The sequence below is a fragment of the Mesorhizobium sp. M1143 genome, from assembly GCF_040318435.1.
In the GTDB taxonomy this organism is placed as follows: Bacteria; Pseudomonadota; Alphaproteobacteria; order Rhizobiales; family Rhizobiaceae; genus Mesorhizobium.
The window spans coordinates 54,633-167,296 of sequence record NZ_JAMYMJ010000008.1 but is presented as its reverse complement, the minus strand read 5'-3'; the positions used below and the strand labels follow the sequence as shown (position 1 = coordinate 167,296).

General features: G+C 63.7%; 98 protein-coding genes, 1 tRNA gene and 3 pseudogenes (1 of these 102 only partly in view). 67 read left to right on the top strand and 35 right to left on the bottom strand.

The features are described 5' to 3' along the window. Positions 1–216 precede the first annotated feature (216 nt). From NKH35_RS09515 to NKH35_RS09505, 3 genes are read left to right on the top strand one after another with little or no spacing between them, the layout of a single operon-like run. Positions 217–1,086 carry a carbohydrate ABC transporter permease gene (locus NKH35_RS09515; protein WP_352914263.1) on the top strand — a complete coding sequence of 290 codons (870 nt, stop codon included), beginning with the start codon at positions 217–219 and terminating at the stop codon, positions 1,084–1,086. After that, positions 1,083–1,907 (top strand): carbohydrate ABC transporter permease, encoded by an 825-nt coding sequence (locus NKH35_RS09510; protein ID WP_023732934.1) that lies wholly within the window; start codon positions 1,083–1,085, stop codon positions 1,905–1,907. The genes NKH35_RS09515 and NKH35_RS09510 overlap by 4 nt, the downstream gene beginning before the upstream one ends. Positions 1,908–1,929: 22 nt before the next feature. After that, on the top strand, positions 1,930–3,402 hold the full coding sequence (locus NKH35_RS09505) for a M81 family metallopeptidase (RefSeq protein ID WP_023732935.1): 1,473 nt from the start codon (positions 1,930–1,932) through the stop codon (positions 3,400–3,402). Between the two features lie 162 nt (positions 3,403–3,564). Here the strand turns inward: NKH35_RS09505 and NKH35_RS09500 are convergent, their stop codons facing one another. Next, a complete protein-coding gene (locus NKH35_RS09500; protein ID WP_023732936.1) occupies positions 3,565–5,619 on the bottom strand; it encodes a M3 family metallopeptidase in 2,055 nt (684 codons plus the stop codon). Between the two features lie 159 nt (positions 5,620–5,778). Here NKH35_RS09500 and NKH35_RS09495 point away from each other — a divergent pair, with 159 nt between their 5' ends. Then, complete coding sequence (locus NKH35_RS09495) at positions 5,779–6,132, top strand: hypothetical protein (RefSeq protein WP_084023697.1); 354 nt, start codon at positions 5,779–5,781, stop codon at positions 6,130–6,132. Between the two features lie 66 nt (positions 6,133–6,198). On the opposite strand, the gene NKH35_RS09490 is transcribed toward NKH35_RS09495, so the two are convergent. The 5 genes from NKH35_RS09490 to NKH35_RS09470 all read right to left on the bottom strand — a co-directional run bounded on the left by NKH35_RS09490 (position 6,199) and on the right by NKH35_RS09470 (position 9,355). Then, positions 6,199–6,612, bottom strand: a complete 414-nt coding sequence (locus NKH35_RS09490; RefSeq protein ID WP_023732937.1) for a hypothetical protein — start codon at positions 6,610–6,612, stop codon at positions 6,199–6,201. A gap of 9 nt (positions 6,613–6,621) precedes the next feature. Then, positions 6,622–7,266, bottom strand: coding sequence for a carbonic anhydrase (locus tag NKH35_RS09485; RefSeq protein ID WP_023732938.1), 645 nt, complete (start codon positions 7,264–7,266; stop codon positions 6,622–6,624). A 150-nt stretch (positions 7,267–7,416) separates the two neighbouring features. Further along, entirely contained in the window at positions 7,417–8,187 is a 771-nt protein-coding gene (locus NKH35_RS09480; RefSeq protein ID WP_023732939.1) for a DUF429 domain-containing protein, read from the bottom strand. After that, complete coding sequence (pdxY, locus tag NKH35_RS09475; protein ID WP_023732940.1) at positions 8,184–9,068, bottom strand: pyridoxal kinase PdxY; 885 nt, start codon at positions 9,066–9,068, stop codon at positions 8,184–8,186. The genes NKH35_RS09480 and pdxY overlap by 4 nt, the downstream gene beginning before the upstream one ends. A gap of 35 nt (positions 9,069–9,103) precedes the next feature. After that, positions 9,104–9,355: a hypothetical protein gene (locus NKH35_RS09470; RefSeq protein WP_023732941.1), complete on the bottom strand. Its 252-nt coding sequence runs from the start codon at positions 9,353–9,355 to the stop codon at positions 9,104–9,106. 163 nt (positions 9,356–9,518) lie between these two features. On the opposite strand from NKH35_RS09470, the gene NKH35_RS09465 reads away from it, so the two are divergent. From NKH35_RS09465 to ppa, 7 genes and pseudogenes are all read left to right on the top strand, one after another. Next, positions 9,519–10,151 carry a LemA family protein gene (locus tag NKH35_RS09465; RefSeq protein ID WP_023681434.1) on the top strand — a complete coding sequence of 211 codons (633 nt, stop codon included), beginning with the start codon at positions 9,519–9,521 and terminating at the stop codon, positions 10,149–10,151. A gap of 239 nt (positions 10,152–10,390) precedes the next feature. Beyond that, positions 10,391–11,161 carry a TPM domain-containing protein gene (locus NKH35_RS09460; protein WP_198029684.1) on the top strand — a complete coding sequence of 257 codons (771 nt, stop codon included), beginning with the start codon at positions 10,391–10,393 and terminating at the stop codon, positions 11,159–11,161. A 49-nt stretch (positions 11,162–11,210) separates the two neighbouring features. Continuing rightward, a pseudogene (locus NKH35_RS09455) lies at positions 11,211–11,666 on the top strand (TPM domain-containing protein); the annotation flags it as partial. A 35-nt stretch (positions 11,667–11,701) separates the two neighbouring features. Further along, positions 11,702–12,592 (top strand): TPM domain-containing protein, encoded by an 891-nt coding sequence (locus NKH35_RS09450; protein WP_023732943.1) that lies wholly within the window; start codon positions 11,702–11,704, stop codon positions 12,590–12,592. A gap of 6 nt (positions 12,593–12,598) precedes the next feature. Continuing rightward, on the top strand, positions 12,599–13,237 hold the full coding sequence (locus NKH35_RS09445; RefSeq protein ID WP_023732944.1) for a TPM domain-containing protein: 639 nt from the start codon (positions 12,599–12,601) through the stop codon (positions 13,235–13,237). A 168-nt stretch (positions 13,238–13,405) separates the two neighbouring features. Beyond that, the gene (locus tag NKH35_RS09440) at positions 13,406–13,912 is read left to right on the top strand and encodes a GNAT family N-acetyltransferase (protein WP_023732945.1); all 507 of its coding nucleotides are present in this window, start codon (positions 13,406–13,408) and stop codon (positions 13,910–13,912) included. 123 nt (positions 13,913–14,035) lie between these two features. After that, positions 14,036–14,569, top strand: coding sequence for an inorganic diphosphatase (ppa, locus tag NKH35_RS09435; protein WP_023732946.1), 534 nt, complete (start codon positions 14,036–14,038; stop codon positions 14,567–14,569). Positions 14,570–14,789: 220 nt separating this feature from the next. Here the strand turns inward: ppa and NKH35_RS09430 are convergent, their stop codons facing one another. Next, positions 14,790–15,383 carry a hypothetical protein gene (locus tag NKH35_RS09430; RefSeq protein WP_023732947.1) on the bottom strand — a complete coding sequence of 198 codons (594 nt, stop codon included), beginning with the start codon at positions 15,381–15,383 and terminating at the stop codon, positions 14,790–14,792. Positions 15,384–15,639: 256 nt separating this feature from the next. Next, a complete protein-coding gene (locus NKH35_RS09425) occupies positions 15,640–16,257 on the bottom strand; it encodes a TetR/AcrR family transcriptional regulator (protein WP_023732948.1) in 618 nt (205 codons plus the stop codon). 73 nt (positions 16,258–16,330) lie between these two features. Between NKH35_RS09425 and NKH35_RS09420 the strand changes: the two genes are divergently transcribed. Together NKH35_RS09420 and NKH35_RS09415 are read left to right on the top strand one after the other, a co-directional pair. Further along, on the top strand, positions 16,331–17,614 hold the full coding sequence (locus tag NKH35_RS09420; RefSeq protein ID WP_031199478.1) for an MFS transporter: 1,284 nt from the start codon (positions 16,331–16,333) through the stop codon (positions 17,612–17,614). A gap of 263 nt (positions 17,615–17,877) precedes the next feature. After that, positions 17,878–19,452 carry an alkaline phosphatase D family protein gene (locus NKH35_RS09415; RefSeq protein ID WP_023830139.1) on the top strand — a complete coding sequence of 525 codons (1,575 nt, stop codon included), beginning with the start codon at positions 17,878–17,880 and terminating at the stop codon, positions 19,450–19,452. A 47-nt stretch (positions 19,453–19,499) separates the two neighbouring features. On the opposite strand, the gene NKH35_RS09410 is transcribed toward NKH35_RS09415, so the two are convergent. After that, positions 19,500–19,778: a hypothetical protein gene (locus NKH35_RS09410; protein ID WP_023753187.1), complete on the bottom strand. Its 279-nt coding sequence runs from the start codon at positions 19,776–19,778 to the stop codon at positions 19,500–19,502. 197 nt (positions 19,779–19,975) lie between these two features. On the opposite strand from NKH35_RS09410, the gene typA reads away from it, so the two are divergent. Continuing rightward, positions 19,976–21,805, top strand: coding sequence for a translational GTPase TypA (typA, locus tag NKH35_RS09405; protein ID WP_023681424.1), 1,830 nt, complete (start codon positions 19,976–19,978; stop codon positions 21,803–21,805). A gap of 55 nt (positions 21,806–21,860) precedes the next feature. On the opposite strand, the gene NKH35_RS09400 is transcribed toward typA, so the two are convergent. Next, positions 21,861–22,490: a DUF1062 domain-containing protein gene (locus NKH35_RS09400; RefSeq protein ID WP_023700190.1), complete on the bottom strand. Its 630-nt coding sequence runs from the start codon at positions 22,488–22,490 to the stop codon at positions 21,861–21,863. Positions 22,491–22,829: 339 nt separating this feature from the next. Beyond that, positions 22,830–23,864, bottom strand: a complete 1,035-nt coding sequence (locus NKH35_RS09395; protein WP_352914254.1) for an L-idonate 5-dehydrogenase — start codon at positions 23,862–23,864, stop codon at positions 22,830–22,832. Between the two features lie 139 nt (positions 23,865–24,003). Between NKH35_RS09395 and NKH35_RS09390 the strand changes: the two genes are divergently transcribed. Continuing rightward, positions 24,004–24,618 (top strand): LysE family translocator, encoded by a 615-nt coding sequence (locus NKH35_RS09390; RefSeq protein WP_023668632.1) that lies wholly within the window; start codon positions 24,004–24,006, stop codon positions 24,616–24,618. Positions 24,619–24,643: 25 nt separating this feature from the next. Here the strand turns inward: NKH35_RS09390 and NKH35_RS09385 are convergent, their stop codons facing one another. Next, on the bottom strand, positions 24,644–25,021 hold the full coding sequence (locus tag NKH35_RS09385; RefSeq protein WP_198029284.1) for a hypothetical protein: 378 nt from the start codon (positions 25,019–25,021) through the stop codon (positions 24,644–24,646). Between the two features lie 66 nt (positions 25,022–25,087). Then, positions 25,088–25,651, bottom strand: a complete 564-nt coding sequence (locus NKH35_RS09380; RefSeq protein ID WP_023668634.1) for a peroxidase-related enzyme — start codon at positions 25,649–25,651, stop codon at positions 25,088–25,090. Between the two features lie 131 nt (positions 25,652–25,782). On the opposite strand from NKH35_RS09380, the gene NKH35_RS09375 reads away from it, so the two are divergent. Both NKH35_RS09375 and NKH35_RS09370 read left to right on the top strand, forming a co-directional pair. Further along, complete coding sequence (locus NKH35_RS09375) at positions 25,783–30,573, top strand: NAD-glutamate dehydrogenase (RefSeq protein ID WP_352914251.1); 4,791 nt, start codon at positions 25,783–25,785, stop codon at positions 30,571–30,573. Positions 30,574–30,833: 260 nt separating this feature from the next. Then, on the top strand, positions 30,834–32,216 hold the full coding sequence (locus tag NKH35_RS09370) for an MFS transporter (protein WP_352914249.1): 1,383 nt from the start codon (positions 30,834–30,836) through the stop codon (positions 32,214–32,216). Between the two features lie 44 nt (positions 32,217–32,260). Here the strand turns inward: NKH35_RS09370 and purH are convergent, their stop codons facing one another. The 3 genes from purH to NKH35_RS09355 form a co-directional block, all read right to left on the bottom strand. Next, positions 32,261–33,877 carry a bifunctional phosphoribosylaminoimidazolecarboxamide formyltransferase/IMP cyclohydrolase gene (gene purH / locus NKH35_RS09365; protein WP_352914247.1) on the bottom strand — a complete coding sequence of 539 codons (1,617 nt, stop codon included), beginning with the start codon at positions 33,875–33,877 and terminating at the stop codon, positions 32,261–32,263. A gap of 106 nt (positions 33,878–33,983) precedes the next feature. After that, positions 33,984–35,708, bottom strand: a complete 1,725-nt coding sequence (locus NKH35_RS09360; RefSeq protein WP_023732954.1) for a heparinase II/III family protein — start codon at positions 35,706–35,708, stop codon at positions 33,984–33,986. A 217-nt stretch (positions 35,709–35,925) separates the two neighbouring features. Beyond that, positions 35,926–36,783, bottom strand: coding sequence for a helix-turn-helix transcriptional regulator (locus NKH35_RS09355; protein WP_444848998.1), 858 nt, complete (start codon positions 36,781–36,783; stop codon positions 35,926–35,928). Between the two features lie 159 nt (positions 36,784–36,942). On the opposite strand from NKH35_RS09355, the gene NKH35_RS09350 reads away from it, so the two are divergent. Next, a complete protein-coding gene (locus tag NKH35_RS09350) occupies positions 36,943–37,794 on the top strand; it encodes a phytanoyl-CoA dioxygenase family protein (protein ID WP_460221630.1) in 852 nt (283 codons plus the stop codon). A 258-nt stretch (positions 37,795–38,052) separates the two neighbouring features. Here the strand turns inward: NKH35_RS09350 and NKH35_RS09345 are convergent, their stop codons facing one another. Together NKH35_RS09345 and htpX are read right to left on the bottom strand one after the other, a co-directional pair. Continuing rightward, complete coding sequence (locus tag NKH35_RS09345; RefSeq protein WP_023698250.1) at positions 38,053–39,438, bottom strand: RsmB/NOP family class I SAM-dependent RNA methyltransferase; 1,386 nt, start codon at positions 39,436–39,438, stop codon at positions 38,053–38,055. Beyond that, entirely contained in the window at positions 39,429–40,454 is a 1,026-nt protein-coding gene (gene htpX / locus NKH35_RS09340) for a zinc metalloprotease HtpX (protein ID WP_023732955.1), read from the bottom strand. Before htpX ends, NKH35_RS09345 begins: the two co-directional genes overlap by 10 nt. 105 nt (positions 40,455–40,559) lie before the next feature. Between htpX and NKH35_RS09335 the strand changes: the two genes are divergently transcribed. After that, the gene (locus NKH35_RS09335) at positions 40,560–40,766 is read left to right on the top strand and encodes a DUF1674 domain-containing protein (protein ID WP_023688862.1); all 207 of its coding nucleotides are present in this window, start codon (positions 40,560–40,562) and stop codon (positions 40,764–40,766) included. A gap of 142 nt (positions 40,767–40,908) precedes the next feature. On the opposite strand, the gene NKH35_RS09330 is transcribed toward NKH35_RS09335, so the two are convergent. Beyond that, positions 40,909–41,574 (bottom strand): HAD-IA family hydrolase, encoded by a 666-nt coding sequence (locus NKH35_RS09330; RefSeq protein WP_352914244.1) that lies wholly within the window; start codon positions 41,572–41,574, stop codon positions 40,909–40,911. Between the two features lie 180 nt (positions 41,575–41,754). On the opposite strand from NKH35_RS09330, the gene NKH35_RS09325 reads away from it, so the two are divergent. Continuing rightward, entirely contained in the window at positions 41,755–42,624 is an 870-nt protein-coding gene (locus NKH35_RS09325; protein WP_023693194.1) for a transglutaminase-like domain-containing protein, read from the top strand. Between the two features lie 387 nt (positions 42,625–43,011). Beyond that, the gene (locus tag NKH35_RS09320) at positions 43,012–44,280 is read left to right on the top strand and encodes a class I SAM-dependent methyltransferase (RefSeq protein ID WP_352914242.1); all 1,269 of its coding nucleotides are present in this window, start codon (positions 43,012–43,014) and stop codon (positions 44,278–44,280) included. 66 nt (positions 44,281–44,346) lie between these two features. Here NKH35_RS09320 and NKH35_RS09315 read toward each other — a convergent pair whose 3' ends face one another. Together NKH35_RS09315 and acs are read right to left on the bottom strand one after the other, a co-directional pair. Continuing rightward, positions 44,347–45,084, bottom strand: a complete 738-nt coding sequence (locus NKH35_RS09315; protein WP_352914240.1) for an MOSC domain-containing protein — start codon at positions 45,082–45,084, stop codon at positions 44,347–44,349. A gap of 9 nt (positions 45,085–45,093) precedes the next feature. Continuing rightward, positions 45,094–47,049: an acetate--CoA ligase gene (acs, locus tag NKH35_RS09310; protein ID WP_352914237.1), complete on the bottom strand. Its 1,956-nt coding sequence runs from the start codon at positions 47,047–47,049 to the stop codon at positions 45,094–45,096. 305 nt (positions 47,050–47,354) lie between these two features. On the opposite strand from acs, the gene NKH35_RS09305 reads away from it, so the two are divergent. After that, positions 47,355–47,627, top strand: a complete 273-nt coding sequence (locus NKH35_RS09305) for an usg protein (RefSeq protein ID WP_023668649.1) — start codon at positions 47,355–47,357, stop codon at positions 47,625–47,627. A gap of 181 nt (positions 47,628–47,808) precedes the next feature. Here NKH35_RS09305 and NKH35_RS09300 read toward each other — a convergent pair whose 3' ends face one another. Beyond that, on the bottom strand, positions 47,809–48,843 hold the full coding sequence (locus NKH35_RS09300; protein WP_027050554.1) for an aldo/keto reductase: 1,035 nt from the start codon (positions 48,841–48,843) through the stop codon (positions 47,809–47,811). A 44-nt stretch (positions 48,844–48,887) separates the two neighbouring features. Continuing rightward, a pseudogene (locus NKH35_RS09295) lies at positions 48,888–50,062 on the bottom strand (MFS transporter). A 127-nt stretch (positions 50,063–50,189) separates the two neighbouring features. Here NKH35_RS09295 and NKH35_RS09290 point away from each other — a divergent pair. Then, on the top strand, positions 50,190–51,098 hold the full coding sequence (locus NKH35_RS09290; protein ID WP_352914236.1) for a LysR family transcriptional regulator: 909 nt from the start codon (positions 50,190–50,192) through the stop codon (positions 51,096–51,098). A 51-nt stretch (positions 51,099–51,149) separates the two neighbouring features. Here the strand turns inward: NKH35_RS09290 and NKH35_RS09285 are convergent, their stop codons facing one another. The 3 genes from NKH35_RS09285 to NKH35_RS09275 form a co-directional block, all read right to left on the bottom strand. Beyond that, positions 51,150–52,199, bottom strand: coding sequence for an aldo/keto reductase (locus tag NKH35_RS09285; protein ID WP_023755512.1), 1,050 nt, complete (start codon positions 52,197–52,199; stop codon positions 51,150–51,152). A gap of 153 nt (positions 52,200–52,352) precedes the next feature. Continuing rightward, positions 52,353–52,607, bottom strand: a complete 255-nt coding sequence (locus tag NKH35_RS09280) for a type II toxin-antitoxin system Phd/YefM family antitoxin (protein ID WP_023700209.1) — start codon at positions 52,605–52,607, stop codon at positions 52,353–52,355. Positions 52,608–52,696: 89 nt separating this feature from the next. Beyond that, positions 52,697–53,359, bottom strand: a complete 663-nt coding sequence (locus tag NKH35_RS09275) for a YggS family pyridoxal phosphate-dependent enzyme (RefSeq protein WP_023755513.1) — start codon at positions 53,357–53,359, stop codon at positions 52,697–52,699. Positions 53,360–53,506: 147 nt separating this feature from the next. Between NKH35_RS09275 and leuS the strand changes: the two genes are divergently transcribed. Together leuS and NKH35_RS09265 are read left to right on the top strand one after the other, a co-directional pair. After that, on the top strand, positions 53,507–56,134 hold the full coding sequence (gene leuS / locus NKH35_RS09270; RefSeq protein WP_352914234.1) for a leucine--tRNA ligase: 2,628 nt from the start codon (positions 53,507–53,509) through the stop codon (positions 56,132–56,134). Further along, complete coding sequence (locus NKH35_RS09265; protein WP_023698237.1) at positions 56,121–56,717, top strand: LPS assembly lipoprotein LptE; 597 nt, start codon at positions 56,121–56,123, stop codon at positions 56,715–56,717. The genes leuS and NKH35_RS09265 overlap by 14 nt, the downstream gene beginning before the upstream one ends. A gap of 83 nt (positions 56,718–56,800) precedes the next feature. On the opposite strand, the gene fsa is transcribed toward NKH35_RS09265, so the two are convergent. Then, positions 56,801–57,457, bottom strand: a complete 657-nt coding sequence (gene fsa, locus NKH35_RS09260; protein WP_023688874.1) for a fructose-6-phosphate aldolase — start codon at positions 57,455–57,457, stop codon at positions 56,801–56,803. Between the two features lie 90 nt (positions 57,458–57,547). Between fsa and NKH35_RS09255 the strand changes: the two genes are divergently transcribed. The 4 genes from NKH35_RS09255 to NKH35_RS09240 all read left to right on the top strand — a co-directional run bounded on the left by NKH35_RS09255 (position 57,548) and on the right by NKH35_RS09240 (position 63,885). Beyond that, complete coding sequence (locus NKH35_RS09255; protein ID WP_352914233.1) at positions 57,548–59,731, top strand: primosomal protein N'; 2,184 nt, start codon at positions 57,548–57,550, stop codon at positions 59,729–59,731. A 225-nt stretch (positions 59,732–59,956) separates the two neighbouring features. Continuing rightward, a complete protein-coding gene (locus NKH35_RS09250) occupies positions 59,957–62,215 on the top strand; it encodes a TonB-dependent receptor (RefSeq protein WP_352914232.1) in 2,259 nt (752 codons plus the stop codon). A 15-nt stretch (positions 62,216–62,230) separates the two neighbouring features. Then, positions 62,231–62,605: a hypothetical protein gene (locus NKH35_RS09245; protein ID WP_155923829.1), complete on the top strand. Its 375-nt coding sequence runs from the start codon at positions 62,231–62,233 to the stop codon at positions 62,603–62,605. Next, positions 62,602–63,885, top strand: coding sequence for a RhtX/FptX family siderophore transporter (locus NKH35_RS09240; RefSeq protein WP_352914231.1), 1,284 nt, complete (start codon positions 62,602–62,604; stop codon positions 63,883–63,885). Before NKH35_RS09245 ends, NKH35_RS09240 begins: the two co-directional genes overlap by 4 nt. An 11-nt stretch (positions 63,886–63,896) precedes the next feature. Here NKH35_RS09240 and NKH35_RS09235 read toward each other — a convergent pair whose 3' ends face one another. Then, positions 63,897–65,063 carry an MFS transporter gene (locus NKH35_RS09235; protein ID WP_023732968.1) on the bottom strand — a complete coding sequence of 389 codons (1,167 nt, stop codon included), beginning with the start codon at positions 65,061–65,063 and terminating at the stop codon, positions 63,897–63,899. A 119-nt stretch (positions 65,064–65,182) separates the two neighbouring features. Here NKH35_RS09235 and NKH35_RS09230 point away from each other — a divergent pair, with 119 nt between their 5' ends. The 5 genes from NKH35_RS09230 (at position 65,183) to NKH35_RS09210 (ending at position 71,985) form a co-directional block, all read left to right on the top strand. Beyond that, positions 65,183–66,970, top strand: a complete 1,788-nt coding sequence (locus NKH35_RS09230) for an IucA/IucC family protein (RefSeq protein ID WP_352914230.1) — start codon at positions 65,183–65,185, stop codon at positions 66,968–66,970. Further along, positions 66,967–68,031: a GNAT family N-acetyltransferase gene (locus NKH35_RS09225; protein WP_031262005.1), complete on the top strand. Its 1,065-nt coding sequence runs from the start codon at positions 66,967–66,969 to the stop codon at positions 68,029–68,031. Before NKH35_RS09230 ends, NKH35_RS09225 begins: the two co-directional genes overlap by 4 nt. Positions 68,032–68,033: 2 nt before the next feature. Beyond that, positions 68,034–69,848: an IucA/IucC family protein gene (locus tag NKH35_RS09220; RefSeq protein ID WP_352914227.1), complete on the top strand. Its 1,815-nt coding sequence runs from the start codon at positions 68,034–68,036 to the stop codon at positions 69,846–69,848. Continuing rightward, a complete protein-coding gene (locus tag NKH35_RS09215) occupies positions 69,845–71,179 on the top strand; it encodes a lysine N(6)-hydroxylase/L-ornithine N(5)-oxygenase family protein (protein WP_023732972.1) in 1,335 nt (444 codons plus the stop codon). The genes NKH35_RS09220 and NKH35_RS09215 overlap by 4 nt, the downstream gene beginning before the upstream one ends. Before the next feature lie 110 nt (positions 71,180–71,289). Then, on the top strand, positions 71,290–71,985 hold the full coding sequence (locus NKH35_RS09210) for an aspartate/glutamate racemase family protein (protein WP_023709271.1): 696 nt from the start codon (positions 71,290–71,292) through the stop codon (positions 71,983–71,985). A gap of 16 nt (positions 71,986–72,001) precedes the next feature. On the opposite strand, the gene NKH35_RS09205 is transcribed toward NKH35_RS09210, so the two are convergent. Beyond that, positions 72,002–72,190 (bottom strand): hypothetical protein, encoded by a 189-nt coding sequence (locus tag NKH35_RS09205; protein ID WP_023693181.1) that lies wholly within the window; start codon positions 72,188–72,190, stop codon positions 72,002–72,004. A 138-nt stretch (positions 72,191–72,328) separates the two neighbouring features. On the opposite strand from NKH35_RS09205, the gene NKH35_RS09200 reads away from it, so the two are divergent. The 6 genes from NKH35_RS09200 (at position 72,329) to NKH35_RS09175 (ending at position 78,138) form a co-directional block, all read left to right on the top strand. After that, positions 72,329–72,724, top strand: a complete 396-nt coding sequence (locus NKH35_RS09200; RefSeq protein WP_023688886.1) for an AGROH133_08824 family phage infection protein — start codon at positions 72,329–72,331, stop codon at positions 72,722–72,724. Positions 72,725–72,970: 246 nt separating this feature from the next. Then, entirely contained in the window at positions 72,971–73,531 is a 561-nt protein-coding gene (locus NKH35_RS09195) for a F0F1 ATP synthase subunit delta (RefSeq protein WP_023732973.1), read from the top strand. Further along, positions 73,531–75,060, top strand: a complete 1,530-nt coding sequence (gene atpA / locus NKH35_RS09190; protein ID WP_023684101.1) for a F0F1 ATP synthase subunit alpha — start codon at positions 73,531–73,533, stop codon at positions 75,058–75,060. The genes NKH35_RS09195 and atpA overlap by 1 nt, the downstream gene beginning before the upstream one ends. 34 nt (positions 75,061–75,094) lie before the next feature. Next, a complete protein-coding gene (locus NKH35_RS09185; RefSeq protein ID WP_023668672.1) occupies positions 75,095–75,979 on the top strand; it encodes a F0F1 ATP synthase subunit gamma in 885 nt (294 codons plus the stop codon). 70 nt (positions 75,980–76,049) lie between these two features. Next, on the top strand, positions 76,050–77,621 hold the full coding sequence (gene atpD / locus NKH35_RS09180; protein WP_023698224.1) for a F0F1 ATP synthase subunit beta: 1,572 nt from the start codon (positions 76,050–76,052) through the stop codon (positions 77,619–77,621). A 109-nt stretch (positions 77,622–77,730) separates the two neighbouring features. After that, entirely contained in the window at positions 77,731–78,138 is a 408-nt protein-coding gene (locus NKH35_RS09175; RefSeq protein WP_023668674.1) for a F0F1 ATP synthase subunit epsilon, read from the top strand. A 100-nt stretch (positions 78,139–78,238) separates the two neighbouring features. On the opposite strand, the gene NKH35_RS09170 is transcribed toward NKH35_RS09175, so the two are convergent. After that, entirely contained in the window at positions 78,239–79,741 is a 1,503-nt protein-coding gene (locus NKH35_RS09170; protein ID WP_352914226.1) for a mannitol dehydrogenase family protein, read from the bottom strand. A 175-nt stretch (positions 79,742–79,916) separates the two neighbouring features. On the opposite strand from NKH35_RS09170, the gene uxaC reads away from it, so the two are divergent. The 10 genes from uxaC (at position 79,917) to NKH35_RS09120 (ending at position 89,715) form a co-directional block, all read left to right on the top strand. Further along, complete coding sequence (gene uxaC / locus NKH35_RS09165) at positions 79,917–81,326, top strand: glucuronate isomerase (RefSeq protein WP_352914224.1); 1,410 nt, start codon at positions 79,917–79,919, stop codon at positions 81,324–81,326. Between the two features lie 38 nt (positions 81,327–81,364). Beyond that, positions 81,365–82,342, top strand: a complete 978-nt coding sequence (locus NKH35_RS09160) for a TRAP transporter substrate-binding protein (RefSeq protein ID WP_023668677.1) — start codon at positions 81,365–81,367, stop codon at positions 82,340–82,342. A gap of 70 nt (positions 82,343–82,412) precedes the next feature. Then, positions 82,413–82,976: a TRAP transporter small permease gene (locus tag NKH35_RS09155; RefSeq protein WP_023715911.1), complete on the top strand. Its 564-nt coding sequence runs from the start codon at positions 82,413–82,415 to the stop codon at positions 82,974–82,976. Next, positions 82,977–84,257 (top strand): TRAP transporter large permease, encoded by a 1,281-nt coding sequence (locus NKH35_RS09150; RefSeq protein WP_023693176.1) that lies wholly within the window; start codon positions 82,977–82,979, stop codon positions 84,255–84,257. A gap of 38 nt (positions 84,258–84,295) precedes the next feature. Then, positions 84,296–85,072 carry a FadR/GntR family transcriptional regulator gene (locus tag NKH35_RS09145; RefSeq protein WP_023668680.1) on the top strand — a complete coding sequence of 259 codons (777 nt, stop codon included), beginning with the start codon at positions 84,296–84,298 and terminating at the stop codon, positions 85,070–85,072. Positions 85,073–85,095: 23 nt separating this feature from the next. Beyond that, positions 85,096–85,953, top strand: a complete 858-nt coding sequence (gene kduI / locus NKH35_RS09140) for a 5-dehydro-4-deoxy-D-glucuronate isomerase (RefSeq protein WP_023693175.1) — start codon at positions 85,096–85,098, stop codon at positions 85,951–85,953. Further along, positions 85,950–86,717, top strand: a complete 768-nt coding sequence (gene kduD, locus NKH35_RS09135; RefSeq protein WP_352580714.1) for a 2-dehydro-3-deoxy-D-gluconate 5-dehydrogenase KduD — start codon at positions 85,950–85,952, stop codon at positions 86,715–86,717. Before kduI ends, kduD begins: the two co-directional genes overlap by 4 nt. A 10-nt stretch (positions 86,718–86,727) precedes the next feature. After that, the gene (locus NKH35_RS09130; RefSeq protein WP_023693173.1) at positions 86,728–87,066 is read left to right on the top strand and encodes a cupin domain-containing protein; all 339 of its coding nucleotides are present in this window, start codon (positions 86,728–86,730) and stop codon (positions 87,064–87,066) included. A 261-nt stretch (positions 87,067–87,327) separates the two neighbouring features. Further along, on the top strand, positions 87,328–89,166 hold the full coding sequence (gene recQ / locus NKH35_RS09125; protein ID WP_023693171.1) for a DNA helicase RecQ: 1,839 nt from the start codon (positions 87,328–87,330) through the stop codon (positions 89,164–89,166). A 396-nt stretch (positions 89,167–89,562) separates the two neighbouring features. Then, entirely contained in the window at positions 89,563–89,715 is a 153-nt protein-coding gene (locus NKH35_RS09120) for a hypothetical protein (RefSeq protein ID WP_023668683.1), read from the top strand. 740 nt (positions 89,716–90,455) lie between these two features. Here the strand turns inward: NKH35_RS09120 and NKH35_RS09115 are convergent. Further along, the gene (locus tag NKH35_RS09115) at positions 90,456–91,394 is read right to left on the bottom strand and encodes an AraC family transcriptional regulator (RefSeq protein ID WP_023693170.1); all 939 of its coding nucleotides are present in this window, start codon (positions 91,392–91,394) and stop codon (positions 90,456–90,458) included. Positions 91,395–91,520: 126 nt separating this feature from the next. Between NKH35_RS09115 and NKH35_RS09110 the strand changes: the two genes are divergently transcribed. Next, a complete protein-coding gene (locus NKH35_RS09110; protein ID WP_352914220.1) occupies positions 91,521–92,414 on the top strand; it encodes an SDR family oxidoreductase in 894 nt (297 codons plus the stop codon). 276 nt (positions 92,415–92,690) lie between these two features. Here the strand turns inward: NKH35_RS09110 and NKH35_RS09105 are convergent, their stop codons facing one another. Then, on the bottom strand, positions 92,691–93,737 hold the full coding sequence (locus NKH35_RS09105) for a class I SAM-dependent methyltransferase (RefSeq protein ID WP_023693167.1): 1,047 nt from the start codon (positions 93,735–93,737) through the stop codon (positions 92,691–92,693). Positions 93,738–94,004: 267 nt separating this feature from the next. On the opposite strand from NKH35_RS09105, the gene NKH35_RS09100 reads away from it, so the two are divergent. Beyond that, on the top strand, positions 94,005–95,984 hold the full coding sequence (locus NKH35_RS09100) for a putative bifunctional diguanylate cyclase/phosphodiesterase (protein WP_027050565.1): 1,980 nt from the start codon (positions 94,005–94,007) through the stop codon (positions 95,982–95,984). Positions 95,985–96,091: 107 nt separating this feature from the next. Here the strand turns inward: NKH35_RS09100 and NKH35_RS09095 are convergent. Next, a tRNA-Ser gene (locus tag NKH35_RS09095) sits at positions 96,092–96,181 on the bottom strand. A gap of 369 nt (positions 96,182–96,550) precedes the next feature. Here NKH35_RS09095 and NKH35_RS09090 point away from each other — a divergent pair. The 3 genes from NKH35_RS09090 to NKH35_RS09080 all read left to right on the top strand — a co-directional run bounded on the left by NKH35_RS09090 (position 96,551) and on the right by NKH35_RS09080 (position 98,347). Beyond that, a complete protein-coding gene (locus NKH35_RS09090) occupies positions 96,551–97,258 on the top strand; it encodes a 50S ribosomal protein L21 (RefSeq protein ID WP_023693165.1) in 708 nt (235 codons plus the stop codon). Positions 97,259–97,357: 99 nt separating this feature from the next. Further along, positions 97,358–97,627, top strand: a complete 270-nt coding sequence (gene rpmA / locus NKH35_RS09085; protein ID WP_015315190.1) for a 50S ribosomal protein L27 — start codon at positions 97,358–97,360, stop codon at positions 97,625–97,627. Between the two features lie 132 nt (positions 97,628–97,759). Beyond that, on the top strand, positions 97,760–98,347 hold the full coding sequence (locus tag NKH35_RS09080) for a GNAT family N-acetyltransferase (RefSeq protein WP_023700237.1): 588 nt from the start codon (positions 97,760–97,762) through the stop codon (positions 98,345–98,347). A 188-nt stretch (positions 98,348–98,535) separates the two neighbouring features. On the opposite strand, the gene NKH35_RS09075 is transcribed toward NKH35_RS09080, so the two are convergent. Continuing rightward, positions 98,536–99,399: an endonuclease/exonuclease/phosphatase family protein gene (locus tag NKH35_RS09075; protein ID WP_023668690.1), complete on the bottom strand. Its 864-nt coding sequence runs from the start codon at positions 99,397–99,399 to the stop codon at positions 98,536–98,538. 167 nt (positions 99,400–99,566) lie between these two features. On the opposite strand from NKH35_RS09075, the gene obgE reads away from it, so the two are divergent. The 5 genes from obgE (at position 99,567) to NKH35_RS09050 (ending at position 105,175) form a co-directional block, all read left to right on the top strand. After that, positions 99,567–100,598 carry a GTPase ObgE gene (gene obgE, locus NKH35_RS09070; RefSeq protein WP_023693164.1) on the top strand — a complete coding sequence of 344 codons (1,032 nt, stop codon included), beginning with the start codon at positions 99,567–99,569 and terminating at the stop codon, positions 100,596–100,598. A gap of 2 nt (positions 100,599–100,600) precedes the next feature. After that, a complete protein-coding gene (proB, locus tag NKH35_RS09065; RefSeq protein WP_023744952.1) occupies positions 100,601–101,779 on the top strand; it encodes a glutamate 5-kinase in 1,179 nt (392 codons plus the stop codon). A gap of 3 nt (positions 101,780–101,782) precedes the next feature. After that, positions 101,783–103,069, top strand: coding sequence for a glutamate-5-semialdehyde dehydrogenase (locus NKH35_RS09060; RefSeq protein ID WP_023818238.1), 1,287 nt, complete (start codon positions 101,783–101,785; stop codon positions 103,067–103,069). Between the two features lie 163 nt (positions 103,070–103,232). Further along, positions 103,233–103,820 (top strand): nicotinate-nucleotide adenylyltransferase, encoded by a 588-nt coding sequence (locus NKH35_RS09055; protein WP_023693161.1) that lies wholly within the window; start codon positions 103,233–103,235, stop codon positions 103,818–103,820. 74 nt (positions 103,821–103,894) lie between these two features. After that, the gene (locus NKH35_RS09050; RefSeq protein ID WP_023818237.1) at positions 103,895–105,175 is read left to right on the top strand and encodes an MFS transporter; all 1,281 of its coding nucleotides are present in this window, start codon (positions 103,895–103,897) and stop codon (positions 105,173–105,175) included. Between the two features lie 15 nt (positions 105,176–105,190). Here the strand turns inward: NKH35_RS09050 and NKH35_RS09045 are convergent, their stop codons facing one another. Beyond that, the gene (locus tag NKH35_RS09045) at positions 105,191–106,045 is read right to left on the bottom strand and encodes a mechanosensitive ion channel family protein (protein WP_023736854.1); all 855 of its coding nucleotides are present in this window, start codon (positions 106,043–106,045) and stop codon (positions 105,191–105,193) included. 241 nt (positions 106,046–106,286) lie between these two features. Here NKH35_RS09045 and rsfS point away from each other — a divergent pair, with 241 nt between their 5' ends. From rsfS to alr, 7 genes and pseudogenes are all read left to right on the top strand, one after another. Next, a complete protein-coding gene (gene rsfS / locus NKH35_RS09040) occupies positions 106,287–106,664 on the top strand; it encodes a ribosome silencing factor (RefSeq protein WP_023668698.1) in 378 nt (125 codons plus the stop codon). A 62-nt stretch (positions 106,665–106,726) separates the two neighbouring features. Further along, the gene (gene rlmH, locus NKH35_RS09035; RefSeq protein WP_023684125.1) at positions 106,727–107,209 is read left to right on the top strand and encodes a 23S rRNA (pseudouridine(1915)-N(3))-methyltransferase RlmH; all 483 of its coding nucleotides are present in this window, start codon (positions 106,727–106,729) and stop codon (positions 107,207–107,209) included. A gap of 122 nt (positions 107,210–107,331) precedes the next feature. After that, positions 107,332–108,690, top strand: a pseudogene (locus NKH35_RS09030) (murein hydrolase activator EnvC family protein). Position 108,691: 1 nt separating this feature from the next. Continuing rightward, entirely contained in the window at positions 108,692–110,017 is a 1,326-nt protein-coding gene (locus tag NKH35_RS09025) for a S41 family peptidase (protein WP_023668701.1), read from the top strand. A gap of 183 nt (positions 110,018–110,200) precedes the next feature. Then, on the top strand, positions 110,201–111,382 hold the full coding sequence (locus NKH35_RS09020; RefSeq protein ID WP_352914218.1) for a divergent polysaccharide deacetylase family protein: 1,182 nt from the start codon (positions 110,201–110,203) through the stop codon (positions 111,380–111,382). 2 nt (positions 111,383–111,384) lie between these two features. Beyond that, a complete protein-coding gene (locus tag NKH35_RS09015) occupies positions 111,385–111,900 on the top strand; it encodes an RNA pyrophosphohydrolase (protein ID WP_352765365.1) in 516 nt (171 codons plus the stop codon). Positions 111,901–112,171: 271 nt separating this feature from the next. Further along, positions 112,172–112,664, top strand: partial view of an alanine racemase gene (alr, locus tag NKH35_RS09010; RefSeq protein ID WP_352914216.1) — the start only. 617 nt of this gene lie beyond the right edge of the window; 493 of the gene's 1,110 nt are visible here — the first part of the coding sequence; the start codon lies at positions 112,172–112,174; its stop codon lies off the right edge, out of view.

Sequence of the window (112,664 nt, the reverse complement as noted above, 5' to 3'; positions counted from 1 at the left end):
CCCGCCGAAACCCAACATACGCCCACCCCCCACATCCTGGGCCGCGGGGGCCCCCCCCGGGCCCCCCCCCCCCCGGGGGCGCTGCGCCCCCCACCTCTCCCCCGATCGACGGGGGAGAGGAAAGGCCTTCTTCCGCTGCGCTGCTCCAGGCCGATATGAAAGATTGATCCCCAGCTGGCGTGCCAGCGCTACTGAACCACGGTACAAAGCCAGCCGATGCAAAATCGTTTCTTGCCCTATCTGCTGACCTTGCCCAGCCTGTTGCTGGCCGCCGTCGTCATCTTCTGGCCGGTCTGGGACCTGATCCAGATATCGACGCATGATGTCAGCCGTTTTGGGCAGCTGCGCGACTTCAACGATTTCGCCAATTATTCCGCCTTCCTTGCCGATCCCGATTTCCTGGCAGCCCTCTGGCGCACCGGCCTGTGGACCGTGCTGGTGGTCGGCGGTGCGCTGCTTCTGTCGGTTCCGGTGGCGATGATCCTCAACACCGATTTCTACGGCCGTGGCATAGCCCGCGTCATCATCATGCTGCCCTGGGCGGTGTCGCTGACGATGACGGCGGTGGTCTGGCGCTGGGCGCTCAACGGCGAAAGCGGCATGCTCAATTCAGCGCTGATAGGGCTTGGCCTGATCCATGAGAACATACAGTGGCTGGCGCGCGCCGAGACGGCATTCCCGATGCAGGTGCTGATCGGCATTCTGGTGACGGTGCCGTTCACCACGACGATCTTCCTCGGCGGCCTGTCATCGATCCCCGACGATCTCTACGAGGCGGCGGCGCTGGAAGGGGCGACGCCGCTGCAGCAGTTCCGCGAGATCACCTTTCCGCTGTTGAAGCCGTTCATCAACATCGCCATCGTGCTCAACACAATCTACGTCTTCAATTCCTTCCCGATCATCTGGGTGATGACGCAGGGCGGGCCGGCCAACTCGACCGATATCCTGGTCACCCACCTCTACAAACTGGCCTTCCGCATCGGCAAACTGGGCGAGGCCTCGGCGGTGTCGCTGCTGATGTTCGCCATATTGCTGATCTTCACCATGATCTATGTGCGCCTCGCCATGCGGGAGCAACGCGCATGACGCCCAAGCTGAAACGCACCATCATCGCCTGGCTGCTGCTTTCGCCGCTGCTCGTGGTGACGATCTTTCCCTTCGCGGTGATGTTCCTGACCGCGGTCAAGCCTAGGCAGGAGGTGCTGTCGCCGACCTGGTGGCCGAGCGAGTTCCACTGGTCTAATTTTGCCGACATGTGGGTGGCGACGGGATTCGGCCAGGCGCTGGCCAATTCGCTCTATGTCTCGGTCATCGCCACGGTCGGCGCCATCCTGATCTCGGTGCCGGCAGCTTACGCCATGTCGCGGTTTCGCTTCGCCGGCTACGGCGCCTTCCGCCAGTTCCTGCTGATCTCGCAGATGATCTCGCCGATCGTGCTGGTGCTCGGCCTGTTCAGGCTGATGGCCGCCTGGGGCCTGATCGAATCGACCACCGCGCTCGGCGTCATCTACATGGCCTTCAATGTCGCCTTCACCGTGTGGATGCTGCAGAGCTATTTCGACACCATCCCGCGCGATCTCGAGGAAGCCGCCTGGATGGAAGGCGCCGGCCGCTGGCTGACACTGCGAAAAGTATTTCTGCCGCTCTGCCTGCCGGCAATCGCTGTCACCGCCATCTTCACCTTCATCAACGCCTGGAACGAGTTCGTCGTCGCGCTCACCATGCTGCGCAGCCAGGAAAGCTACACGCTGCCGATCCAGGTGTTCTCGCTGGTCGCCGGCCGCTACACGATCGAATGGCACCATGTGATGGCGGCGACGCTGTTGGCGACGCTGCCGGTGGCGATCCTGTTCACCTGGCTGCAGCGCTATCTCGTACGCGGGCTGGCGCTCGGGGCGGTCAAATAGCCGTTATTTACGCGGAGCTTTCATGCGCATCTTCACCGCCTCGCTGGCGACCGAAACCAACACCTTCTCGCCGGTGCCGACTGACCGGGCGTCGTTCGAGATGGCGTTTTATGCTGGGCCCGGAAAACACCCGGACACGCCGACCTTGTGCTCGTCGCCGATGGTTGCGCTGCGCCGGCGTGCGGCTGCCGAAGGGCTGACCGTCATCGAAGGCACCGCCACCTGGGCGGAGCCGGGCGGGCTGGTGCAGCGGCAGACCTATGAGGCGTTGCGCGACGAGATTCTCGGCCAGTTGAAGGCAGCCTTGCCGGTCGACGCCGTCATCCTCGGCCTGCACGGCGCCATGGTGGCGCAAGGCTATGACGATTGCGAGGGCGATTTGCTCGAACGGGTTCGCGCCATCGTCGGGCCGGATGTGGTGATCGCGGTGGAGCTTGATCCGCACAGTCATCTGACGCCGAAGCGCGTCGCGGCATGCAATGTCATGGCCTATTTCCTCGAATTCCCGCACACCGATTTTTATGAGCGCGGCGAGCATGTCGTCGAGCTTGGACTGGCGGCGGCACGCGGCGAGATCAAGCCGGTGATTTCGACCTTCGACTGCCGCATGATCCAGGTGCTGCCGACCAGCCGCGAGCCGATGCGCTCCTTCGTCGACCGCATCAAGGCGCTGCACGGCAAGGACGGTGTGCTGTCGGTCTCGGTCATCCATGGCTTTATGGCGGCCGACGTACCGGAAATGGGCGCCCGCATCCTGGTCGTCACCGACAATGACAAGGCCAAGGGCGATGCGCTGGCGGAGCGGCTGGGGCGCGAACTCTATGCCATGCGCGAGAAGACGGCGATGACGATGCTGAACATCGAGGACGGCATCGCGCGGGCGCTGGCTGTGCGCAAGGAAAACCCTGATAAGCCGGTGGTCATCGCCGACATTTGGGACAATCCCGGCGGCGGCGTCGCCGGCGACGGCACCATGGTGCTGCGCGCCTTGCTGGAGCGCGGCGTTCACAACATTGGCGTGGCGACAATCTGGGACCCGATCGCCGTCACCTTCTGCCAGGCGGCAGGCGAAGGCGCCGTCATCGACCTGCGCTTCGGCGGCAAGGCGGGTCCGCTGGCCGGCGAACCGATCGACGCGAAGGTGCGGGTGCTGAAGGCGGTCGCCGAGGGCTGGCAAAGCTTCGGGCCGAGCCGGGTGACGCTCGGGCCAACGGCGCTGGTGCGCATCGAAGGCACCGAAATCGACATCATCCTCAACACCAACCGCACGCAGACCTTCGAGCCGGATATTTTCTCCAACATTGGCGTCGATCCGATGCGCAAGGACATATTGCTGATCAAGTCGACCAATCATTTCTACGCCGGCTTTGAACCGATCGCGGCGGAGATTATTTATGTCTCGGCGCCGAGTTCGTATCCGAGCAATCCGGCGGTGACGGATTACAGGAAGCTGACGCGGCCGGTTTGGCCGAGGGTGGCGGATCCTTGGGTGTAATCTCCCCCCTTGAGGGGGAGATGTCGCCGAAGGCGACAGAGGGGGTCCTCTCGCGTGAAGCGCCGACCTTCATCTGCCGCCGCAGGAGGTCGAGCCAAGTCGGACCGACCCCCTCTGGCCGCTTTGCGGCCATCTCCCCTCGAGGGGGAAGATAAGCTGGCGCTACACCAATCCTCTTTTCACCATCATCGCTTCAGGCGAAGGCATCTTGCCGCGGAACGCCGTGTACAGCTCTTCCGGGTCCTTCGAGCCACCGGCGGCATAAATGTTCTTGCGCAGCCGTTCGGCAAGCGCCGGGTTGAAGGGGTCGCCGGTCTCTTCGAATGCGGCGAAGGCGTCGGCGTCGAGCACTTCCGACCACATGTAGGAATAGTAGCCGGCTGAATAACCGTCGCCGGAGAAGACGTGGCCGAAATGCGGGGTGCGATGACGCATGGCGATGGTGTCGGGCATATCAAGCTTTTCCAGCGTTTCGGCTTCGAAACGCAGCGGTTCCGCCGGCGCATCCGGCCTTGCGTGATAGGCCATGTCGATGAGCGCCGACGCGGTGAACTCGACCGTGGCGAAGCCGGCCCCAAAAGTGCGGGCCGCCAGCATCTTGTCAAGCAGCGCCTTGGGCATCGGCTTGCCGGTCTTCACATGCAGCGCATGCTTTTCCAGCACCGCCGGCACGGTCAGCCAGTGCTCGTAGAGCTGCGAGGGCAGTTCGACGAAATCGCGGCTGACAGACGTGCCCGCCACCGACGGCCAGGTGACATCGGTCAGCATGCCGTGCAGCGCGTGGCCGAATTCGTGGAACAGGGTTTTGGCCTCATCGACCGACAGAAGGGCTGCTTCGCCGGCCGGCGGCTTGGCGAAATTCATGATGTTGTAGATGGCCGGCTTCGAGCCATGGCCAAGCTTGTAGCCGGACTTCAGCGCGCTCATCCAGGCACCGGAGCGCTTCGAAGACCGGGCGAAATAATCGGCGAGGAACAGGCCGCGCTCGCTGCCGTCGGCGTTCTTCACCACGAAGGTGCGCGCGTCGGGATGCCAGGCGGCGATGCCCTTCTTCTCCTCGAAGGTGATGCCGAACAGTTTTGTCGCAACGTCGAAGCAGGCTTCGATGACGCGATCGAGCTGCAGATAGGGTTTCAGCTCCGCCTCGTCGAAAGCGAATTTTTCGGTGCGCAACTTCTCCTGGTAGAAGCGCCAGTCCCAGGCTGCGAATTTTTCATTGCTGCCGGCCGCGGTTGCCAGCCGCTCCAGCTCCTTCTGGTCGGCTGCGGCCTTCTCCAGCGCCTTTTCCCAAACCGGGTCGAGCAAATCGTGCACCGCCTTCGGCGTCTTGGCCATGGTGTCGTCGAGTTTCAGCGCGGCGAAAGAGCCATAGCCGAGCAGCTTGGCTTTTTCGGCGCGCAATTTCAGCATGTCGCGCACCACTGACGTGTTGTCGCTGGCGCCGCCGTTCTGACCGCGCATGGTAAAGGCGCGGAAAGCGGTCTCGCGCAGATCGCGGCGTTCCGAGAAAGTGGTGAACGGTTCATAGATCGAGCGCGACAAGGTGACGGCATAGCGGCCCTTCTGGCCGCGCATCTCGGCAGCCTCGGCCATGGCGCTTTTGAGGAAATCGGGGAGGCCGGCAAGGTCAGCCTCGTCGAGGAACAGCGCCCAGTCGCGCTCGTCGGCAAGCACGTTCTGGCCGAAATTGGTGCCGAGCGAGGACAATTCCTCGCTGATGTTGGCCAGCCGCTTCTTGCCGTCGGCGTCGAGCTTGGCGCCGGAGCGGACGAAACCTTTCCAGGTCTTTTCCAACACCCGCAGTGTCTCGGCGTCGAGCTTTAGCGTCTCGCGGCGCTGGTAGAGATCGTCGATGCGGGCAAACAGTTTCTCGTTCATCGAGATGGCTGAGAAATGCCTCGACATCTTTGGCGAGATCTCGCGCTCCAGCGCCTGGATCGCATCATTGGTGTGGGCGCCGGCCCGGCACCAGAAGATCGACGAGACATGGTCGAGCGGCTCGCCGGCGAGCTCCAGTGCGGCCAGCGTGTTCTCGATGGTCGGCGCATCCTTGTTGCCGGCGATGGCGTCGATCTCCGCCTCGTGCGCCTTCAGCGCCGCGTCGAACACCGGGGAGAAATCGCCGTCGCCGATGTTGGTGAAATCAGGCAGGCCAAACGGCCCTTGCCATTTGGTCAGCGGATGGGCGGCGAGATCGACGGTCTTCGTGGACGGCATGGAGGATCTTTCGATGGTCGGACTGAGCGATAGGTACTCTTGGATGTAAGGTGATGCAGCCGGCTAGGCAACCTTGCTTGCGGTGAGGAGATCCCACTCGCTTGCATCTCGTTCCTACCCTCCTTATGTATTTGTAAGTGTATTTCTTAGGAGGTATTTATGGCGGCGCTTTTTATAACCACCGAAGCTCAGAAGCTTCTCAATAATTTCGACGCAAGAATCGCGCAAAAAGAGCAAAAAGGAAAGATAACTACTTGGGAAAAGAGTGACGATGGAAAGTTTTACACTCACAAATCGCAAGGATGGGCAAAGAAAGCATGGTTTAAGCCTGTGATTTCGAGTGATCGCCTGACGTTTAACATAAGAAAACCCCAAAATGCTAATGTTGAATTAGAAACCTATGCCTATTATCACGGCCACTTAATTGAGACTTTTTTGAACCATTTTAATAAAGACTTCAGCAGCGCACAAGCGACTCCCAAACCCACAGCAGCTGATCTTTGTAATTCTTGAATAGCGATCGAAGCCAGATAGCTGTCATTGGTCGTTCACCGACATTGGTACTAGTCCGGCGCTGCGTCAGAAGCCGTCGCAATTTTCGGCGATCGCGGCTTGCGAACTTGCGGTGATGCGGTTGCCGGCGACGGCAAAGGTCTCCTGGATCAGCATGTCATTGTTGGGGAAATCGTAGCAGGCGATGACGGTGGTGACGCCGGCCTCGCTCTTTTCGATGCGATGGCGGATCGCGGCGCCTGCGACAGCACCCTCCCACTCGTCGATCGACGCGATGAATTCCTGCTTCGACTGCACGATGCCGAGATCGTCGAGCTTTATGCGGACATCGTCGGCCAGCAGGTCCGACAATTCGGTGCGGTCGGCGACCAGCAGCGCCGAATACCAGCGGTCGATGATGGCGCCGTCATCGGCGCGGGCAGGGGTGAGCGAGAAGAGCAGCGCCGCCACGGCGAAAACAATCGAATGGCGATCTTGCACTGCTCCCTCCTACGTCAAATCCGGCCGCTCGAAATCGCCGGTGTCCTTGTTCATCACCCAAAGCTCGCCGGTCGAGATGTCGAACCAGACGCCATGCAGCGACAGCCGCCCCTTGCCTTCGAGGATCGAGACGCAAGGGAAGGTCCGGAGATTGGCGATCGAATAGCGGATGGAGATGCGCTCCAGCGCCGTCTGCCGTTCCGTCGCCGTCATGAAAGTGCTGGACGATACGGTTTCGGCCGCCGGCGCGATCAGGCTCATCCATTTGCCGATGAAGTCGCCGGGCGACAGCGGCGCCGAATTGGTGTCGAGGGCGGCGCGGATGCCGCCGCAGCGGCCATGGCCCATCACAACGATGTTTTTCACCTTCAGGCTCTGCACGGCGAATTCAAGCGCGGCCGAGGTCGAGTGGAATTCGCCGTCCGGCGCGTAGGGCGGCACCAGATTGCCGACATTGCGCAGCACGAACAGTTCGCCCGGGCCGGCGTCGAAGATCGCTTCGGGGGCAGAGCGCGAATCGCAGCAGGCAACGATCATGGTCTCGGGCGCCTGCCCCTCGCGGGCGAGCTCACGATAGCGTCCGCTTTCGGTGAGATAGCGGCCGTTCATGAAGTTGCGGTAGCCGGTCCAAAGATGTTCGGGGAGATGGGGCATGGGCTAGGGATGAAGCCTTTCCGGGTTGGTGGCGGCAACTCGTTCTCAGGTCAGGAAGGCTCTAACGGCAAAAGGCCATCCCGGGCAATGCCGAATTGCGGATGGCTCCGTCGCAAATCGCCATGCGGCATGCATGGCTCGAGGCATGCTTCACGCCCCGATGGCGACGGGAATGCCGAAACGGTCGGCAAGCGGCGGGTCGGGAAACGGCTTTGCTTCGCCGCCGGCGATGCGCCCGGCAATCAGCATCATCACGGCGGCGTCGAGGAAATCGTCGGCGGCAGCGCCGCGGGGCAGCGGCTGGTCGAGAAAGTCCCTGACATAGCCATGCCGGCACAGCAGTGCCTTACGTTCCTCCATCCCGGCCGGATTGACGGCGCCCTTGATCTTCTTCGGCAGCGTCATCGGTTTTTCGCCGTTCAGCCGGCAGAAGGCGACTTCGGGGTGCGATTCGAAGACGCGGCGGCGCAGTTCGGGACGCGCGATCAGCAACGCGTCGATCTCGCGGATCTTGGCAAAGATGCCGAAGGCCTGGATCGAGACGCCGCGCGGCGGGTCGGAGGTTGCCTTGGCCATTTCGCTGGCGCGGCGATGCGCGTCATACCAGGCCTCGATCGTGGTGAAGTCGCTGGTGTCGGCATAAAGGGCGGCGCGCGAGGGAATAGCAAAGACGCTGGATTGTCGTGCCCCGAGTAGCGGCCGCACCCGCGCTTCCGGCCCGCGGCCGCCTCTCTGCGAAAAATCCGGCAGGCCGATCGGCATGTCGACGGCGATCGTCGCATCGGCGGGCAACGCGTCGAGAAGGGCTGTAAAGCTCGCAAAGACGGAGACCGACGGCGAAACGCCGGGGGCGCGGTAGACTGCGATCCAGCCAGCCTTGCAGCCGTCAACGCCGACAAACACACCATTGCGGGATGTCACGCCCGGCGGTCCCGCCCCGGATGTGTGAGGTGGCGCAACTGCACCATCGCCATCGGATGCGACAGGCTCTGGGCATCGGTTTCCAGCTGCAACTCGTCGCCGCCGCGCTTGGCGGTGCGTGCCAGGATTTCGTAGACGGCCGCCGTGGTCGACTGCAGTGCCTTGATCGGCGGCTGTCCCGACAGGATGCGGGCGAGGTAGACGGCCGCGGTCAGGTCGCCGAGGCCATTCGGCGGCTTGTCGATCAGGCGGTGTTCGGCCAGCAGCGCATGGGTGCCATCAAGCAGCAGATTGCCGGTGCCGCCGGTCATCATCGACTGTGCCGACGTCACCAGCATTGTTGACGGCCCGGCATGGAGGGCGGCGGAGATCACCGATTTCAGATCGGGCAAGGGCGCGCCGGCCATCCACTCCAGCTCATAGCGGTTGGGGGTGGCGATGTCGGCGATCGGCATCAGCCGGTCGCGCATGGCGGCGGCCGTTGGCTCGGGCACGTAGAGCCCGCCGGAATCGCCCATCACCGGGTCGCAGATATAGATCGCGTCCGGCGTCTTCGCCTTGACCGCTGACACCAGCGAGGCGACGGCCTCGGCCTGCGCCGCCTCGCCGAGATAGCCCGACAGCACGGCGCCCACCTCGCTTAGCCAGGGCGCGCGTTCGAGATCGGCCATCAGCGCCTTGAACTGGTCGAGCGGCGGCACGATGCGCGTGGCGCGGCCGTGACCCGGATGCCAGGGCAGGATGACGGTCGGCACCGCCCACACTGGAAAGCCCAGTGTCTCCAGTGCAAACACGGCGGCGCGGTTGCCGACCGAGCCGCGGGCGACATGGCTGGAAATGACGATGACCGCGCGTGGCGCGTCGGCTTTTTCGCTGTTCATGGAAATTCCTAGATCCCACTTTTCAGGATCATGCTCTAGCTGCCCCGGGAGACGTAGTACACGAGCCAGATCAAAAGGCCGAGGGCGACGATGAGCCCAAGTGTGCGGCCGATGCGGGTGCCCCAGACCTCGATCGGATCGGATCGGTCGGCCTCGGCTGCGGTAACATGATCGCGGGCGCCTTTCGCTGCCCGTGACACCAGCGATGCGCCGCCAAGGCCGCCCTCGTTCGCCACGCGCTCAATAATGCGGCGCGATTCGCTGTCATCGTCGCGGCGTTCCGCCATGATCCTGTCCTGTTTGCCGGCAACCATATCGTGTTCGCGCGATCAATCACAGGGCCTCGCCGGCGCATGAATGCGCGCCAGGAATGCGCGCCAGCGGCAGACATTTTCTTGAGCGCGGATTGTGCTAATGCTTCGCATGCAACTTCTGTCGAGGGACCTCACCATGTTTGCCCAGCGCCTTGCCTTCCCTTTCCGCAGTCTGCCGGCCGTGCTGATGATGGCCGTCGTGCTGCCTCTGCTCGCCGGCTGCGGCTTCAATACCATCCCGACGGCGGAGGAGAACGCCAAGGCGGCATGGAGCGAGGTGCTGAACCAGTATCAGCGTCGGTCCGACCTGATTCCCAATTTGGTCGAGACGGTGAAGGGCTATGCTTCGCATGAAAAGGACACGCTCGATGCGGTGGTCGAGGCGCGCGCCAAGGCAACGCAGATCACGGTGACGCCGGAAACGCTGAAGGACCCCGAAGCGCTCAAGAAGTTCCAGGATGCGCAATCAGGGCTGACCAGCGCGCTGTCGCGGCTGATCGCGGTGTCGGAGGCCTATCCCGACCTCAAGGCCAACCAGAATTTCCTGGCGCTGCAGGCGCAACTCGAAGGCACCGAGAACCGCATTGCGGTGGCGCGGCGCGACTACATCCTGGCGGTCAAGGATTACAATCTGACGCTGAGGACCTTTCCGTCGGTGCTATGGGCAACCTTCTGGTTCCGCAGCAACGAGCCCTTCGCCAACTTCACCGTCGAAGAGGACAAGATGCAGCCGCCGAAGGTCGATTTCGGCACGAAGCAGGGCGGGTGATGACGTCTGGGTGAGCTTGGCCTTTGCCAGCCTTGCGTTCCTTCACACCCCCCTCTGTCCTGCCGGACATCTCGCCCTCAAGGGGGGAGATCAGCTGTCTTCTGTCCTTGCGCCAATTATCAGCGTTGCCGGCTGAGCGTCGGCAGCGAGATTGCCAATCTCCCCCCTCGAGGGGGAGATGTCCGGCAGGACAGAGGGGGACGCGAAGGAACGCCAACCTTGGTGTTCTTCTCGCCTTTCTGGCCGTCTTCCTGCCCCTCACCGCCTTCGCCGCCGACCTCCCCGCGCTGACCGGCCGCGTCGTCGACAATGCCGGGATCATCGATGCAGGCACCAAAGCCGCGCTCACCCAGAAACTCGCCGACTTCGAGACCAGAGGCTCCGACCAGATCGTCGTCGCAACCATCCCCAGCCTCGACGGCGAGGAGATTGAGCCTTACGCCAACCGGCTGTTCCGCTTCTGGAAGCTCGGCCAGGCCAAGGAAAACAACGGCGTGCTGCTGCTGGTGGCGCCGAACGACCTCAAGATGCGCATCGAGGTCGGCTATGGGCTGGAAGGCACGCTGACCGATTTGCACACCAAGCTGATCATCGAAAACGACATGGTGCCGGCGTTCCGCGCCGGCGATTTCTCCGGGGGCATTTCCAAGGCCGTCGACGACATGGTGATGGTGCTGGAAGGCAATCCGGAGGAATTGGAGGCGCGCGGCGAGCGCAACCAGAAGCCGCCCATCAATACCGACAATCTGTTCTTCGGCGTCTTCATCAGCATCTGGGCAATCATGTTCTTCGGCAGCATGGCCGCCTCCATCCTGCCGCCGATCTTCGGCCAAAAACTCGGTCCCGGCCGCTATCGCTGGCTCGGCATGACATTCGAGCCGCACAAGCGGTCATCCAGCGGCGGCTGGTCTTCGGGCGGGGGCGGCTGGTCGTCGGGTTCAAGCGGTGGTGGCGGCTTTTCCGGCGGCGGCGGTTCGTCCGGCGGCGGCGGCTCCTCGGGAAGCTGGTGAAGAGATGACCACACGCATCGCCAATCCCTGGCATGGCCGCTTCGCCACGATGACCGGCGCTGCCTTGCTGGTCTTGCTCGTCAGCGTCGCGGCGCTGGCGGCGGAGCTGCCCGCCCTCGCGGGACGCGTGGTAGACAATGCCGACATCATCGATGCCGCGACCGAGGCGGCGCTCACCCAAAGACTGGCCGATTTCGAGACCAAAGGCTCCGACCAGATCGTCGTCGCGACGGTTCCCAGCCTCGACGGCGAGGAGATCGAGCCTTACGCCACCCGGCTGTTCAACGCTTGGAAGCTCGGCCAGAAGGCCAAGAACAATGGCGTGCTTCTGCTGGTGGCCGTGAACGACCGCAAGATGCGCATCGAGGTCGGCTACGGGCTGGAAGCCACGCTCACCAACCAGCACGCCACACGGATCATTGAAGGCATGGTGCCGGCCTTCCGCGCCGGGGATTTCTCCGGCGGTATTTCCAAAGCGGTCGACGACATGATCATGGTGATTGAGGACAGTCATGGTGGTTGAGGGGAGCTGGTGACGGCATGACAGTACGCGTCTTCAATCCGCCAAGACCTGGCCGCGCAGCCGCGACGATCGGCATCGCCCTGTTGACGATGCTCACCATGCTGTTTGTAGCCTTGGCGGCAGACCTGCCGGCACTCACCGGGCGGGTGGTCGACAATGCCGGTATTATCGACGCCGCGACCAAGGCGGCACTGACGCAGAAGCTCGCGGATTTTGAGACCAAAGGCTCCGACCAGATCGTCGTCGCCACCATCCCCAGCCTGGACGGCGAGGAGATCGAACCCTACGCCAACCGGCTGTTCCGCTTTTGGAAACTCGGCCAGGCCGGCGAAAACAACGGCGTGCTTCTGCTGGTGGCCAAGAACGACCACAAGATGCGCATCGAGGTCGGCTACGGGCTGGAAGGCACGCTGACCGATCTGCACACCAAGCTGATCATCGAAAACGACATGGTGCCGGCGTTCCGCGCCGGTGATTTCTCCGGCGGCATTTCCACGGCCGTTGACGACATGGTCATGGTGCTGGAAGGCAATCCGGAAGAGCTGGAGGCGCGCGGCAAGCGCAACCCGGCCGACCACAGCACGCCCGTCGATCCTATAGTCGCGGTCTTCTTGATCCTGTGGGCGGCGATGTTCTTCGGCGGCCTGGCGATGGCCTTCCTGCCGCCGATCTTCGGCACCAAGCTGTCGCCGGGCGTGTATAAATGGCTGGGCATGACCTTTCGCTACGGCCAGGGGCCGAGCGGATCGTCCTCGGGCTCCAGCAGTTGGACAACAAGTTCGTCGTCGGGCAGCGGATGGTCATCGGGAAGTTCGGGCAGCAGCTGGTCTTCGGGCTCAAGCAGCGGCGGCGGGTTTTCTGGCGGCGGCGGTTCGTCCGGCGGTGGCGGGTCTTCAGGGAGCTGGTGAGAGAAGATGGCAACACGACCGATCAGCCCACAGGACCATGAGCGCATCGCCACCGCGATCCGCGCGGCCGAGGCCAAAACCGACGGCGAGATCTACTGCGTCGTTGCGCATGCCAGCGACGGCTATTTCTTTCCCGCCGCCTTCATGGCGACATCAGGCATGCTGATTGCCAGCCTCGCCGCCGCCTATGGGCTGGAAGCCTGGTGGCTGTCGATCCGGCTGCCGCATTTCGTCATTGTCCAACTGCTGGCACTGGCCTCGGTGTTGGTGCTTTTGTGGGCGCTGCCCGGCTTGCGCATCCATCTGGTGCCGCGCCGGCAGCGTTACCAGGCGGCACATGACAATGCGCTCAGGCAGTTCCTCGCCCGCAACGTCCACCGCACCACGGCGCGCACCGGCGTGTTGGTCTTCGTGTCGATCGCCGAGCGTTATGCCGAAGTGGTCGCCGATTCGGGCATCGACAGCAAGGTCGGCCAGCATGTCTGGGACGGCGTGGTGCGCGATCTCCTGCAGCATGCCGGTGACGACCGGCTCGCCGACGGCTTCGTCAAGGCGATCGGGCAGGTCGGCGCGGTGCTGGCCGAGCATTTCCCGGTGACGTCGGGCGACGCCAATGAGCTGGACGATCATCTCGTCGAGATCTGAAGAGCCTGCACGCGCTACCCGGACGGACGCCTGACCGCGCCGGCTGGGCGCGTTTTCCAGGCAGGCTTTGCCCATTGTCAGCAGTGTCGCCATCGGCTGTGAGAAAGCGGTCGGCGGGCTGACCTCGACTCTTGCAAATGGCCGATGCGGGTTTATGGTTAACAAATCATGAATACGCTGAGCATCGACATCAGGAAAGCCGAACCGCGCGACGCCGGCGCCATTGCCGACGTGCACCAGCTGGCCTGGGAGGGCGCCTATTCCGGCATCATCCCGCATCGCTCGCTGACCTCGATGATCAACCGCCGCGGCGCCGACTGGTGGGCCAACGCCATCCGCCGCGCCGCCACCGTTCTGGTGGTCGAGATCGGCGGCACCATCGCCGGCTATGCCACGATCGGCAAGAACCGCGCCCGCGAGCTGAAGCAACAGGGCGAAATCTACGAACTTTACCTGCGTCCGGAATATCAAGGCATCGGGCTCGGCAGCCGGCTGTTCAAGGCGGCGCGGGCGCGGCTTGCCGACCACGGGCTGAAGGGAATGGTGGTGTGGGCGCTGGAAGACAACCAGAACGCACTTTCCTTCTATGCCGGCGCGGGTGGCCGTGACGTCGCCGAAGGCGTCGAGGTTTTCGAGCAGAGGGCGCTCAAGAAGGTCGCCTTCGTCTGGGAATGACCGGCCTCGGTTACAAATCATCATAAACCGTGCGCTTCCGTTAGCGCTTCGCACCAATCGCCGCATTGCACCATGCCGCGCCGCCCGCTATCGATCTTGGACATCGAGAGAGGGATTTAAGCCATGCGAATCGAAGCCATTGCCATCGGAAAGAACCCGCCCGAGGACATCAACGTCATCATCGAGGTGCCGATCGGCGGCGAGCCGATCAAGTACGAGATGGACAAGGAGGCCGGCACGCTGTTCGTCGACCGTTTCCTGCATACGTCGATGCGCTACCCCGGCAATTACGGTTTCGTGCCGCACACGCTGTCGGGCGACGGCGACCCGATCGACGTGCTGGTCTGCAACACGCGCGCGTTGGTGCCGGGCTGCGTCATCAATGTGCGACCGATCGGCGTGCTGGTGATGGAAGACAATGCCGGCCAGGACGAGAAGGTCATTGCCGTGCCGTCGCCGAAGCTGACGCTGCGCTACGAAAACGTCACCGAATACACGCAGCTGCCCGAGATCACCCGCGACCAGGTCCAGCACTTTTTCGAGCACTACAAGGATCTCGAGCCCGGCAAATGGGTCAAGATCGAAGGCTGGCACGATTCCAGATACGCCAAGAAGATGATCGTCGACGCGATCGCACGGGCGAAGGCGGCAAAGTAGCGCCGAGAGAGGCCTGCGTCTCGTTCAAGTAAGCGGCAAACGCCAGCGCGAGGCACCCCCTCTGGCCTGCCGGCCATCTCCCCCTCAAAGGGGGAGACGCAACGGCTTTCGTCAATTTTCAGCGCCGAAAGAAAAAGCACCGCCAGCGAAGCTGCCAATCTCCCCCCTTGAGGGGGAGATGCCCGGCAGGGCAGAGGGGGGGTGCCTTGCACCCGCGTGGCTAGTTATCCACCCGACCAAACGCCGGCACGTTGCCGATGACGGCGTGCTTGTCCCTGCCACAGGCGAAACTCTTCGCCTCGTCCGCCAGCTTGCGCGCCTGGTCGTTGGCCTGCGGGTTGCCGGTGGCCAGCACGAGGCCGATGGTGCAGCCGTCGCGGGCTTCCATCTGGGCGACCTTGGCGACGAGCAGCACTTCGGTCGGCTTGTTCTCGTCCTCGGGATTGCTGATCGAGCGGCGGTGGATGACAGCAAAGGGAACGGCAACGTCGCCCTTGGTCTCGATGCGCCATTCGACCCTGGCGCCGGACGAGTTGAAGCCGGAAAAGCTCTCCCAGACCGAGGTCATCTCGCCGCCGGGCGGAAACCCGTAGAACAGCGATTCACGCGCATCGTCATAGGCGATCAGCACGGGATAGCCGCGATAGCCGGAGCAGGCGAGTTCGGCCCAGTCGCCGTCACCTTCCTCGGCCTGCGCATAGGTGACGCAATCCTTTTGCGAGTCGAGGTCGGTGTAGACGCTGGATATTCCGTCGGCATGGGCGGTTTGGGATAGGGCGGCGAGGGCGAATGGAACAAGCAGCAGGGTTCGCATGCGGACGTCTCCCGTGAAGTTCGCCCCAGCCTATCGCCAAATCTGCGGCCGGCCTAGCGTGCCAATCTCAACGTTGGCGCCACCCACATCGCCCTGCCGGGCAATTCTCCCCCTGAACGGGAGAAAGTGGCCGGCTGCGCCGCTGGCGACAACCTTGCAACGCTGGCAATTGGCGAAATCGTGATGAGAGCGTTCCTCGCCCCATTTCCGGGAAAGGATGCCGGCAGGTGAGGGGCGGCGCCAACGTTAGAAAATGCTATTTCTTCAAGCTCGCTTCGATCAGCAGGTCGGCGTTGTGGGCCACCGATTGCGCCGGGCCGCCGAGGCCGAAGAGCTGGCCGCTGATATAGGCGCCTTCGATCAACAGCAGCAGGCCGTCGCCGAGCGTGTCAGGGTCTTTAGCGCCCATCGCTGCGGCCATCGCGCGCAGGCGGTGGCGCAACTCCTGCTTGTTGGCCTCGCTGACGACGCGCGCCGGATGGCCATGTTCGGGATATTCCACCGCCGCGTTGGTCATGCCGCAGCCGCGATAGTCCGGCCTTTGCGTGCGCTTGCCGACGCGAGTCAGGAAAGCCCTGAGCTGTGCCCGCGGGTCGCCGGGATGGGCAGCCACGGCTTCGTCGAAACGCTCCCAGTACTCACGGTCATATTGCCTGAGATAGGAAGCGGCAAGCTCGTCCTTGGAGGGAAAGCTGCGGTAGAGGCTGGGCTTGGTGACGCCGGCGCGCTTGACGATCTCGTCGACGCCGATCGCCCGGATGCCGCGGCGGTAGAACAGGTCGTACGCCACGTCGAGGATTTTCTTGGCAGCCTTGGGCGGTGCGGCTGCATGACCGTCTTTGATGGTCAGTTCAATATTTTTGTCCGTTGGCATGGTATGACTCGATTGACGTGTTACCGATCGGTACGTATACATGTCCTCACCCTGCAACGTACCGGTCAGTAACATGATAGCTCAATCCCGTCCCTTTGGCCAGCGCTACGCTTTCGTCGTGGTTGGCGTCATCTTCCTCTGCTTGTTGATCGCGGCCGGGCTTCGTTCCGCACCCTCGGTGATGATGCTGCCGTTGGATAAAAGCTTCGGCTGGGGGCGCGATACGGTTTCGATTGCCGCCGCGATCGGCATCTTCCTTTACGGCCTGACCGGGCCGTTTGCCGCCGCATTGATGGAGCGTATCGGCTTGCGCCGCACGCTGCTTGCCTCGCTTGTGATCATGTCGGGCTCGACCGCGCTCAGCCTGCTGATGACCGAGCCATGGCATCTGTTCCTCACCTGGGGCGTGTTTTCAGGTATCGGCTCCGGCGCGGTCGCCACCGTGCTCGGCGCCACCATCGTCAACCGCTGGTTCAAGACCAATCGCGGCTTGGTGATGGGGCTGATGTCGGCCTCCAGCGCCACCGGCCTCTTGGTGTTCCTGCCGCTGCTGGCATCGCTCGCCCAGTCGGGCGGCTGGCAGCCCGTCGCTACCGCCGTCTCGATCGCCACTGCCTGTCTTCTGCCGCTGGTCTGGCTGTTGGTTCCGGAGCGTCCCGCTTCGATCGGCATGGTGCGCTATGGCGCCGGGGCGGATGACGTGCCGCCGGTGTCGCCGGCATCGCAAGGCAATTTCCTGGCGCATACGCTCAACACGCTGCGCCGCGCTGCCGGCACCCGCGTCTTCTGGTATCTGTTCGCCACGTTCTTCATCTGCGGTTTCACCACCAACGGGCTGGTCGGCACGCATCTGATCTCCTTCTGCGGCGACATGGGCATCCCCGAGGTGCAGGCCGCGGGCCTGTTGTCGCTGATGGGCATTTTCGACCTGATCGGCACGACTTTGTCGGGTTGGCTCACCGACCGTTTCGACCCGCGCAAGCTGCTCGGCGTCTACTACGGCATTCGCGGCCTGGCGCTGATCTATCTGCCCTATTCCGGCTTCTCGGCGACCAGCCTGATCATCTTCGCCGTGCTCTACGGTCTGGACTGGATCGCCACCGTGCCGCCGACGCTCAGGCTCGCCAACGAGGCCTTCGGCGACCGCAGCGGCCCGATCGTGTTCGGCTGGATCGTCGCCGGCCACCAGGTGGGGGCCGCCACCGCCGCTGCCTTCGGCGGCACCATGCGCGAATTGCAGGGCAATTACGAACTGGCCTTCCTGATCGCCGGCTTGACGGCGATCGTGGCTGCGTGTCTGTCGCTGCTGATCAATACGAGCAGGCCGGCTTTCGATCCGGAGCCGCAAGCGGCGTAAGGCGCGGTACTAATCTCCCCCCTCAGGGGGGAGATGGCCGCGAAGCGGCCAGAGGGGGTCCGTGCGACCGGACTCAGCCTCTTGCGCATAGGAGGTCGGCGCTCCAAGCGAGGCGACCCCCTTCTGTCGCCTTCGGCGACATCTCCCCCCTCAAGGGCGGAGATCACCTGTCGATTGTTATCAAAGTTTCATCTTCCCGAGATGTGGCTGAAACATTGAAGCTGGAGCTTGCTGGCACCGTTCGAAGCCATCAGGAGACAGCCATGAACAAGATCTCGTTGACCCGCCGCGCTTTCGTCACCTCTGCCAGCGCCGCCGGTCTGCTCGGCGCATCGGGGCTCGCTTTGCCCTATTATTCGCGCGCCAGCCAGCGCCCGGCCTTCACCCATGGCGTCCAGTCCGGCGATGTCGATGCCTCGAGCGGCATGGTGTGGACGCGCACCGACCGGCCTTCGCGCGTCATGTTCGAAGTGTCGTCGACGGAAAACTTCGCCAATGCGACGCGGCTGGCGCCGCTCGATACCTCGCCGGCCAGCGACTTCACGGTCAAGCGCCTGCTCACCGACCTCGCCTCCGACCAGGATATCTTCTACCGGATGACTGCCGCCGACCTGTCGGATATCAACGCCGTTTCCGAACCGATCGTCGGCCGTTTCCGCACAGCACCCGCCTCGAAGCGCGACATAAAATTCGCCTGGTCGGGCGACACGGCCGGCCAGGGCTGGGGAATCGATGAGACCGGCATGAAAACCTACGCCACCATCGCCAGGCACACGCCGGATTTCTTCCTGCATTCCGGCGACACCATCTATGCCGATGGCGCCATGAAGGACGAGGTAGACCTGCCTGGCGGCGGCAAGTGGAAAAACGTCGTCCTGATCGACGGCAAGCGCAAGGTGGCCGAGACGCTGGATGAGTACCGCGACCAGTGGAAATACAACATGATGGACAAAAACGTTCTGGCCTTGAGCGCCATCTGCCCGACCTTCTACCAGTGGGACGATCACGAGGTGCTGAACAACTGGTCGGATTCGAAGAATCTCGGCGCCGACAGCCGCTACACCGAAAAATCCGTCCATGTGCTCGCGGCGCGTGCGGCGCGCGCCTTCCATGAGATGACGACGATCCGCTACGAGCCGTCCGAGCCCGGCCGCGTCTACCGCAAGATCGCGCATGGGCCGCTGCTCGACGTGTTCTTCCTCGACATGCGCTCCTATCGCGGCCCGAACGGCCCCGACATGCAGGAGGACATGACGCCGCAGTCACGCATGCTGGGCGAACAGCAGACGAAATGGCTGAAGCGCGAGCTGACGAATTCCAGGGCGACCTGGAAGATCATTGCCGCCGACATGCCGCTCGGCCTCGTCGTCTGGGACGACGGCGCCAAGAAGGTCGGCGCGGAAGCCATCAGCAATGGCGACAATGGCCTGCCCAAAGGCCGCGAGCTCGAGATCGCCGACCTGTTGCGCTACATCAAGACTGCCGGCATCACCAACACGGTCTGGTTGACCGCCGATGTCCACTACACGGCGGCGCACTATTACAACCCCGACAAGGCGCGGTTCCAGGATTTCAATCCTTTCTGGGAATTCGTCTCGGGCCCGATCCACGCCGGTACCTTCGGTCCCAATGATTTCGACATGACCTTCGGCCCGGAGCTGAAATTCATCAAGGCGCCGACCACCGAACAGGGCCAGAACCTGCCACCCTCGGCCGGCCTGCAGTTCTTTGGCCTGGTGGACATTTCAGGGGCGACAGAGCAGCTGACCGTGCGGCTGATGGATCGCGACGACATCGAGCTTTACAAGGTGACGCTCGATCCGGTGCGGTCGGCGTAAGCCTTTGGGTCGGTGCGAAGGATCGCTATGCCTGGAATGGGCAACTGTCAGTCCGGGTAGCAAACCGTCGGAATCTTCGGCCACACCGCGCTGTCGCAGCCTGCAACCTGCTGCCTCTGCTTGAAAGAGGCGCTGACCGGGCCGGTGACCACGGGGTCGACGCCATCAGGGGCGTCGGCAAACATCTGCTCGGCCGTCCGGTCGGACGACGAAGCCGGATTGGCTTCCTTCACCGTGGCGGCCGATTGAGCGGCATTGGCCGCCAGCACGGCAGCGAATGCGACCGAAGCGATGAGGGGCCAAAATCGGTTGAGTTTGTCGGTCATGAATTTCGAACTACCCGGGCCCAGAAAGGTTCCCGCCTTGGTTAACAAAACCATCTCACACCGAGATGCTTAAGATTTGATGAGTATTTGGTGGTGCGCCTCCTCTTTCGCAATTGCGAAAAACCCTGTATGAGCCGCGCAACCGAAAGAGGCGGCGCCTTTTGGCCTGCTGCCTGCAACGCTCCCGAGACCACAAAATGAAAATTCGTAATATCGCGATCATCGCGCACGTCGACCATGGAAAAACCACCCTCGTCGACCAATTGCTGCGGCAATCCGGTTCCTTCCGCGACAATCAGCGCGTCGCCGAGCGCGCCATGGATTCCAACGACCTCGAAAAGGAACGCGGCATCACCATCCTGGCCAAGGCGACCTCGGTCGACTGGAAGGACACCCGCATTAACATCGTCGACACACCCGGCCACGCCGATTTCGGCGGTGAGGTCGAGCGCATCCTGTCGATGGTGGATTCGGCGATCGTGCTGGTCGACGCCGCCGAAGGCCCCATGCCGCAGACCAAGTTCGTCGTCGGCAAGGCGCTCAAGGTCGGCCTGAAGCCGATCGTCGTCATCAACAAGATCGACCGTCCGGACGCCCGCCACGTCGAGGTGGTCAACGAGGTGTTCGACCTGTTTGCAGCGCTTGACGCGACCGACGAGCAGCTCGACTTCCCGATCCTCTACGGTTCTGGCCGCGATGGCTGGGTCTCGGAAAATCCGGAAGGCCCGAAGGACCAGGGCCTGGCGCCGCTGTTCGACCTCGTCATCAAGCATGTGCCGGAGCCGACCGTTCATCCCGGCCCGTTCCGCATGATCGGCACCATCCTGGAAGCCAATCCATTCCTCGGCCGCATCATTACCGGCCGCATCGAGAGCGGCACGCTGAAGTCCAACCAGGCGGTCAAGGTGCTCCACCATGACGGCACCCAGATCGAAACCGGGCGCATCTCCAAGATCCTCGCGTTCCGTGGCCTCGAGCGCCAACCGATCGAAGAGGCGCAGGCGGGTGACATCGTCGCCATTGCCGGCCTGTCCAAAGGCACCGTCGCCGACACGTTCTGCGACCTGGCGGTGACCGAGGCGTTGCATGCGCAACCGATCGATCCGCCGACCGTGACCATGTCTTTCCTGGTCAACGATTCGCCGCTCGCCGGCACTGAAGGCGACAAGGTGACCAGCCGCGTCATCCGCGACCGCCTGCTGCGCGAAGCCGAAGGCAATGTCGCGCTCAAGATCGAGGAATCGCCTGACAAGGATTCGTTTTTCGTTTCCGGCCGTGGCGAATTGCAGCTGGCCGTGCTGATCGAGACGATGCGCCGCGAAGGCTTTGAAATCGCCGTGTCGCGTCCGCGCGTCGTCATGCAGAAGGGCGAAAATGGCGAATTGCTGGAGCCGGTCGAGGAAGTCGTCATCGACGTCGACGAGGAGCACGCCGGCATCGTCGTGCAGAAGATGTCGGAGCGCAAGGCCGAGATGGTCGAGCTGCGGCCTTCGGGCGGCAACCGTCAGCGCATCGTCTTCCACGCGCCGACGCGCGGACTGATCGGCTACCAGTCGGAACTGTTGACCGACACGCGCGGCACCGCCGTGATGAACCGGCTGTTCCACGCCTACCAGCCCTACAAGGGCGAACTGCCGGGCCGCACCAACGGCGTGCTGATCTCCAACGAACAGGGCGAGGCAGTGGCCTATGCCATGTGGAACCTCGAAGACCGCGGCCCGATGGTCATCGACCCGGGCGTCAAGGTCTATCAGGGCATGATCATCGGCATCCATAGCCGTGACAACGACCTCGAAGTGAACGTGCTGAAGGGCAAGAAGCTGACCAACATCCGCGCCGCCGGCAAGGACGAGGCGGTGAAGCTGACGCCGCCGATCCGCATGACGCTGGAGCGCGCGCTGGCCTGGATCCAGGACGACGAGCTGGTCGAGGTGACGCCGAAGACCATCCGCCTGCGCAAGCTCTATCTCGACCCGAACGAGCGCAAGCGCTTCGAGAAGTCGGCCAAGGTTGTGGGCGCGGCGTAATCGTCTGATTGTCTAAATTCGAGAGGGGCGAAGCACCGGTGCTTCGCCCCTCTTGTCATTCACCCACGGCAGCCGAAATGATGGCTTCACGATCCGGCTCGTCGGCCAGGTCAATGCGAATCGCCGTGCCGTCGCGGGCTGGCTTGCGCAAAGCTCTGGCGCCTTCGGGAACAACAACCAGCAATCGTTTCTCCTCCAGCGCCTGAAGCCTTGATCGGGAGATGCCGAGTTCGCCGGCGAGCAGACGGTTGAGCCGCAGCGATGTCGGCATTTCCAGCCCAAGCCTGATTTCAAGCGCGGCTGCGGGTCGGCCTTCGCCGCCGAGCCGGTGTTTGTGAACGGCGACATCGGGAAACTCCTCGACGCGGCCGACCCGGTTTCGCAAAGCCACGACATCGAAGGCATGGCGGCGGGCGAGGGCCGGATCGTTGCTTTCGAGCGCTGCCAGCAGCGCGGGTTCGATGTCGCGGCGGTTGCAGCGTTCGAAAATGCCGAAATTCCACGAATTGTCGCAGTCGATGCAGCGATAGATCAGCCAGACATCAATGCGTTTGCCATTGGCGTTGACGCGGAATTTGTCGCTGCAGCGATAGGCTTTCACGGCGCCGCAGCGGTTGCAGTGGATCAGGGGTCGAGGTGCGATTTCGGGCGCGATTGCCCAGCGGATAGCGAGATGTTGGGACAAGCCGGAAGACCTTCCAGTGTGGAAGTTCTTCAGGTCGGCAATGGCGAGATGCCCATGCGGGCACGGCGTGGCGAGAGCTAGCTATGTCGGAAATCAGCTGTCACGGGCGGCAAAGCGCGCGACAACGGTTCAGCAGTGCCAAACCGGTCTCGAACCGCCGCCTGAGGAACACGTGAAATGGAGCAGGCACCGCTTAATGCGGCGCCCTGCCAAGTGTGATCAGGGAGTTGGCGAGACCGGCGGTTACTGAGGCAAAATGAAGCTCGAAATGAATGTCGGGACGGTTCTTCTAGCGGCAAGATGCCGAGCGGGCAAGGTTCATAGGGTGTCTCGCCCTGCTCAGGCGAAGGCGATCTGTACCTTCATCGATTTGTTGCGGTCGCCGGCGATCTCGAAAGCCGCAACCGCCTCGTCCATCGGATAGATGCCGGTCAGCAGCGGCTTGACGTCGACGCGACGGTTGTTGATCAGATCGACGGCCAGCGCGAACTCGTCGTGGAAACGGAAGGAGCCGCGCATTTCGATCTCCTTGGCGACGATGAGATTCTGAGGCAGCGACATGTCGCCGCCTAGGCCGAGCTGCACGAGCACCCCGCGCGGCTTCAGCACATCGAGCCCGGCTCGCACCGCGCGCTCATTGCCGGAGCATTCGAACATGACGTTGAAACTGCCCTTCTCGACATTGTAGCCAGCGAGCTTGTCGGCATCTGTGGCGACATTGATGGTGCGGTCGGCGCCGATCTCGTTGGCCTTGGCCAGAACCGCGTCCATGACATCGGTGACGACGATCTCGCGCGCGCCGTGGACGCGCGCGGCCAGGATGCACAGCGCGCCGATCGGCCCGCTGCCGGTGACCAGAACCCGCTTGCCGAGCAGCGAACCGGCGCGGTTCACGGCATGCAGCGTTACCGCGAACGGCTCGGCAAAGGCGGCTTCGTTGATGGAGACATGGTCGGCGATTTTGTGGCACTGCCAGGCCTCCGCGACGAGGCGCTGGCGGAAGGCGCCCTGTATATGCGGCATCGGCATGGCGCTGCCGTAGAAGCGCATGTTGAGGCACTGGTTCTGCATGCCCTGCAGGCAATAGCGGCAGGCATTGCAGGGCCGGCTGGGCGAAATCGCAACGCGGTCGCCGACGGCAAGGCTGGAAACGCCGGCGCCAAGTGCCTTCACCGTGCCAGCGACCTCATGTCCGAGGATCATCGGCTCGCGCAGGCGCACCACGCCGAAGCCGCCATAATTGTAGTAGTGCAGGTCCGAGCCGCAGATGCCGCCGGCCTCGACCGATATTTCGACCTGTCCGGCGCCAGGCGCGCCCGAATCGGTCTCTTCGATGCGCAGGTCTTTTGCGGCGTGGATGACGATTGATTTCACGGCCGCGATCCTTTCTCAAACCGCTGGCACGGGCAAGTCCGATCTCCGAAATGTGTCGCGTTCGTTGGCCCTCAGGCAGAGGGTGCCAAATTGACGCCGATCGGATATTCTTCGCCATCCAACGCTCGAAGGCTCCGTCATGCACCTCACCTCGCTCCTGATCTTCGCCGCCGCCTTGTTCGTCGCTGCCGGTTCGCCCGGCCCGTCGATCGCCGCACTTGTTGCCCGCGTCATCTCGAAAGGCTTTCGCGACGTGTTCCCTTTCCTGCTCGCCATGTGGATCGGCGAGGCCATCTGGCTGTCGCTGGCGGTGTTCGGGCTGGCGGTCGTGGCGCAGACCTTCCATTTAGCCTTCGTCGTCGTGAAATGGATCGGCGTCGCTTACCTCGCCTACCTCGCCTTCAAGATGTGGACCGCACCTGTCGACGCAAAAGAAGGCGAGATGCCGCGCGAGGATTCGGCGACAAAGCTGTTCTTTGCCGGCATGGCGGTGACGCTCGGCAATCCCAAGATCATGATGTTCTATCTGGCGCTGCTGCCGACGATCATCGACCTCGCTTCGGTGAGTGTCATCGGCTGGGTCGAACTGACGGCGACGATGGCGGTGGTTCTGATCGCCATCGATCTCGCCTGGGTCGTCGCGGCCTCACAGGCGCGCAAACTGTTGAAGAGCAAGCGTGCGATGAAGATCGCCAACCGCATCAGCGCCACGACGATGGCCGGCGCCGCCGCGGCCATCGCGGCGCGATCCTGACCGCCTTTCTATGGGAACCTCAAAGCTAGACTTTGTCCAATAGACCCATGCTATCAGACGTGCCAACTTTCCAGCCGGCGAAGCATCCCAAAACGCCACAGGCCGCGCATCGTACGCCAACATAAAGCCAGCGAACGCCGTCACGTTCCGGGTAGATGGAAAACCCGACGCCGATGTTTGCAGCTTCGGAGCCGCACTCGGTGCACGCCCATCGTTCCGGCTGGGCTTCGTCCCAAAATTCCGCACTGTCGCAGATAAGATGCTCGGATCCGCAGACCGTGCACGTTCGTCGCGCCACACCCTCGTCATCGTCGGCATCGAGGAGAAACGAGATGGAACCGCACTTGCAGCGGGCGAGCCTGAAGTCATGAACCTCGGCGTTGTCGGCGCCATAGGCTTCCAAGTATTCTCCGATGTCAGTGGGCTCGCTGCCAACCCACCACTTGCCTGACGTATCTATCGTCATTGGTCACCTCGCCATTGAGTGGTATTCGTCGTTCGGGCGCATGTCGATGGCCGCCGCCACGCGGTTCGACATGTTGAAGAAGGCGGCGGTCGAGGCGATGTCCCAGATGTCTCGGTTGGTGAAGCCGGCGTTGCGCAGTGCTTCCCTGTCCGCCTCGACGATCTTTGCCGGCTCTTCCGTCAGCTTGACGGCGAATTCGAGCATCGCCGTCTGTTTCGGTGAAAGATTGGCAGCGCGGAAGTTCATCACCATCATCTCGCCGAGAGCCGGATCGCCGGAGAGCTGGCGCACCGCCGCGCCATGCGCGGTCAGGCAATAATAGCAGTGATTGATCGAGGAAACGACGACCGCGATCATCTCCCGTTCCAGCTTCGACAGGCCGGATTCACCCAGCATCAGATCATTGTAGGTGTCGGTAAAGGCGCGCAGCTTCTTCTCGTCGAAGGCATAGGCAAGAAGCACGTTGGGAACCAGGCCGAGCTTTTCCTCGCATTTGGCGAAATAGGCTTTTGTCGCCTCGCTCAGTTCCGCGATACCGAGGTCAAGTGCGCTGATTTTGCCGGACATGGGGTCTCCCTCTTCGTTCACCGCCGCCTGACCGTCGAATTCCTGTAATTCTTATCGAGCCGTCAAACCTTTGTCGCCAAACAGCGGTCATCTGCTACCATAGTCGTAAAAGCATGTGACGGGAGGACAACATGGCGAGCGTGAAATCCGCAGCTAAGCCGAAGAAAACAGCCAATGCCGGGGTGAAACCCGACGGGAAGCCGGCCAGGCTCGCCGACTATCTGCTGGCCCGCGCGCCGGCCGAAGACATTGCCGCCTATGACGCCGCCGACCTGGAGCGCGCCGCCGACCTGGCAGGACGTGCGGTCGCCGCCCACAAGAAGGGCCAAAGTGTCGTCGCCGTCGATGCCGGGTCGGGCGTCTCCCGCGAGGGCCGCCCGATGACGATCATCACCGTCGTCAACGACAACATGCCGTTCCTGTTCGATTCGATCCTCGGCGAGATCACAGAAACTGCCGGCGAACCGACTTTGGTCACCCATCCGGTCATCGTCGTGCGTCACGGCAAGGCCGGCGTCGACGAGATCCTCGGCGACGGCAGCGCCCTCAAGGACGATGGCAATCACGACCGCCTGAGCGTCGTCCATGTCCATATTCCGCGCCTGACGGCGGAGCAGGCCGACGCGCTGGCCGACCGCCTGCGCAAGATGCTCAACCAGGTGCGCGCCGCCGTCAGCGACTGGAAGCCGATGCTCGCCCGTCTCGACCAGGCGATTTCCGAATTCCGCTATTCCGCCGTGCCGCTCGACAAGAAGAGCGTTGCCGAGGCCATCGCCTTCCTTGAATGGCTGCGCGACGACAATTTCACTTTCCTTGGCATGCGCGAGTTCAAATATTCCGGCGGCGCGGAGAGCGGCAATCTGGAGCGCGCCGACAAACCCGGTCTCGGCATCCTCGCCGACCCGGATGTGCTGGTGCTCCGGCGCGGCACCGAGGCGGTGACGACGACGCCCGAAATCCGCGCCTTCCTGCATGGGCCGGAGCCGCTGATCGTCACCAAGGCCAACGCCAAGTCGCTGGTGCACCGCCGCATTTATCTCGATTATATCGGCGTCAAAACCTACACCGCCAAGGGCACGCTTGCCGGCGAGTTGCGCATGGTCGGCCTGTTCACCTCGACTGCCTACACGCGCTCGGTGATGAAAATCCCGTATCTGAGGTCAAAGGCCGAGACCATCATCGCCAAGTCCGGCTTTGACCGGCACGACCATTCCGGCAAGGCACTGATCAACGTTCTGGAGAGCTATCCGCGCGACGAACTGTTCCAGGTGCCGGTGCCGATCCTGAAGAAGCACGCCGCGGCCATTCTCGGCCTGGTCGAGCGGCCGCGGGTGCGGGCGCTGGTGCGCGCCGACCAGTTCGACCGCTTCGTCTCGATCCTCGTCTTCGTGCCGCGCGACCGCTATGACAGCGTCGTGCGCGAGAAGATCGGCACCTATCTCAAGACCGTCTTCGAAGGCCGTTTGTCGGCTTACTATCCGGCTTTCCCCGAGGGCGGGCTGGCGCGTGTGCATTTCATCATCGGCCGCTCCGGCGGCAAGACGCCGAAGGTCGAGCAGGCGGTGATCGAAGCGGCGATCCGCGACATCGTGCGAACCTGGGACGACGCGCTGGCCGAAGCTGCGGAAGCCGTCGGCGGCGATCCATCGCTGAAGGCGATCGCCGCGCGTCTGCCTGAGAGCTATCGCGATTCCTTCAGCGCGGCCGTCGCGCTGAAGGATGCGGGGCGCATCGCCGGCATCAGCACCGCCAACCCGATCGCCATCGACTATTACCGCCATGCCGAGCAGAAACCGCATCAGGCAGCGCTGAAGATCTACCACCACGGCAGCCCGGTAGCGCTGTCGCGTCGCGTGCCGGTGCTGGAAAACATCGGCTTCCGCGTCATCAGCGAGCGCACCTTCGAGGTTGGCGAGGACGGCGGCGACACCGTCTTCGTCCACGACATGGAGCTGGAGAACAGCTACGGCAAGCCGATCGACCTCAGCGATGGCGGCGCGCTGTTCGAGGACGCGTTCCTGTCGGTCTGGCGCGGCGACATCGACAACGACAGCTATAACGGGCTTGCCCAGACCGCCGGCCTGTGGTCGGGCGAAGTCAGCATTCTGCGCGCCTATGGCCGCTACCTGCAGCAAGCCGGTATCCCGCAGAGCCAGGATTTCATCGCGGCCGCGCTCAACCGCTATCCCGACATTGCGCGCGGCCTGCATGCACTGTTCGTCGCTCGTCTCGGCCCGACCGCCGAGACGGAAGGCGTCATCGCCGCCAAGCACCTCAAGGCCAAGATCAAGGACGCGCTGGAGGAAGTCCCTAACATTGATGACGACACCATCATCCGCCGCTATCTCAACCTGATCGAAGCCTCGTTGCGCACCAACCATTTCGTTGCGGGAACGAAGGAGCGGGGCCAGTCACTGGCGATCAAGCTCGATTCGCAGGCGGTCGAAGGATTGCCGGCGCCGCGGCCGTGGCGCGAGATCTTCGTCTACGGTTCCGAGGTCGAAGGCGTGCATCTGCGCTTCGGCCCGGTTGCGCGCGGCGGCCTGCGCTGGTCGGACCGCGCCCAGGATTACCGCACCGAGGTGCTCGGCCTGGTGAAGGCGCAACAGGTCAAGAACGCCGTCATCGTGCCGGTCGGCGCCAAGGGCGGCTTCTATCCGAAGAAGCTGCCGATGAGCGCCGGCCGCGACGCCATCTTCGAGGCCGGCACCTCGGCCTACAAGAATTTCGTTTCCAGCCTGCTGTCGATCACCGACAACATCGGCCTCGATGGCGTCATACCCCCAGCCGGTGTCGTCAGGCGCGATCCTGACGACCCCTACTTTGTCGTCGCCGCCGACAAGGGCACGGCAACCTTCTCCGACACCGCCAATGCCATTTCGGAGAAACACGGTTTCTGGCTCGACGATGCCTTCGCCAGCGGCGGCTCGGCCGGCTACGACCACAAGAAGATGGGCATCACCGCCAAGGGTGCCTGGGAAGCGGTCAAGCGGCATTTCCGCGAGATCAACCGCGACATCCAGACCACCCCCTTCACCGTCGTCGGCGTCGGCGACATGTCGGGCGACGTGTTCGGCAACGGCATGCTCTTGTCGCCGCAGACCAGGCTGATCGCCGCCTTCGACCATCGCGACATCTTCATCGATCCCGATCCAGACAGGGTGGCGTCGATGGCGGAGCGCGAGCGCATGTTCGCGCTGCCGCGTTCGTCCTGGCAGGACTATGACAAGACCAAGCTGTCGGAAGGCGGCGTCATCGTCTCGCGCAGCCAGAAGTCGATCACGCTGCCTGCGGCAGCGGCGGCGGCGATTGGCCTCGCCAAGACCACCGCGACACCGGCCGAGATCATGACCGCCATCCTCAAGGCGAACGTCGACCTTCTGTGGTTCGGCGGCATCGGCACGTATTTACGGGCCTCGGGCGAAACCAATGCCGAAGTCGGCGACCGCGCCAATGACGCCATCCGCATCACCGCGCTCGATGTGCGGGCCAAAGTGATCGGTGAGGGCGCCAATCTCGGCGTCACGCAGCGTGCCCGCATCGAATTCGGCATGAATGGCGGTCGCTGCAACTCCGATGCCATCGACAATTCCGGCGGCGTCAACTGCTCCGACGTCGAGGTCAACATCAAGATCGCGCTGGCGTCCGCCATGCGCAAGGGATCGCTGACCCGGCCGGCGCGCAACAAGCTGCTGGCCGAGATGACCGACGAGGTCGCCGGCCTCGTGCTGTCCAACAATTACGAACAGACGCTGGCGCTTTCCATCGCCCGCAAGCGCGGCCTTGCCGACATCGCGCACCAGAGCCGGTTCATGGCGGCGCTGGAGGCTCGGGGCCTGCTCGACCGCGCTGTCGAGACGCTGCCGTCGCCGGCCGCCCTTGCCGAGCGCGAGGCGCGTGGCGAGCCGCTGACCCGGGCGGAGCTTGGCGTGCTGCTCGCCTATGCCAAGATCGTGCTGTTTTCCGACATCGTCGCCAGCGACGTGCCTGACGACGCGCATTTCGACCGCGATCTGATGGGCTATTTCCCTGACCGGATGGTGAAGAAATATGCGGCCGAGATCCATGGCCACCGGCTGCGCCGCGAAATCATCGCCCGCGTCATCGCCAACGATCTCGTCAATCGCGGCGGACCGTCATTCGTCAACCGGCTGCAGGAAGCCACGGGGCGCAGCGCGGCCGACGTGGTGCGCACCTTCGCCGTGGTGCGCGACGGCTTCGCGTTGCCGGCGCTCTATCGGGAGATCGATGCGCTGGACAGCCACATCGACGGCCAGGCGCAGCTCGATCTCTACCAGTCCGTCAGCCGGCTTATCTTCGTGACCAGCGGCTGGTACCTGAAGAACGATGCCGGCACCGCAGCGCTCGGCCAGCGCATTGCCGAACTGCAAGAGGCGCGCATGGCGCTGGAGCCGAAGCTGCTCTCGCTGCTACCGGCCTTCTCGCGCGAGCGGGTCGAAGAGCGGCGGCACGGCCTCTTCAAGGCCGGCGCCCCGGAAAAGCTCGCCGGGCAGCTGGCAATGGCCGATGTGGCGGGACTGATCCCCGACATCGCACTGACGGCGCGCACGGCCAATGCCGACGTCGTCGCCTCGGCCAAGGCGTTCTTCGCCGTCAGCGATGCCTTCCGCATTCCGCGCGTCGAAGAGGCGGCGCGTTCTATCACGCCGTCGGACTATTACGACCAGCTGGCGCTGTCGCGCGCCACCGACACGATCGGCGCGGCGCGGCGCGGCATCGCGGTGGCGGCTCTCGCCGGCCATGCCGGGACGGCGGATCCTGTGGCGGCCTGGCTGGAAGCCGGCGGCGAGCGCGTGGCGCGCATTCGCGAGCGGCTGCAGGCGCTGACCGAAGGCGGGGATATCACCGTGTCCAGGCTGTCGGTGGCTTCGGGGTTGATGAGCGATCTGACGGGGATGTGAGGCTCGGGACTTTACCCTCCCCCTTGTGGGGAGGGTCGCTGCGAAGCAGCGGGGTGGGGGTGCGGCACCGACCCCACCCGGACCTTCGGTCCGACGTCCCCACAAGGGGGAGGTAGAGGCGCGGCGCCTTTCTTCGCGTCTCTATGCAGGTAGACAGCGGCGACATCCAGGTGAGGGGCAGCGCGAATCTTTGGCGGTTTGCATGAGCATTCGAAACATGCAGACATGGCGTCCGACAAGCGCGGTGTCCTGGGGGAATCATGATGGCGGCGGTAGAAACAGTGCAGCGGGCATCCGGGCGCGGCATCTGGGGATGGATGTTCTTCGACTGGGCGGCGCAGCCGTTTTTCACCGTTGTCACCACCTTCATCTTCGGGCCTTATTTCGTCTCGCGCATGGCGAGCGATCCGGTCTCAGGCCAGGCGGCCTGGGGCTACGGCATCGCTGTTGCGGGCCTGGTCATTGCCGTGCTGTCTCCCATCCTCGGCTCGATTGCCGACCAGACCGGGCCGCGCAAGCCGTGGATTGCGTTCTTCGCCTCGATCAAGATCATCAGCCTTTGCCTGCTATGGTTCGCCGCTCCCGGCTCGAACCTTTTCCTGGTGGTGCTGTTCTTTTCTCTCGCTTCGGTCGCGGCGGAATTCTCGACCGTGTTCAACGATTCGATGATGCCGCGCCTGGTGCCGAAGAGCGAGATCGGCCACGTCTCCAACATTGCCTGGGGACTTGGTTATCTCGGCGGCATGATCGCGCTGATCTTTGTCGTCGCCTGTCTGGCGGGTTCGCCGGAGACCGGCAAGACGATCATCGGCATCGACCCGCTCTTTGGGCTCGACCCGAAACTCGGCGAGGACGCGCGCGCCACCGGGCCGCTGTCGGCCGGCTGGTATTTCCTGTTCATCCTGCCGATGTTCTTCTTCACGCCAGACGCCATCAAAGGCATTCCGATCGGGCCGGCGGTGCGCGAGGGGCTGTCGGAACTGAAGTCGACGCTGACTGAAGTGAGCCGGCGCAAAGGCATCTTCCGCTTCCTTGTCGCCCGCATGATTTATCAGGACGGCGTCAATGCGCTGCTCGCTTTGGGCGGCACATTTGCGGCAGCGATGTTCCACTGGTCGATCACCGAGATCGGCATGTTCGGCATTATCCTCAACGTCGTCGCCATCGTCGGCTGCCTGGTTGCCGCATGGCTGGACACCGCGCTTGGCTCCAAGACCATCGTGATGATTTCGCTCGTCCTGCTCAGCATCGCCACCATCGGCATCGTTTCGACCGGGCCAGGCTACACGTTGTTCGGCGCCTGGATGATGCCGGGAGCCGATAGTGGCGGCCTGTTCGGCACGGCGGCGGAAAAGGCCTACATTTTCTATGGCCTGCTGATAGGGCTGGCGTTCGGACCGGTGCAGGCGTCGTCACGCTCCTACATGGCGCGCAGCGTGACCGCGGCCGAATCCGGCCGCTATTTCGGGATCTATGCGCTGGCCGGAAGGGCGACGAGTTTCCTGGCGCCGTTCATGGTGGCGTCGATCACGCTCGCCAGCGGCTCGGCGCGGCTCGGCATGGCGGCCATCGTGCTGTTCCTGGGCGTTGGGATCGCGATATTGATCTGGACGCCGTACCCGGCGGATCAGCCGGTGGAATAGCGCCGCACTTTTCCTTCTCCCCTTGTGGGAAAAGGCAGAGGCGCTCAATGCCTGAAATGCCTCACGCCGGTAAACACCATGGCGATGCCATGCGCGTCGGCAGCGGCGATAACGTCGTCGTCGCGCATCGAGCCGCCGGGCTGGATCACCGCCGTGGCGCCGGCTTCGATCGCGGATATAAGCCCGTCGGCGAAAGGGAAGAACGCGTCGGAGGCGACCACCGAGCCTTGCGTCAGCGGCTCGGCCAAGCCCGCCGCCTCGGCGGCGTCGAGGGCCTTGCGGGCGGCGATGCGCGAGGAATCGACGCGGCTCATCTGGCCGGCGCCGATGCCAACCGTGGCGCCGTCCTTTGCGTAAACGATGGCGTTCGACTTGACGTGCTTGGCGATGCGGAAAGCGAATTTGAGGTCGGCCATCTCGGCCGCCGTCGGTGCGCGCCTGGTCACCACCTTCAGTTCGAGATCGTCGACCACCGCGTTGTCGCGGCCCTGGACGAGCATGCCGCCGGCGACGGATTTCACAGTGATGCCGCCGGCGTGCGGATCGGGGAGACCGCCGGTGACCAGCAGGCGCAAATTCTTTTTGGCGGCGATGATGCGGACAGCGTCCTCCGACGCGTTCGGCGCGATGATCACCTCGGTGAAGGTTTTTACGATCTCCTGCGCCGCTTCCGCATCGAGGATGCGGTTCATGGCGACGATACCGCCAAAGGCCGAAACCGGGTCGCAGGCCAGCGCTCTCGCATAGGCAGCAGCCAGCGAAGCGTCTTCGGCGACGCCGCACGGGTTGGCGTGCTTGATGATGGCAACGGCGGCGCAGCGGTTGGGGTCGAACTCGCCGACCAGCTCGAAGGCGGCATCGGTGTCGTTGATGTTGTTGTAGGACAGCTGCTTGCCCTGCAACTGGCGAGCCGTGGCGACCCCCGGCCGCTTGTCGCCATTGACATAGAAGCCGGCGCTCTGATGCGGGTTCTCGCCATAGCGCATGACGCTCTCCAGCCGGCCGCCGAAAGCACGCCAGGTCGGATGCTCGATCTCCAGCGTTTCTGCGAACCAGCCGGAGATCGCCGCGTCGTAGCTGGCGGTGCGGGCAAAGGCCTTTGCCGCCAGCTTCTGGCGGAAATCCAGCGACAGCGAGCCGATGTTCATCTCCAGCGCGTTCAGCACCGAGGCATAATCGCCGGGATCGGTGACGATGGCGACATAGGCATGGTTCTTGGCCGAGGCGCGGATCATCGCCGGGCCGCCAATGTCGATGTTCTCGACAACAGCGGCATAGTCGGCGCCGGAGCGGCGGACCTCCTCGAACGGGTAGAGATTGGAGACGAGCAGATCGATCGGCTCGATGCCGTGATCGTGCATCGCCTTGGCGTGTTCGGGATCGTCGCGCACGCCGAGCAGCGCGCCATGCACCGACGGGTGCAGCGTCTTGACGCGGCCGTCCATGATCTCGGGAAAGCCTGTCAGTTCCGAGACGTCACGCACCGCCAGCCCCGCCTCGGCGATCGCCTTTGCCGTACCTCCGGTCGAGACCAGCTCGACGCCGGCCGCGACCAGCCCTTTGGCGAAGTCGGTCAGGCCGGTCTTGTCGAAGACGGAAAGCAGGGCGCGGCGGACCGGAACGAGGTCGGGTGCCGGAATGTTCTTGGCGGCGACGGCCATGGTCTGGCGGCCTTTCAGGGCTGATTGGAGAGCGTTGCCGGGCCGTAGCACATGAGGTCAGGAAATCAAGCCGGAAGCTCGATCAAGCCGGCGCCGGCAACGACGCTCAGCTGTTCTCGGGATAGCCGGCGATGCCGGTGCGCGTGAGCTGCCAATGCACCTCGGCGATCTCCGAGGCCTTGAAGGCGAGCACGATCTGGCGGCTGCGGCGCGGGCCGCCAAGGCCGGCGAAATAGATCGATTCCTCGACCTCCGGCACCACTTCGGTGCAGGTGAACACCCAGGTGTCGGCCTGGTCGGCGGTCAGCACCAGGCGGTCATGCTCGTCCTGCAAAAGGTTGATGTCAGGGTGGATGTGGAAGCGCACCACGACGAAGTCGCGGCCATTGTTGCGGATCGCCGCACCGCCTGGGCGGAGGAAGCGATCCCTGCCGGCGAGCACATTGCCCTCGCTCGACAGTTTCAGCTCGCGCTCATGCAGGAAGCCAAAGCGCTGCATATAGCCGTCATGGCGGGCGATGAAGCCTTGCGTGCCCTTCTGGTCGATGCGCTTGCAAGGCACATGCTGCGGGCCGCCGAGCAAGGGTGAGCCGAGCAGGTCGTTGACGCGCAGCGAATGGGAAAACCGCGCCGACGAGGTGTCGTTGATGGTGGCGGTCGAATGCGCCGCAGTGGCACGGGCCAGCGGCCGGAACTCGGCAGCGCCATAGGTGTCGATGCCGGCATTGACGATATAATGCTGGCGACCGGACGAGAGTTCGAAGGCCAGGCACCCGGCATGCGCGGCGTTGGACACATCGACGGCCGGCGACGGGCCGGTATCGGCAATCACCGTAACGCCGCCCATACACAGCCGCTCATAGCCGGAATGCGGCGCGTGCAGCAGCGGCGCGCCGGCGGTGTCGTCGTGGCGCAAGATGGTGGCAATGCGGTCGTGGATGGTCGCGCCCATGCCGTTGAAGCGGGCCAGGCTGCCATCCTGATGGCGGAAGAAACGGAGCGCCGGCAGCATGCGGTCGATGGCGCCCATCAGGGCTGCCGGTGGCGTTTCGGCCTGATTGGCATAGGTCTGACGCAGCGGCAGGAGATCGGCGAGCAGTTCGAGAACCGCCATCGGGTTGCGCGAAATATGGCCGCCGTCGGGAAGGATCTGGCGGTCGAGTTCTTCCGCCAGGTTGCGGGTGGCGCCGCGCAGTGCCGAGGCCGGCGCCGGCAGCGACAGCGCGGCGAAGGCAAGCGCGATGCGAGCGCGCAGCCTGTCCTTGCCGTCCGGCATTTCGCGCGCCATCGAGCGGAGATAGCGGATCTGCACGGCGAGCGATTTCAGGAAGGCGCGATAGAACGGAAATTCGGCCCCTTGTAGGACAACCGAGGAGTGTTGCAACCAGGCAATGACTCGCTTGGCGGTGGTGCCGGGCTCCCAGGCTATGCCGGAAATCTGGTTGCCATGCATGGCGATCCAGTCGGAGACAAGCGCGCGTGCATTGGCGGCGGCCAGCTCGGTGCCGGCGGCGCGCATATGGCGCAGCCAACGAAAGCCGTGCAGCGTCTTCACCCAGCCGCGATTGGCGACATCGATCTGGAATGGCGATTTGCCGCCGGTCTCGACGAGGTGTCCCGACAGCGGATAGCGGCCATAGTAGATCTCGAGCGCGATCTGCGGATCGGCGAGCCTGAGGTCGGGCGGTGCAATCAGGACGCGTTCGGGCGTGCGCCCGGAATAGCGCCAGCGATAAACTGGCCCCGCGCGAAGGCGCCGGCGCGTCTTGCGCCAAAACTCCTTAGCGACAAGCGTCCACAGACGTGTCGTGCTGCCGGCAGCCAGTGCCAAAACCCCTCCTCGTCGCCTGGAGATAGAGCATGATGTCGCCCGAAAACCGCGTCACACTTTTCGGCATCATGTTCCGGTACCCCAGCACAAGCTTATATGATTCAAGAACTTATGCGAAGTCGAATTCCGCCGACGTGAAGCGCCTCACGCTGCCGGCCACCGACCCACCCCGAAAAAAGTCAAGCGCTTCGCGGGTTTAAGCCCGGCAATCCTGCACTCACTTGCGGTTGTGGCGAGACCGAAATTCGCTGGGCGAACAGTTTTCGCGGTCGCGAAACAGACGGGAGAAATAGAAGGCGTCGTGGATGCCGACGGCGGCCGCAATGGACTCGATGGGCGAATCGGAGGCGGCCAGCATCTGTTTGGCGCGGTCGAGCCTCGTGCGCAGTTGGAAGGCCTTGGGCGACATGCCGGCTGCCCGCGCAAATCTGCGCCGCAAGGTTGCCGGCGACATCGAGAATTTCGCGGCGAAGGCATCGAGATCGACCGGGTCGCACGCGCAGCGGCGCAATTCGTCGACGATGGGCTGCATGTCGGCGGCATCCTGGAGGCTGGGGTTTCGTTGACGGTTGTTCCAATCCATTGCCTGGCGGGCGGCACGCACGACGATGCGATGCATCGTGGCGGCGGCTTCTGCCTGGCTCAGCATCGTATCGAGCGACAGCTCACCATGCAGCCTGTCGAACAGCCGCTGCATTTTGCCGAGGTCGCGCAAGGGGACGACAGGGGCGTCCTCGGCAATCAGCCGCAGCCGGGTGAAATCGCGTATCAAGGCGCCGTCGAAGAGCGCCCAGCGTTCGAGCCAGCCCGATGCGTCCGGCCCGTAGGAATGCATCCTCCCGGGAAGCAGCCAGAACAGGGCCGGCGCTTGGATCGTCTGCATGCCGGCAGTCCTGGTTTCAAGCCAGCCTTGACCGTTCTCAATCAGCACCACGGCGAATTCCGGCAATTTGCGCGCTTGGATCGCCTGCGTGACGCGATGCCGACCAATCCCTGTAACCGACAGGCCGCCGGCCGCGGCCGGTGCGGATCTGTAGAGTGCGTAAGAGAGATCGTTCATGAGCGAAAAGTCCATGGCTTCGTTACGTCCATGGGCGAGTGTGCAAACAGTATGGCATTTCCAGCTAAGGATGGAAAATCGCAGGTGGCTGAAATGTCAAGCTCAACAGGTGGCATGCAACGACGGAGTCCTGTTGCGTCAATCGATCTGAACGCCAACGGCAAGACATTATCGATGGCGCCGAACCGGTTGGGTCATCTCGTGCCAACCGACGCCGGGATCGGCATCGATGCCATTCGAGGCCTCCTTGCCGAGCAAGGCTATGTCTGGCTGAAAGGTATCCTGCCGCGCCGCGACGTCATAGATTTTCGCGGCTGGGTGTTTTCGTATCTGGCCGACACCGGCTTGCTGCAGCCCGGGTCCGATCCCGCGCTTGGCCTGGCGGCCGGCACGTTCGACCGTCAGCTCGCCGATCGCCGGTTGATGGCGCTGGTTCGCTCCACCGCCTATGAAGGGTTCTGCGCACAGCCCCGGATGGCCCGGCTGATGGATGCGTTCGTCGGCGGGCTGTCCTATTTGCACAAGCGCAAGATCATGCGCTTCACCCAACCGGGCACCACCGTGGCGACGCCGGCGCATTACGATCTCGTCTATCTTCGCGGCGGCACCAGCCGCATCGTCACGGCCTGGATCCCGATCGGCGACGTTCCCGTCGACATGGGCGGCCTGGTTTATCTCGAGGGATCGCACGCCATCGGCCTCGACATGGAGGCCCGGTTCGCCAGGGACAATGCCGGGCTGAGCCCGCAGGAGCGCATCAGCGCCTACAACAGGAACATGAGCGAGGGCGGCTGGGTGTCGAAGGACCTGCCCGACATGGCGGAGCGGTTCGATACACGCTGGCTGATCGCGGACTTCGAGGCCGGCGATGTCGTCCTCCACTCGCCCTACATGATCCACGCCTCGACGACCAACCAGAGTGCGGAGGGGCGTATCCGGCTCTCCACCGATATCCGCTACCAGAATGTCGATGATGAGATCGATGCAAGGTGGGGGAAGCACTGGTCCCTGGACGACATGCTTTAGGGGGCGCAGCCGTTCGGGATTAGTCGAGGCATTCGCACTTCGTCATCCCAGGGCGAAGCAGGAGCGAAGCTCCGTCGCGGAGGCCCTGGGATCCATTCCGTGACCTTGGCCGTGGGTTGCAGCGGAGCAGAATTCTGCGTCGTAGCGGCGCTCATGTGTCGCGGCATGGCATCCTCGGGTCTGCGCTGCGTCGCTACGCTCCTTGCTCCGCCCGTGGATGACGAAGTCACGAAGGGCTGCGGCTCTGCCGACAAAATCCTAGGCGACACGTCGCATGCGGGCGGCGAAGAAGCCGTCCAGGCCGGAAACCCCTGGCGAACCAAGGTCAAGATCGGCGGGTGTGGTGCGCAGCGTGCCTTGCGGGGTCAGGAAGGCGTCGATGCCAGCGATTTCGCCGGGCTGCAGCGGATCGTCGGCGACGGTCTTGTTGCCGGCCAGAAAGGCGCGATACAGATCCTCGCCTTCGATCGGGTCCAGCGAACAGTTGGAAAAAACAATCCGGCCGCCCGGTTTGACCAAAGTGACGGCGCGGGCGAGCAGCTTTGCTTGCAGATCGGCTAGCTTTTCGACGTCGGCTACCGTCTTGGTCCATGGCACGTCCGGGTGGCGCCGAACCGTGCCGGTGGAAGAGCAGGGCGCGTCGAGCAGGACGGCGTCGAAAAGCTCCGCCGGCTGGTATTTCAGCAGATCGGCCTGCACGATCTCGGCGGACAGCCCAAGCCGTTCGAGGTTCTGCGTCAGCCGCGCCAGCCGGTTCTTCGAGGTGTCCAAGGCGGTGACTTTGGCGCCGGCAAGGATAAGCTGAGCGGTCTTGCCGCCGGGGGCGGCGCAGAGGTCGGCGACGCGTAATCCTTTGACATCGCCGAACAGCCGCGCCGGAAAACTGGCGGCGGCGTCCTGGACCCACCATGCGCCTTCGCTGAAGCCCGGCAGTTCGGTGACGGAGGCGCTGAGCTTTTCCACTCGCACCGTGCCGGTCGGCAGCACGATGCCGCCGAACTTTTCGGCCCACAATTCGGGATCGGCCTTGACCGTGAAATCGACCGGCGCCTCAACGCGATGCGCCGCCAGGATCTGTCTGGTCATCTCGGCGCCATAGGCGGCCTTCAGCCGGTCGGAGAACCATTTTGGCGCCTCGTCGGTGGCGGCAAGAGCTGCCGGCAGTTCGGTCTCCTTGGCGCGCACCAAAGTGCGCAGCACGCCATTAACGAGGCCGGAAAAGCGCTGCGTGCGTGGGTCCGACTTGGCGTGGGTCACAGCCAAATCGACGGCGGCGCTGTCGGGGATGTCGAGGAACAGGATCTGCGCCGCCGCAACATGCAGGATGTGCGACAAAGCTGTGGCGTTGGGCGGCAGCGGCTTTTCAAGGCGGCGGGCGAGGAGCCCGGCAATGGTCATGCGGTAGCGCAGCGCGGTCACCAGTATGGCGCGCACCAGGCCGCGGTCGCGCAGGTCGAGCACCTTGTATTGCGGATGGCCGTTCTCGTGGTCCGTCAGCCCGTCGAGCGGCGTTTTGGCGTCGATAACGGCGGCCAGGAGCCGCGCCGCTGCCTTGCGCGCGGCGAGGCCGGCGACGAATTCGTCCGAGCTGTTTTCGCGAACGCCTGAATGTGCGGGCCGGGGTCTGGCGCCGCTCACGACCACGGACCTTTGGGTCCGGTCGGGTTGCGGCCCCACGGATTGGCTTTCGGCTTGGCCGGTTTGGTCGGCGGCGTGGGTTGTGCTGCCTTGCCCCACGGGCCTTGCTCGACATCGGCCGGGAATTCTTCTGTTTGCTCTGGCGTCGGCGCCTGGCGCGGCGCCGGCTGGCGGCCTGCCATGTCGCGCGCCATCGCCTGCAGCGCGGCGATGCGGTTGTCGGTGTTCGGGTGGGTCGAAAACAGGCTGTCCATTCGCTCGCCGTGAAGGGGATTGATGATGAAGAGATGCGCGGTCGCGGGATTGCGTTCGGCATCCGGGTTGCGGATGCGTTCGGCGCCGCGGGCGATCTTGTCAAGCGCTGATGCCAGCCAAAGCGGATTTCCAACGATTTCGGCGCCGCGCCGGTCGGCTTCGTATTCGCGGGTGCGGCTGACCGCCATCTGCACGATCATGGCGGCGAAGGGCGCGACCAGCATCGCCACCAGCACGCCGACAAAGCCGAACGGGTTGTTGTTGTCGCGGCTGCCGCCGAAGAAGAAGGCGACATTGCCGAGCATCGAGATGGCGCCGGCGAGTGTCGCGACAATGGTCATGGTCAGCGTGTCTCGATGCTGGATGTGGGCCAGCTCATGCGCCATGACTGCCGCCACCTCCTCATGCGACAGGCGCTCCAGCAGCCCGGTCGAGGCCGCGACCGCGGCGTTCTCGGGATTGCGGCCGGTGGCGAAGGCGTTCGGCTGCGGATTGTCGATCAGATAAGTCTTGGGCATCGGCAGGCCGGCCTGCTTGGCCAACGCCTCGACGATGGCGTGGAATTCGGGCGCGTTCTTCGCGTTGACCTCGACGGCGTGGTTCATCGACAGCACCATCTTGTCGGCATTCCAGTAGCTGAACAGATTGGTGCCCGCGGCGACCAGGAAGGCGATCATCATGCCGCCGGTGCCGCCGATCAGAAAACCGACGCCCATGAACAGCGCCGTCATCGCGGCCAGGAGCATGGTGGTGCGTAGCGTTCTCATCATCTGCTCCCTGTGCGGCCGTGGCAAAAAAAGGTCGATCGGGGTGAACTCATGGCTATATGATGGGAAACGCCGCCCTTCGTTTCAATCCGCCCGGACTATCGCATGACCGACCAACCCAGCAAAGCTGATGCCGACCGGGAGAAGGACCTGACGCCGGCGGCCAGCCGGGCGCTGGCTGAAGCCGAGGCGCGCCGTGAAGCGTATCGCCAGAAGGAAGCTGCGTTGCCGAAGGAAATCGGCGGCCGCGGCGGCAAGGAACCCGGCCGCTACGGCGACTGGGAAGTGAAGGGACTGGCTAGCGATTTCTAGGGGTTCAGGAACGGAAGAACTGGGGAACTGGTGAACTGAAGAGTTGAAGAAAAAGGCGCATAGCAGTCCTCCAGTCCTCCAGTCCTCCAGTCCTCCAGTCCTCCAGTCCTCCAGTCCTCCAGTCCTCCAGTCCTCCAGTTCCTCAGGCCGCGCTGCGCTGTGCTCCCAGCGTCATCCAGCCGCTGTCATCGATGGCGATAGAGACGGTTTCGTAGCCGCTAATCGAGTTGTGCTGAGTCGTCATTGGATACTGGTGAGTGGCGCTGATCACCATCACCGACGCGCCCGCTGCTTCCGCCGCCGCGATACCGGCCGGTGCGTCCTCGAAGACCAGACAGTCGCCGATATCGACGCCGAGCCGTTTTGCCGCCAGCAGGAAACAGTCGGGCGCCGGCTTGCCGTGCGACACATCCTCGGCCGCGACCACCAAGGCGGGAACCGGGATGCCGGCGGCCCGCATGCGCAGCAGCGCCAACGGGCGCGGCGCCGAGGTGACGATCGCCCAGCGCTCTGGCGGCAAAGCGTTGAGGAACGGCACGGCGCCGGCGATCGGCAGCACGCCTTCGACATCGTCCGACTCGGCCTGCAACAGCACAAACGCCTCATGAACAGGGTCGAGGCCGGGAAGCGCCAGCCTGGTGATGGTCTCGACCGCCCGCACGCCATGGATCGTCGGCAGGAAGGCTTCGACGTCGAGACCGTGCTTAAGCGCCCACGCCGCCCAGACGCGCTCGGCCGAGGCGATCGAATTGAGCACCGTGCCATCCATATCGAACAGCAACGCGGCGAATTTTCTGCCTGCAAACATCAGATTTTCCACGGGGTTAGGGATCGTTTCGGGAGGGTCGAAACATGTCGTGCGACCGTAACGTCGCCACGCCTGCCTGGGAAGCCGCGGGAGAGCCTTTTCGATAGTTCCAGGGAACCATGGTCCCGCCTCTGGCGTTTTGAGCATACTGTTTTCCACGGGATCGAAGGGGCAATCATTGTGCTGATCCGGCTCGGCTACGAAATCGCCATTGAATGCGTCGGCGCCACGCCGGTCATCTCGCTGCTTGATATCCACAGGGATCGTCAGGCCGACATCAAACGGCAGACGCGCGTGCTGACGTCGCCTTCAGTGCCGAGCAAGGTCTATCACGATCTGTTCGGCAATACCTGCCGCCGCTTCACCGCACCCGCCGGCAGTTTCCGCATTCTCTATGACGCAGCCGTCGAGGACAGCGGGGAGCCTGACGCGGTCAACACGCTGGCCAGGGAAGTGCCGGTGGCGGAACTGCCGGACGATGTGCTCGGCTACCTCCTCGGCAGCCGCTATTGCGAGACCGATCATCTGAGCAGTCTGGCCTGGCAGCTTTTCGGCCATGTTCCCTCCGGCTGGGCGCGGGTGCAGGCGATCGTCGACTATGTCCACAACCGGCTGTCCTTCGGCTATGGCTATGCGCGGTCGACGCGCACCGCAGCCCAAGCGCATGAGGAGCAGGTTGGTGTATGCCGCGACTTCGCCCATCTGGCGATCACGCTCTGCCGCTGCATGAACATCCCGGCCCGCTATGTGAACGGTTATCTCGGCGACATCGGCGTACCGGCCGACCCGGCGCCGATGGATTTTTCGGCCTGGATGGAAGTGTTCCTCGACGGCAAATGGTACACGTTCGACCCGCGTCATAATCGTCCGAGGATAGGCCGCGTCGTCATCGCGCGCGGTCGTGATGCCACGGATGTCCCGCTGCTGCACAGCTTCGGCCCGCACCAACTTTCGCTGTTCAAGGTCTGGACCTACGAGCAGGAAGGCAACCTGTTCAACCCGCCCTATCACGGCGTCGACAAGACGGTGAGCGCGCGGATGCTGGCGTGACCGGATTCTGATCCGCTTCGACACACAATCCGGAAATGGAAAAGGCCGCCGCTTCTTGACGAAGCCGGCGGCCTTCCGTGTTTCCGTCCGTGGCGCGGCCAATGGCGGCGACCGAGGTCACCCGCCGCGCTTATCGCGCCTTAACGGGAAGACTGCTTCCCGAAAGTGCAATCCGCTGAGGCCACGTTCTGGAAAACGAAATCACTCGACATCGGATCACCTCCTTTCGATTTGTTGAACACGTACAGATGATGGGGTGCGTTGCAGCAAAAAACAAGATGCCGATTTGAAATAGCTGGCGAGCCGCCTTTTGCGCCGGGTTGCGAAGAGCCGCGCGGGCGGGCAAAATCCATGCAAGGTGGATTGTCAGGACTCGGGAGGATGGCCATGGAGGCAGCCGAGAAGGCCGCGCGCATCGTGCGAACGGTGATCGAAACGCTGAAGCCGGGTTTTGCGGTCAAGCTGTGGACCGGCGAGCGGATCGGTCCCGCCACCGGGCCCGTGCTCACCATCAACGACCAGGACATCGTCTGGCAGGTGGTGAAGCGGCCATCGTTGTCGACGCTGATCGAGATGTGGATTTCCAAGACGATAGACATCGAAGACGGGACGATTTTCGATTTCTACGCACTGCCGTCGCAAGGCAAGCTCAGGACCAAGCTCAAGTCACTGCCGAAGCTGGCGATCCTGCGCGACCTGCCGGCGGTGCTCCTGTCACGCAAGCAGATGAGTGCACGCACCGATCTGTCGGGTCGCAACCCCTATGTCAGCGGGTCGAGCCAGGAGGCGATCCAGCATCACTACGACATTTCGAATGCCTTTTACCGGCTCTTCCTCGACGAGCGCATGGTCTACAGCTGCGGCTACTTTACGGATTTCGCCAATGGCATCGACCAAGCGCAGGCCGACAAGCTCGACCATATCTGCCGCAAGCTCAGGCTGAAGCCGGGCGAAAAGCTGCTCGACATCGGCTGCGGCTGGGGTGCCATGCTGATCCATGCGGCCAAAAATTACGGCGTCGTCGGCCATGGCGTGTCGCTGTCGCAGGCGCAGACCGATCTCGCCCGCGAGCGCATCCGCGCCGAAGGGCTGCAGGACCGCATCACCATCGAAATCAAATCCTATACGGAGCTCAAAGGCTCCTTCGACAAGATATCGTCGATCGGCATGTTCGAGCATCTCGGCCTCGCCAACCACGCCACCTATTTCAAGACCATCCATCGCTTGCTGAAGCCCGGCGGCATCTATCTGCACCACGCCATCACCAGGCGCAGCAAGGGCGACTTGAAGAAAACCTTGCGCAAGGGGCCGGAGTTCAAGGCGCTGCTCAAATACATTTTCCCAGGCGGCGAACTCGACACGATCGGCATGACGCTGGGCAATCTGGAAGCGCATGGCTTCCTGGTCTACGACGTCGAGAATCTGCGCGAGCACTATGCGCGCACCTGCCGGCTGTGGGCCGAGCGGCTACAGGCTCGCTTCGACGAGGCGGTCGCCGAAGTCGGCGAGGCCAAGGCACGGCTGTGGCTGCTTTATCTCACCGGCTGCTCGATCACCTTCGAGCGCGCCTCGGCGCAGATTTTTCAGACCGTCGTCACCAAACGCGCACGCGGGCCGAGCGGGCTGCCGCCGACACGGGCGGATCTGTATCGGTAGAGATAGGATTCGGGGCCGAACCCCACGCTTTCCAAGGTCTGCGATTCGCTGCCTCGCGGTAGAGGCCTACACGAACCGCATCGGCGCGCCGATCTCGACGCGGGCAGGCCTGTCCACAGTGCAATAGACGCCAAGATTGTGCGCGTTGTGGCGGACCAGATTGCGCAGGATGCCGGGATCGTGGTCGAAGCCGTCCTGGCTGATGATGGTGAAGCCGCAGCGGCGGCACGGCTCCGAGACGGTCACCAGCAGGTCGCCGATGGCAAGCTTGCGGCCAATCCATTCGGTCTCGGGAAACGAGCTCTCGACCGCCGCCATGTCGACGACAATGTTGGGGCGGAAGCGGCGCGGATCGGGAATGCCTTCGGGGTGCAGCGCCTTGAGCCGCGCCAGCGATGCGGTGGTCAAGAGATGGATCGGCGCTTTGCGGTAGCGCGCCGCGGTGAGCGGGCCGGTGTAGCCGGGGGCGTTGTCCTGGCTGAACGGCCGGATCGAGGCGGCGAAGCCGAGATAGGCCGAGATGGCTTGGTCGCATTCCACACCCGGCACTGCCAGCCAGTCGCCGTCGGGAACGGCGATCTCCAGCTTGCGGTCCTTGCTCAGCTGGGTGCGGATGCGCGGCACCTTGTGCCACTTGGCGTCGCGGTCGGGCCGCGCGATCTCATTGTCCGAGACATCGACAAGGCCGAACAGCCGGTCGCCGTCGATGGTTTCAAGGCCGACCGAAATGGCGTCCTGGCGTTCGCCGGCAAGCGAACTTGCGGGGTAACGCCAGAGCTCCGTGACTGCGCCCAGTGCAGCCATCAAATCCCCTCAGCCCTTCTTGTTCTGGCGGTTGGCGATCAGATCATCGACCACGGCCGGATCGGCCAGTGTCGAGGTATCGCCGAGCGCGGAAAAATCGTCCTCGGCGATCTTGCGCAGGATACGGCGCATGATCTTGCCGGAGCGGGTTTTCGGCAGTCCGGGCGCGAACTGCAGCTTGTCGGGCGAGGCGATGGCGCCGATCTCCTTGCGGACATGGGCCACGAGCTCCTTGCGCAGTTCCTCGCTCGGCTCCACGCCTTTCATCAAGGTAACGTAGCTGTAGATGCCCTGGCCCTTGATGTCGTGGGGATAGCCGACGACAGCTGCTTCCGACACTTTCTCGTGGCTGACGAGCGCCGATTCGACCTCGGCCGTTCCCATGCGGTGGCCGGAAACGTTGATGACGTCGTCGACGCGGCCGGTGATCCAGTAATAGCCGTCGGCGTCGCGGCGACAGCCGTCTCCGGTGAAGTATTTGCCCTTGTAGGTGGAGAAATAGGTCTGCACGAAGCGGTCGTGGTCGCCATAGACGGTGCGCATCTGGCCGGGCCAGGAATCGGCGATGCAGAGGTTGCCGTCGGCCGCCCCTTCCAGCACCTTGCCTTCGCCGTCGACCAGTTGCGGTTTGATGCCGAAGAAGGGCCGCGTCGCCGAACCGGCCTTGAGGTCGGTGGCGCCGGGCAGCGGCGTGATCAGGATGCCGCCGGTCTCGGTCTGCCACCAGGTGTCGACGATCGGCACCTTGCCGTTGCCGACGACGTTGAAATACCACTCCCATGCTTCCGGATTGATCGGTTCGCCGACCGAGCCCAGCACGCGCAGCGACTTGCGCGAGGTCTTCTTCACCGGTTCGTCGCCGGCGCCCATCAGCGCGCGCAGTGCCGTCGGCGCAGTGTAGAAGATGTTGACCTTGTGCTTGTCGATGACTTCCCAGAAGCGCGACTGCGAGGGGTAGTTCGGCACGCCCTCGAACATCAGCGTGGTGGCGCCGTTGGCGAGCGGGCCATAGACGATATAGCTGTGGCCGGTGACCCAACCGACATCGGCGGTGCACCAGTAGATATCGCCATCATGGTAGTCGAAGACATATTGGTGGGTCATCGAGACATAGACGAGATAGCCGGCGGTGGTGTGCAGCACGCCCTTCGGCTTGCCGGTCGAGCCTGAGGTATAGAGGATGAACAGCGGATCCTCGGCCTTCATCTTCTCCGGCTTGCAGTCGCCTTTCACCGTGGCGATCTCGTCATGGTACCAGATGTCGCGTCCCTGGACCCAGCCGGTCTTGCCGCCGGTGCGGCGAACGACGACCACTTTTTCGACCCTGGTGCCGGCCTTGGCGGCGATTTCGATCGCTCTGTCGGTGTTTTCCTTCAGCGGGATCGGCTTGCCGCCGCGCAGGCCCTCATCGGCGGTGATGACGAAGGTCGACTTGCAGTCATCGATGCGGCCGGCCAGCGCGTCCGGTGAAAAGCCGCCAAAGACGATCGAGTGGATGGCGCCGATGCGGGTGCAAGCCAGCATCGCGTAGGCGGCTTCCGGGATCATCGGCATGTAGATGGTGACGCGGTCGCCCTTCCTGACGCCGTGCTTCTTCATCACATTGGCGAGCCGGCAGACATGCTCGTAGAGCTCGTTATAGGTGATCTTCTTGTCGTCGTAGGGATTGTCGCCTTCCCAGATGATGGCAGTCTGGTTGCCGCGCTTCTTCAAATGGCGGTCGATGCAGTTGTAGGAGACGTTAGTTTCGCCGTCCTCGAACCATTTGATCGAGACCTTGCCCTCGAAGGAGGTGTTCTTGACCTTGCTGAACGGCTTGAACCAGTCGATGCGCTTGCCGTGCTTGCCCCAGAACTTGTCCGGATTCTTCACGCTGTCAGCATACCATTTGAGGTAGGTGTCATTGTCGATCAGCGCATTCTTCTTCCACGCCGGCTGGACGCGGTGGATCTTCACCTCGGACATGTCTTCACTTTCCTCCCAAACCACCCCGCCGGCTTGACCACAGCCAGGATCACGGCGACGCAGCCGCGAATTCGGCGGCATTATTAACAGTTCCGCGCTGACGGCAACATTAGACGTTGGATTCGCGTGGCGGGATGCCGCAGCTCCCGTCTCGGTTGTATCAGCACTCGGCAGCGGTCGCTGCTAACTACATGTTTTCGTGCATAAAACCCGACTGGGATCAGGAAAATCATAGACAGTTAAGGAACGGCGCGCACAATTCGGTGTTGGGAGGAATGGAGAATCAACTAGGCCAAGGGGCTGTCATGCGCGATCATTCCGAAATGGACCTGATGCTCAAGGGGTATGGCCTGACCACGGCCAAGATTCTATACCATTTTCCCGACCACCCGCATCTGCTGCAGAGCTTCATCTGGCAGGATTACGATCTGGCGCCGAAGTTTCCGGTGCTGATCAAGTTCATCGAGTTTTGGAAGGCCAGGCTCGACGGGCCGTTGCATTCGATCAGCTACACGCACCAGAAGCTGATCGCGCCGAACGAATGGCGGAAGGTGGATGGGGAGTTCGTGCTGCACTGAGCGGCGCGCTTGATCTCCCCCCTTGAGGGGGAGATGGCCGCAAAGCGGCCAGAGGGGGTCGGTTCGACCGGACGCGACCCTCCTGCGGCAGATGGGGGCTAGCGCTCCACGCGCGGCGACCCCCTCTGTCGCCTTCGGCGACATCTCCCCCTCGAGGGGGGAGATTTGGCAGCGTCGGCGATCACACCGCCGGGGGGTTCAGCCGGGCGAAACCTTCCTGGCGGTGATAGGGGAAGTACGGGTAGGGCGCGGTCACTTCGCTTGCCTTGTCGAGCTTTTTGACCTGCTCCGGCGTCAACGCCCAGCCGACGGCGCCGAGGTTCTGGCGCAGCTGTTCCTCGTTGCGGGCGCCGATGATGACCGAGGACACGGTCGGGCGCCGCAACAGCCAGTTGATGGCGATCTGCGGCACGGTCTTGCCGGTCTCTTCAGCCATCGCATCAAGCGCATCCATGACCCGGTAGAGATGTTCGTCCGCGACCGGCGGGCCGAAATCGGCGGTGTCGTGCAGCCGGCTCTTTTCCGGCAGGGGCTGGCCGCGGCGGATCTTGCCGGTCAGGCGGCCCCAGCCGAGCGGGCTCCACACCAGCGCGCCGATGCCCTGGTCGATACCGAGCGGCATCAGCTCCCATTCATAGTCGCGGCCGACCAGCGAATAGTAGACCTGGTGTGCGGCATAGCGCGGGTAGCCATGCTTGTCGGCCTCGGCCAGCGATTTCATCACCTGCCAGCCGGAGAAGTTGGAGACGCCGACATAGCGCAGCTTGCCGGCGCGCACGAGGTCGTCCAGCGTCGACAACACCTCCTCGATCGGCGTGCCGGCATCGAAGGCGTGCAGCTGCAACAGGTCGATGTAATCGGTGCCCATGCGCTTCAGGGACGCGTCCACGGCCTTGATCAGCCGCGAGCGCGACGAGCCGTAATCGGCCCGGCCGTCCCCCATCGGCAGCGAGGTCTTGGTCGAGATCAGCACCGCGTCGCGGCGGCCTTTGATGGCTTCGCCAAGCACTTCCTCGGAGGCGCCGTTTGAATAGACATCGGCGGTGTCGAACAGATTGACGCCGGCCTCGAGGCAGATGTCGATGAGCCGCCGCGCTTCCTTGGCGTCGTTGTTGCCCCACGCCCCGAACAGCGGCCCGGAGCCGCCGAAAGTGCCGGCGCCGAAAGACAGTGCGGGCACTTTCAGGCCCGATGCGCCGAGACGTCGATAATCCATTTTATGCTCCTTGATGATGTCGAAGAAGGATTTGCGCGTGATGCTCATGACGGGGCGCAGACCGGCGCCCCGATTGTGGGGGCGCGATCGAGGCGCAGCGCCAGGGAAGCGACGCCAAGAGCCGCGACCGGCAGCAAAGCGGCGATCCAGGTTAGTGAGCCGAGGCCTGGGCAATCACCGCGCCGCCAAGCCAAGCGCCGGCGGCATTGCCGAGGTTGAAGGCGGCGATGTTGAAGGACGAGGCGAGGCTCTGGCCCGCGCCTTGCGCCTTTTCCAGCACCCACATCTGCAGCGGCGCCACGGTGGCGAAGGCGGCGGCACCAAGCAGGCCGACATAGATGACGGCCAGGATTTGGCTGTGGACGGCGAAGGTCATTGTGGCCAGCACCAACGCCAGCACCACGAGGCTGCCGAGCACCGCCGGCACCAACCAGCGGTCGGCGACCTTGCCGCCAAGCAGATTGCCGGCAATAAGACCGCCGCCGAAGACGAGCAGGATCGGCGACACCGCGGCCTCCCTGAAGCCGCTGATCTCGGTGAGCAGCGGGGCGATGTAGGTGAAGACGGCGAAGACGCCGGCATAGCCGAGCACGGTGGTGGCGAGGCCGAGCAGCACCGGCGTGCGGCGCAGCACGGCGAGGTCGGCGCGCAGATTGGTCTTCTCGGGCGCTTCCTTGCTGCGCGGCACCAGAAGCAGGATGACGGCAAAGGCTGCCAAGCCGACCAGGGTTACCGCCCAGAAGGTGGCGCGCCAGCCGAAGGCCTGGCCTAGCCAGGTGCCGAAGGGCACGCCGAGGATGTTGGCGATAGTCAGTCCGGTGAACATCAGCGCGATCGCCGAGGCTTTCTTGTTGGGCGCGACCAGGCCGGTGGCGACCACCGAGCCGACGCCAAAGAAAGTGCCATGGGCAAAGGCGGTGATGATGCGGGCGCCCATCAGCGTCCAGTAGTCGGGGGCGATCGCACAGGCGAGGTTGCCGAGCGTGAAGATCGCCATAAGGGCCAGAAGGACGGTCTTGCGGGGCCAGTTGCCGGTGGCGATGGTCAAAAGCGGCGCGCCGATGACGACGCCCAACGCGTAGCCCGAAATCAACTGGCCGGCGGCCGAGATCGAGACTCCGAGATCTTTGCTGACATCGATCAGCAGCCCCATGATGACGAATTCGGTGACGCCGATGCCGAAGGCGCCGGCAGCGAGGGCGTAGAGAGCAAGAGGCATGGCGGTTTCCAGTTCGAACTCGAATGAGCGCGCTGTCCAGACCCGCGCCCCGACCGCAGAGATCGTGTTGCCATGCCTTGTGAACCAGACTTGCCTTGGGCATATTTCCTGTGAAATAGATTCACAGATGGCCAGACCCGACATCAACCGTTCCGGCGAGATCGAAGTGTTCGTCCGCGTCGTCGAGGCGAGCAGCTTCTCGGCTGCGGCTCGTTCGCTGCGTATGACACTGTCGGCGGTGAGCAAGCTGATCGCGCGACTGGAGGCAAGGCTCGGCGCGCGGCTGGTCACCCGCTCGACGCGCAAGCTGCAGCTGACGCCGGAAGGGACGGCGTTCTATGACAGCGGGGTGCGCATCTTGGCCGATATGGCGGCGGCCGAGCGCGAGGCGGCCGGGGGTGCCGCGCCGCGCGGACGGCTGCGCGTCAACTCCTATGTGCCCTTCGGGGTGCATCGGCTGATCCCGCTGCTGCCTGATTTCCTCGAACGCTATCCCGAGATTTCGGTCGATCTGGTGCTGACCGACAGCGTCATCGATTTGATGGCTGAGCGTGCCGACGTCGCCATCCGCGCCGGGCCGCTCGGCGAATCGCGGCTGGTGGCGCGCAAGCTCGGGCAAACCCGGATGACGGTCGTTGCCGCACCGTCCTATCTCAAGACACATGGCACACCGCTGATTCCAGCCGATCTCAGCCGGCACAATCGCATGGCTTTCGGCTTTGTCCGGCATGTCGATGGCTGGCAGTTTGTCGACGCAGCTGACAATGCCATCACGGTTCCCATCGTGGGAAACACGCTGGTCGGCGATGGCGAGTCGATGCGGTTGATGGCGGTCGGCGGCGCCGGCATCGCCCGGCTGGCACACTGGCATGTGGCCGATGACATCGCGGCGGGGCGGCTGACGGCGCTGCTGGAGGATTTCAATCCGGGCGACGAGGAGCCTACCCACGCCGTCTATGTCGGCCAGGGCCGGCATTTGCCCGCACGGGTGCGGGCGTTTCTCGACTTTCTGGTCGAGAGCGTGCGGATGAGCTGAAAAGACGTTGGGGAGCCAGATGACCCCCCAAGCATCAGGCGACAGCGATGACTATTTCTTCGGGGTGAACGGCGCCGGGCGGCGACCGGCGCCCTGACGCTCCAGCATCCAGCCGGGATATTCGGCCGGCAGCGCACTGACCTCATCCAGTCTGGCGAGATCGTCGGCGTCGAGCTTCACCTCGGCCGCGGCAAGGTTCTGCTCGAGCTGCTCCATGCGGCTGGCGCCGATGATGACGCTCATGACGAAAGGTTTGGCCAGGACATAGCCGAGCGCGACCGTAGCGACGCTGACATCGTGCTTCTTGGCGATGTCGCGCATGACGGCGACGGCGGCCCAGGCGCGGTCCTCATTGACCGGCGGGAAGTTGAAGGCGGCGCGGCGGCCCTCGCCATTGCCGGGCGCGCCGGGGCCGTATTTGCCCGACAGCAGGCCGCCGGCCATTGGCGACCAGACCATCAGGCCGAGCTTTTCCTCGTTGATCAGCGGCACGATCTCGCGCTCGAGGTCGCGGCCGGCGATCGAATAATAGGACTGGATGGTCTCGAAGCGGGAAAACCCCTTGCGGTCGGCTATGCCGAGGGCCTTAGAGATGCGCCAAGCAGCCCAGTTGGAGACGCCGACATAGCGAACCTTGCCGCTGGCGACGAGATCGTCGAACGCCCGTAGCGTCTCGTCGATCGGCGTCACCGTATCGGTGCCGTGCAACTGATAGAGGTCGATATGGTCGAGCTGCAGCCGCTCCAGGCTGCCCTCGACCGAATCCATGATGTGGCCTCGCGACGAGCCGCGCTCGTTCGGGCCCTGGCCCATGGTGCCATGCACCTTGGTGGCGATGATGACGTCCGAGCGCTTGACGCCGAGATCCCTGAGCGACTGGCCGAGCAGGCGCTCGGACTGGCCGAAGGAGTAGACGTCGGCGGTGTCGAAGAAATTGACGCCGGCGGCGATGGACCGGCCGACGATGTCGTTGACGCCCTTCTGGTCGAGGCTGGCGATCAGGCCCCATTGGGCATTCTCGCCGGCGGCGCCGAAGGTCATGGTGCCGAGGCAGAGTTCGGAGACGAACATCCCCGTATTTCCAAGTTGATTGTAGCGCATGGTTGCGGCTCCAGCAGAATTGTGATGACGCCAAGCAAATAGGAACGGTACGTTTCGTTTCCAGTCGTGGCGTAATCGACCGGATGCATCTGGCCCCATAGAACTCGTCAACCGTGGCGAGATGCGCGAGGCGATGTTTGTGTCGAAAATCTATCAGAATTCCACGGGTCGGATCATCGTCTCTGAGCGGCGGTTGACCTCCTCGACGAAATCGTCGTCCCATGCGGGACCGGAGAGGAGATATTCCGCAAGCGAAGGCTTTGCGCCGATCAGTTGGTCATAGTCATCAGGAGACAACACGACGGCAGCTGGCTTTCCGCGCAAGGTGATGGTTTGCGGCCCTTCTTCGCGCGCCTGTCGCACAAGCTTCGAAAGATTGTTTCTTGCGTCCCTGAGGTGCCAGTCCAAGAAGAATAGTCCTCGCTAACTCGGCCGGATGTGCTCGATACATTAGCTCGAAAAATCGGGGATCGACAGGTGTCTCGCGAAGCCGACGACTACCGGGTGCCAAAAATCGCCGAGCCGACGCGGACGCTGGTGGCGCCGAAGGTGATCGCTGTCTCGTAGTCGCCGGACATGCCCATCGACAGTTTGGCGACGCCGGCCTCCTTGCCGAGCTTTTCCAGCAGGGCGAAATGCGGGCCGGGGTTTTCATGCGCCGGCGGAATGCACATCAGGCCTTCGATGGCCAACCCATGGACATCGCGGCAACGGGTGACGAAGGCGACAGCGTCGTGCGGCTCGATGCCGGCCTTTTGCGGCTCCGAACCGGTGTTGACCTGGACATAGAGCTTTGGTGTTTTACCCTGCCGGACAATCTCCTTGGCGAGTTCGGCGGCGATTTTTTCGCGGTCGACGGTCTCGATGACGTCGGCGAGCGCAACGGCTTCCTTCGCTTTGTTCGATTGCAACGGGCCGATGAGATGCAGCTCGATATCCGGGAATTCGGCTTTCAACGCCGGCCATTTGCCATGCGCTTCCTGCACGCGGTTTTCGCCAAAGACGCGCTGGCCGGCTTCGATGACCGGGCGGATGGCGTCGGCCTCAAAAGTCTTCGACACCGCTACCAGCGTTACCGAACCGGCGTCGCGGCCGGCCTCGCGCTCGGCGGCAGCGATCCTCGTCCTGACGGCGAAAAACTGTTCGACGGCGCTCGCCATGCCTATATCCTGCCTGTCTTTCTAGCCCTCGCCGGCTCGCCGCAGTTGACGGGTCCGGCAATCCATGGTGAACACCGCCACGACATTTACCTTGGCCACCGGGCCTTGTCCGGCGGTCTGCGCCTGCTTTTAAGTGAAAATCATCCGATGGCAACCGAACGATACAATCCGCGCGCGTCAGAGCCCAAATGGCAGAAGGCCTGGGCCGAAAAGAAGCTGTTCGAAGCGCATAACGACGATCCGAAGCCGAAATACTACGTGCTGGAGATGTTCCCCTATCCCTCCGGGAAGATCCATATCGGCCACACCCGCAACTACACGATGGGCGATGTGGTGGCGCGCTACAAGCGGGCCAAGGGTTTTAACGTGCTGCACCCTATGGGCTGGGACGCTTTCGGCATGCCGGCCGAAAATGCGGCGATGCAGAACAAGGTCCATCCCAAGGAATGGACCTACGCCAACATCGCCGCCATGCGCGAGCAGCTCAAGATGATGGGCCTGTCGCTGGACTGGTCGCGCGAGTTCGCCACCTGCGACGTCGACTATTACCACCGCCAGCAGATGCTGTTCCTCGATTTAGTCGAGAAGGGGCTGGTGACGCGCAAATCCTCCAAGGTCAACTGGGACCCGGAGGACATGACGGTGCTCGCCAACGAGCAGGTCATCGACGGGCGCGGCTGGCGCTCGGGCGCGCTGGTCGAACAGCGCGAGCTGACGCAGTGGTTCTTCAAGATCACCGACTACGCGCAGGACCTGCTGGACTCGCTGGACGGGCTTGGCGAATGGCCGGAAAAGGTCAAGCTGATGCAGCAGAACTGGATCGGCCGCTCGGAAGGGCTGCTGATCCGCTGGCCGCTGGCCGCTCCGGTTGGCGATGCGAAGGAACTGGAGGTCTACACGACCAGGCCCGACACCATTTTCGGCGCGTCGTTCATGGCGGTTGCCGCCGACCATCCGCTGGCCAGGAAGGCCGCCGAGACCAATCTCGATCTGGCCAAGTTCATCGACGAAATCAGGCATATGGGCACGTCGGTGGCCGCACTGGAGACGGCCGAGAAGAAAGGTTTCGACACCGGCATCCGCGTCGTGCATCCGTTCGACGACTCGTGGACCCTGCCGGTCTACGTCGCGAATTTCGTTTTGATGGAATACGGCACCGGCGCCATATTCGGCTGCCCGTCGGGCGACCAGCGCGACCTCGATTTCGCCAACAGATACGGCCTGCCGGTGATCCCGGTGGTGATGCCGGAAGATGCCGACGCCAAGACCTTCCATGTCACGGAAGAGGCCTATGTCGATGACGGCGTGATGATCAATTCGCGTTTCCTCGACGGCCTGAAGCCGGAGCAGGCGTTCGACGAGGTGGCAAAGCTCCTGGAGCAGAAGACCATAGGCGGGCGGCCAATGGCGGAGCGCAAGGTGAACTTCCGCTTGCGCGACTGGGGCATTTCGCGTCAGCGCTACTGGGGCTGCCCGATCCCGATGATCCATTGCGAGGATTGCGGCGTCGTGCCGGTGCCGAAGGCCGACCTGCCGGTCAAGCTGCCCGACGACATCGAGTTCGACCGTCCCGGCAATCCGCTCGACCGCCACCCGACCTGGCGGCATGTGAAGTGCCCGCAATGCGGCAAGGATGCGCGCCGCGAGACCGACACGATGGACACGTTCGTCGATTCGTCCTGGTATTTCGCGCGCTTCACCGCGCCCTGGGCCAATGAGCCGACGGAGCCCAAGGCTGCCGATGACTGGCTGGCCGTCGACCAGTATATTGGCGGCATCGAGCACGCGATCCTCCATCTGCTCTATTCGCGCTTCTTCACCCGCGCCATGCGTGCGACCGGGCATCTCGACCTGGCCGAGCCATTCAAGGGCCTGTTCACGCAAGGCATGGTGGTGCATGAGACCTACCGCGTCGGCGGTGCGTCGAACAATGGCCGCTGGCTGTCGCCGGCTGAGGTCAGGATCGAGGATGTCGGCGGCAAGCGCCGCGCCATCGAGATCGCCACCGGCGAAGAGGCGGCGATCGGCTCACTCGAAAAGATGTCGAAGTCGAAGAAGAATACGGTAAGCCCGGAAGACATCACCGACGGCTACGGCGCCGACACCGCACGCTGGTTCATGCTGTCGGATTCGCCGCCCGAGCGCGACGTCGAGTGGACGGACGATGGCGCCGCCGGCGCGCACCGTTTCATCCAGCGTGTCTGGCGCCTGGTGTCGATCGCCGCCGAGACGCTCGATGGCGTCAAGCCACAGGCGGCGCAGGATGGCGAGGCCGGTGCCGTTTCCAAGGCCGCGCACAAGATCCTGAAAGCGATCGGCGAGGATATCGAGAAGCTCGGCTTCAACCGGGCCATCGCCCGCATCTACGAACTTGCCAATGCCTTGACCGCGCCGCTCAACGACGTTGCCGAGGGCAAGGCCGATGCGGCGCTGAAAGGCGCCTGCCGCGAGGCGGTGGAGATCCTTGTGCATGTGGTCGCGCCGGTCATGCCGCATCTGGCCGAAGAGTGCTGGCACACGCTCGGCGGCACCGATCTGGTCGCCGAACGGCCATGGCCGGTCTACGACCCGGCGCTGGTGGTCGACAACGAGATCGTGCTGCCGGTTCAGGTCAACGGCAAGAAGCGCGGCGATTTGACAATTGCCCGCGACGCGGACCAAGGTGCGGTCGAAAAAGCGGTTCTGGCTCTCGACTTCGTGCAGAAAGCGCTGGAAGGTAAGGCGCCCCGCAAGGTGATCATCGTGCCGCAGAGGATCGTCAATGTCGTTGCCTGATTTCAAAAAGACGGGGCTTGACTTCGGAAAGACGACGCATGTGCTGCGCCGCACCGCGCTCTGCGGGCTGGTGGCCTCGATGACGCTGGTTTCGGCCTGCACGGTCAGGCCGCTCTATTCGAGCGCGCCGCTGACGGCAGGCTCGACTGTCAGCGCGTCGGCGGAGCTCGCCTCGATCGCGGTCAAGCCGGTCAAGACCCGCTATGCCCAGCAGGTCCGCAACAATCTGATCTTCGCCTTCGGCCAGGGTGCCGGCGAGACGACGGCACCGGTCTACATGCTCGATCTCGGTGTCACCGAACTGGTCGAATCGGCCGCGGTGGTGCAGATTCAGACCGACGAAGACGAGCCGACGGCAGGCACGGTGACGCTGACCGCAAACTATGTGCTGACCGATGCCAGGACCGGCGTGGTGATCGCCACCGGCAAGCGGTCGATCCCATCATCTTTCGACAAGCCGACGCAGGAGTTCGCCTCCTACCGGGCGCAGCTCGACGCCGAGAACCGCGCCGCACGCGAACTGGCTGAAATGGTGAGCCTGTCGGTCGCCCAGGATTTGGTCAGGCACGGCAAGAAGGCCTGAGCGTTTCCTAGCCTTGCCAACTCGACTTTAGCAGTCCGCAATAAAAAGGCCGGTTTCCCGGCCTTTTTGTATCGAACCCGATCTCAGCCGATCTTCTGGCCGGTCTTGGCCCAGTCGGCAGCAAACTGATCCAGGCCCTTGTCGGTCAACGGGTGCTTGACCAGCGCCTTCAGCGTCGCGGCCGGCGCGGTAACGACATCGGCGCCGATCAGGGCTGCCTGCTTGACGTGGTTCACGGTGCGAACCGAAGCGACGAGGATCTCGGTGTCGAAATCGTAATTGTCGTAGATCTGCCGGATCTCCTGGATCAGTTCCATGCCGTCCGCGCCGGTATCGTCGACGCGGCCGACGAAGGGCGAGATGAACGAGGCGCCGGCCTTGGCCGCCAGCAGCGCCTGGTTGGCCGAGAAGCACAGCGTTACATTGACCATGCGGTTCATCTCGGTGCGGATCGTCTTGCAGGCGCGCAGGCCGTCGAGCGTCAGCGGCACCTTGATGCAGACATTGTCGGCGATCTTGGCCAGGATGTTGGCCTCGGCCATCATGTCCTTGTATTCGACCGCAACAACCTCGGCCGAAACCGGGCCCTTGACGATGTCGCAGATTTGCTTGGTGACCTCGGCGATCTTGCCGCCGGATTTCAGGATCAGCGAGGGATTGGTGGTCACGCCGTCGAGCAGCCCCAGGTCGTTCAGTTCCTTGATGTCCTTGATGTCAGCGGTGTCGACAAAAAATTTCATGGGGGTCTCCTGAAAGATTTCCATGTGCATGCCATGCACATTCGGGGTTGCCCTTTGATCTAGACCAAAGTCGGGGCAAGGTCACGCCCGATGATCGAAGATTCGCCCTTTGTCGCAGCCGCGCCGGTGCTGGTGCCGATGCCCGCCGAACGGCCCTACACCTACGCTGTGCCCGCCGGCATGCGCGTGGTGCCGGGCTCGATCGTGCGCGTGCCGCTCGGTCCGCGCCAGGTTGCCGGCATCGTCTGGGATGGTGCGGTCGAGAATATCGACGCCAAAAAGCTGCGCCCGATCGAACAGGTCTTCGACTGCCCGCCGATCGACCGCGGCATGCGCCGCTTTGTCGACTGGCTGGCGCAGTACACGCTGTCGCCGCCCGGCATGGTGGCGCGCATGCTGTTGCGCGCGCCGGAGGCGTTCGATCCAGAACCGTGGATCGAGGGCCTGCAGCGAACCCTCGTCATGCCGGACCGGATGACGGATGCCAGGACGCGCGTGCTGGAGACGGCGGAAGGGGGGCTTGCCTGGACGCGATCCGGCCTGGCGCATGCGGCGGGCGTGTCGTCGACGGTTATCGAGGGACTCAAGGCGCAAGGCGTGTTCGAGACGGCGATGATCCCGCCTCGACCGGTGGTCGCCGCGCCCGATCCCTCCTACGCCATGCCGGAGCTGATGCCGGACCAGGCAGACGCGGCCGCCATGCTGCGCGCCAATGTCGCGGCCGCTGCTTTCAACGTCACGCTGCTCGACGGCGTCACCGGCTCGGGCAAGACGGAAGTTTATTTCGAGGCGGTGGCGGCAGCCCTCGACCGGGGCAAGCAGGTGTTGATCCTTTTGCCGGAGATCGCGCTGACGCATGCCTTCCTCGAACGCTTTCAGCAGCGCTTCGGCGCCAAGCCGGCGGAATGGCATTCCGACCTGCCGCCCCGAATGCGCGAAAAGGTCTGGCGACAGGTGGCGGAAGGCGGCGTGCGCGTCGTCGCCGGCGCACGCTCGGCGCTGTTCCTGCCGTTCCGCGAGCTCGGGCTGATCGTCGTCGACGAGGAACACGACCCCGCCTACAAGCAGGAGGACCGTGTCTTCTACAATGCCCGCGACATGGCGGTGGTGCGCGGCCATATCAGCGGCTTCCCGGTGGTGCTGGCGTCGGCGACGGCGTCGGTCGAAAGCCGGGTCAATGCGAGCCAAGGTAAATACGATAGAGCGGTTCTCTCTGCCCGCTTCGCGGAGGCGGCGCTCCCGCATCTCAAATCGATCGACATGCGCCGCGCGCCGCCGGCGCGCGGGGGGTTTCTGTCGCCGCTGCTGCTCGGTGAGATGCAACGTACGCTGGAGAAGAAGGAACAGTCGCTGCTGTTCCTCAACCGGCGCGGCTACGCGCCGCTGACGCTGTGCCGTGTCTGCGGCCACCGCTTCGGCTGCCCGGTTTGTTCGGCCTGGCTGGTCGAGCACCGCTTTCGCGGCCAACTCGTCTGCCATCATTGCGGGCACAATGAGAAGCGGCCGGAGGCTTGTCCGGAATGCGGCACGCTCGACCATCTGGTCGCCTGCGGGCCTGGCGTCGAGCGGATAGCTGAAGAAGTCGTGGCGCATTTCCCCGACGCGCGCACGATCGTCCTGTCATCCGATTTGATGGGCGGGGTGCGCCGGCTGCGGCTGGAGCTCGAGGCCATCGCCAATGGCGAGGCCGACATCGTCATCGGCACGCAGCTGGTCGCCAAGGGCCATAACTTTCCCAACATGACGCTGGTCGGCGTCGTCGATGCCGATCTCGGCCTCGCCAATGGCGATCCGCGCGCCGCTGAGCGCACCTTCCAATTGCTCAGCCAGGTGACTGGACGCGCCGGCCGCACCGGCAAGAAGAGCCTCGGCCTGCTGCAGACTTTCCAGCCGGACCATCCGGTGATGCGGGCGATCGTCTCGGGCGATGCCGAGGCCTTTTACGAACGCGAGATCACTGAGCGCGAACGGGCAGCCCTGCCGCCCTTCGGCAGGCTTGCCGGCGTCATCGTCAGTGCGGTGACGCGGGCCGAGGCCGAAGGCCACGCGCGCGGCCTGCGCCGTGCAGCACCCCAGGCCAGCGACCTGTTCGTGCTCGGTCCGGCCGAGGCGCCGCTGTCGCTGCTCGGTGGGCGCCATCGTTTCCGTTTGCTGATCCAGGGTGAAAAGCGCGCCGACATCCAAGGCTTCATCCGCACCATGCTGGCCGAAGGGCCGAAGCAGCGCGGCTCGGTCCGCGTGCAGGTCGACATCGATCCGCAGAGCTTCTTGTAAGCACAAAGGCTGACGCCGCCGCCGGCCGCCCGTAAGCCGTTTTGTCAAGAAAGCTCAATATCTTAGCGCCCGCTAAAATACGTTCTGCTCATATGCACAGCCCCGTCCGTTGCGGAACAATCCTGATCAAAGAACTCATAAAATAAATGTTGACTCGTTTTATCATGAATTATAACTGGGCCTTTCCGCTCTGGCACTGGGGACCAGGGCATGGATGGGGGCAGCATGCGCAGATTTTACAGTTCACTTCTTTGGTCATCGGCTTTGGGTTGGTCGATCCTGGCAGGCGCGGCATTTGCCCAGGAAGCCGCCCCGACAGGCAAGCAGGAAGCCACCGTGCTCGATCAGATACTGGTCACCGGCCGCAATGAAAGGTCGATTTCCAGCGTCGCCCAGTCTGTCCAGGTCGTGGAACAGGAACAGGTCGAGGAAGCCGCGCAGGAAAATATCGACGCCGCGACCCTGATCAGCCGCATCGTCCCCGGCTACGCGCCACGCAACCAGACCATTTCCGGCGCTTCGGAAACCTTCCGCGGGCGCAGCGTTCTCATCATGGTCGACGGTGTGCCGCGCAACACACCGCTGCGGGACGTCTCACGCATCCTGTCGATGATCGACCTGAATTCGGTCGAGCGCATCGAAGTCATCAATGGCGCGTCCAGCCTTTATGGCGCCGGCGCCACCGGCGGCACGATCAACTTCATCACCAAGCGCGGCGACAGCGACAAGCCGAAGGTGACGGTGCGCACCGGCGTCACCGCCTTCACCGAAAACCCCGGCAAGTCGGCCGGGCCAAGCACCAGTGTCTCGGTCGAGGGCAAGAAAGGCGATTTCGACTATTTCTTCTCGGCCTCGGGCGATCTGTCGCGCCGCACCTATGACGGCCACGGCAACGAGGTGGCTTCCGACGCCATGCTTGGGCAAGGCGGCGGCGACCGCACCGGCACGGGCAATCTCTTCGGCGTGGCCGGCTACCAGTTCGATTCCAGGCGCTTCGAGGCCAGCGTCGACTGGACCTATGCCAACCAGAAGCCGGACTGGTTCACCGATTACACGACCAATCCCGTCTCCCCGGATTTCGGCGATCCCTATGAAGGCAAGCCGCTGAAGGAAGATTCGAAATATCTGACCGCCAAATACACCGACAGCGACTTCGCGCTCGGAAACCTCGAGGTCAAGGCGTTCTACAACGACATCTTCAAGCAGTCGCCCTTTACCAAATTCTCGGCCGTCAACAGCCAGGTGTATTTACCGACGAACCCGACGCGGCCGGTGATCCTGCCGCCGGGTACGGACCCGACCGCCGACTTCAACCAGACGGCGCTGCAATCGCGGCGCAGCGGCGTCAACCTGACCGTCAACACGCCGATGGACTTTATCACTCAGGGCAGCACACTGACCTGGGGCGCCGACTACGTTTTCGATGCCACCGATCAGCAGCTGACCAACGGCCAGGACGCCATCTCGCCCACGACCCAGAACTCGGTTGCCTTGTTTGCGCAGGGCGAAATTCCGGTGACGGATCGCTTTCGCATCAGCGGCGGCGCGCGCTACGACCAGTTTTATCTCAACGTTGAAGACTTCACCCGGCCTGCCGCTGCCGTTCTGCTAGGCCGGAACATTATCGGCCTGCCGGCGATCCAGGTGACCGGCGGCTCGTTCGACTACGACGCCGTCACCTTCAACGCCGGCGCCGTCTACGATCTGACCGAAAGGATGCAGCTTTTCGGCAATTTCTCGCAAGGCTACAGCCTGACCGACATTGGCGGCTTCACCCGCCGGGCCGGGTTGAACTCCAACGCCGAAACCTGCGACGCCTATGGCACCGCCATCCGGCCGCTGCTGCCGTGCACCAACGCGCCGGATTACGCGATCACCTATGCCGATATCGCGCCTGAACCCCAGCTGGTGAACACCTGGGAAGCCGGTCTGCGCGGCGATTGGGCCGACTATCGCGGCGGCGTCAGCACCTATCTGTCGACCTCGGACAACGGCGTCAGCTACGACATCGTCAACAACCGGGTATCGCAGCAGAAGGAACGTATCTGGGGCGTTGAAGCCAATCTCGAGGCAGACCTCAGCGGCATGTTCACGCTGGGCGGATCGGTCGGCTATGTCGAAGGCAAATACGACGCGGATCGCGACGGCCACATCGAAGCGAACGAGTATCTGCCGAACAACCGTGTCCCCTCGACCTACAAGGGCCTGGTCTATCTCACCACCCGTTTCGAGAACGAGCTGACCCTGCGCAGCGAGTTGGAGCTGTTTTCCGGACGCGACCGCATCGCCACCCAGGAACTGGACGGTGCAGCACTGGTCAATCTCGCCGTCTCGAAGACGTTCGGCAATGAAAGCGTGCTGAACCTTGCCGTGCGCAATGTGTTCGACACCTACTACATCAACCCTTCCGCATCGGCGACCCGCGGCGCCGACGTTCCGGGTCTGGGACGTTCGGTTGCGTTGTCCTACCAGATCACATTCTGAGGGGCGGCGGTGGCGGTGTCTCTCCAACGAAACGGTGCATTAGTCTCGCTGCTGGCAGAAGCGCCAGCCGATCCGGCGGATGGCGCGCGCTATATCGAGGCGCTCGGCCGCCTTTCGCAGGAACGGGAGCCGTTCGTGCTCCTGGTCGATATCCGCATCGAGATCGCGCTGAGCGACGCCCAGCGCAAGGCGCAAAACCTCTGGTACAAGGCGGAACGCGAGCAGCTCGAAAAAGCCTGCCGCGCCTGTGCGCTGGTGCGCCCCGCCGCCGACGAGAACATGCAGCGCGTCTGGCAAAGCCTGTTCGGCTTTCCAGTGCTCGTCACCCGCAGCCGGGCGGAGGCCGGCGCCTTCCTGAACGGTTACGCACCGAAGGACTATGTCAAATGAGCGCCGACGCAGACCGGCCGGCGCCCGCCGGGCTTTCGCGCCTGCGGCTTTTCGTCGTTCTCGCCTGCCTTTATCTGGCGCAGGCCATCCCGAGCTATCTGTTTGCCGCGGCGATCCCGCCGATCCTGCGCGAGCAGGGCGTGTCGCGCACCGCCATTGGCTTGATGGCGCTGCTGATGCTGCCGCTGGTGCTGAAATTCCTATGGGCGCCGCTGGTCGACCGCTTTCGGCCAATGGCCCGCGCCCATCGCGCCGGCTGGGTCATCATCACCCAGATCGGCGTCATCGCCGGCATCGCCGCCATGCTTTGGATCGAGCCGACCGATGTCGCCGGTATCTTTGCCGTCGGCCTTGTCGTGAGCCTGTTGATGTCGACCCAGGACATCGCCACCGACGGCTACGCGGCCAAATATCTCGACCCGAAGGACAGGCCGATCGGCAATGCGATCCAGGGCGGCGCCGTCGCGCTCGGCGTCGTTCTCGGCGGCACGCTCGGCCTGTTGGCTTATCATCATGCCGGCTGGCAAACCATGGTGGCCATGGTGGCCGCGCTGTCCATCATCCCGCTGGTCGCCGCCTTCGCCATGCGCGAGACCGATCCCGTCGCCAGCGCGCCGCAGGCGGCCATCGACCGCCCCTCGATCCTGCGCTTTCTGCGCCGGCCGGAGGCACGCCAGATCCTGTGGATCGCGCTCATCTACCGCGCCAGCGAGGGGCTGGTGAAGTCGATGGAAGGCTCCTATCTCGTCGATGCCGGCGTGCCGCTCGATATCATCGGTTATCTCTCGGGCGGTGCCGCGCTCACCGTCGGGCTCGGCGGCTCGGCGCTGGCGGCGTGGCTGCTGCACAACAGGGGCGCCGCCTCGGTGCTCGGCCTGCTCGGCGCGCTGCGAACCATCTGCTTCCTGATCTTCGCGCTGCACGCTTTCGGCGCTATCGCCGGCTTCTGGCCGATCTTCGGCGCCTCGTTCCTGCAGACGCTGGTGCGCTACATGGAGATCGTGGCGCTCTACAGCCTGTTCATGGCCGTGACGTCGTCGGACCAGCCGGGCACCGACTTCACCATCCTGTCCTGCGCCCAGCTTATCGTCTACCTCGTCGGCTCCATGCTTGCCGGGCGCCTCGCCGACATGCTCGGCTACTCCGCGCTGTTCACCCTGGCGACCGTGCTGTCGGGCATAGCCGTGGTGGCGACCTATCGCATGTTGAATGCCCATTTCGCCGATACCGCAAAGACCCAGCCAGGAACGCCGATGCCGCTGCCGAAGGTCGCCGAATGAGTGCGGGTTCGCTAGTGCTTATGAACCATGGCTGCAAGACCGGCTGCGGCCAGAGCCAGCGCCGCGCAGCCGGCCAGCGGCGCAAAGGGCCAGAGCGTGAAGGCGAAGCCGCCGGCCAATGCGCCGATGCTCTGGCCGAGCACATGGGTGCTGGTGAGCCAGCCGGCCGCCGCGCCCTGCTCGCCGGGCTCCAGGCGCTTCATCAGCCAGGCGGTGTAGCCGGGTGTAGCCAGGGCAATGCCGGCCGCCGCCACCACCAGAGACGCTGCCGAGGCAACATGGCTGGCCGTGACGGCCAGCGCCGTCATGCCGACGCAAACCATGAGACAGCCGACGACGACGCTGTTGCGCTCCGCCAGCCGCAGGCGCGCCATGAGCAGTCCCTGGACCAGAACCATGACGACGGCGACCAGCATCAGGGCCAGGCCGGTCAACGTCGTGGCCTGCGTCGCACCAAGGCCAAAACGCTGCTGGGTCATCGGGCCGAGCATCATCTGCACCTGTCCGAAGCCGAGCGTCAGGCACAAGCCCATCGCCAGGCAAGGCAGAGCGCGGCGATCGAAGGGCGATATTCCACGGCCGACGTCGGCCGCCCTGCCGTCGGTCCGTCCGCCGGCTTCCCCTTTGCCCGGCGCGAGCCACAGCAACAGCGGGCTGAACAGGAACAGGATGGGCGGCAGCAGCGGCGACAGGACGGCAGCCGTCGCCGCCAGCGCGCCGGCCAGCCGCCCCATGCTGACGCCGGCGCCAAGCAGTCCCAGCGCGGCCTGTCGCCTGTCATCGGCAACCGAGCGGCTGGCCCAGATCTGCGCCGTCGGCATGACGCCGGACGCGGCAAAACCGTACACGGTTCGCGAGAGCATCAGCAAAGCGATGCCGAGCGCGGCTCCCATGCCGGCTATCAGCAGCATGGCGAACACCGCCTGGCCGGCCAGCATGGCGAGGCCGAGCAAGCGCAGCAGCCTGGCATGGCCAAGCCGCTCGCCCATGCGACCCCACAGCGGCGAGCCGACCAGAAAGGCCGCCGCGCCGACAGCAGTTGCCGCGCCGATAGCAAACGTGTCGAGCCTCAGCCGCTCCATCACCAGGGGAACGAGCGATACGAAGGCCGACTGGCCGAAGCCGATTGCCGAGACCGCGATCGCCAGGCGGCGCAGAAGCGAAGATCGATTTTTCATACGGGTCGTCACAAGACCAAGCTTATTTCTTGTTCAGAATAGATAATCAACAGAAATGTTTAAAGACGACAACGTATAAATGCAATGCATGCAGTATATTATGATTTATGAGGATGCACATGGAACAAGTAAAACCAGAATCTTCCTCTGCATTAAGCCCGTTCCTCAACGCGTTGCTGCGGGAATGGGATGGCTGGGAATTCGTCGACGCCAGGCAAACCGGGCTGTTTCGGCCGCAGGCAGCCGTGCTGCGTCTGAATTTCCCTGCCTCGCGCGCGGCGGTGCTCGTCGAGGCGCGGCATCGCTCGAAGGTTGGTTACCACGATTTAGCGATGCCGCTCTGGCGCCTCGATATTAGTAACGACGGGGCCGATGGCGAAGCGACTGAGATCGACATTTTCAGCCTTTTGGCGCTGATCCTGGCGGATCCCGACATTGCCGGCCGGGCGACAGCGAAAAGCCGACTGACCTTCCTGCGCCGCAGCCTGGCCAGCATCGCCGCAATCGCTGACGCGACTGCGGCGCGTGGATCGTCGCGGCCCTTCTCCGAAGGCGATCCTGATTTCATCGATGCCGAAAGCGCCCTGCGTTTCGGCCACGCGGTGCACCCGGCGCCGATGAGCCGCGAAGAGTTCACGCAGACTGATTCCGAGCGCTTCGGGCATGAATACGGCAATGCGTTCAAATTGCGCTGGTGGGCCGTCGACCCGGCCATACTCACTGGGGGCAGCGTCGAGCCGCTAGATGTCAGCGAGATGGCCCGCGGGCTTGCCGTCAGCGATCCGCAGTTGCTCGCCCGTGCCGGCCAGCAGCAGGGCAAGGTTCTCGTTCCGATGCATCCGTGGCAGGCCGCGCGGCTCACGTTAGAAGACCGCGTCGAGAGCCTGTTCCGCGCTGGCCGCATTGTCGATCTTGGCCTCGGCGGACAAGCGTGGCGCGCCACGACCTCGCTGCGGACAATTCATTCAGCTGAAGCCGAGTGGATGCTGAAATTCTCGCTCAGCCTGCGCCTGACCAATTCCCGGCGCATCGTCGAGGAGCATGAGTGCCGGCGCGGCCTTTCGGTCCACCGGCTGGTCAAGGGCAAGCTTGGCGATGCCTTGCAGCGGCGCTGCCCGACCATGACGGTGCTGGGCGAGCCGGCCTGGTTCGGCTTGCGCGACGAAGACGGCCGGCTGATGACGGACACCATCGTCTCGCTCCGCGAAAACCCGTTTCGCGGCACGGGCAGTCCGCCGGCTGCCGTTCTCGGCGCGCTTTGCGAGCGCCATCCCGGCCGTACCGAAAGCCATCTGTCCGACCTGGTCCACCGTATCGCCCGCAACGAGAAGCGACCTGTCGAGGAAACGGCGCGTTTCTGGTTCGAGCGTTTCCTCGAAGCTGCCATCGTGCCGTTTATTGTGGCCTTCTCGGAATTCGGCCTGTTGTTCGGCGCCCACCAGCAAAACCTCGTCGTCGGCCTCGCGGGCGGCTGGCCGGATGCGCTCTATTTCCGCGACAGCCAGGGCACCGGTTATGTCGAGGAATTCCTGCCCAGGCTGCGCGAATTCCTGCCCGAGGCTGGTCAGGCGGGCGATCATGTCTTCCCAGCGGAAGCGGCCGCGAAGCTGTTCGGCTACTATCTGGTCGTCAATGGCGCTTTCGCCGCCGTCGCAGCCCTTGCCGCCGCTGGCCTCACCAACGAAGACGATCTGCTGGCGATATTCCGCCGCTCGCTCGAGCGGCTGGCCGCCACGCCGATGGCTGACCGGTCCTGCGTCGACTATTTGCTCAACGCGCCGACGCTTGCTGCCAAGGGCAATTTCCTGATCGCGCTGCGCGACATCAATGAGAACACCGAGGTGACCGACCCGCTGGCCGGTTACGTCGAGCTTCCCAACCCCCTGCATGTGAGAGAATACGCATGAACATCGAGGCTGCGAAAAACTGGTCACCCGCCACCGTCGCCGGCAACGAAGGATGGCAGCATCTGGCCTCGGCCGCGGAGCCGCTCGCCATCCGTGCCGGCGATGGCCATGTCAGCCTGGTCAACGCTGAGGGAACAGCGGTGGGACAGGCCCGCATCTCCATCGCGGATGGCCGCCTGCTCATCGATGACGTCGCGTTCACGGGAGGCCGTCTCGATCAGCCGCAGGTCCTGGCGGGCCTCGTTGACGCGGCACTGCGCCTGCATCCTACCTTCGACCGCGCCTTCCTGCCGGCGGCCAAGACGCTGTGGCCGGTTTCGGCGCTGGCTACCGAGACGGTTCCGGGTGAACCGGAACGCGCCGTCATCCATCGCTCGGTCCTGCGCCAGCTGCCGCTGCTGTGGCGCAGCCAGGCCTCGCATGTCACCTATCCGGCATTGATGACCGCTATCGGCCCGCAAGACCGGCTGCCGCCATTGCGCCAACCGCGCCCCTGCGGCCCGATGTACGAACGCTGGATTGCCGAGCTCGGTCTCACCGTGTCGTTGGGTCCGATCGATCGCCGGACCGATCTCGACCTCTTCCATCGCTGGATGAACGATGGCCGTGTCGCCTTCTTCTGGGAACTTGCCCAGAGCCATGAAGAGCTCGACAAATATCTCGCCGAGCAGGAAAGCGATCCGCACATCTTCGGCGTCATCGCCAGCTTCGATGGGGAGCCGACCGGCTATTTCGAGTTCTACTGGGCCAAGGAGGACCGGCTCGGGCCTTATTACGAGCCGCTCGACTGGGATCGCGGCTGGCATGGGCTGATCGGCAATACGCGCCATCTCGGCCGGCCGAAGACGCTGGCTCTGTTCCGTTCCGTCACCCACTATCTGTTCCTCGACGAGCCGCGCACGCAGCGCATCGTCGGCGAGCCACGCGCCGCGCACCAGAAGATGCTGAGCTATTGCGCCGACGCCGCCTACGACAAGGTCAAGGAGTTCGACTTCCCGCACAAGCGCGCGGCGCTGGTCTGCTGCGAACGCGAGCGCTTCTTCCGCGAGGTGCCGCTGTGACGGTGCAGCAACCGATTGCCAAAGCGGAGGAGGCGACACGCTGGGCTGCGATCAACCGCGACGCCGTCGCCAAGGCCATTTCCGAACTGACCTTCGAGGAGTGCCTGTCGCCCCGCGAGCTTTCGCCCGGCCGATGGAAACTGACGCCCGGCCCCGGCGTGACCTATCGCTTTGCCGCGACGCGGCGCCTGTGGGGTCAGATCGCCGTCCGTCCGGAGACGCTGACCCGCGATGCCGGCATCGAGCTGCCGGTCGACGATGCGGTCGCCTTCTTCGCCGACGCGCGCGAGACGCTCGGCATGTCGCCGGCAACATTCTGCACCTATGCGAAGGAGCTTTACAACACGCTGATGGCCGACATGCGGATCGCCAAAGCCCGCGGCAATCGACCGGCCGCCGATCTAGCCGCGCTGCCGGATACCGAGTTGCAGGCATTGCTCGACGGCCATCCGAAGGCGCCCGCCAACAAGGGACGGCTTGGCTGGGGACGGGACGACTTCGAGCGCTACGCGCCAGAATCGGCTGCCGCATTCCAGCTCTTCTGGCTTGCCGCCGCCAGCGATCGCTGCCTGCTGGCGCTTGACTGCGGGCTCGACGAAGAGGCGCTGCTGCAGGCCGCACTCGGCGACTACGAACGCGCAAGGCTCGAAGCGGCCTTCACTGCCGCCGGGGCCTCGCGATCGACGCATAGGCTGCTGCCGGTCCACCCCTGGCAGTGGCAGGCGATGATCGCCTCGCAATATGGTAGCGAGATCGCCGCCGGCCGGCTGGTGCCGCTTGGCCAGTTCGGCGACGCGTTCCTGCCCCTGCAGTCGCTGCGCACTCTTGCCAACGTGGCACGGCCCGAGGCGCTGCACGTCAAGCTGCCGCTGACCGTCCTCAACACCTCAGCGTGGCGCGGCGTGCCGGGCAAATACATGGCGATCGGCGCCGATCTGTCGCGCTGGCTGGCCACGGTGGCGGCCGCGGACCCGGTGCTCAAGGACGTCAAGGTGCTGAAGGAAGTCGCCGGCGCCTTCTATCCGCATCCGCACTATACCGGCGTTGAAGGCGCGCCCTATCAGTTTTGCGAGATGCTGGGCGCCATATGGCGCGAAAGCCCCGAAAAGGATCTGACAGCGGGCCAGCGGCCGATGATGATGGGCGCCCTGCCGCAGCGCGACGCCCATGGCAGGCCGATCGCCAGCGCCCTGATGGAGCAGTCCGGCCTTGGTCCGGAGGCATGGCTCGATCGCCTGTTCTCCACGGCCTTTGTGCCGCTCTACCACTTCATGTGCCGTTACGGCGTCGGCTTCATCGCCCATGGCCAGAACGTCACCATCATCCTCGACGGAGCGACGCCTCTCGGCGTGGCGGTCAAGGATTTCCAGGGCGACCTCGATCTCGTCGACCAGCCGTTTCCCGAACTGGCCGGCCTCGACCCCAAAATCCTGTCGACGCTGAAGCGCCGGCCGCCGGCACATCTTCTCCAGCATCTGCAAACGGGACACATCGTCAGCGTTCTGCGCTTCCTATCCGAGGCGCTGGCCGCCTATGACCGCTTCGACGAGAGGACTTTCTACGCCATCCTGGCCGCCGCCATCCGGCGCTACCAGGCGCAGAACCCTGAGCTGTCGGAACGGTTCGCGCTCTTCGATCTGTTTGCTCCGAAGATCCCACGCATCGCCATCAACAAGGTGCGCTTCGCCATCGGCTACGGCGACAGCGGCGAACGCCCTCTGCCCGACCTTGGCACACCGCTCGACAATCCGCTTAACCCCGAGTCAGCCCGGCGATCTCCCATCAGCCCAGCCAGCTCCATAAGGAGTTCGCCATGACCCATACGCTTGACCTCGCAGGCATCGGCATCGGGCCGTTCAATCTCAGCCTCGCCGCCCATCTCGATGCGGTGGACGGCGTCGAAGCGCGCTTCTTCGATCGGGCGACGCGGCTCGAATGGCACCCGGGCATGATGCTGCCGGGCGTCGAACTGCAGACATCCTTCCTCAAGGATCTCGTCACCGCGACGCATCCGACCAGCCCATGGTCGTTCATGTCCTATCTGGTCGCGCAGAAGCGGTTCTATGAATTCCTCAACGCGGATTTCTCAGCCATCCCGCGGCCGGAATTCGCCCGCTATCTCGGATGGGTCGGCGAGAACTTGTCTTCGCTGCGCTTCGCCAGCGCCGTCGACCGGATCGACTTCGACGGAACGAATTTCAGGCTGCGTATCGGCCGCGAGCAGGTGAACGCGCGCAATCTCGCCATTGCCGTCGGGCTGGTGCCCAACATCCCCGCCTGGGCGCGGGCGGCGGCCTCCGATCAATGCTTCCACAACGCCCAGGCCGCCAACCGCCTCGATCGCCTGAGCGGACAGCGTGTCGCCGTGATCGGCGGTGGCCAGAGCGGCGCCGAAGTGCTTCTGCATCTGATCTCCTCCGACCGCTTCGCCGGCCGCGAAATCGAGTGGATCTCGATGCGGCCGAATTTCCTGCCACTGGACGACTCGCCTTTCACCGACGAACTCTTCACGCCGGGCTATGTCGAAAGCTTCCATCGGCTGCCGCAAGGGCGGCGTGAGACGATCCTGGAACAGCAACTGCTTGCCGGTGACGGCGCATCGACGAGCACACTGAAGGCGATCTATCGCCAGCTTTACACGCTGCGGCACCTCTCGGAGGAAACGACGGCGGTCAACATGACGCCGCACCGCGAAGTGCTGAACGTGAGGCGGGAAGGCAGCGAATACCGGCTGATCATGCGCAACGGCTTCGACGGCGCCATCGAGACGCGCACCGTCGATGCGGTGGTTCTGGCCACCGGCTATGCCTTTGCCATTCCTGATTGCATGGCGCCGCTCATGAACAGGATCGCGCTGGACGAGCGCGGTCATTACAGGCTCAACGCCAGCTTCGAGGTCGAATGGGACGGGCCCGACGACCGCCGGATCTACGCGCTCAATGCCGGCCGGCTCAGCCATGGCATAGCCGAGCCGCAGCTCAGCCTGATGGCTTGGCGCAGCGCCAAGATCGTCAATTCGCTGCTCGGGCGGGCACAGTTCGATCTCGATCTGCCCGATCCGCCGGTTGCCTGGAGTTCAAGGCACACGATACAAAGCCTGCATCATCTCGGCGCCAATGCGAGGATGACCGAATCGGGCGCGCGGTGATGTTTGTGGAGGCGGGCCGAAGAGCGTGGTACGGCGCGCGTTAAGATTGACATCGACCCGTAAAGCTTTTCTGTGAGAGAGATCGTTCGGTCCTGCTGGAGGCTCAGCGCATGAAAACCCTTGGCCTTATCGGCGGCATGAGCTGGGAATCGACGGCGATCTATTATCGCCTGCTCAACGAGATCGTGCGCGTGCGGCTGAGCGGGCTGCATTCGGCAAAACTGTTGCTCTATTCCTTCGACTTCGCCGAAATCGCCGACCGGCAGCATCATGGCGACTGGGACAGTGCGGGCGTGCTGCTGGCGGATGCGGCGCGCAAGCTGGAGGCGGGCGGCGCCGAGGGTCTGCTGATCTGCACCAACACCATGCACAAGCTCGCCGACCGGGTGCAGGCGGCGGTGTCGATCCCGCTTATCCACATTGCCGACGCCACGGCCGTCGCGGTCAAGGGCGCCGGCGTCAAGCGGCCGGCGCTGCTGGCGACCCGCTTCACCATGGAGCAGGATTTCTACAAGGGCCGGCTGACGGAGAAATACGGGCTGCAGCCCGTGGTGCCGGACCAGGCCGGGCGCGACATGGTGCACCAGGTAATCTACGACGAGCTTTGCCGGGGCATCGTCAACGCGGCATCGAAGGCGGCCTATATCGACGAGGTCGCCCGTCTGCGGCGCGATGAGAAGATCGATGGCGTCATCATGGGCTGCACCGAGATCACCATGTTGATTGGCGAGCGCGATTTCGACATTCCGGTGTTCGACACCACGCGCATCCATGCCGAGGCGGCGGTCGCATTCATGCTGCCCTGAAGGGTCAAAACAAGGATCAGGGCTGGGCAGCCACGGCGACATTGCCGCTGCCGGCCACTTTCAGCTTCCATCGATCTGCTTCAGTGCCGGCCAGATTGAGGTGCCCGGTCAGGAAATAAAGGCGACCGGTGTCGGGGCCTTTGGCTGTGCAAAACCGGTCCTGCAGATAGGAGGGAGGCGTCGCCTGACAATACAGGTTGGCCACGATGCTGGCCGGACGCGCGCGCGGCCTAAACAGCCTTCCGCTCCTTCACGAATTGCGCGCCAAAACTGCCGCGCGCTTGACTTCTTTTTGCAGCGACATTCAATGCATCCGGCATTGCTGTGAGGGGATGAAAGCAAGATGGAATTCGCGTTTCCGTGGCCGACCAGCCAGGGCGAATGGCTGGCTTGGTCTAGCGCCGTCGTCACCTTGGCGCTCGGTCTGCTGTTTTTCCTCGCGCCAGGGCTGGCATTTCGGATTCTGCGGCTGCAGGTCCGGGCCGAAAGGGCAGCGGCAATCGCGGAAGGGCGCGGCCGGATGTCGGGCTTCTATCTCGGCGTCAGCCTGTGCTGCATTCTGTTGGCGCAGCCGTGGCTCTATATGGCACTCGGCTTTTCCTGGCTGTTCACCGCTTTTGGCCGTTTGCTGTCGATGATGTCGGACGGCGCCAACACGCCTTTCAACTGGGCGTCGATCGTCGTCGAACTCGTCCTGGCCGCGTTGCCGCTCGCCTTCGTCTTCGGCTTTCTGCCCTGAATCGGCAGCCAATCCAAAGGCTTCGGTTGAACTCTGCGGCCGGATGCGACAATAGTGCCCGAAAAGCATGCGGAACGACGCATTGCGGTCTTAAAATGCCTGTGCTAGACGGCAATCGACTTTCGGCCGGGGATAGCGGAAGCCGCGCCTCCGTGCTTGGAAAAACTTAGTAAGGTCAAAGATTTAGCCAGAGTTTTTGCTCGCGCCAACAATCTGCGGCCCCTCAGACAAGAGAAAAGACGGTCCGTGGCTCAATCGTCATCGCCAATCTCAGGTGTCGCAGAACGCTACGCGGGTTCGCTGTTCGAACTTGCGCGGCAGTCGAATTCGGTGGCCAAGGTCGAGGCCGACCTCAACAGTTTCGCCAAGATGCTGGATGACAGCGCCGACCTGACGCGCCTCATCAACAGCCCGGTGTTCTCCAGCGAGGACCAGGCCAAGGCAATCGCGTCGATCGCCGACAAGGCCGGCATCACCGGCCTGACCGGCAATTTCCTGCGCGTCGTCGCCCGCAACCGCCGGCTCTTCGCGGTGCCCGGCATGATCAAGGCATTTCGCCGGATCTCTGCCGAACAGCGCGGTGAGACATCAGCCGAGGTCACTTCGGCGCATGAACTGACGGCTGCCCAGCAGACGGAACTCAAGGCCGCGCTGAAAAGCGTCGCCGGCAAGGACGTGGCCATCACTGTTACCGTCGATCCGTCGCTGCTCGGCGGGCTGGTGGTCAAGATGGGCTCGCGCCAGATCGATACGTCGCTCAAAACCAAACTCAATTCGCTCAAGCTTGCACTGAAAGAGGTCGGCTGATGGACATCCGCGCCGCGGAAATTTCCGCAATTCTCAAAGACCAGATCAAGAATTTCGGCAAGGAGGCCGAGGTCTCCGAAGTCGGCCAGGTGCTGTCCGTCGGTGACGGTATCGCTCGCGTCTACGGCCTCGACAATGTCCAGGCCGGCGAAATGGTCGAGTTCCCCGGCGGCATCCGCGGCATGGCGCTCAACCTCGAAGCCGACAATGTCGGTGTCGTCATCTTCGGCGCCGACCGCGACATCAAGGAAGGCGACATCGTCAAGCGCACCGGCGCCATCGTCGATACGCCTGTCGGTATGGGCCTGCTCGGCCGCGTCGTCGACGCGCTCGGCAATCCGATCGACGGCAAGGGCCCGATCAAGGCGACCGAACGCAAGCGCGTCGACGTCAAGGCGCCAGGCATCATCCCGCGCAAGTCGGTCAACGAGCCGATGTCGACCGGCCTCAAGGCCATCGATGCGCTGATCCCCGTTGGCCGCGGCCAGCGCGAGCTGGTCATCGGCGATCGCCAGACCGGCAAGACCGCGATCATCCTCGACACGATGCTCAACCAGAAGGCCGTGCACGACAACGGGCCGGAAAAGGAAAAGCTCTACTGCGTCTACGTCGCCATCGGGCAGAAGCGCTCGACGGTCGCGCAGTTCGTGAAGGTTCTCGAAGAGCGCGGCGCCCTTGAATATTCGATCATCGTCGCCGCCACAGCTTCCGATCCGGCGCCGATGCAGTTCCTGGCGCCGTTCACCGGCGCCACCATGGGCGAATATTTCCGCGACAACGGCATGCATGCGCTGATCAGCTATGACGATCTGTCGAAGCAGGCCGTCGCCTATCGCCAGATGTCGCTCTTGCTGCGCCGCCCGCCGGGTCGCGAAGCCTATCCGGGCGACGTGTTCTACCTGCATTCGCGCCTGCTCGAGCGCGCCGCCAAGCTCAACGACGATCTGGGTGGCGGTTCGCTGACCGCGCTGCCGATCATCGAGACGCAGGCCAACGACGTGTCGGCCTACATCCCGACCAACGTGATCTCGATCACCGACGGCCAGATCTTCCTCGAAACCAACCTGTTCTTCCAGGGCATCCGTCCGGCGGTCAACGTCGGCCTGTCGGTGTCGCGCGTCGGTTCGTCGGCGCAGATCAAGGCGATGAAGCAGGTCGCCGGCTCTATCAAGGGCGAGCTCGCGCAGTACCGCGAAATGGCTGCGTTCGCGCAGTTCGGCTCCGATCTCGACGCCGCCACGCAGCGCCTGCTCAACCGCGGCTCGCGCCTGACCGAACTTCTGAAGCAGCCGCAGTTCTCGCCGCTCAAGGTCGAGGAGCAGGTCACGGTGATCTTCGCCGGCGTCAACGGCTATCTCGACAAGCTTGCGCTGAACCAGGTCGGCAAGTTCGAGCACGGCCTGCTCAGCCATATGCGCTCGGCCGGCAAGGACGTGCTGGACGGCATCCGCAAGGAAAAGGCGCTGTCAGACGATCTGCGCGCCAAGCTGAAGGCCGAGATCGACGCCTTCGCCAAGACCTTCGCTTGAGAAGAAGCCGGACGCTCGGGATCAGGTTTGAAGCATGCCTTCATTAAAAGACCTTCGTAACCGTATCGCCTCGGTCAAGGCGACGCAGAAGATCACCAAGGCGATGCAGATGGTCGCCGCGGCGAAGCTGCGTCGCGCGCAGGAAGCAGCGGAGGCGGCGCGTCCCTATTCCGAGCGGATGGGTGCAGTGCTGGCCAATATCACGCAGGCGATCGGCGGCGGCGGCGATGCCCCGGCGCTGATGACCGGCACCGGCAAGGACGATGTGCATCTGCTCGTCGTCTGCACCGCCGAGCGCGGCCTGTGCGGCGGCTTCAACTCGCAGATCGCACGTCTGGCCCGCGACCATATCCGCCGGCTTCTGGCCGACGGCAAGCAGGTCAAGATCATCTGCGTCGGCAAGAAGGGTTTCGACATTCTGCGCCGAGACTATGCCTCGCTGATTATCGACCGCGTCGACCTGCGCGATGTCAAGAAGCTCGGCTTCGTCAATGCCGATGCGATCGCCCGTAAGATCATCCATCTGTTCGGCGAAGGCGGCTTCGATATCTGCACGCTGTTTTATTCGCAGTTCAAGTCGGTGATCAGCCAGATTCCGACCGCGCAGCAGATCATTCCTGCCGGCGTGGCTTCCGCTCCCGCCGAAGCGACCGCGGGTGGCAATGCCGTCTACGAATACGAGCCGGAGCCGGGCGAGATCCTCACCGACCTCATTCCGCGCAACATCTCGGTCCAGGTCTTCCGCGCGCTGCTCGAAAACGCAGCCGGCGAGATGGGCGCCAAAATGAGCGCCATGGACAATGCAACGCGCAATGCCGGCGACATGATCAACAAACTGTCGATCACCTATAACCGCCAGCGGCAGGCGCAGATCACCAAGGAACTGATCGAAATCATTTCGGGCGCCGAAGCGCTCTAGGCGCGACCGCCAGGAGGTCATCGACCTTCTGATGGAGCGTGAGAAACAAAGGACGAGAAGGGTAAAGACGATGGCGAAAGCAGCGACCCCCGCGAAGACGGCCCCCAAGGCGGCCGCAAAGGCTCCGGCAGCAGCGGCGAAGGCCGCTCCGGCCAAGAAGGCGGCCGCGCCCGCCAAGGCCGCGGCCCCGGCAGTGAAGACGACGAGCGTTGCCGTCAAGAAGACCGGCGCCATCGGCAAGGTTCGCCAGGTCATCGGCGCCGTCGTCGACGTGCAGTTCGGCGATCATCTGCCGGCCATTTTGAACGCCATCGAAACCTCCAATGTCGGCAACCGCCTGGTGCTCGAAGTTGCCCAGCATCTGGGCGAAAACACCGTGCGCTGTATCGCCATGGATTCCACCGAAGGCCTGGTTCGCGGCCAGGACGTCTATGACACCGGCGCGCCGATCACCGTTCCGGTCGGCCCGGGCATGCTCGGCCGCATCATCAACGTCATCGGCGAGCCGGTCGACGAAGAAGGCCCGGTCGACGGCATCGAGATGCGCGCCATCCACCAGCCGGCGCCTACCTATGTCGAACAGTCGACGGAAGCGCAGATCCTGATCACTGGCATCAAGGTGCTCGACCTTCTGGCGCCCTACGCCCGCGGAGGCAAGATCGGCCTGTTCGGCGGCGCCGGCGTCGGCAAGACGGTTCTGATCCAGGAGCTGATCAACAACGTCGCCAAGGCGCATGGCGGCTTCTCGGTCTTCGCCGGCGTCGGCGAGCGCACCCGCGAGGGCAACGATCTTTATCACGAGTTCATCGAGTCCGGCGTCAACAAGAAGGGCGGCGGCGAAGGCTCCAAGGCGGCACTGGTCTATGGCCAGATGAACGAGCCGCCGGGCGCGCGTGCCCGCGTCGGCCTGACCGGCCTGACGGTCGCCGAATATTTCCGCGACCAGGGCCAGGACGTGCTGTTCTTCGTCGACAACATCTTCCGCTTCACGCAGGCCGGTTCTGAAGTGTCGGCGCTGCTCGGCCGTATTCCTTCGGCCGTGGGTTACCAGCCAACGCTGGCCACCGACATGGGTGCGCTGCAGGAACGCATCACCACAACGACCAAGGGTTCGATCACTTCGGTGCAGGCGATCTACGTGCCGGCCGACGATTTGACAGACCCGGCGCCTGCGACCTCGTTCGCCCACCTGGACGCGACGACCGTGCTCAACCGCGCGATCTCGGAAAAGGGCATCTACCCCGCCGTCGATCCGCTCGACTCGACCTCGCGCATGCTCGATCCGCTGGTTGTCGGCGAGGAGCACTATGCCGTCGCCCGCCAGGTGCAGTCGATCCTCCAGCGCTATAAGTCGCTGCAGGACATTATCGCCATCCTTGGCATGGATGAGCTTTCGGAAGAGGACAAGCAGACGGTGGCCCGCGCCCGCAAGATCGAGCGCTTCCTGTCGCAGCCGTTCTTCGTCGCCGAAGTGTTTACGGGTGCGCCGGGCAAGCTGGTCGACCTCGCCGACACAATCAAGGGCTTCAAGGGCCTCTGCAACGGCGACTACGATCACCTGCCGGAAGCCGCCTTCTACATGGTCGGCGGCATCGACGAAGCGGTCGAGAAGGCTCAGCGCCTGGCGGCTGAAGCAGCGTAATCAAGGCAATAGGGAGTGGTCAGTAGTCAGTAGTGAATAGCGGCCGGGTGATCAGGACAGCTGTCCTCTCCCTACTCCCTACTCACTATTCCCTACTCACTAAATTGACATGGCTGAAGCTTTCAAGTTCGAACTGGTCTCGCCGGAGCGCCTCCTGGTTTCCGAGCAGGTCGAGTCCGTCGTCATTCCAGGCGCCGAAGGTGAAATGACAGTCATGGCGCACCATGCGCCAGTCATGACCACGATCAAGCCGGGCGTCGTCACGCTGAAGACCGCCGGCGGCAAGGAAGAACGCTATGTGGTGTTCGGCGGCTTTGCCGACATCGTCCCTGCCGGCTGCACGCTGCTCGCCGAATCGGCGGTCGCCGTCGGCGATATCGACCGCGCCGATCTCGCCCGCCGCATCCAGGAAGCCAAGGAAGACGCCGCCGACGCCAAGGACGACCAGAGCCGCAGCAAGGCGGAGCAGTTCCTTAGCCAGCTTACCACGCTCGAAGGCGCGCTGCTGCCGGCGTAAGCCGCAGAATGATTGGACGTGATCCGAGGGGTCATGGTCGGGCAAAGGTATGAAACAGGCCGGGCTTAAGCCCGGCTTTTTGTATCCGGGCGACGTCAGGTCACCTGGTCTTTCCCGGTATACCCAGTGCCGCGAGCGCAAGCACGATCCCGCCTTGCAGGATATGCTCGCGATGGGCGGCGACCAGTTCGATCAGCGTCTGCCGCTCGGGCTTGCCGCTGGCGAAGCCGGCCCAGTCGAACACCGCCGCTACTCGTTCCAGCATCCGTCGTTCGTCGAGCGCCGCCAGCGCCGCGTCGAGCGGATCGGTAAAGTGGGCTTCCGGCAGGTCCTTGCCGCGCGCCTCGCAGGCGGCGATCCAGGCGGCGATCACCAGCGTCAGATGCTCCGGGACCAGGCCGGCCTGGATGCACTCGATGGCGGTAGCGACAATGCGCTGCGGCAATTTCTGGCTGCCGTCATTGGCGATCTGCGCGGTGCGGTGGGCCAGCGCGGTGTTGGAGAAACGTTCGGCAAGTTCGGCCGTATAGGCTGACGTGTCGAGCCCGGCATCCCCAGGCAATGTCGGGATGGCCTCGGCCCAGAGCCGGTCGACGAACGCGCGGATCGCGGGATCCGCGAAGGCGCGGTCGACGGTGACGTGGCCGCTGAGCAGGCCGATATAGGCGATGCCCGAATGGGCGCCGTTGAGCAGCCGAAGCTTCATGTCCTCGAACGGCCGGACATCCTCGACCATGGTGACGCCGAATTTCTCCCAGGCCGGCCGTCCGGCTGGAAACCTGTCCTCAATCACCCATTGCCGGAATGGCTCGGTCATCACCGGCCAGGCGTCCTCGAGGCCGAGTTCGACCGCGATGCGCGCCCGGTCGGCATCGGCGGTTGCCGGCACGATGCGGTCGACCATGCTCGATGGGAATGCAACGTCATCGGCTATATGACCGGCGAGGGCAGCGTCGCCTGAAGCAGCAGCGCCGGCATCGCGCAGTTTTGCAAACCCGACCAGCAGCCGGTGCAGCGTGGCGCCATTGGCCGGCAGGTTGTCGCAGCAAAGCACGGTGAAGGGCGGCGTGCCGGCGGCCCGGCGTCGCACCAGCGCTTCCGCCAGGAATCCATGCGCTGTCCTGGGAGATCCGGGATTGCCCAGATCGTGGACGATATCGGGATGGTTTTCGTCGAGGCTGCCGTCGGCGGCCCTGAGATAGGCCTTTTCGGTGATGGTCAGGGTGACGATGCGGGTGCGCGGGTCGGTCAGCGCGGCCAGCACCGCGCCGGGGTCTTCCGGCGCGACCAGCATCAACTGGATCGAGCCGATAATGTGCAGCGCTTCGCCATCGCTGCCGCGCACCGCCAGCGTGTAGAGCCCGTCCTGTGGCGTCAGCGCATCGCGCGTGTCGGGGCTGCGCAGCGAGACGCCGACAATGCCCCAGCCGGTCTCGCCGGCCGCTAGGCAGTCATCGACATAGGCGGCCTGATGGGCACGGTGGAAGGCTCCAACGCCGAGATGGACGATGCCTGGGGCGACACTGGCGCGATCATAGGCGGGGACGGCGACCGAGGCCGGCAAGGATTGCACTGTTGCGTTGGAAAGGCGTCTGCTGGTCATGGCGCGGCTTGTCGCTGGATGGTGTGCGGGGCGGGATCTGCTAGCGGCGTAACATCCGCTCTTCCGCCGCACAATGACCTGACGCCGGTTAAAAGTCATCATACAACAATCCAGTTTTTGTATGTTGACATTATTTCTTTCCAATCCTACCGATATCGCCCTTGGGAGGAACGACGTGGCGGGACTGACCGATCCGGATCTGCTTTTTGCCGCCGAAGGGCGCGCGCTGTCGATCGCGCGCGATCTCCATGCCGGCATCAAGGACCTGCCGATCATCAGCCCGCACGGCCACACCGATCCGCGTTGGTATGCGCTCAACGAGCCATTCCCCGATCCCGCGCAATTGCTGGTGGTGCCCGACCACTACATTTTCCGTATGCTGTTCAGCCAGGGCGTGCGGCTGGAAGATCTCGGCGTCCCGACCCTCGACGGCTCGCCGGTCGAGACCGATCCCAGGGCGATCTGGCGGCGCTTCGCCGAGCACTATTACCTCTTCCGCGGCACGCCGACGCGGTTGTGGCTCGACCATGTGCTCGAGCATCTGTTCGGCATCGAAGAGCCGCTCAACGCCAGCACCGCTAGCCGCCATTACGACACCATCGCGGCGCTTTTGCAGCGCGACGATTATCGCCCACGCGCGCTGTTCGAGCGCTTCAACATCGAGGTCATCGCGACGACCGAGGGCGCACTCGACGATCTCCAATGGCACAAGACGATCCGCGACAGCGGCTGGCAGGGCCGCGTCATCACTGCCTACAGGCCGGATGCTGTCGTCGATCCCGACTTCGAAGGATTTTCGGCCAATCTCGATCGTCTGGGCGAGATCACCGGCTGCGACACCGGCACATGGGCCGGCTATCTCGACGCGCATCGCAATCGCCGCGCTTTCTTCAAAAGCTTCGGCGCAACCTCATCGGACCACGGCCATCCGACGGCCGAGACCGCCAATCTTTCCGATGCGGCGGCGGAAGAGCTGTTCAACCGCATCCGCCGCGGCTCGGACGACGAGCGCGAGCGCAAGCTGTTTCGCGCCCAGATGCTGACCGAAATGGCCAAGATGAGCCGCGACGACGGGCTGGTCATGCAGATCCATCCCGGCTCATGGCGCAACCACTCGCCTGGTGTTTTCCAAAAATTCGGCCGCGACAAAGGCTTCGATATTCCGACCCGCACCGACTATGCCGCGGCGCTCAAACCCTTGCTCGACTGCGTCGGGCTGGAGCGCGACCTCTCCATCATCCTGTTCACGCTGGACGAGACCAGCTACGCGCGCGAACTGGCGCCGCTGGCCGGCGTCTATCCGGCGTTGAAGCTCGGGCCGGCCTGGTGGTTCCACGACAGTCCGGAAGGCATGCGCCGGTTCCGCGAGATGACCACCGAGACCGCCGGCTTCTACAACACCGTCGGCTTCAACGATGACACCCGTGCCTTTCCGTCGATTCCCGCCCGTCACGATGTGGCGCGCCGGGTTGACTGCGCCTTTCTCGCCCGTCTCGTCGCCGAGCACCGGCTGCGTGAGGACGAGGCGCATGAGCTGGCGCGGGAGCTTGCCTACACGCTTGCCAAGAAGGCGTACCGGCTGTGAGCCGGGCGCGTGGAATTTTAAAAGGGAGGAAGACAGTCATGTTGCATTTTTCAAAACTGGTGGCAGCCACATTCGCCTTCGGCTCGCTGATGATCGGCGTTGCCGGCGCCCAGACCGTACTGCGCTCGGCCGACACCCATCCGGACGGGTATCCGACTGTCGAGGCGGTCAAATATCTCGGCGAGCTCATCAAGGAGCGCACCGCCGGCCGCTATTCGGTCGAGGTCTATCATTCGGCGCAGCTCGGCGAGGAAAAGGACACGATCGAGCAGACGCAGACCGGTGTCATCGATCTGAACCGCGTCTCGATGGGTCCGTTCAACGGCATCGTGCCGGAAACCGCCGTGCCGTCGCTGCCCTACATGTTCCGTTCGGTCGAGCACATGCGCCATGTCATGGACGGGCCGATCGGCGACGAGATCCTCAAGGCCTTCGAGACGCATGATCTGGTCGGCCTTGCCTTCTACGATTCCGGCGCCCGTTCCTTCTACAACACCAAGAAGGACATCACCTCGATCGCCGATCTGAAAGGCATGAAGTTCCGCGTCATCCAGTCCGACGTGTTCGTCGATATGGTCAACGCGCTTGGCGCAAATGCCACGCCGATGGCGTATGGCGAGGTCTATTCGGCGCTCGAAACCGGTGTCATCGACGGCGCCGAGAACAACTGGCCCAGCTTCGAATCCGCCAAGCACTACGAAGTCGCCAAGCACTATACCGTCGACCAGCACCAGATCGTGCCGGAAGTGCTGGTGATGTCGAAATCGAGCTGGGACAGACTGACGCCGGAAGACCAGGCGATCGTCAAGCAGGCGGCCAAGGATAGCGTCGTCAAGATGCGCGAATTGTGGGACGCGCAGGAGAAGAAGTCGCGAGAGATCGTCGAGAAGGCCGGCGTCAAGGTCAGCGAGATCGACAAGCAGCCGCTGATCGATGCGATGAAGCCGGTCTACGACAAGTATCTGAAGACGCCGGAGCTCAAGGACCTCGCGACCCGCATCCAGGCGACCAAGTGATTTTCTGGCGGGGCGGCATGGCGCCGCCCCGCCAATCGCTTTTAGGGGACGGAAAGACCGGGAGGATCGGATGACTGCGGGAACGGCCAGGAGCGGAGCGCCACCGCGCTTCAGCGCGGTGCTTTCGAAGATTTGCGACGGTGCGCTCTATCTCGCGGGCATCGGGATGGTCGCCATGACCGCGCTTGTTGCCTACCAGGTGTTTTCCCGCTTCGTGCTCAACGCGTCACCGAGCTGGACCGAAGTCACCGCCATCATGCTGATGAACTGGTTCATTTTCCTGGGCGCTGCCGTCGGCGTGCGCGAGAATTACCATATGGGCTTCGACGTGCTGCTCTATATCCTGCCCAAGGGCAGCAAATGGGCGCTGCGCACCCTGTCCGACCTGATCGCGTTCGGCTTCGGCATCGGCATGGTTTGGTACGGCTGCAAGCTGGTCGGGCTGACCTGGCGGACCATCATCCCGGCGCTCGAGCTTCCCGGCGGTTTCGACTATCTGCCGCTGGTCGCCGGCGGCTTTCTGATCTGCCTGTTCTCGGCCGAACGCATCGTGCTGCGCTGGTCCGGCGCCGACATCGACAAGGATATCAATCTCGAGGAAGTGCCGGAAATGCCGGCCGTGCAGGAGGCCTAGATGGAACTCTGGATCCTGTTTGGCGTCTTCACGCTTTTGATGTTTGCCGGCACGCCGATCGCCTTTTGCCTGGGTGCGGCGTCCTTCGCCACCGTGCTTTATCTCGGCCTGCCGCCCCTGGTGGTGTTCCAGCAATTGAAGTCGGGCATGTCGGCGTTCTCACTGATGGCGATCCCGTTCTTCATCTTTGCGGGCGATCTGATGGTGCGCGGCGGCATCGCGCAGCGCATCGTTTCCTTTGCCGGCTCGCTGGTCGGTCATGTCCGCGGTGGGCTCGGTCAGGTCAACATCATCGCCGCGACGTTGTTCGGCGGCATTTCCGGCTCGGCTGTGGCGGAAGCCGCTGCCGTCGGCGGGCTGATGATCCCGCAGATGAAAGCGCGCGGCTACGGCGCCGACTACGCCGTCAACGTGACGTCGATGGCGGCGCTGATCGCGCTGCTTCTGCCGCCGTCGCAGAACATGATCATCTATTCGATCGCCGGCGGCGGCAAGATTTCGATCGCCGACCTGTTCACCGCCGGTATCCTGCCTGGCCTGCTGTTCGCTGCTTCGCTGATGGTCACTGCCTATTTCGTCGCCCGCAGCCGAGGCTACCCGGTCGAGGCCTTTCCCGGCTTCTCGCGTGTCGGCGAGCTGGCGGTCATCGCCATCCCCGGACTTCTGCTTATCGGTATCATCTTCGGCGGCGTTCGCTCGGGCGTTTTCACGGCGACGGAAAGCTCCTGCATCGCCATCATCTACGCCTTGCTGGTCACCGTCTTCGTCTACCGGTCGATGGCCTGGGGCGATTTCGTCCATGCCACAAAGGGCGCGGTGCGCACGACCTCGATGGTGCTGCTGATCATCGGCACGGCGGCCTCGTTCAGCTGGCTGATGGCCTATCTCAAAGTGCCGGTGCTGCTGATCGCAGGCATGAACGCCATCTCCACCGATCCGCTGGTGGTGCTGCTTCTGCTCAACGTCCTGATGCTGCTGCTCGGCACCTTCATGGACATGGGGCCGATGATCATCATCTGCACGCCGATCTTCCTGCCGTTGGTCACCCATTACGGCGTCGACCCCGTGCATTTCGGCGTCATCACCATCCTCAATCTCGGCATTGGCCTGAACACACCGCCGGTCGGCACGGTGCAGTTCGTCGCCTGTGCCGTCGGCAAGATTACGGTCTGGGAAGCGATGCGCTCGATCTGGCCGTTCTATGGCGCGGGCATCGTGGTCCTGGGGCTGGTCACCTATATTCCGGCGATTTCGCTCTGGTTGCCGAGCGTGTTCAAATAGGGCGTCTTCAAATAGACGTCTTCAAACAGGGGTGCGATATGGCATCGGATAGCGCTGTTGATCTCAGGGTCGAGAGAAAACCCAAACTGTCGGAGACCGTCGTCGCTGCGATCCGCAAGCAGCTACAGGCGGGCGAGATCCTGCCCGGCTACAAATTGCCGACCGAAGGACAACTGACCGAGACCTTCGGCGTCAGCCGCACCGTCATCCGCGAAGCGCTGGCCAAGCTCGCCGCCGACGGGCTGGTCGAGGCGCGCCAGGGCGCAGGCGTGTTCGTCACCGAGCACATCTCAACGATGTTCGGCGCGCTCGCCGCCGACATGGGCAGCAAGGATTCCATCGCGCTCAATGTGCTCGAAGTGCGCCTGGCCGTCGAAATCGAATCGGCCGGGCTCGCCGCCATTCGCCGCAACGCCGCGCAGGAAGCAGCGATCCAGGAAGCGTTCTTCGAATTCGAACGGCTGCTGCTCAACAGCGAGCCGACCGGTCCGGCCGATCTCGCCTTCCACCGGGCAATCGCCAGCGCCACCAACAACCCGTTCTATGTCGAGATGCTCGATGTGCTCGGACGCCGCGCCATTCCTTGCGACGTGACCTCGCCCTGGTCGACCGAACTGGTGCAATCCGACAGCTATCAGCGAGGGCTGCAACGCGAGCATCTGGTGATCCTGAATGCGATCACCTCAGGCGACGCCGAAGCCGCGCGCGAGGCGATGCGCGCTCATCTCACCGCCAGCCAAGAGCGCTACCGCGAGCGGCTGCACGCCCGCCAGGTCTACTACGCCGACTCGGTCAAGGCGTCGGCAACCAAATAGCCATTCATTCAGCTGGAGCAGCAATGACTCAAAGTCACCCGCATACCGATTTCACCTCGCGTTTCGCCATCGACCCGGTCGCCGCTGCTTCCATGGGCACCGACGAACTGCGTCACAATTTCCATATTGACGACCTGTTCCAGCAGGGACGCATCAGCCTGACCTACACCCATTATGACCGCATGATCGTTGGCGGCGCCGTGCCGGAAGGGACAGCGCTGCCGCTGGAGGCGATCAAGCCGACGGGGACCAAGAATTTTCTCGACCGCCGCGAGCTGATCATCGTCAACATCGGCGGCGCCGGCTCGGTGACGGCAAATGGCGAGACCCACCAGTTGCAGGCACGTGACATGCTCTATCTCGGCATGGGCAGGACCGACGTGTCGTTCGCGTCGGCCGACGCGGGCGCACCGGCCAAATTCTACCTGCTCAGCGCGCCGGCGCATCATACCCATCCGAGCCGGCTGATCCGCATTGGCGATGCCAAGCGCCTCGATCTCGGCAGCAAGGAAACCTGCAACGAACGCTCCATCTTCCAGTTCATCCATGCCGATGGCGTCAAGACCTGCCAACTGGTGGTCGGTATGACCCAACTGGCGCCGGGCTCGGTGTGGAACACCATGCCTTGCCATGTGCATGACCGGCGCATGGAGGCCTATCTCTATTTCGACCTGCCGGAGACGGCGCGCGTCTTCCATTTCATGGGCGAGCCGGACGAAACCCGCCACATCGTCATGGCCAATGAGGAGGCAGTGCTGTCGCCAGGCTGGTCTATCCATTCCGGGGTCGGCACCTCGAACTACTCCTTCGTCTGGGCGATGGCCGGCGACAATGTCGACTACACCGATGTCGACCCGGTGCCGCTGGGTGAATTGCGTTGAGCGGCCCTTCCTCCTTCAGCCTGGCCGGCAAGCGTATCCTGGTCACCGGCGCGAACACCGGCATCGGCCAGGGCATCGCCGTCTCGATCGCGCGCGCCGGCGGCATCGTCATCGGTGTCGGCCGCTCTGTGATGGACGACACGGAAAGACAAGTCGCGGAAGCCGGCGGCCAGTTCGAGACTGTGCGGTGCGATCTCGCCGATCATGTTGCCGCCAAGGCCATGCTCGACCAGGTGTGGGAGAAGACCGGCCCGATCGACGGGCTGGTCAACAATGCCGGCATCATCCGCCGCGCCGACGCGGTCGATTTCTCCGAGGCCGATTGGGACGACGTCATCGACGTCAATCTGAAGACGCTGTTCTTCCTCAGCCAGGGTTTTGCCAGGCGCGTGCTGGCCGATTCCGGGCAGCGCGGCAAGATCGTCAACATCGCCTCGGTGCTGAGTTTCCAGGGCGGTATTCGTGTCGCGTCCTACACCGCGTCGAAACATGGCGCGCTCGGCATAACCCGGCTGCTGGCCTGCGAATGGGCGGCAAAAGGCATCAACGTCAACGCCATTGCGCCCGGCTATATTGAAACCAACAACACCGAGGCGTTGCGCGCCGATCCCGACCGCAGCGCCGCTATATTGGCGCGCATCCCGGCCGGGCGCTGGGGCGGACCGGAAGACATAGGCGACGCCGCTGTCTTCCTGCTGGCCCCCGCATCCGACTATATGCACGGCGCCGTGATCCCGGTGGATGGCGGCTGGCTGGCGCGATGAGGAAACAGTCATGATCGAGCATAAGATTTTTGCCCAACCCGGCGAGAGCGCGTGGACGCCGACGCCGGACGGCAACAGGCGGCGCGTTCTCCTGCATACGGATGAGCTGATGATGGTCGAGTTCGGCTTCGACAAGGGCGGCGTCGGCGCACTGCATTCGCACCCGCATGTCCAGGCCAGCTATGTCGCCGAAGGTCGCTTCGAGGTGATTATCGACGGCCGCACCGCGACCATCGAGACCGGCGGCAGCTTCATCGTGCCGTCCAATCTGGTGCACGGCGTCAAGGCGCTGGAGGCCGGGCGCCTGGTCGACAGCTTTACCCCGCACCGCGCCGATTTCCTGGCCTGAACCTTTTCGGCAATTCCAGAAACAGGAAACCCGCGCCTCCGGGGGAGGCGCGGGCTGTTGCCTGTGCGCTCGTGGCGCAGCGGTACTCGAAACATCGCCGCAGGGTTGGACGGTGCCGCAACATGGTGAAGATAGGTTTAACGATGCCAACCAGGTCGATCGCCGGTGGGGTGTTGCTGCTGCTTGTTGTGGTCACGCAGGGGCTGCGCTAATCGTTCTGTCCACGCCGCTGCTTCGGGCGGCCGATCGAAAACATCAGTGATGCAGATATCGACGACGAGCGTACCGACGCACGATCCCAAACGGCGCGTCCTCAAGGACGTGTTCGGTTTCGACGATTTCCGTCCCGGACAGGCCGCGGTGATGGAGGCACTGCTTGGCGGCCGCCACGTGCTGGCGGTCATGCCGACGGGTGCGGGCAAATCGCTGTGCTATCAGGTTCCGGCGCTGGTCAAGGGCGGGCTGACCATTGTCGTTTCGCCGCTAGTGGCGCTGATGCAGGATCAGGTCGCCGCACTGCGCCTCGCCGGCGTCGCCGCCGATACGATCAATTCCTCGATCGACCGTGATGCCAATGTCGCGGCATGGCGCCGCGTCGCGTCGGGCCAGACGCGGCTGCTCTACCTCGCGCCGGAACGGCTGATGACCGAGCGGATGCTGGATGCGCTTGCCAGGCTCGATGTCAGCCTGATCGCCATCGACGAGGCGCATTGCATTTCGCAGTGGGGGCCGGCGTTCCGGCGCGAATATGAAGACCTTTCGCAACTGCGTGGCATCTTTCCCGACGTACCGATCATTGCGGTGACGGCGACGGCGGACGAGACGACGCGGGCAGACATCGAGAGACGGCTGTTTGGCGGGCGTGTCGAAACGCAGGTGCTTGGCTTCGACCGGCCCAACATCAAGCTTGCCATCGAGCCCAAGCAGGACAGCAAGCGGCAGTTGCTCAACTTCATCGAGCGCCATCAGGGGCGCAGCGGCATCGTCTACTGCCTGTCGCGCAAGAAGACCGAAGAGATGGCGGCATTCCTCGAAAAGAACGGCGTCCCCGCGCTCGCCTATCACGCCGGCATGAGCAAGGAGGCGCGTGATGCCAACCAGAACGCCTTCATGACGCTGTCGGGCGTCGTCATGGTGGCGACCATCGCCTTCGGCATGGGGATCGACAAGCCTGATGTCGCGTATGTCTTCCACACCGACCTGCCGGGCAGCCTCGAGGCCTATTACCAGGAAATCGGCCGCGCCGGTCGCGACGGCCGGGCGGCGGAGGCGCATATGCTTTACGGCCTTGGCGACATCCGCATGCGCCGCATGTTCATCGACGACGAGGACGCCGCTGTCGAACACAAGCGCCGCTCGCATGGCCGGCTCGATACGCTGATCGGCTATTGCGAGACGGCCGAGTGCCGCCGCCAGGTGCTGCTCGGTTATTTCGGTGAAGAGGCGGTCCCTTGCGGCAATTGCGACAATTGCCTGGAACAGGCGCCGCGCGCCGACGGCACCTCCGAGGCGCGCCTCATCCTGGCGGCGGTGGCGCAGAGCGGCGAGCGCTTCGGCGCCGGCCATGTCATCGACATCCTGATCGGCCACGAGACTGAAAAGATCGCGGCAAGGGGGCATCACAGGCTGGCAGCCTTCGGCAATGGCGCCGCGCACAAGAAGGATTTTTGGCAATCTATGATTCGCCAGCTGGTCGCGAACGGTTTCCTGATGCCGGACCCGGCCGGCCATGGCGGGTTGGCCATCGCGGACAAGGGCCACGCACTCGGCCGGGACGAGGTGCCGTTCCAGTATCGGGTCGAGATGCGCACGCGCGCCGCGCGCCGCGCGGCTCGCGCCGGGCAGAGCCCCCAGAGCGAAAATGTAGATGCGTCGCTGCTCGCGGCGCTCAAGACGCTGCGGCTGCGTCTGGCCAAGGAACGCCAGGTGCCGGCCTATGTGGTGTTTTCGGATCGTACACTGATCGACATGGCCGAGCGTCGTCCGCAAGACCTCGACGATTTTGCCGGGGTGAATGGCGTCGGCGCCGCCAAACTCAAGGAGTTCGGCAAGGCTTTTGTGAGCGCCATTGCCGCGCACCTTTCCGAGACGCCAGGCTGAAAGGGTTTTGCTGGACCAAAGCCCGATCCGGCATCAGTACGCCTTCAACTTGCCCGCCCGCTTATGCTTTCATTTTGGCGCTACCCTGCCGTAGGGGAATGGCCTTCTAAATTGTATGGAACCGTGACGACAACACACATTCCTGAATCTATGCGGTCGATTCCTCGGATGTAGCCGTGACTATGGAAACCCGCTGTTGCGCGCGGATGGCGGTTTTCTCGGCCTTGGAGACGCTACCTCGGCAGCCGCTATCCGCTGACCCGAATGGTATGATTCAGACCATCTTTGTTGTTGAAAACCCGCTTTCGACGGGAGTATAAAACTCGAGGTTACCATTGCTTTTCGTATAGAGGCTGTGGTGGAAACGTGGGTCCAATCCGCAAAGCATTGCCTTGCGTGGAAGTGGTCGAAGCCGGCGGCGGATGGTCCGTTCCTGTGGCCAAGGAAGACCAGGAAATTACCCGATCATTCGTGATTGAACCGTTTGCGCTGTCCTATGCTGAGGGCCAGCGGATACGCCTGCATCTCGACAAGTTCGTTCGTCTGTAGAGAGGCTAAGCCCGATGAAAGACCGGTGGGAACCTGACCACCAGTTCATTGAAAGCGCCCGCCGTAGCCAGCTCCGAGCGGAGAGCCAACTGGACTCCCTGCAATCGACCATCGCCGAAACGCGACGCGTCCTAGAGGCTTCACGGAAGCTCTTGGAAAAGATAGGGAATGGCCGGTGCAGGTTGGGCATGCTTGTGGGGCTTCACCGCACCGGCCACTGCGGGAAGATATGAGGCCCCCCGCGCCGCCTAAGATATAGGCATATTAGCAATCGCGCAATTAACCCTATTGCGCTACCCAGCCGTAGAGGCAAGGAAATCGGAGAAGTTGGTGCCGGTTAACCGCCAGCACGCGAGCAAGTCATTCTGAAAGCATGAAAAACGCGATTTTGCTCGTGCCAATTGAGCGTCTGAAATCTAGTTCCTCCTGCCGATTATCCCTAAGTTAACTGGAATACTTATATCCCCGAAGGGTTGCGAATCAGTCGATTGTCAAGCGCATGCCATGGAGCAAGCAAGGGATCGATTTGAGCAGAAGGGCCGCAGCGGTCGAAGCGCGCTGGGAAATCCGAGCGGCTTCGGCAATTGTCCGCTCTGGCTCGCCCGCTACAACTCGACTCGCGCAGTGTGGACGGAATCACCGGCCATGTGGACGAGAACAATCTGGCGATGTCGTTCACCGAGTTTCGTTCGCGCTACAGCCTCTAAGGGCAAGGTAATCAAGGCGCTCGGATCGCCGCCTCAGGCGGCTTCGCGTTCGGCCTGCGCAGTCAGGTCCGGCTCCCGGCGGCTGTACTGCCGCGGCGAACAGCCCATGACGCGCTTGAATGCCGTGCTGAAGGCGCTTTCGGATTCGTAGCCGAGCGCCAGCGCGATGACGGAAACCGGATCGCCGGAATGCATCAGCCTGTCGCCGGCCAGCATCATGCGCCAGCGCGTCAGATAATCCAGGGGTGAGGCCCCGACCGTCTGCTTGAATCTGAGCGCAAAAGTCGATCGCGACATGCCGGCGCGCTCCGCCAGTTGCTGCAATGTCCAGCCATGCGCCGGGTCCTCGTGCATGGCGCCGATCGCCGCGCCGATCTGCCTGTCGGTGAGTGCGAACAGCCAGCCGACATTGCCTTGCGCGGTCATATGCAGGCGCAAGGCCTCGATCAGGATCATGTGGGCGAGGTGCTCGACGATGAGAAAGCCGCCGGGACGCCGCTGGCGCAATTCCTGCATCATCCGCTCCACCGGCCAGCGAAGCGCCGAATGGTCGCTCTCGCCGCGGATGTGGACGATGGGCGGCAGCATCCGCAAGAGGATGCCGGCATGGTCGCCGGACAGCGTGAAGCGACTGCTGACCAGGAGGAAATCGCCGCCGCCATTATGGACGGTGATGCCGCCGGTCCGCGCCGGTGAAAAGATCGTTCGCGCATCGACCGTCGGCAGGCCGAGATCGCTGGCAAGGCGGAAAGGCCGGCCGCGCGGCAACAGGAAGCAGTCGCCCACGTCCAGCCGCACCGCGTCAGGGACGCCCTCGACCGACAGCCAGCATCGGCCGGACACCACGGCGCCGCATTTGATGGCGGCCTGCTGGTCAGGAAACTGGATCGCCCAGTCGCCACCGGTTTCCAGCCCAGCCGACAGGTAATTGCGCGGCTTCAGTAGCGACAGCACGTCTGACAGCGGATCCATGAGCGTTCTCGGACGATTGCGAAGATATCTCGGATTTTACAGTATAGATCGTATGATCTCAAACTTCTATCTCCTTCGCAACGGGCTGGCTGTACGGCGTTCGACAAAAACCAAGGAGAAATCATCATGCGTGTGTTCGTTACCGGGGCTACCGGTTTTGTCGGTTCGGCTGTTGTGCGGGAATTGCTCGGGGCGGGCCATCAGGTGCTTGGCCTCGCGCGGTCGGAAGCAGGTGCGGAGTCGATCGTGGCCGCGGGTGCCGAGGCGCATCGCGGCGATATCGAGGATTTCGACAGCCTGCGCAGCGGCGCTACCCAATCGGATGGCGTCATCCACACGGCCTTCAACCACGACTTTTCGAGATTCGCCGCCAGTTGCGCAGTTGACCAGCGCGCCATCGAAACGCTCGGCGCGGCGCTCGAGGGTTCCGAGCGGCCGCTGCTTGTCACCTCCGGCCTCGCCGGTTTTGCGCAGGGAAGGCCGGCAACCGAAGACGACAAACCCGCGCCTCCATCGGCCGCCATGCCGCGCGCTTCGGAAGCAACGGCCGTGGCGCTCGCAGCGCGCGGGGGGCGCGCATCGACGGTGCGGCTGGCGCCGACCGTCCATGGCGAGGGCGATCACGGTTTCGTGCCGATGCTGATTGCCATTGCGCGTGAAAAGGGCGTCTCGGCCTATGTCGGCGACGGCGCAAATTGCTGGGCGGCGGTGCACCGGTTCGACGCCGCCACCCTGTACAGGCTGGCGCTGGAGAAGGGGGCGGGCGGCGTCAGCTATCATGCGGTTGCCGAACAGGGCGTGGCGAGCAAAGAGATCGCCGAGATCATCGGCCGCCGGCTCGGCCTGCCGGTGGTTTCCATAGGCCCCGAGGACGCGGCTGCGCATTTCGGCTTTCTCGGGCATTTCATCGGCAGGGACTTGTCGGCGTCAAGTGAGCAGACCCGCACTGCGCTGGGATGGCAGCCGACCGGGCCGGGGCTCATCGCCGATCTCGATCGTGCCCGCTATTTCGAGGCCTGATCAGGCCGGCCAGTCGCGTTGCATTGCACGACCGACAGCCTGGCGATCAGCGGCAGTGCCAGCAAAACGGCCAGACGCAGCCCGCCGAGCGGGCAGCACCGTCGTGCTGCTGGAACCGCCGCCACATCTGTATGGCGGCAAGCAGAACGAACACGGCGTAGGCCGCCCGCAGCCCGGACGACCTGCTCGCCCGTCGCCGGAAAGCCGGCGAAGGCATGGCCTCGTCATGGCAGACCTACCTTGTTACGGGGATGCGCGCGCGATTCCCGCGCCTAGTTAGAGATCGCCCTTCCTCACCTTGCCGTAAACGATATTCCGGTTCGAGCCATAGTAGACTTTCGCGTCGAAAGGACTCCCGCCGAGGGCGGCATTGATGATGTCCCACATATCGTCGGCCGAACGTAGGATGAGCGGCCAATCCATGAAAGTCTCCATGTAACCATCCGTCGTTATCTCGTCGCTGAAATTGGCAAACAGGAATTCGCCACCGGGCTTGACGAGTTCCATGGCTCTTTGAAGCAGGCGGATGCCGATGGCACGCGGCAGGTAATCGTAAAGCCCCGATGCGTAGACGAGATCGAATGTGCCAAGGGCGTAGGCGCGGCGCAGGATGCCGCGTACGGAACCCTGGACTGCCTCGACTGCCGTGCCGGCAAAGTCGTGGTTCACCGTGGCTACGCTGACGGGGTCCTGATCCAGGCCGATCCAACGTTGCAGTTTATGCCTGGCCAACGCATCGGAGCGTTCGGCTTCCCTGAGGTGGCCGCAGGCAATCGCCAGCACCTCAGCCTTTTCCACACTGCTGGCCGTCTCGTCCACGGTCCTGGCCAGAATATCCCGCCGCTCGCGCCCCGCCACCGAACTGGCAGCTTCACTGGTGTACGCATAAATTTGCCGACCAAGTAAGGTCGACGAGGCCACGATCTCGTCGGCGATCGGATGCTTGTAGTAAATATCCAGCAGGCCTGCATCGCCCGAATACCCGCGCGGTTTTTCGACCGACCACCGCGTGAACGGGTCTTGGAGCAAATATTCCGCGACCCGATGCTGCTGAGCCAAAGGAACGAGTTTCTGCCAGACCGCGGGAGCAACCTGCCGGCGGAGCTTGTGGAGTCGCCCCGCCAAACGATGGACGACGGGGGCGGCCGGTTTGTTTCGCGCAAAGGCTTGATGAGCAAGGTCCAGTATCAGGGCGAGCTGGGCCGTGCTGTCCCTCAACTCGTCGGAGTCAGCCGCCTCTTCGGAGGTCGCAACATGTTTCGTCATCAGCCTGGTGGTGACCAGGCTGTATTGGTCGAGCTGCAGTTTTGGCTTGATAGGCATGCCGTTTACTCTCCGGTTTACCGCCCCGGTCCCCGGCCAGCAGCATAGGTGCGCCGCTAACCAACGCTAACAATTTTAATAAAATTTTAGTAAAATTTTAATCAACGGAACGGCCATCAATCCTGCAAACTGGCTAAATCCGAACCGCCCGTTTACCCTCGGTTAGCGACATCTGACTTTTCTTGCGGACAGGGACGTCTTCATTCCCCAACCGCAGGCGACGTCGGCTGTTGCATTCGCTACTGCAGATCGCGGAGGAGCGTTGCGATGCAACTGAGCGAGGACGTTGCCCAGAAGGTGGCGGCAGCGATTGGACGTCCGCGGTGGCATTCCGCCGATCCGGAACTGCTGGCACTGTTCCTGCAGAAGGATGCCGATGAGAATCGCAGCCTTGTGCGATGGGGTATTGCGGCTGCTGTATTCAGCTATGTGGCCTATGGCCTTTTCGATTGGTTTCTCTTTCCGGATGTCGCCGGCCGGCTTGTTTTGACGCGCGTTACGCTAGGGATCACTTCCCTGGCGCTTGTCGAATTTGTCGCCCGACGGGGCTTTGGCCTTGCCACCTTGCACCTTGTAGCAGCGCTGGCGATTGTTTCCGGTGCCCTTGGGTGGCTCGTCTCCGCTGTTGGAACAGAGCATCAGGATGCCCTCTCCCATTTCATGGTTTTTGGCACAGTGTTCATCCTGGGTGCGAATCTGTTCTTCAACTTCCGTTTTTGGCTTTCAGCCCTTGCCTCCGCGACGGTCGCCGCAAGCTTTGTGTACGCCGCGATGTTCTCCCTTCAGGCCGACATCGCCGGTCGGGTCGTGTTGTCGGCCTATTTCGTGAACTGCCTCGTCTTGTCGCTTTATCTTTCCTGGCGGCTGAGCCTGGAGCGTTACCAGACCTTCCTGCACGCGCTTCGGGCACAGTTCCAGGAGCAGGCTGCTATCAAGAAGGGGCAGAAACTAACCGAAATCGCCGACACCGATCCGCTCACGGGAATGAAAAACCGCAGGGCGATCATTCGAGAATTCTCGGAGCTGCGCGAAGACTGGGCCGCGGACGACGACGAGATAGGCCTCATTCTGATCGACGTCGACTACTTCAAAAGGTTCAATGACGGACTTGGTCATCAGGCCGGCGACGATTGCCTGATCAAACTCGCCCATGTCCTTTCCGAGATGGCGGCTGCCAACAACGCCATCGCGGCCCGCTATGGCGGAGAAGAATTCGTCATTCTCTGCAAGGTCACCGGGCGGGCTCACCTTCATGAGATAACGAAGAAATTCTGTCGCGCTGTAGAGGATTTGGATATTTACCACCCTGATCGGGGCGACAAGCTCAACATCGTCACGATCAGTGCCGGGGCGTCGTTGACGCGCGCCGATCAGAGCATAGAGCTTAGAATCCTGCTGCAGGAAGCTGACCGCGCCCTCTACGCGTCCAAGTTTGCCGGTCGGGCTACGTTCACGATTTACGACCCGCATGCCACCAGCCAGGATCGCTCCGGCGAAAATCTTTCAGAACTGCTGAAGGTGGCAGTTTCCAACCAGCTCGTTTCTGTCGCCTACCAGCCAATTCGCGAGCTGGCGTCGGGCCGCGTGCTGGGGCACGAGAGTCTGATGCGTGTATGCGACTTCGACGGCACCATGATCAGTCCGTCCGTGTTCATACCCGTTGCCGAGCAGACCGGAGCGATCGTGGAACTGGGTACGTGGCTGATCGATCGAGCCTGCGGTGACATGGCGGAATACGGATTGGGCTCGGTCGTGACGGTGAACGTCTCCGTTCTTCAGCTCAAGGCTCCCAACTTTTCACTCCGGATCACCGAGATCCTTGGCAGGCACGGCCTTGCGCCCCAGAAACTGGCCATCGAAATCACCGAAGGCAGTGACATCTTTCTGGAGGCGCAAGCGGTAAGAAACGTGGAGCGGCTGCGAAAACTCGGCGTTCAGATCTGGCTGGACGATTTCGGAACGGGATTTGCCGGCCTTACATGGCTGCGCCGGTTCAAATTCGACGTGGTCAAGATCGATCGCAGCTTCCTCCACGATTGCCAGACCTCTCGCGGCTTGAGCCTGTTGCGGGACATGGTCGGACTGCTTCGCAATCTCGGCCATGTCGTGCTCGCCGAGGGCGTCGAAACCGAAGAGCAGTACATATTGCTGCAGCGCCTGGGGGTAAATTTGATGCAGGGCTTCCTCACCGGGCATCCAGTCCCGATCGAAGAGGTAAACCAAATGAGGCAAGGCCTCGTTGCATAGCGGCAGCCCCTTCGCTGAAGCTTCGGAGGGCATCCTGCTTCGTTCCGGTCCCCCTACGCTACTTCGTAGCTTCGGGCGACACTCCTACGCCCAGATGCGGTTCCGGGTGGCGGAGAGGGAGGGATTCGAACCCCCGATGGGCTTGCACCCATGCCGCATTTCGAGTGCGGTGCATTCGACCACTCTGCCACCTCTCCGCGGTCATGGTCGGCCGTTGCCGGCGCGGCGCACTAGATAACGGCTGGGCGGGCAGGTTACAAGGCCAAATCCGCGGGGGAATTCAGCTTCCTGTGCGGGCTCTGCCGGGAGGGCTGCGTTGCGGCCACGTCGGCAGATGGGGCTAACCGGTCCTCGACCGGAGGGATCGGGGGCGGCAAGGAGGCGGCGTGGCCAAGGATTCCGCCCGTTTGCCTTGACTCGTACCGAACCTTCGGTTAGGGGAAGCGCGCAATCGGCGTGGAGGGTTCTTCCACGCCGCTTGTTTTTCGAACCCGCAGACTGACAAAAAGACGGCCGAACCGCGTGACGCGGCTCATCGAGGCCGACCGAACAGCGAAAGGCAAAAAATGTTCGCAGTCATTAAAACGGGCGGTAAGCAGTATCGCGTTGCCGCCAACGATCTCCTGAAGATCGAGAAGCTCGAAGCCAATGTCGGCGATATCGTCGAAATCGGCAGCGTCCTCGCCCATGGCGAAGGCGAAAATGTCACCTTCGGCGCCCCGTTCGTCGATGGCGCTCTGGTCACGGCGGAAGTCGTCGAGCAGGGCAAGAACCGCACCGTCATCGCTTTCAAGAAGCGCCGCCGGCAGAATTCGCGCCGCAAGATCGGCCACCGCCAGCTTCTGACCACCGTGCGGATCGCCGAGATCCTGCTGGGTGGCGCCAAGCCTTCCAAGAAGGCCTCAGCCAAGGTGGAAGCCAAGGAAGTCAAGGCTGACGTAGCGCCCGAGGCGAAGGCCGAGGCCGCGCCGAAGGAAGCCAAGGCGAAGAAGGAAGCCAAAGCCGAGGCTGCTCCGAAGGATGAAGCCAAGACGGAGACCGCCGTCGCCGCGCCGCTGTTCAAGGCGCCGAAGGGCGAGCCGGACGATTTGGCCGTGATCAAGGGCATCGGCCCGGTTGCCGCCGGCCAGCTGCACGAGCAGGGCATCACCACCTTCGCCCAGCTTGCCAAGCTGTCGGACAAGGACGTGGCCAAGATCGACGCGCACATGCCCTTCAGCACCGACCAGATCAACGACTGGCGCGAGCAGGCCAAGGAACTGGCGAAGAAGTAAAACGAACCGGCGACAAGGTCGCCGGATCGGACTTGAAACGGAACGCGAACGCGTTCATAAGACCATTCAAGCGCCCCAGGGCGCATCGGAGTTAGTTAGATGGCACACAAGAAAGCTGGCGGCTCGTCGCGCAACGGTCGCGACTCGCATTCCAAGCGTCTGGGCGTGAAGAAGTTCGGCGGCGAAGCCGTCATCCCGGGCAACATCATCATCCGTCAACGCGGCACCACCTGGCATCCCGGCGTCAATGTCGGCATGGGCACGGACCACACCCTTTTTGCGCTCGAGACCGGCGCAGTCACCTTCAACAAAAAAGCCAACGGCCGAACCTACGTATCGGTCAACCCGATTACCAAAGCCGCGGAGTAGCCGGTTCCGCACTATAAAACCGGCGCCCATCTCGGGAACCGGTGTCTGGCCAAACCAGTGAATGGAGCCAGGAAAAGGATCAGGGGAGATGGGTTTTCCATCTCCCCTTTTTTCTTGCCTGGAGGACGTCGAATGGTTGCCGAAGCGGAAGACACCGAAGACGAAAGTTACGCGATAGATTGCCCGGTGCTGGCCACGGAGCGGCTGGTGATGCGCGCTCCCTGCGAAGCCGACATCGCGCAACTGGTCGAGCTTGCCGACAACCGTCACGTCGCCGAGATGCTGGCCCGCATGCCGCACCCCTATGGTGAGGCAGAGGCACGCGCCTTCCTGGCTATGACGAGATCGCGCCGGGCCGGCATCGCCTATGCGCTGACGCTGGCCAGTACCGACATTTTCGTCGGCTGCGCCGGCCTCAACATGACCGACCGCGGGCTGGAGCTCGGCTACTGGATCGGCGAGCCCTACTGGAAGCGCGGCTATGCGACGGAGGCCGCGCATGCGTTGGTCGACCTCGCCTTCCAACGGACCTCGATCCAGGTGCTGCAGGCTTCGACGCGGGTGATCAATCCGGCCTCGCGCCGGGTCATCCACAAATGCGGCTTCCAGTATGCCGGCCAGGGCATGCTGAACTCGATCGTCGCCGGCCAGGTGCCGGTCGAGCGGTACCGGCTGGACAGAAAGACCTGGATCAGTCTTCGAAACTGGGTGCATTTCTAGGTGTTTTGATATTCAGGTGAGGCCGGCCTGCAAACGCGGGTTTTATGCGCTTCCGGTGCACGTACTTAAGTACACTCCGCTCCGGTTCTCGAAAACCAGTGTTTTCGGCTCGGCCTGACCTGAATCTCAACACACCTAGCGCGTGCCTCCAAACGACAGGTTTGGAAACGTTGTGGATCGGGCTCAACTCAGCCCATCTCGACCCAAATCGGGAGATGGTCCGAACCGACCGCTTGCGGGTCGACCCACAGGCGCTTCAGCGATCCGGCGAGCGAGGCCGAGGTAAAGATGTAGTCGATGCGCTTGTGGCGGCTTGTGTCTTCGGGTCGCGTGGGATCGACCCAGGTGACGACGTCTGGTGTGTTCAGGCGCTGGGCGACGTCGACGGCGAGATCGGCGGTCAAGGGCATGCCGAATTCATGATCCGGGCGGCCGACGAGTTCGACATATTCGGGCGAGCCGGGCAGCATGTTGAAGTCGCCCATGACGATGAAGGCTTCGGGATAGGGCAGGTCCGGCAGGCCGATCTCGGGAATGCCGGAGAGGCCGCCGCCCTCGAAGGCATAGTTCAACAGGCGCTGGCGCAGGAAACGGATCTGGCTGGCGCGTTCAACCGGACTGCGATGGTCGAGATGCGTGGAATAGAAGCGGATGAAGCCGAGCGGGGTCTCGACCAGCGCCTCGAGTGCGCCGCGCTGGAAGTTCATCGCCTCAAGGCTGCGGCTGCGCGGCAAAAGCAGATTGCGCGACAGATGGATCGGTGTCTTCGACAGCACCATGTTGCCGAGCTGGAAAGTGGTGGTGATGGCGCGGCCGGCCTCCAGGCGCGAGCCGACATTGACCTCGAAATTGCTGCCGTAGGCGGCAAAATATTCGGGCAGCGCCTCACCGATCTCGGCGACCATGTCGCGGTTGCCGTTCCTCGGATTGTTGCGGGTCACTTCCTGCAGCGCGATCACGTCGGCGCCGCGAACCGCCTCGGTGATGCGGCCGAGATCGTAGCGGCCATCCAGACCGATACCGTACTGGATGTTGTAGCTCACAACCTTCATTCCCGCGCCCCTCAAGCTCCGTCCGCGAACACTGCTACCGCGTCCCCGACAAAAGGGCATCCGGCGCTTTAGTCGCAAAACGGCCTCGCCCTTGGCCGCGCCTTGGTTTAGAGCAAGGCGCAAGATCTAGAGCAAAGCCGCAAGGCCACCAGAAACTGCGTAGTCCAATGAAATTTCTCGATCAAGCCAAGGTTTATATCCGCTCCGGCGACGGTGGCGCCGGCTCTGTGTCGTTCCGGCGCGAAAAATTCATCGAGTTCGGCGGCCCGGATGGCGGCGACGGCGGCCGCGGCGGCGATGTCTGGCTGGAAGCGGTCAACGGTCTCAACACGCTGATCGACTATCGCTATCAGCAGCATTTCAAGGCCAAGACTGGTGTCCACGGCATGGGCCGCAACATGACCGGCGCCAAGGGCGCCGATGTGACGCTCAAGGTGCCGGCCGGAACCCAGGTGTTTGCCGAGGACAATGAGACGCTGATCTGCGACCTGACCGTGGTCGGCCAGCGCTTCCTGCTGGCCAAGGGCGGCAATGGCGGTTTCGGCAACCAGCATTTCAAGACCTCGACCAACCAGGCGCCTCGCCGCGCCAATCCCGGCCAGCCCGGCGAAGAGATGAATGTCTGGCTGCGGCTGAAGCTGATTGCCGACGCCGGCCTGGTCGGGCTGCCAAATGCCGGCAAGTCGACTTTTCTGGCAACCGTCACCGCGGCCAAGCCAAAGATCGCCGACTACCCCTTCACCACGCTGCATCCAGGTCTCGGCGTTGCCCGCATCGATGCGCGCGAATTCGTCATCGCCGACATTCCGGGCCTCATCGAGGGCGCGCATGAGGGTGTCGGCATCGGCGACCGGTTCCTCGGCCATGTCGAGCGCACGCGTGTGCTTTTGCACCTGGTCTCGGCGCAGGAGGAAAATCCTGGAAAGGCCTACAAGACCGTGCGCGCCGAGCTGGATGCCTATGGCAATGGGCTGATCGAGAAGGTCGAGATCGTGGCGCTGAGCCAGGTCGATATCCTCGACGCCGATGAGCGCAAGAAGAAGGTTGCGTCGCTCAAACGCGCTGCCGGCCGCGCGCCGATGCTGCTGTCGGCGGCCACCGGCGAGGGCGTCGAAGCGGTGCTGCGGGCGCTGATGGCGGTTGTCGGCGAAGCGCGCGACAGGGCTGCCGCTCCCGTCGAGACCCGCTGGGACCAATAGCGATGACGGCGCAATCGCTGACAAAATACCGGCGCATCACAGTCAAGATCGGTTCGGCCTTGCTGGTCGACCGCACCAGCGGCCTGAAGCGCGACTGGCTTGCCTCGCTTGCCGAGGATATTGCGGTGCTCGCCAATGGCGGCGCCGAGATCCTGGTCGTATCGTCCGGCGCCATTGCGCTCGGCCGCACCATTCTCGGTCTCGGCAAACGGGCGCTGAAGCTGGAAGAAAGCCAGGCGGCTGCGGCCGTCGGCCAGATCGCGCTAGCCGGCGCGTGGTCGGATGCGCTGGGCAAGGGTTCGCTGAAATCGGGCCAGATCCTGCTGACGCTGGGCGACACCGAAGAGCGCCGCCGCTATCTGAATGCCCGCGCGACGATCTCGACGCTGCTCAAGATGAAGGCGGTGCCGGTCATCAATGAGAACGACACGGTGGCGACCTCCGAAATCCGCTATGGCGACAATGACCGGCTGGCGGCCCGGGTGGCGACGATGATGGGCGCCGACCTGCTTGTGCTGCTCTCCGACATTGACGGGCTCTATACGGCGCCGCCGGCGCGCGATCCCGATGCAAAATTCATTCCGGTGGTCGACCGCATCACGCCCGATATCGAGGCTATGGCCGGGGCGGCCGCATCCGAACTGTCGCGCGGCGGCATGCGCACCAAGCTCGATGCCGGCAAGATCGCCACCGCCGCCGGCACCGCCATGATCATCACCTCGGGCACCAGGCTGTCGCCACTGATGGCGATCGAACGTGGCGAGCGCGCCACCTTCTTCAGGCCGAGCGCCAATCCGGTGAAAGGCTACAAGACCTGGATCGCCGGCCAGCTCGAACCGGCCGGGCGGCTCACCGTCGACGCCGGCGCCATCGGTGCGCTGCTGTCCGGCAAATCTTTGCTGCCGGCCGGCGTCAGGCTGGTCAGCGGCAATTTCTCGCGCGGCGACACGGTGGCCATCCTGTCGCCGGAAGGGCGCGAGATCGCGCGCGGGCTTGTTGCCTACGATGCCGCCGATGCCGTAAGGATCGCAGGCCTGAAGACCGCCGAGATCGAAACCGTGCTCGGCTACGAGGCGCGCTCGGCGATGATCCACAGGGACGATCTGGTGGTGAGCGATCCGGGTGACCAGATACGGCCTGCCGGCCAGCTATGGGCCGGGGGCGAGGTAAGCGGAGGATGAGACATGCTGAAGTTGCATGAACAATCCGGGGATGACACCGTCGCGCTGATGGCTGATATCGGCCGCCGCGCCCGCGCGGCCGCCCGACCGTTGGCGATTGCGACCGCCGCCGCCAAGGATGCCGCACTTCTCGCCATGGCCGACGCGATCATCGCGCGCCAGCAGCAGATTCTCGATGCCAACGCCATCGATGTCTCTAACGGACACGAATCGGGCTTGTCCGGCTCCTTCATGGACCGGTTGAAGCTCGATCCGGCGGGCACCCGTGCCATGGCGGATGGCATCCGTGAAATCGCCGAGCTCAGGGACCCGGTCGGCGATGTGATTGCCGCCTGGGATCGCCCCAACGGCCTGCAGATCGAGCGCGTGCGCACGCCGCTCGGCGTTGTCGGCGTCATTTATGAAAGCCGGCCGAATGTGACGGCGGATGCCGGCGCGCTCTGCCTCAAGGCCGGCAATCCGGTGATCCTGCGCGGCGGCTCGGATTCGCTCAATTCGTCCGCCGCCATTCATGCCTGCCTGGTCGAGGGGCTGAAGGCCGCCGGCCTGCCGGAAGACGCCATTCAGCTGGTGCCGACCACCGACCGCGCCGCCGTCGGCGAGATGCTGAAAGGGCTTGGCGGCAATCTCGACGTCATCATTCCGCGGGGCGGCAAGAGCCTGGTCGGGCGCGTCCAGAGCGAGGCGCGGGTGCCGGTCTTTGCCCATCTTGAAGGCATCTGCCATCTCTACATCGACCGCTCGGCCGATCTCGACATGGCGGTCAGGATCGCCGTCAACGCCAAGATGCGGCGCACCGGTGTCTGTGGCGCTGCAGAGACTTTGCTGGTCGACCGCGCGGTGGCCTCCACACATCTGGTGCCGATCCTCGACGCGCTACGCGCCGCCGGCTGCGAGATCCATGCCGATCAGGAAGTGATGAAGCTGTTCTTCGACGCCAAGCCGGCGACCGATGCCGACTGGATGACCGAATATCTCGACGCCATCATCGCGGTAAAGCTGGTCGACGGGATTGCCGGCGCCATCGACCATATCGAGACGTTCTCCTCACACCACACAGAGGCGATCATCGCCGAGGATGCAAAGGCTGTGCAGCGCTTCTTCAGCGAGATCGACTCGGCGATTCTCCTGCACAATGCCTCCACCCAGTTCGCCGATGGCGGCGAGTTCGGCATGGGCGCCGAGATCGGCATCGCCACCGGCAAGATGCACGCGCGCGGACCGGTTGGTGTCGAGCAGCTGACCTCGTTCAAATACCGCGTGCGCGGGTCGGGACAGGTGAGGCCTTGAGCGCTGGCCTTACCCTCCCCCTTGTGGGGAGGGTGGCGAGCGCAGCGAGCCGGGTGGGGGTACGACGCTGAATTCTGCAATCCCCCCCCCCCCCTCCGCTTCGCGGATCGACCCTCCCCACAAGGGGGAGGGTGGGGCGCCTCTTTCCTCGCACTACCTCCGCATGCCGCATGCCGAAAAGGGCCTTGCCGTCGGCCTGTTCGGCGGCTCGTTCAACCCGCCGCATGCCGGTCATGCGCTGGTGGCGGAAATCGCGCTCAGGCGGCTGGCGCTCGACCAGCTATGGTGGATAGTGACGCCTGGCAATCCGCTGAAGAGCACCAGGGAATTGGCGCCGCTGAGCGACCGGCTGCTCCAGTCGGAGCAGGTCGCCAAGAACCCGAAGATCAAGGTCACCGCCTTCGAGGCGGCGCATCATATTCGCTTCACCGCCGACACGCTGGCGCTGGTCAAGGCACGCAATCCCGGCGTCGACTTCGTCTGGATCATGGGCGCCGACTCACTTCGCGATTTCCACCGTTGGCAGCGCTGGCGCCAGATCGTCATGACCTTCCCCATCGCGGTCATCGACCGCCCGGGCGCGACGCTGTCCTTCCTGTCCTCGGTCGTGGCCAAGACGTTCGACTATGCCCGCGTCGACGAGGGTGATGCGCCCCGGCTCGCGCGCATGAAGGCGCCGGCCTGGACCTTCATCCACGGCCCACGCTCGTCGCTGTCATCGAGTGCTATTCGCCAGCAAGCCAAGGGGTAACTCCGTAAGACCAGATCGCCGATGTCGCTTTTACGGCGGCCTTTCGCGATTGGCTGGGCGATGCTGCGCTGGATATGGCCACTTCAGTGAACCAGACCGACATCGACCCCAATCATGGCGCCCCGCCGGCGCCCGTGATCGCCATTGCCAGCGTAATCGTGTCGATGGCGCTGATCGCGGTCGGCAACGGGTTGATGTTCGCCTATATCCCGGTCCGGCTTGGCGTCGAGCGCTTCGATCCGACCTGGGCCGGGCTGATCATCACCGGCCTGTCGGCCGGCGGGCTTGCCGGCTGTATCCTGACCGGGCCGCTGGTGCGCCGCGTCGGGCACGCCCGCGCCTTCATGGTGCTGTCGGCGCTGATAGCGCTGTCGAATGCTGCCATTGGCGCCGGCACCTACCCGCTGCTGTGGATCGCGGCACGCGCGCTTTACGGTTTTGCAATATGCGGCCTGTTCATCGTCGCCCAGAGCTGGCTCAACGATGCCGTCGCAAACGCCATTCGCGGCCGGGTGATGGCGGTGTTTTACGTCGCCTATGTCGCCGGACTTGGCGTCGGCTATGCCCTGCTGGCGGCGGTCGACATCGCGACGGCGCAGGCGCCGCTGATCGGCATTGCCTTCACCGCAGTGTCGATCCTGCCGGTCGGCATGACGCGGTTGGCTCAACCGCCGCCACCTCGCGCAGCCTCCGTGGCGCTTGGCCGCGCCTGGCGGATCTCGCCGGTCGGCGTGGCCGGCATGCTGGCCGTCGGCGGTCTGTCGATGGCGATCGCCGGGTTCGCACCGATCCATGCCACGGCCAAAGGCTATAGCCAGGCCGATGTGGCGCTGCTTTTGTCGGCGATGCCCGTCGGCACGCTGATCCTGCAGATACCGCTCGGCTGGATTTCCGACCGTACCGATCGCCGTTACGTGCTGGCCGGCGCTGCGGCACTGGCCATCGTCGCCGGTATTCTGGCCATCGGCTTCGACGGCGGCGCGCTGATGGTGCTCGTGGTGATCTACATCGTCTGGGACGGCGCCTCGGAATCGATCTATTCGCTGGCCAGCGCGCATGCCGCCGACCGCGCCGGCAAGGACGACATGGTGGCGCTGTCGAGTTCGTTGCTGTTTGCCTGGTCGCTGTCGGGGTTCATCGTGCCGGGTATCGTGACGGCCCTGTCGGCTGTCTATGGCACGCAGGCCTTCATTTATGTGGCCATCGTCATCGCCACTGTCTTCTGCCTGTTCGTGCTGTGGCGAGTGGCCACCACGCGCGCCGTCCCCGCTACGGAGACCAGCAGTTTCGCGCCGATGTCGGCGCAGGCGCCGCTGCCGGTGGAGCTCGCCTACGCCCCGGAAGATAAGCGCTGAACGGTTTCACAGCTCCTACTGCCTGGTAGCGGCAGTTTCCTGTCGAGCCTCCGGCGGAGGTGCGGGAACCGAAATGGCTTCGGCGTCGAACGCCTGCTTGACGCGTTTGGTGAGATCGATCTGGGTGGCGAAGAAATCCGCCGCCGTGGTCCAGTAGCGCAAGGTGATGGCGACGCTGGCATCGCCCACCGTGGCGACGAAGGCGATCGGCGCCGGCTCTCGCTTGACGCGGCGCTCGCCGCCGGCAACGCCCAGCATGGTTTTCTGCGCCAGGTCGATGTCGTTCCAGGAGCCGATGCTCAGCGTGATGTCTCCGCGGCGCACACCGTTGCGAGTAAAATTGCGCACCGGCTGGTTCCACAGCGTCGAATTGGGCGCCAGCACATAGACGCCGTCTGTCGTGCGGAGCTTGGTGGCGAACAGGCCGATTTCCTCGACGGTGCCGGAAATGGCGCCGACCTCGACATATTCGCCGATGCGGAATGGCCTGAGCGCCAGAAGCATGATGCCTGCGGCGATGTTCTGCAGCGTGCCTTGCAGCGCCAGGCCGATTGCCAGCCCGATGGCGCCGATGGCGGCGATGATCGAGGCCGTCTGAACGCCGAACTGGCCGAGCACCATGATGACCACCAGGATCAGGATGGCGTAGCGCACGATCTTCGAGAAGAAATGGCGCAGCGTCGCGTCGAAACCATGGATATGGCCGAGGCCGGCTGAGATCGATCGTTCTGCGAGCCCGGCGACGAGATAGCCGACGACCAGCAGGATGATGGCGCCGATGGCGGAGAAGGAATAGGAAACGATCAGTGTGCTGAGTTGCGCAAGGCCAGCCTGCACGGTGAGCAGCGTGTTCTGGGGGTCGATTGGCATCAGGAAAATCCGTTTGGGGGGCGTGTCGATAACCCCTGCCGCGGCCATGGGTTCCGATTTTTCTCAAGGCTCCGGAACCGGAAGTCGTGCACTGCGTTCGCGGTGGCAGGGCCTCCCGTCTTGAAACTGCAAGGGAACTCTGCCTATCTATAGGGTGTCACCTGATTTCGTGGGTGATTTGGTTGTTCTTGCTGCGAAAGGAAATACACTGAGAACAGCATTGCGGAAGAAGGCTGACGTCATGCCTTCGCCGGCCAGGATCAGCGTAGATGACGCCGTGTCCCGTGCCATCAAGACAGTCCTTGCCAGTCTGGAAGACTCCAAGGCCGAAAATATTGTCTCAATCGACATTCAGCGGAAATCGAGCCTCGGCGACTATATGGTCATCGCGTCGGGCCGGTCGCACCGTCATGTCTCGGCTGTCGCCGACCACCTGCTCAAGGCGCTCAAGGATGCCGGTCTCGGCACGGCGCGCGTCGAGGGGCTGTCCGGCGCCGACTGGGTCCTGATCGATTCAGGCGACATCATCGTCCATGTCTTCCGCCCAGAAGTCCGCGAATTCTACAATCTTGAAAAGATGTGGCAGGCGCCGGACCTTGAGGAAGAGACCTTGCACTGAGCTCCGTCTCATGTCGTAACCATCCGGGGTGCGACATGGATTGAAAGCTCGCCGAGGCAGGGATGAAGATAGCAGTTCATGCCGTGGGCCGGATGAAGGCCGGCCCCGAGAGAGAACTCGCCGACCGCTATTTCGAGCGTTTCGCCAAGAGCGGCCCGGCGATCGGGTTCGAATTCTCTGGTGTCGCCGAGATCGCCGAGGGACGAGCCCAGAACGCCAATGAGCGCCGCCGCGAGGAAGGCCAGAAGCTGCAGGCACAGCTGCAGCCGGGCACGGCGCTGTTCCTGCTCGACGAACGCGGCAAAAACCTGTCCTCAGACGATTTCGCCAGCCGTATCGGCCAGCTGCGCGATGGCGGACGCAAGGCGTTGGTCATCGCCATTGGCGGCGCCGACGGGCACGACCAGTCGATTCGCGATCAGGCTGAGCTGATAGTCTCGTTCGGCGCGGCGACCTGGCCGCACCAACTGGTGCGCGTCATGCTGGGCGAGCAGCTCTATCGGGCGGCAACGATTCTTTCGGGACATCCCTACCACCGTTCGTAAATCAGTGGGTCGAGGATCAATCGTCCGGATTTCCGCCCCAATGCGCGGCTGTTTTGTGCTAGGCTTCGGTTCGATCATGGTTGATGGTTCGTTAACGAAGCCACGCATAGAGTCGGGCTTCAATGGCTGGCAACGGGAAATCACGAACGGGCTTCCGGCACGCGCGCTGCGGCATCGCTGCAGCAGTGGTTTTGCTGTCGCTCGGGCTTGCGCGGGCCGAAAATACGCTGGACGTGGCGCCCGACCCCGATCTGAGCCGTGCCGAATATGAGAAGGTGTCGGCCGAGATCACGCTGTCGTCCGAACGGCTGGCCAAGCTCGCCGCCGACATTGCTTCGGTCAAGAAGGACCATGCCTCGATCACCGCGGCGCTTATCCAGTCGGCGATGACCGAGCAGAAGCTCGGCCAGGACATCGAGGATATCGGCGCCAGGCTCGAAGGACTGAAGGGCGAGGAACAGAAGATCCGTGTCTCGCTGGCGGCGCGGCGCGACGTGCTGGCCGAGGTGCTGGGCGCGCTGCAGCGCATGGGGCTCAATCCGCCGCCAGCGATCCTGGTCAAGCCGGAAGACGCGCTGTCGTCGGTGCGCAGCGCCATCCTGCTCGGCGCAGTGGTGCCCGAACTGCGCCAGCAGACCGACAAATTGCTGGCCGACCTCAGGTAACAGACCGGGGTGACGGCCTCGATCGCGGCCGAGCGTCCGCGGCTGACGGCGGCGGTCGGCGAGCAGACGGCGGAAAAGAAACGCCTCTCCATGCTGCTCGAAGCCAAGCAGAAGCTCGAGGCGGACACCTGGACGGCGATGGCCGCTGAAAAGCAGCGGTCCCAGGCGCTTGCGGCCAAGGCCGGCAGCCTGAAAGAGCTGATCGCTTCGCTTGAAGCCGACAAGAGCCGCAAGGCGGTGGATGCCGTCAAGGCAGGCGAACAGAAAGCGGCCGACAGCGATAAGCCGGACGCCGATAACGCCGATGCAGGCACAACCGCGTCGACGGAGCTGGCTTCGCTGCCCGTGCCGGAAGGCAACCGCCTCACCGCCGCCGCGCCGTTTTCGGCACTTCAGGGACAAGTCTCGCTGCCGGTCACCGGCAAGATCAAGCTGCGTTTCGGGGCCGATGACGGTAACGGCGCGGTGATGCTTGGCGACATGGTTGCGACACAATCGGGAGCCATCGTCACGGCACCGGCGGACGGAAATGTGCTTTATGCGGGGCCTTTTCGCTCCTATGGTCAACTCTTGATCCTCAATGCGGGAGACGGCTATCATGTCGTCCTGGCGGGGATGAGCAGAATCAGCGTCGCGTCTGGCCAGTCGGTGCTCGCAGGAGAGCCGGTCGGCGCGATGGGAGAGGCCCGGGTGGCAAGCACCTCGGCCTCGAAGAATGGAAATGCCACGCCGGAACTCTATGTCGAGTTCCGCAAGGATGGAAAACCCGTCGATCCGACCCCATGGTGGGCGGACCGCTTCTCTGGAAGGACGTGAAATGATGCGGAAACTGTCGCTTCTTATTGCCGGTGCGCTGATGGGCGCGTCAGCGATGAGCCTGGTCTATGGCGCGCCCGGCTCGACGGCGAACGCTGCAGGCTCCGAGACCTACAAGCAACTGGCGATCTTCGGCGACATCTTCGAGCGCGTGCGGGCGCAGTATGTGACGCCGCCGGACGACAAGTCGCTGGTCGAAAACGCCATCAACGGCATGCTCACCTCGCTCGACCCGCACTCCTCCTACATGAATGCCGAGCAGGCGCAGGACATGCGTGTGCAGACCAAGGGTGAGTTCGGCGGCCTCGGCATCGAGGTCACCATGGAGAACGACCTGGTCAAGGTGATCACGCCGATCGACGACACCCCGGCTGCCAAGGCAGGCGTGCTGGCCGGCGACTATATCGCCAAGATCGACGGCCAAGAGGTTCGCGGCCTGACGCTCAACGATGCGGTCGAAAAGATGCGCGGCCTGGTCAACACGCCGATCAAGCTGACGATCCTGCGCCAAGGCGCCGACAAGCCGATCGAGCTGACGGTGGTGCGCGACATCATCAAGGTCAAGGCGGTCAAGTTCCGGGTCGAGAACGACATCGGCTACATGAAGATCACCTCCTTCACCGAAAAGACCTATGACGACCTCGAGAACGCCATCGACACCATCAAGAAGCAGGTGCCGAACGACAAGCTCAAGGGCTATGTGCTCGATCTCAGGCTCAACCCGGGCGGCCTGCTCGACCAGGCGGTGAGCGTGTCCGACGCCTTCCTCGACCGTGGCGAGATCGTCTCGACCCGCGGCCGCGACCCGAAGGACGTCACACGCTTCGACGCCAAGGCAGGCGACGACATCGGCGCCAAGCCGCTGATCGTGCTCGTCAATGGCGGTTCGGCCAGCGCCTCCGAGATCGTCGCCGGCGCGCTGCAGGACCTGCGCCGCGCCACAGTGGTCGGCACGCAGTCATTCGGCAAGGGCTCGGTGCAGACCATCATCCCGCTTGGCGAGAACGGCGCGCTGCGCCTGACGACGGCGCTCTATTACACGCCGTCCGGCAAGTCGATCCAGGGCAAGGGCATCACGCCCGACATCAAGGTCGACCAGCCGCTGCCGCCCGAACTGCAGGGCAGGGACCTGACGCGCGGCGAATCGGACCTCAAGGGCCATATCAAGGGCGCCGACGAGAGCGATACCGGCTCGGGCTCGGCTGCCTATGTGCCGCCGGATCCGAAGGACGATCTGCAGCTGATCTATGCCGAACAGCTGCTGCGCGGCCAGAAGACCGATCCGGCATTCCCGCCGAATCCGGAGAAGGCAGTGCTCAACCAGTAAAATCGACTGGTAGCTCTGGCTGCCCAATCGAAGCGATGCAATGCTGCCGGGACCGTGAGGTTCCGGCAGTTTGATTCGGGGACCGCTGGGCGCTGCGCCTCAAAAGGCGCAGGGGACGCGCCGTGAGTTTTGGATCTGCGCATGGCGAAAAGATTTCGCCGATCATGCGCCCGGGGATGCGGCTTGGCTGACATCGGCAAGGACATCGAACGCCCACTCGGACAGGCCGCCCGACCGCGTGCTGCGTCGCGCGGGATCAGCGCTGGCGCCGTCGCGGCGACGCTGGTCGTGCTGGCCGCGGTCGGCATCTCCGGCGCGATCGCGCTGCGCGAGAAGCCGTTCCGCAAACCGGAAGCAATCGCGGTCTCGACGCCAAAGGTGACGGCGGCGGCCGAGCCCGCGGCCGCAGCACCCACTGCTCAAGCGACGGCGGCAGCGCCGAAGGCGGAAACGCCCAAGGCCAGCGGTCCGCAGATCATCCTTGTGCAAACCCAGGAGGGTGACGGCCCGCCCAATGCAGCCATTGTCATCCACGACCCGTCGACGATCGGCCAGAACCTGAAGATCGCGCATATCCCCGACAGGGCGCTGATCGAGGCCAGCGACACCGGCCCACTCCCGGTTCGCGCCGCTGACGGCCGGCGGCCGTTCGATGTCTATGCGCGGCCGTGGTCGGGTTCGCGCGGCGCTCGCGTGGCAATCGTCATCGGCGGGCTTGCCGTGTCGCAGACCGGCACGCAGGCGGCAATCGCCAAGCTGCCGGCTGAAGTGACTTTGGCCTTTGCGCCGCAAGGCAACAGCATCGGCCGGTGGATGCAGGCGGCACGGCAGAGCGGGCATGAGGTGGTCATGCAGGTGCCGCTCGAACCGTTCGACTATCCCAATGTCAATCCCGGCCGCAACACGCTGACAGTGGCGGCAAGCCAGGACGACAATCTGAAGAATCTGCGCTGGGCGCTGTCGCGGACCACCAACTATACCGGCGTCATGAACTATATGGGGGCGCGCTTTTCGGCCGACGCGACAGCGATGGGCCCGTTCATGGCCGAGCTTGGCAAGCGCGGCCTTGCCTATATCGATGACGGCTCGTCCGCACGGAGCTTGGCGTCCGATCTCGCCTTGAAGGACGGTGTGCCGTTCGTCGCCGGCGATACGGCAATCGACGCCGTGCAGGACCGCGGCGCCATCCTGAAAAAGCTCGACGAGCTGGAAGCGACCGCGCGTGCGAAAGGCTCCGCCGTCGGCATCGGCTCGGCCTTCGACCTCACCGTCGATACCGTGGCGTCCTGGGTGGTCGAAGCAAAAAAGCGCGGCATCGAGATCGTGCCGATCTCGGCGGTGGCCATCGACCCGGAAAAAGGCTGATCATGACGAAGAAACCTGTCGACCCCGAGACGCTGCCTTACCGCCCTTGCGTAGGACTGATGATCCTCAATGGCGACGGGCTGGTCTGGGTCGGGCACCGCATCGCCGAACCGGACAGCGAATTTGCCGGGACCACGCAGCTCTGGCAGATGCCGCAAGGCGGCATCGACGAGGGCGAGGAGCCGCTGCAGGCGGCCGGGCGCGAGCTCTATGAAGAGACCGGCATGCGCTCGGTCACGCTGCTCGCCGAGGCGCCGCACTGGATCAATTACGACCTGCCGCCCGATCTGGTCGGCATCGCCCTCAAGGGCCGCTATCGCGGCCAGACGCAGAAATGGTTCGCCTACCGCTTTCACGGCGAGACCAGAGAGATCCAGATCAATCCGCCGCCAGGCGGCCACACCGCCGAATTCGATGAATGGGCATGGCGGCCGATGCAGGACCTGCCCGATCTGATAGTGCCGTTCAAACGCAATGTCTATGAGGATGTGGTGGCGGCGTTCCGTCATCTTGCCTAGCTGAATGTGACGGTTCGCACGGCACCTGATTCGTGCTTTATTGATCGGGACACCCGCAGCCACGAGACCCATATGAACGACGCCGGGCAATGGCCTCTTAGCGCAGCGTATGGGCTGCCCCTCACCCGCCTGCCGGCTTTCGTCACTCGAAAAGCCAAGCAGTTGGCTTTTCGTCCGCTTTACGCCGACCGCTCCTCAACTCCCCGTATAGGGATAGGGAGAGATATCCGGCAGGACAATGAGGGGCAGCGCCGACTTCAGCGGGTCTGCGATGCATAAAGCCAAAGATACCATCAGCGAAGCGGCGGCCGGCGCCATTCTCACCATCGATCTCGGCGCTATCCGAGAGAATTACCGGCGGCTCAAGGCAAAGCTCGGCGGCGTGCGCTGCGCCGGCGTCGTCAAGGCCGACGGTTACGGGCTCGGCGCGCGGCAAGTGGCGGCGGCACTGGTTGCCGAAAGCTGCGACAGCTTCTTTGTCGCTCATCTCACCGAGGGGGTCGCGCTGCGCGACGCACTCGGACCGAAGCTGGAAATCCATGTGCTGAACGGCCTGCCGCCGGACTCGGAACCCGAAGCGGTGGCCGCCGACCTTGTTCCCGTCATCAACAGTGGCGGACAATTGAAGGCGTGGAGCAAAGCCGGCCAGAAGGCCGGCCGCAAGCTCAAGGCCGCCATCCAGGTCGACAGCGGCATGTCGCGGCTGGGCATGGGCCTGGCAGAGGTCGAGGCGCTTACGGCCGATGCTTTCGCCGGCGTCGATG

Coding starts and splice junctions, on each gene's coding strand:
- NKH35_RS09515 (WP_352914263.1), top strand. CDS start 217: ATGCAAAATCGTTTCTTGCCCTATCTGCTGACCTTGCCCAGCCTGTTG.
- NKH35_RS09510 (WP_023732934.1), top strand. CDS start 1,083: ATGACGCCCAAGCTGAAACGCACCATCATCGCCTGGCTGCTGCTTTCG.
- NKH35_RS09505 (WP_023732935.1), top strand. CDS start 1,930: ATGCGCATCTTCACCGCCTCGCTGGCGACCGAAACCAACACCTTCTCG.
- NKH35_RS09500 (WP_023732936.1), bottom strand. CDS start 5,619: ATGCCGTCCACGAAGACCGTCGATCTCGCCGCCCATCCGCTGACCAAA.
- NKH35_RS09495 (WP_084023697.1), top strand. CDS start 5,779: ATGGCGGCGCTTTTTATAACCACCGAAGCTCAGAAGCTTCTCAATAAT.
- NKH35_RS09485 (WP_023732938.1), bottom strand. CDS start 7,266: ATGCCCCATCTCCCCGAACATCTTTGGACCGGCTACCGCAACTTCATG.
- pdxY (WP_023732940.1), bottom strand. CDS start 9,068: ATGAACAGCGAAAAAGCCGACGCGCCACGCGCGGTCATCGTCATTTCC.
- NKH35_RS09470 (WP_023732941.1), bottom strand. CDS start 9,355: ATGGCGGAACGCCGCGACGATGACAGCGAATCGCGCCGCATTATTGAG.
- NKH35_RS09465 (WP_023681434.1), top strand. CDS start 9,519: ATGTTTGCCCAGCGCCTTGCCTTCCCTTTCCGCAGTCTGCCGGCCGTG.
- NKH35_RS09450 (WP_023732943.1), top strand. CDS start 11,702: ATGACAGTACGCGTCTTCAATCCGCCAAGACCTGGCCGCGCAGCCGCG.
- NKH35_RS09445 (WP_023732944.1), top strand. CDS start 12,599: ATGGCAACACGACCGATCAGCCCACAGGACCATGAGCGCATCGCCACC.
- NKH35_RS09440 (WP_023732945.1), top strand. CDS start 13,406: ATGAATACGCTGAGCATCGACATCAGGAAAGCCGAACCGCGCGACGCC.
- ppa (WP_023732946.1), top strand. CDS start 14,036: ATGCGAATCGAAGCCATTGCCATCGGAAAGAACCCGCCCGAGGACATC.
- NKH35_RS09430 (WP_023732947.1), bottom strand. CDS start 15,383: ATGCGAACCCTGCTGCTTGTTCCATTCGCCCTCGCCGCCCTATCCCAA.
- NKH35_RS09425 (WP_023732948.1), bottom strand. CDS start 16,257: ATGCCAACGGACAAAAATATTGAACTGACCATCAAAGACGGTCATGCA.
- NKH35_RS09420 (WP_031199478.1), top strand. CDS start 16,331: ATGATAGCTCAATCCCGTCCCTTTGGCCAGCGCTACGCTTTCGTCGTG.
- NKH35_RS09415 (WP_023830139.1), top strand. CDS start 17,878: ATGAACAAGATCTCGTTGACCCGCCGCGCTTTCGTCACCTCTGCCAGC.
- NKH35_RS09410 (WP_023753187.1), bottom strand. CDS start 19,778: ATGACCGACAAACTCAACCGATTTTGGCCCCTCATCGCTTCGGTCGCA.
- typA (WP_023681424.1), top strand. CDS start 19,976: ATGAAAATTCGTAATATCGCGATCATCGCGCACGTCGACCATGGAAAA.
- NKH35_RS09390 (WP_023668632.1), top strand. CDS start 24,004: ATGCACCTCACCTCGCTCCTGATCTTCGCCGCCGCCTTGTTCGTCGCT.
- NKH35_RS09380 (WP_023668634.1), bottom strand. CDS start 25,651: ATGTCCGGCAAAATCAGCGCACTTGACCTCGGTATCGCGGAACTGAGC.
- NKH35_RS09375 (WP_352914251.1), top strand. CDS start 25,783: ATGGCGAGCGTGAAATCCGCAGCTAAGCCGAAGAAAACAGCCAATGCC.
- NKH35_RS09370 (WP_352914249.1), top strand. CDS start 30,834: ATGATGGCGGCGGTAGAAACAGTGCAGCGGGCATCCGGGCGCGGCATC.
- purH (WP_352914247.1), bottom strand. CDS start 33,877: ATGGCCGTCGCCGCCAAGAACATTCCGGCACCCGACCTCGTTCCGGTC.
- NKH35_RS09355 (WP_444848998.1), bottom strand. CDS start 36,783: ATGGACTTTTCGCTCATGAACGATCTCTCTTACGCACTCTACAGATCC.
- NKH35_RS09350 (WP_460221630.1), top strand. CDS start 36,943: ATGGCGCCGAACCGGTTGGGTCATCTCGTGCCAACCGACGCCGGGATC.
- htpX (WP_023732955.1), bottom strand. CDS start 40,454: ATGAGAACGCTACGCACCACCATGCTCCTGGCCGCGATGACGGCGCTG.
- NKH35_RS09335 (WP_023688862.1), top strand. CDS start 40,560: ATGACCGACCAACCCAGCAAAGCTGATGCCGACCGGGAGAAGGACCTG.
- NKH35_RS09330 (WP_352914244.1), bottom strand. CDS start 41,574: ATGTTTGCAGGCAGAAAATTCGCCGCGTTGCTGTTCGATATGGATGGC.
- NKH35_RS09320 (WP_352914242.1), top strand. CDS start 43,012: ATGGAGGCAGCCGAGAAGGCCGCGCGCATCGTGCGAACGGTGATCGAA.
- NKH35_RS09315 (WP_352914240.1), bottom strand. CDS start 45,084: ATGGCTGCACTGGGCGCAGTCACGGAGCTCTGGCGTTACCCCGCAAGT.
- acs (WP_352914237.1), bottom strand. CDS start 47,049: ATGTCCGAGGTGAAGATCCACCGCGTCCAGCCGGCGTGGAAGAAGAAT.
- NKH35_RS09305 (WP_023668649.1), top strand. CDS start 47,355: ATGCGCGATCATTCCGAAATGGACCTGATGCTCAAGGGGTATGGCCTG.
- NKH35_RS09300 (WP_027050554.1), bottom strand. CDS start 48,843: ATGGATTATCGACGTCTCGGCGCATCGGGCCTGAAAGTGCCCGCACTG.
- NKH35_RS09290 (WP_352914236.1), top strand. CDS start 50,190: ATGGCCAGACCCGACATCAACCGTTCCGGCGAGATCGAAGTGTTCGTC.
- NKH35_RS09285 (WP_023755512.1), bottom strand. CDS start 52,199: ATGCGCTACAATCAACTTGGAAATACGGGGATGTTCGTCTCCGAACTC.
- NKH35_RS09275 (WP_023755513.1), bottom strand. CDS start 53,359: ATGGCGAGCGCCGTCGAACAGTTTTTCGCCGTCAGGACGAGGATCGCT.
- leuS (WP_352914234.1), top strand. CDS start 53,507: ATGGCAACCGAACGATACAATCCGCGCGCGTCAGAGCCCAAATGGCAG.
- NKH35_RS09265 (WP_023698237.1), top strand. CDS start 56,121: ATGTCGTTGCCTGATTTCAAAAAGACGGGGCTTGACTTCGGAAAGACG.
- fsa (WP_023688874.1), bottom strand. CDS start 57,457: ATGAAATTTTTTGTCGACACCGCTGACATCAAGGACATCAAGGAACTG.
- NKH35_RS09255 (WP_352914233.1), top strand. CDS start 57,548: ATGATCGAAGATTCGCCCTTTGTCGCAGCCGCGCCGGTGCTGGTGCCG.
- NKH35_RS09250 (WP_352914232.1), top strand. CDS start 59,957: ATGCGCAGATTTTACAGTTCACTTCTTTGGTCATCGGCTTTGGGTTGG.
- NKH35_RS09240 (WP_352914231.1), top strand. CDS start 62,602: ATGAGCGCCGACGCAGACCGGCCGGCGCCCGCCGGGCTTTCGCGCCTG.
- NKH35_RS09235 (WP_023732968.1), bottom strand. CDS start 65,063: ATGAAAAATCGATCTTCGCTTCTGCGCCGCCTGGCGATCGCGGTCTCG.
- NKH35_RS09230 (WP_352914230.1), top strand. CDS start 65,183: ATGGAACAAGTAAAACCAGAATCTTCCTCTGCATTAAGCCCGTTCCTC.
- NKH35_RS09225 (WP_031262005.1), top strand. CDS start 66,967: ATGAACATCGAGGCTGCGAAAAACTGGTCACCCGCCACCGTCGCCGGC.
- NKH35_RS09215 (WP_023732972.1), top strand. CDS start 69,845: ATGACCCATACGCTTGACCTCGCAGGCATCGGCATCGGGCCGTTCAAT.
- NKH35_RS09210 (WP_023709271.1), top strand. CDS start 71,290: ATGAAAACCCTTGGCCTTATCGGCGGCATGAGCTGGGAATCGACGGCG.
- NKH35_RS09200 (WP_023688886.1), top strand. CDS start 72,329: ATGGAATTCGCGTTTCCGTGGCCGACCAGCCAGGGCGAATGGCTGGCT.
- atpA (WP_023684101.1), top strand. CDS start 73,531: ATGGACATCCGCGCCGCGGAAATTTCCGCAATTCTCAAAGACCAGATC.
- NKH35_RS09185 (WP_023668672.1), top strand. CDS start 75,095: ATGCCTTCATTAAAAGACCTTCGTAACCGTATCGCCTCGGTCAAGGCG.
- atpD (WP_023698224.1), top strand. CDS start 76,050: ATGGCGAAAGCAGCGACCCCCGCGAAGACGGCCCCCAAGGCGGCCGCA.
- NKH35_RS09175 (WP_023668674.1), top strand. CDS start 77,731: ATGGCTGAAGCTTTCAAGTTCGAACTGGTCTCGCCGGAGCGCCTCCTG.
- NKH35_RS09170 (WP_352914226.1), bottom strand. CDS start 79,741: ATGACCAGCAGACGCCTTTCCAACGCAACAGTGCAATCCTTGCCGGCC.
- NKH35_RS09160 (WP_023668677.1), top strand. CDS start 81,365: ATGTTGCATTTTTCAAAACTGGTGGCAGCCACATTCGCCTTCGGCTCG.
- NKH35_RS09155 (WP_023715911.1), top strand. CDS start 82,413: ATGACTGCGGGAACGGCCAGGAGCGGAGCGCCACCGCGCTTCAGCGCG.
- NKH35_RS09150 (WP_023693176.1), top strand. CDS start 82,977: ATGGAACTCTGGATCCTGTTTGGCGTCTTCACGCTTTTGATGTTTGCC.
- NKH35_RS09145 (WP_023668680.1), top strand. CDS start 84,296: ATGGCATCGGATAGCGCTGTTGATCTCAGGGTCGAGAGAAAACCCAAA.
- kduI (WP_023693175.1), top strand. CDS start 85,096: ATGACTCAAAGTCACCCGCATACCGATTTCACCTCGCGTTTCGCCATC.
- NKH35_RS09130 (WP_023693173.1), top strand. CDS start 86,728: ATGATCGAGCATAAGATTTTTGCCCAACCCGGCGAGAGCGCGTGGACG.
- recQ (WP_023693171.1), top strand. CDS start 87,328: ATGCAGATATCGACGACGAGCGTACCGACGCACGATCCCAAACGGCGC.
- NKH35_RS09115 (WP_023693170.1), bottom strand. CDS start 91,394: ATGGATCCGCTGTCAGACGTGCTGTCGCTACTGAAGCCGCGCAATTAC.
- NKH35_RS09110 (WP_352914220.1), top strand. CDS start 91,521: ATGCGTGTGTTCGTTACCGGGGCTACCGGTTTTGTCGGTTCGGCTGTT.
- NKH35_RS09105 (WP_023693167.1), bottom strand. CDS start 93,737: ATGCCTATCAAGCCAAAACTGCAGCTCGACCAATACAGCCTGGTCACC.
- NKH35_RS09100 (WP_027050565.1), top strand. CDS start 94,005: ATGCAACTGAGCGAGGACGTTGCCCAGAAGGTGGCGGCAGCGATTGGA.
- NKH35_RS09090 (WP_023693165.1), top strand. CDS start 96,551: ATGTTCGCAGTCATTAAAACGGGCGGTAAGCAGTATCGCGTTGCCGCC.
- rpmA (WP_015315190.1), top strand. CDS start 97,358: ATGGCACACAAGAAAGCTGGCGGCTCGTCGCGCAACGGTCGCGACTCG.
- NKH35_RS09080 (WP_023700237.1), top strand. CDS start 97,760: ATGGTTGCCGAAGCGGAAGACACCGAAGACGAAAGTTACGCGATAGAT.
- NKH35_RS09075 (WP_023668690.1), bottom strand. CDS start 99,399: ATGAAGGTTGTGAGCTACAACATCCAGTACGGTATCGGTCTGGATGGC.
- obgE (WP_023693164.1), top strand. CDS start 99,567: ATGAAATTTCTCGATCAAGCCAAGGTTTATATCCGCTCCGGCGACGGT.
- proB (WP_023744952.1), top strand. CDS start 100,601: ATGACGGCGCAATCGCTGACAAAATACCGGCGCATCACAGTCAAGATC.
- NKH35_RS09060 (WP_023818238.1), top strand. CDS start 101,783: ATGCTGAAGTTGCATGAACAATCCGGGGATGACACCGTCGCGCTGATG.
- NKH35_RS09055 (WP_023693161.1), top strand. CDS start 103,233: ATGCCGCATGCCGAAAAGGGCCTTGCCGTCGGCCTGTTCGGCGGCTCG.
- NKH35_RS09050 (WP_023818237.1), top strand. CDS start 103,895: ATGGCCACTTCAGTGAACCAGACCGACATCGACCCCAATCATGGCGCC.
- NKH35_RS09045 (WP_023736854.1), bottom strand. CDS start 106,045: ATGCCAATCGACCCCCAGAACACGCTGCTCACCGTGCAGGCTGGCCTT.
- rsfS (WP_023668698.1), top strand. CDS start 106,287: ATGCCTTCGCCGGCCAGGATCAGCGTAGATGACGCCGTGTCCCGTGCC.
- rlmH (WP_023684125.1), top strand. CDS start 106,727: ATGAAGATAGCAGTTCATGCCGTGGGCCGGATGAAGGCCGGCCCCGAG.
- NKH35_RS09025 (WP_023668701.1), top strand. CDS start 108,692: ATGATGCGGAAACTGTCGCTTCTTATTGCCGGTGCGCTGATGGGCGCG.
- NKH35_RS09015 (WP_352765365.1), top strand. CDS start 111,385: ATGACGAAGAAACCTGTCGACCCCGAGACGCTGCCTTACCGCCCTTGC.